95 protein-coding genes and 3 tRNA genes (1 of these 98 running past the window's edge) are annotated in these 115,343 nt (G+C 69.6%); 69 read left to right on the forward strand and 29 right to left on the reverse strand.

What is annotated here, in order from left to right; genetic code table 11:
• The first annotated feature begins 337 nt into the window (after window positions 1-337).
• The gene (locus ACT3T5_RS02785) at window positions 338-829 is read left to right on the forward strand and encodes a single-stranded DNA-binding protein (RefSeq protein WP_444577801.1); all 492 of its coding nucleotides are present in this window, start codon (window positions 338-340) and stop codon (window positions 827-829) included.
• 27 nt (window positions 830-856) lie between these two features.
• Here ACT3T5_RS02785 and ACT3T5_RS02790 read toward each other — a convergent pair whose 3' ends face one another.
• Window positions 857-1,408, reverse strand: coding sequence for a PPA1309 family protein (locus ACT3T5_RS02790; RefSeq protein WP_444577800.1), 552 nt, complete (start codon window positions 1,406-1,408; stop codon window positions 857-859).
• Window positions 1,409-1,562: 154 nt separating this feature from the next.
• Between ACT3T5_RS02790 and ACT3T5_RS02795 the strand changes: the two genes are divergently transcribed.
• The 3 genes from ACT3T5_RS02795 (at window position 1,563) to ACT3T5_RS02805 (ending at window position 5,334) form a co-directional block, all read left to right on the forward strand.
• Entirely contained in the window at window positions 1,563-4,655 is a 3,093-nt protein-coding gene (locus tag ACT3T5_RS02795; RefSeq protein ID WP_444577799.1) for a UPF0182 family membrane protein, read from the forward strand.
• A 188-nt stretch (window positions 4,656-4,843) separates the two neighbouring features.
• A tRNA-Met gene (locus tag ACT3T5_RS02800) sits at window positions 4,844-4,917 on the forward strand.
• Window positions 4,918-5,260: 343 nt separating this feature from the next.
• Window positions 5,261-5,334 (forward strand) — tRNA-Met (locus ACT3T5_RS02805).
• Window positions 5,335-5,545: 211 nt separating this feature from the next.
• Here the strand turns inward: ACT3T5_RS02805 and ACT3T5_RS02810 are convergent.
• The 3 genes from ACT3T5_RS02810 to ACT3T5_RS02820 all read right to left on the reverse strand — a co-directional run bounded on the left by ACT3T5_RS02810 (window position 5,546) and on the right by ACT3T5_RS02820 (window position 7,487).
• The gene (locus tag ACT3T5_RS02810) at window positions 5,546-6,148 is read right to left on the reverse strand and encodes a DUF1349 domain-containing protein (RefSeq protein ID WP_444577798.1); all 603 of its coding nucleotides are present in this window, start codon (window positions 6,146-6,148) and stop codon (window positions 5,546-5,548) included.
• Between the two features lie 185 nt (window positions 6,149-6,333).
• The gene (locus tag ACT3T5_RS02815; RefSeq protein WP_444593571.1) at window positions 6,334-7,017 is read right to left on the reverse strand and encodes an FAD-dependent monooxygenase; all 684 of its coding nucleotides are present in this window, start codon (window positions 7,015-7,017) and stop codon (window positions 6,334-6,336) included.
• The gene (locus ACT3T5_RS02820; RefSeq protein WP_444593572.1) at window positions 7,014-7,487 is read right to left on the reverse strand and encodes an FAD-dependent oxidoreductase; all 474 of its coding nucleotides are present in this window, start codon (window positions 7,485-7,487) and stop codon (window positions 7,014-7,016) included. Before ACT3T5_RS02820 ends, ACT3T5_RS02815 begins: the two co-directional genes overlap by 4 nt.
• 103 nt (window positions 7,488-7,590) lie before the next feature.
• Here ACT3T5_RS02820 and ACT3T5_RS02825 point away from each other — a divergent pair, with 103 nt between their 5' ends.
• Complete coding sequence (locus ACT3T5_RS02825; RefSeq protein WP_444577794.1) at window positions 7,591-8,169, forward strand: TetR/AcrR family transcriptional regulator; 579 nt, start codon at window positions 7,591-7,593, stop codon at window positions 8,167-8,169.
• A 98-nt stretch (window positions 8,170-8,267) separates the two neighbouring features.
• Entirely contained in the window at window positions 8,268-8,918 is a 651-nt protein-coding gene (locus ACT3T5_RS02830; RefSeq protein WP_444577793.1) for an SGNH/GDSL hydrolase family protein, read from the forward strand.
• Between the two features lie 112 nt (window positions 8,919-9,030).
• Here the strand turns inward: ACT3T5_RS02830 and ACT3T5_RS02835 are convergent, their stop codons facing one another.
• The 7 genes from ACT3T5_RS02835 to ACT3T5_RS02865 form a co-directional block, all read right to left on the reverse strand.
• Window positions 9,031-9,936: a C2 family cysteine protease gene (locus tag ACT3T5_RS02835; protein ID WP_444593573.1), complete on the reverse strand. Its 906-nt coding sequence runs from the start codon at window positions 9,934-9,936 to the stop codon at window positions 9,031-9,033.
• Window positions 9,937-9,988: 52 nt separating this feature from the next.
• The gene (locus tag ACT3T5_RS02840; protein WP_444593783.1) at window positions 9,989-11,209 is read right to left on the reverse strand and encodes a pyrophosphate--fructose-6-phosphate 1-phosphotransferase; all 1,221 of its coding nucleotides are present in this window, start codon (window positions 11,207-11,209) and stop codon (window positions 9,989-9,991) included.
• A 198-nt stretch (window positions 11,210-11,407) separates the two neighbouring features.
• On the reverse strand, window positions 11,408-12,202 hold the full coding sequence (locus ACT3T5_RS02845; RefSeq protein ID WP_343922640.1) for an inositol monophosphatase family protein: 795 nt from the start codon (window positions 12,200-12,202) through the stop codon (window positions 11,408-11,410).
• Window positions 12,203-12,339: 137 nt separating this feature from the next.
• A complete protein-coding gene (gene rsgA / locus ACT3T5_RS02850) occupies window positions 12,340-13,410 on the reverse strand; it encodes a ribosome small subunit-dependent GTPase A (protein WP_444593574.1) in 1,071 nt (356 codons plus the stop codon).
• Window positions 13,407-14,735, reverse strand: a complete 1,329-nt coding sequence (gene aroA / locus ACT3T5_RS02855; RefSeq protein ID WP_444577789.1) for a 3-phosphoshikimate 1-carboxyvinyltransferase — start codon at window positions 14,733-14,735, stop codon at window positions 13,407-13,409. Before aroA ends, rsgA begins: the two co-directional genes overlap by 4 nt.
• Before the next feature lie 6 nt (window positions 14,736-14,741).
• Window positions 14,742-14,882, reverse strand: coding sequence for a hypothetical protein (locus ACT3T5_RS02860; protein ID WP_444593575.1), 141 nt, complete (start codon window positions 14,880-14,882; stop codon window positions 14,742-14,744).
• 3 nt (window positions 14,883-14,885) lie between these two features.
• Window positions 14,886-15,308, reverse strand: a complete 423-nt coding sequence (locus tag ACT3T5_RS02865; protein WP_444593576.1) for a hypothetical protein — start codon at window positions 15,306-15,308, stop codon at window positions 14,886-14,888.
• A 292-nt stretch (window positions 15,309-15,600) separates the two neighbouring features.
• Here ACT3T5_RS02865 and ACT3T5_RS02870 point away from each other — a divergent pair, with 292 nt between their 5' ends.
• Complete coding sequence (locus tag ACT3T5_RS02870) at window positions 15,601-16,305, forward strand: sigma-70 family RNA polymerase sigma factor (RefSeq protein WP_444577787.1); 705 nt, start codon at window positions 15,601-15,603, stop codon at window positions 16,303-16,305.
• Window positions 16,302-16,670 carry a mycothiol system anti-sigma-R factor gene (gene rsrA / locus ACT3T5_RS02875; protein WP_444577786.1) on the forward strand — a complete coding sequence of 123 codons (369 nt, stop codon included), beginning with the start codon at window positions 16,302-16,304 and terminating at the stop codon, window positions 16,668-16,670. The genes ACT3T5_RS02870 and rsrA overlap by 4 nt, the downstream gene beginning before the upstream one ends.
• Before the next feature lie 103 nt (window positions 16,671-16,773).
• Here the strand turns inward: rsrA and ACT3T5_RS02880 are convergent, their stop codons facing one another.
• The 5 genes from ACT3T5_RS02880 to ACT3T5_RS02900 all read right to left on the reverse strand — a co-directional run bounded on the left by ACT3T5_RS02880 (window position 16,774) and on the right by ACT3T5_RS02900 (window position 23,574).
• Window positions 16,774-16,848: a 50S ribosomal protein bL37 gene (locus ACT3T5_RS02880; protein ID WP_370696128.1), complete on the reverse strand. Its 75-nt coding sequence runs from the start codon at window positions 16,846-16,848 to the stop codon at window positions 16,774-16,776.
• Window positions 16,849-16,955: 107 nt separating this feature from the next.
• A complete protein-coding gene (locus ACT3T5_RS02885; protein ID WP_444577785.1) occupies window positions 16,956-17,600 on the reverse strand; it encodes a GDSL-type esterase/lipase family protein in 645 nt (214 codons plus the stop codon).
• Between the two features lie 113 nt (window positions 17,601-17,713).
• Window positions 17,714-21,532, reverse strand: a complete 3,819-nt coding sequence (locus ACT3T5_RS02890) for a multifunctional oxoglutarate decarboxylase/oxoglutarate dehydrogenase thiamine pyrophosphate-binding subunit/dihydrolipoyllysine-residue succinyltransferase subunit (RefSeq protein ID WP_444593577.1) — start codon at window positions 21,530-21,532, stop codon at window positions 17,714-17,716.
• 123 nt (window positions 21,533-21,655) lie between these two features.
• Window positions 21,656-22,765 carry a sensor histidine kinase gene (locus ACT3T5_RS02895; RefSeq protein WP_444577783.1) on the reverse strand — a complete coding sequence of 370 codons (1,110 nt, stop codon included), beginning with the start codon at window positions 22,763-22,765 and terminating at the stop codon, window positions 21,656-21,658.
• Window positions 22,762-23,574, reverse strand: coding sequence for a response regulator transcription factor (locus ACT3T5_RS02900; protein WP_444577782.1), 813 nt, complete (start codon window positions 23,572-23,574; stop codon window positions 22,762-22,764). Before ACT3T5_RS02900 ends, ACT3T5_RS02895 begins: the two co-directional genes overlap by 4 nt.
• Window positions 23,575-24,042: 468 nt before the next feature.
• Here ACT3T5_RS02900 and ACT3T5_RS02905 point away from each other — a divergent pair, with 468 nt between their 5' ends.
• The 4 genes from ACT3T5_RS02905 to ACT3T5_RS02920 all read left to right on the forward strand — a co-directional run bounded on the left by ACT3T5_RS02905 (window position 24,043) and on the right by ACT3T5_RS02920 (window position 28,261).
• On the forward strand, window positions 24,043-24,945 hold the full coding sequence (locus tag ACT3T5_RS02905; protein WP_444593578.1) for a M23 family metallopeptidase: 903 nt from the start codon (window positions 24,043-24,045) through the stop codon (window positions 24,943-24,945).
• Entirely contained in the window at window positions 24,942-26,000 is a 1,059-nt protein-coding gene (gene tsaD, locus ACT3T5_RS02910) for a tRNA (adenosine(37)-N6)-threonylcarbamoyltransferase complex transferase subunit TsaD (protein ID WP_444593579.1), read from the forward strand. Before ACT3T5_RS02905 ends, tsaD begins: the two co-directional genes overlap by 4 nt.
• Window positions 26,001-26,094: 94 nt before the next feature.
• A tRNA-Arg gene (locus tag ACT3T5_RS02915) sits at window positions 26,095-26,167 on the forward strand.
• 84 nt (window positions 26,168-26,251) lie between these two features.
• On the forward strand, window positions 26,252-28,261 hold the full coding sequence (locus ACT3T5_RS02920; protein WP_444593580.1) for a chorismate-binding protein: 2,010 nt from the start codon (window positions 26,252-26,254) through the stop codon (window positions 28,259-28,261).
• Here ACT3T5_RS02920 and ACT3T5_RS02925 read toward each other — a convergent pair.
• Window positions 28,236-30,548: a bifunctional alpha,alpha-trehalose-phosphate synthase (UDP-forming)/trehalose-phosphatase gene (locus tag ACT3T5_RS02925; RefSeq protein ID WP_444593581.1), complete on the reverse strand. Its 2,313-nt coding sequence runs from the start codon at window positions 30,546-30,548 to the stop codon at window positions 28,236-28,238. The two genes, ACT3T5_RS02920 and ACT3T5_RS02925, sit on opposite strands and share 26 nt — an antisense overlap.
• A 372-nt stretch (window positions 30,549-30,920) precedes the next feature.
• Here ACT3T5_RS02925 and lysA point away from each other — a divergent pair, with 372 nt between their 5' ends.
• From lysA to rho, 5 genes are all read left to right on the forward strand, one after another.
• A complete protein-coding gene (gene lysA, locus ACT3T5_RS02930) occupies window positions 30,921-32,333 on the forward strand; it encodes a diaminopimelate decarboxylase (RefSeq protein WP_444593582.1) in 1,413 nt (470 codons plus the stop codon).
• A 265-nt stretch (window positions 32,334-32,598) separates the two neighbouring features.
• The gene (locus ACT3T5_RS02935; protein WP_444577777.1) at window positions 32,599-33,957 is read left to right on the forward strand and encodes a homoserine dehydrogenase; all 1,359 of its coding nucleotides are present in this window, start codon (window positions 32,599-32,601) and stop codon (window positions 33,955-33,957) included.
• 5 nt (window positions 33,958-33,962) lie between these two features.
• Window positions 33,963-35,021, forward strand: coding sequence for a threonine synthase (thrC, locus tag ACT3T5_RS02940; RefSeq protein WP_444577775.1), 1,059 nt, complete (start codon window positions 33,963-33,965; stop codon window positions 35,019-35,021).
• Complete coding sequence (gene thrB, locus ACT3T5_RS02945; RefSeq protein WP_444577773.1) at window positions 35,018-35,932, forward strand: homoserine kinase; 915 nt, start codon at window positions 35,018-35,020, stop codon at window positions 35,930-35,932. Before thrC ends, thrB begins: the two co-directional genes overlap by 4 nt.
• 315 nt (window positions 35,933-36,247) lie before the next feature.
• Window positions 36,248-38,479, forward strand: a complete 2,232-nt coding sequence (rho, locus tag ACT3T5_RS02950) for a transcription termination factor Rho (protein ID WP_444593583.1) — start codon at window positions 36,248-36,250, stop codon at window positions 38,477-38,479.
• Between the two features lie 293 nt (window positions 38,480-38,772).
• Here rho and ACT3T5_RS02955 read toward each other — a convergent pair whose 3' ends face one another.
• Genes ACT3T5_RS02955 through ACT3T5_RS02965 form a run of 3 tightly spaced genes read right to left on the reverse strand, consistent with a single transcriptional unit; the run spans window position 38,773 to window position 41,890 of the window.
• Window positions 38,773-39,666 carry a carbohydrate ABC transporter permease gene (locus tag ACT3T5_RS02955; RefSeq protein ID WP_444593584.1) on the reverse strand — a complete coding sequence of 298 codons (894 nt, stop codon included), beginning with the start codon at window positions 39,664-39,666 and terminating at the stop codon, window positions 38,773-38,775.
• Window positions 39,663-40,643 carry a carbohydrate ABC transporter permease gene (locus ACT3T5_RS02960; RefSeq protein WP_444593585.1) on the reverse strand — a complete coding sequence of 327 codons (981 nt, stop codon included), beginning with the start codon at window positions 40,641-40,643 and terminating at the stop codon, window positions 39,663-39,665. The genes ACT3T5_RS02955 and ACT3T5_RS02960 overlap by 4 nt, the downstream gene beginning before the upstream one ends.
• Entirely contained in the window at window positions 40,640-41,890 is a 1,251-nt protein-coding gene (locus ACT3T5_RS02965; RefSeq protein ID WP_444593586.1) for an ABC transporter substrate-binding protein, read from the reverse strand. The genes ACT3T5_RS02960 and ACT3T5_RS02965 overlap by 4 nt, the downstream gene beginning before the upstream one ends.
• Window positions 41,891-42,188: 298 nt before the next feature.
• On the opposite strand from ACT3T5_RS02965, the gene ACT3T5_RS02970 reads away from it, so the two are divergent.
• From ACT3T5_RS02970 to ACT3T5_RS03050, 17 genes are all read left to right on the forward strand, one after another.
• Window positions 42,189-44,204 carry an aldo/keto reductase gene (locus ACT3T5_RS02970; protein WP_444577763.1) on the forward strand — a complete coding sequence of 672 codons (2,016 nt, stop codon included), beginning with the start codon at window positions 42,189-42,191 and terminating at the stop codon, window positions 44,202-44,204.
• Between the two features lie 13 nt (window positions 44,205-44,217).
• Window positions 44,218-45,216 (forward strand): LacI family DNA-binding transcriptional regulator, encoded by a 999-nt coding sequence (locus tag ACT3T5_RS02975; RefSeq protein ID WP_444577761.1) that lies wholly within the window; start codon window positions 44,218-44,220, stop codon window positions 45,214-45,216.
• A 166-nt stretch (window positions 45,217-45,382) separates the two neighbouring features.
• Window positions 45,383-45,592 carry a 50S ribosomal protein L31 gene (gene rpmE / locus ACT3T5_RS02980; RefSeq protein ID WP_444577759.1) on the forward strand — a complete coding sequence of 70 codons (210 nt, stop codon included), beginning with the start codon at window positions 45,383-45,385 and terminating at the stop codon, window positions 45,590-45,592.
• Between the two features lie 73 nt (window positions 45,593-45,665).
• Window positions 45,666-46,859 (forward strand): peptide chain release factor 1, encoded by a 1,194-nt coding sequence (prfA, locus tag ACT3T5_RS02985; protein ID WP_444577757.1) that lies wholly within the window; start codon window positions 45,666-45,668, stop codon window positions 46,857-46,859.
• Window positions 46,856-47,956, forward strand: a complete 1,101-nt coding sequence (gene prmC, locus ACT3T5_RS02990; RefSeq protein ID WP_444593587.1) for a peptide chain release factor N(5)-glutamine methyltransferase — start codon at window positions 46,856-46,858, stop codon at window positions 47,954-47,956. Before prfA ends, prmC begins: the two co-directional genes overlap by 4 nt.
• The gene (locus ACT3T5_RS02995) at window positions 47,953-49,005 is read left to right on the forward strand and encodes an L-threonylcarbamoyladenylate synthase (RefSeq protein ID WP_444593588.1); all 1,053 of its coding nucleotides are present in this window, start codon (window positions 47,953-47,955) and stop codon (window positions 49,003-49,005) included. The genes prmC and ACT3T5_RS02995 overlap by 4 nt, the downstream gene beginning before the upstream one ends.
• Entirely contained in the window at window positions 49,002-50,126 is a 1,125-nt protein-coding gene (locus ACT3T5_RS03000) for a glycosyltransferase family 4 protein (protein WP_444577754.1), read from the forward strand. The genes ACT3T5_RS02995 and ACT3T5_RS03000 overlap by 4 nt, the downstream gene beginning before the upstream one ends.
• Window positions 50,110-50,601: a hypothetical protein gene (locus ACT3T5_RS03005; protein ID WP_444593589.1), complete on the forward strand. Its 492-nt coding sequence runs from the start codon at window positions 50,110-50,112 to the stop codon at window positions 50,599-50,601. Before ACT3T5_RS03000 ends, ACT3T5_RS03005 begins: the two co-directional genes overlap by 17 nt.
• 289 nt (window positions 50,602-50,890) lie before the next feature.
• Window positions 50,891-51,610: a F0F1 ATP synthase subunit A gene (gene atpB / locus ACT3T5_RS03010; protein WP_444593784.1), complete on the forward strand. Its 720-nt coding sequence runs from the start codon at window positions 50,891-50,893 to the stop codon at window positions 51,608-51,610.
• Window positions 51,611-51,689: 79 nt separating this feature from the next.
• Window positions 51,690-51,929 (forward strand): ATP synthase F0 subunit C, encoded by a 240-nt coding sequence (gene atpE, locus ACT3T5_RS03015; RefSeq protein ID WP_319021471.1) that lies wholly within the window; start codon window positions 51,690-51,692, stop codon window positions 51,927-51,929.
• 10 nt (window positions 51,930-51,939) lie between these two features.
• Window positions 51,940-52,479, forward strand: coding sequence for a F0F1 ATP synthase subunit B (locus ACT3T5_RS03020; protein ID WP_444577750.1), 540 nt, complete (start codon window positions 51,940-51,942; stop codon window positions 52,477-52,479).
• Window positions 52,480-52,488: 9 nt separating this feature from the next.
• Window positions 52,489-53,304: a F0F1 ATP synthase subunit delta gene (locus ACT3T5_RS03025; protein WP_444593590.1), complete on the forward strand. Its 816-nt coding sequence runs from the start codon at window positions 52,489-52,491 to the stop codon at window positions 53,302-53,304.
• 81 nt (window positions 53,305-53,385) lie between these two features.
• Window positions 53,386-55,011: a F0F1 ATP synthase subunit alpha gene (gene atpA / locus ACT3T5_RS03030; RefSeq protein WP_444577747.1), complete on the forward strand. Its 1,626-nt coding sequence runs from the start codon at window positions 53,386-53,388 to the stop codon at window positions 55,009-55,011.
• A 73-nt stretch (window positions 55,012-55,084) separates the two neighbouring features.
• On the forward strand, window positions 55,085-55,999 hold the full coding sequence (locus ACT3T5_RS03035) for a F0F1 ATP synthase subunit gamma (protein ID WP_444577745.1): 915 nt from the start codon (window positions 55,085-55,087) through the stop codon (window positions 55,997-55,999).
• A gap of 53 nt (window positions 56,000-56,052) precedes the next feature.
• On the forward strand, window positions 56,053-57,510 hold the full coding sequence (gene atpD / locus ACT3T5_RS03040; protein WP_444577743.1) for a F0F1 ATP synthase subunit beta: 1,458 nt from the start codon (window positions 56,053-56,055) through the stop codon (window positions 57,508-57,510).
• Window positions 57,507-57,779, forward strand: coding sequence for a F0F1 ATP synthase subunit epsilon (locus ACT3T5_RS03045; protein WP_444577742.1), 273 nt, complete (start codon window positions 57,507-57,509; stop codon window positions 57,777-57,779). The genes atpD and ACT3T5_RS03045 overlap by 4 nt, the downstream gene beginning before the upstream one ends.
• A gap of 18 nt (window positions 57,780-57,797) precedes the next feature.
• Window positions 57,798-58,238, forward strand: coding sequence for a DUF2550 domain-containing protein (locus ACT3T5_RS03050; RefSeq protein ID WP_444577741.1), 441 nt, complete (start codon window positions 57,798-57,800; stop codon window positions 58,236-58,238).
• A 146-nt stretch (window positions 58,239-58,384) separates the two neighbouring features.
• Here ACT3T5_RS03050 and ACT3T5_RS03055 read toward each other — a convergent pair whose 3' ends face one another.
• Together ACT3T5_RS03055 and nucS are read right to left on the reverse strand one after the other, a co-directional pair.
• A complete protein-coding gene (locus ACT3T5_RS03055; RefSeq protein WP_444593591.1) occupies window positions 58,385-59,620 on the reverse strand; it encodes an N-acetylglucosamine-6-phosphate deacetylase in 1,236 nt (411 codons plus the stop codon).
• Between the two features lie 35 nt (window positions 59,621-59,655).
• Complete coding sequence (gene nucS / locus ACT3T5_RS03060) at window positions 59,656-60,363, reverse strand: endonuclease NucS (RefSeq protein ID WP_444593592.1); 708 nt, start codon at window positions 60,361-60,363, stop codon at window positions 59,656-59,658.
• Between the two features lie 203 nt (window positions 60,364-60,566).
• Between nucS and ACT3T5_RS03065 the strand changes: the two genes are divergently transcribed.
• The 3 genes from ACT3T5_RS03065 (at window position 60,567) to ACT3T5_RS03075 (ending at window position 63,770) form a co-directional block, all read left to right on the forward strand.
• Window positions 60,567-61,619 carry a hypothetical protein gene (locus ACT3T5_RS03065; protein ID WP_444593593.1) on the forward strand — a complete coding sequence of 351 codons (1,053 nt, stop codon included), beginning with the start codon at window positions 60,567-60,569 and terminating at the stop codon, window positions 61,617-61,619.
• On the forward strand, window positions 61,616-62,725 hold the full coding sequence (locus ACT3T5_RS03070; protein ID WP_444577734.1) for a hypothetical protein: 1,110 nt from the start codon (window positions 61,616-61,618) through the stop codon (window positions 62,723-62,725). Before ACT3T5_RS03065 ends, ACT3T5_RS03070 begins: the two co-directional genes overlap by 4 nt.
• A gap of 142 nt (window positions 62,726-62,867) precedes the next feature.
• Window positions 62,868-63,770: a co-chaperone YbbN gene (locus tag ACT3T5_RS03075; RefSeq protein WP_444577733.1), complete on the forward strand. Its 903-nt coding sequence runs from the start codon at window positions 62,868-62,870 to the stop codon at window positions 63,768-63,770.
• A gap of 184 nt (window positions 63,771-63,954) precedes the next feature.
• On the opposite strand, the gene glgB is transcribed toward ACT3T5_RS03075, so the two are convergent.
• From glgB to glgX, 3 genes are all read right to left on the reverse strand, one after another.
• Complete coding sequence (glgB, locus tag ACT3T5_RS03080; protein ID WP_444577806.1) at window positions 63,955-66,123, reverse strand: 1,4-alpha-glucan branching protein GlgB; 2,169 nt, start codon at window positions 66,121-66,123, stop codon at window positions 63,955-63,957.
• A gap of 58 nt (window positions 66,124-66,181) precedes the next feature.
• Complete coding sequence (locus ACT3T5_RS03085; protein ID WP_444577805.1) at window positions 66,182-68,152, reverse strand: alpha-1,4-glucan--maltose-1-phosphate maltosyltransferase; 1,971 nt, start codon at window positions 68,150-68,152, stop codon at window positions 66,182-66,184.
• A 204-nt stretch (window positions 68,153-68,356) separates the two neighbouring features.
• Window positions 68,357-70,597, reverse strand: a complete 2,241-nt coding sequence (gene glgX, locus ACT3T5_RS03090; RefSeq protein WP_444593594.1) for a glycogen debranching protein GlgX — start codon at window positions 70,595-70,597, stop codon at window positions 68,357-68,359.
• 248 nt (window positions 70,598-70,845) lie between these two features.
• Between glgX and ACT3T5_RS03095 the strand changes: the two genes are divergently transcribed.
• The 11 genes from ACT3T5_RS03095 to ACT3T5_RS03145 all read left to right on the forward strand — a co-directional run bounded on the left by ACT3T5_RS03095 (window position 70,846) and on the right by ACT3T5_RS03145 (window position 84,103).
• A complete protein-coding gene (locus ACT3T5_RS03095) occupies window positions 70,846-72,078 on the forward strand; it encodes an AAA family ATPase (RefSeq protein ID WP_444593595.1) in 1,233 nt (410 codons plus the stop codon).
• 41 nt (window positions 72,079-72,119) lie between these two features.
• Window positions 72,120-73,016 carry a DUF58 domain-containing protein gene (locus tag ACT3T5_RS03100; RefSeq protein WP_444577729.1) on the forward strand — a complete coding sequence of 299 codons (897 nt, stop codon included), beginning with the start codon at window positions 72,120-72,122 and terminating at the stop codon, window positions 73,014-73,016.
• On the forward strand, window positions 73,003-73,533 hold the full coding sequence (locus ACT3T5_RS03105; protein WP_444593596.1) for a hypothetical protein: 531 nt from the start codon (window positions 73,003-73,005) through the stop codon (window positions 73,531-73,533). Before ACT3T5_RS03100 ends, ACT3T5_RS03105 begins: the two co-directional genes overlap by 14 nt.
• Window positions 73,524-74,546 carry a vWA domain-containing protein gene (locus tag ACT3T5_RS03110; protein WP_444577725.1) on the forward strand — a complete coding sequence of 341 codons (1,023 nt, stop codon included), beginning with the start codon at window positions 73,524-73,526 and terminating at the stop codon, window positions 74,544-74,546. Before ACT3T5_RS03105 ends, ACT3T5_RS03110 begins: the two co-directional genes overlap by 10 nt.
• Window positions 74,543-75,541, forward strand: a complete 999-nt coding sequence (locus ACT3T5_RS03115; protein ID WP_444577724.1) for a vWA domain-containing protein — start codon at window positions 74,543-74,545, stop codon at window positions 75,539-75,541. The genes ACT3T5_RS03110 and ACT3T5_RS03115 overlap by 4 nt, the downstream gene beginning before the upstream one ends.
• Entirely contained in the window at window positions 75,538-76,461 is a 924-nt protein-coding gene (locus ACT3T5_RS03120) for a hypothetical protein (RefSeq protein WP_444593597.1), read from the forward strand. Before ACT3T5_RS03115 ends, ACT3T5_RS03120 begins: the two co-directional genes overlap by 4 nt.
• The gene (locus ACT3T5_RS03125) at window positions 76,455-77,642 is read left to right on the forward strand and encodes a cysteine desulfurase family protein (protein WP_444593598.1); all 1,188 of its coding nucleotides are present in this window, start codon (window positions 76,455-76,457) and stop codon (window positions 77,640-77,642) included. Before ACT3T5_RS03120 ends, ACT3T5_RS03125 begins: the two co-directional genes overlap by 7 nt.
• Before the next feature lie 171 nt (window positions 77,643-77,813).
• Complete coding sequence (gene mnmA, locus ACT3T5_RS03130) at window positions 77,814-78,899, forward strand: tRNA 2-thiouridine(34) synthase MnmA (protein WP_444577719.1); 1,086 nt, start codon at window positions 77,814-77,816, stop codon at window positions 78,897-78,899.
• Entirely contained in the window at window positions 78,896-80,020 is a 1,125-nt protein-coding gene (locus tag ACT3T5_RS03135) for a hypothetical protein (RefSeq protein ID WP_444593599.1), read from the forward strand. The genes mnmA and ACT3T5_RS03135 overlap by 4 nt, the downstream gene beginning before the upstream one ends.
• 113 nt (window positions 80,021-80,133) lie before the next feature.
• The gene (locus ACT3T5_RS03140) at window positions 80,134-82,761 is read left to right on the forward strand and encodes an NAD-dependent DNA ligase LigA (RefSeq protein WP_444593600.1); all 2,628 of its coding nucleotides are present in this window, start codon (window positions 80,134-80,136) and stop codon (window positions 82,759-82,761) included.
• A 91-nt stretch (window positions 82,762-82,852) separates the two neighbouring features.
• A complete protein-coding gene (locus ACT3T5_RS03145; RefSeq protein ID WP_444593601.1) occupies window positions 82,853-84,103 on the forward strand; it encodes a hypothetical protein in 1,251 nt (416 codons plus the stop codon).
• 29 nt (window positions 84,104-84,132) lie between these two features.
• On the opposite strand, the gene ACT3T5_RS03150 is transcribed toward ACT3T5_RS03145, so the two are convergent.
• Together ACT3T5_RS03150 and ACT3T5_RS03155 are read right to left on the reverse strand one after the other, a co-directional pair.
• Window positions 84,133-86,442, reverse strand: coding sequence for a RecQ family ATP-dependent DNA helicase (locus tag ACT3T5_RS03150; RefSeq protein WP_444593602.1), 2,310 nt, complete (start codon window positions 86,440-86,442; stop codon window positions 84,133-84,135).
• Between the two features lie 160 nt (window positions 86,443-86,602).
• Entirely contained in the window at window positions 86,603-86,824 is a 222-nt protein-coding gene (locus tag ACT3T5_RS03155) for a hypothetical protein (RefSeq protein ID WP_444593603.1), read from the reverse strand.
• 99 nt (window positions 86,825-86,923) lie between these two features.
• Between ACT3T5_RS03155 and ACT3T5_RS03160 the strand changes: the two genes are divergently transcribed.
• The 8 genes from ACT3T5_RS03160 to ACT3T5_RS03195 all read left to right on the forward strand — a co-directional run bounded on the left by ACT3T5_RS03160 (window position 86,924) and on the right by ACT3T5_RS03195 (window position 97,676).
• On the forward strand, window positions 86,924-87,847 hold the full coding sequence (locus ACT3T5_RS03160; RefSeq protein WP_444593604.1) for a GNAT family N-acetyltransferase: 924 nt from the start codon (window positions 86,924-86,926) through the stop codon (window positions 87,845-87,847).
• Window positions 87,848-87,857: 10 nt separating this feature from the next.
• Window positions 87,858-88,154, forward strand: coding sequence for an Asp-tRNA(Asn)/Glu-tRNA(Gln) amidotransferase subunit GatC (gatC, locus tag ACT3T5_RS03165; RefSeq protein ID WP_193116046.1), 297 nt, complete (start codon window positions 87,858-87,860; stop codon window positions 88,152-88,154).
• Between the two features lie 4 nt (window positions 88,155-88,158).
• On the forward strand, window positions 88,159-89,679 hold the full coding sequence (gene gatA / locus ACT3T5_RS03170) for an Asp-tRNA(Asn)/Glu-tRNA(Gln) amidotransferase subunit GatA (protein ID WP_444593605.1): 1,521 nt from the start codon (window positions 88,159-88,161) through the stop codon (window positions 89,677-89,679).
• Window positions 89,679-91,190: an Asp-tRNA(Asn)/Glu-tRNA(Gln) amidotransferase subunit GatB gene (gatB, locus tag ACT3T5_RS03175; protein WP_444593606.1), complete on the forward strand. Its 1,512-nt coding sequence runs from the start codon at window positions 89,679-89,681 to the stop codon at window positions 91,188-91,190. The genes gatA and gatB overlap by 1 nt, the downstream gene beginning before the upstream one ends.
• Before the next feature lie 187 nt (window positions 91,191-91,377).
• A complete protein-coding gene (locus tag ACT3T5_RS03180) occupies window positions 91,378-91,911 on the forward strand; it encodes a mycothiol transferase (RefSeq protein ID WP_444593607.1) in 534 nt (177 codons plus the stop codon).
• 370 nt (window positions 91,912-92,281) lie between these two features.
• Window positions 92,282-93,808, forward strand: coding sequence for a pyridoxal phosphate-dependent decarboxylase family protein (locus ACT3T5_RS03185; protein WP_444593608.1), 1,527 nt, complete (start codon window positions 92,282-92,284; stop codon window positions 93,806-93,808).
• On the forward strand, window positions 93,805-95,223 hold the full coding sequence (locus tag ACT3T5_RS03190; protein WP_444593609.1) for a lysine N(6)-hydroxylase/L-ornithine N(5)-oxygenase family protein: 1,419 nt from the start codon (window positions 93,805-93,807) through the stop codon (window positions 95,221-95,223). The genes ACT3T5_RS03185 and ACT3T5_RS03190 overlap by 4 nt, the downstream gene beginning before the upstream one ends.
• A gap of 14 nt (window positions 95,224-95,237) precedes the next feature.
• Entirely contained in the window at window positions 95,238-97,676 is a 2,439-nt protein-coding gene (locus ACT3T5_RS03195) for a GNAT family N-acetyltransferase (RefSeq protein ID WP_444593610.1), read from the forward strand.
• An 18-nt stretch (window positions 97,677-97,694) separates the two neighbouring features.
• Here the strand turns inward: ACT3T5_RS03195 and ACT3T5_RS03200 are convergent, their stop codons facing one another.
• On the reverse strand, window positions 97,695-98,525 hold the full coding sequence (locus ACT3T5_RS03200) for a helix-turn-helix transcriptional regulator (protein WP_444593611.1): 831 nt from the start codon (window positions 98,523-98,525) through the stop codon (window positions 97,695-97,697).
• Between the two features lie 131 nt (window positions 98,526-98,656).
• Between ACT3T5_RS03200 and ilvD the strand changes: the two genes are divergently transcribed.
• The 13 genes from ilvD to ACT3T5_RS03265 all read left to right on the forward strand — a co-directional run bounded on the left by ilvD (window position 98,657) and on the right by ACT3T5_RS03265 (window position 113,177).
• A complete protein-coding gene (gene ilvD / locus ACT3T5_RS03205; protein ID WP_444577699.1) occupies window positions 98,657-100,489 on the forward strand; it encodes a dihydroxy-acid dehydratase in 1,833 nt (610 codons plus the stop codon).
• Between the two features lie 378 nt (window positions 100,490-100,867).
• Window positions 100,868-102,625 (forward strand): acetolactate synthase large subunit, encoded by a 1,758-nt coding sequence (locus ACT3T5_RS03210; protein WP_444593612.1) that lies wholly within the window; start codon window positions 100,868-100,870, stop codon window positions 102,623-102,625.
• Between the two features lie 74 nt (window positions 102,626-102,699).
• Complete coding sequence (ilvN, locus tag ACT3T5_RS03215; RefSeq protein WP_444577804.1) at window positions 102,700-103,215, forward strand: acetolactate synthase small subunit; 516 nt, start codon at window positions 102,700-102,702, stop codon at window positions 103,213-103,215.
• A 171-nt stretch (window positions 103,216-103,386) separates the two neighbouring features.
• Window positions 103,387-104,418: a ketol-acid reductoisomerase gene (ilvC, locus tag ACT3T5_RS03220; protein ID WP_444593613.1), complete on the forward strand. Its 1,032-nt coding sequence runs from the start codon at window positions 103,387-103,389 to the stop codon at window positions 104,416-104,418.
• 232 nt (window positions 104,419-104,650) lie between these two features.
• Window positions 104,651-106,258: a phosphoglycerate dehydrogenase gene (serA, locus tag ACT3T5_RS03225; protein ID WP_444593614.1), complete on the forward strand. Its 1,608-nt coding sequence runs from the start codon at window positions 104,651-104,653 to the stop codon at window positions 106,256-106,258.
• A 38-nt stretch (window positions 106,259-106,296) separates the two neighbouring features.
• Complete coding sequence (locus ACT3T5_RS03230) at window positions 106,297-107,376, forward strand: 3-isopropylmalate dehydrogenase (protein WP_444593615.1); 1,080 nt, start codon at window positions 106,297-106,299, stop codon at window positions 107,374-107,376.
• A gap of 39 nt (window positions 107,377-107,415) precedes the next feature.
• Complete coding sequence (locus tag ACT3T5_RS03235; RefSeq protein WP_444577691.1) at window positions 107,416-108,507, forward strand: branched-chain amino acid aminotransferase; 1,092 nt, start codon at window positions 107,416-107,418, stop codon at window positions 108,505-108,507.
• 7 nt (window positions 108,508-108,514) lie between these two features.
• Window positions 108,515-110,173 carry a citramalate synthase gene (gene cimA, locus ACT3T5_RS03240; protein WP_444577689.1) on the forward strand — a complete coding sequence of 553 codons (1,659 nt, stop codon included), beginning with the start codon at window positions 108,515-108,517 and terminating at the stop codon, window positions 110,171-110,173.
• A 49-nt stretch (window positions 110,174-110,222) separates the two neighbouring features.
• Window positions 110,223-110,747, forward strand: coding sequence for a glycine cleavage system protein R (locus ACT3T5_RS03245; protein WP_444577688.1), 525 nt, complete (start codon window positions 110,223-110,225; stop codon window positions 110,745-110,747).
• Window positions 110,748-110,824: 77 nt separating this feature from the next.
• Window positions 110,825-111,076, forward strand: coding sequence for a hypothetical protein (locus ACT3T5_RS03250; protein ID WP_444577686.1), 252 nt, complete (start codon window positions 110,825-110,827; stop codon window positions 111,074-111,076).
• A complete protein-coding gene (locus ACT3T5_RS03255; protein WP_444577685.1) occupies window positions 111,073-111,342 on the forward strand; it encodes a hypothetical protein in 270 nt (89 codons plus the stop codon). Before ACT3T5_RS03250 ends, ACT3T5_RS03255 begins: the two co-directional genes overlap by 4 nt.
• A gap of 111 nt (window positions 111,343-111,453) precedes the next feature.
• On the forward strand, window positions 111,454-112,485 hold the full coding sequence (locus ACT3T5_RS03260) for a trypsin-like serine peptidase (protein WP_444577683.1): 1,032 nt from the start codon (window positions 111,454-111,456) through the stop codon (window positions 112,483-112,485).
• A gap of 251 nt (window positions 112,486-112,736) precedes the next feature.
• Window positions 112,737-113,177: a hypothetical protein gene (locus ACT3T5_RS03265; RefSeq protein WP_444593616.1), complete on the forward strand. Its 441-nt coding sequence runs from the start codon at window positions 112,737-112,739 to the stop codon at window positions 113,175-113,177.
• Window positions 113,178-113,296: 119 nt separating this feature from the next.
• Here the strand turns inward: ACT3T5_RS03265 and ACT3T5_RS03270 are convergent, their stop codons facing one another.
• Window positions 113,297-115,343, reverse strand: the 3' portion of a protein-coding gene (locus ACT3T5_RS03270; protein WP_444577681.1) for a DEAD/DEAH box helicase. The gene runs 512 nt beyond the window's last position; 2,047 of the gene's 2,559 nt are visible here — the last part of the coding sequence; the start codon falls outside the window, past its right edge; its stop codon occupies window positions 113,297-113,299.

The raw sequence follows: 115,343 nt of genomic DNA on the forward strand, positions 1-115,343 counted from the left end.
TCGCGCGACGGGCTCCGGCCTGGTCATCCCGACCGCGTGAACTGACGCAGTGAAGTGACGCAGTGAACTGAGCTGCAGCAGCGCCTCGCAGCGCCTCGCGGCGCCAGCTCGATCACGCAGCTGCACGAACGGCCGGTCCCTCCCGTGGGGGCCGGCCGTTCCGCATGCGCACCGTCGCCGATGCCTCGGCAGCGAAGCGGGGACCGTTCCTCCCCAGTGCACCGTCGTCCACAATCCAGACGCTCCTCTGGAACAGGCCTGCGCGAACGGCAACTCTGGATCCATCGGCACGGAGCCGACGCCGGGAGGTCCCCGGCACTCCAGGAAGGACATCACCATGCGCGATATCCAGACGACCCTCATGGGGAACGCGACCGCAGACCCCAGCTCCCGTCAGCATGAGGACGGCACCAGCACGACCATCGTGCGCATCGCCGTCACCGGTCGCTACTACGACTCCGCCAGGAGCGACTTCATCGACCGCAAGACGGAATTCGTCAGCGTCTACACCCGCCGCGCTCTGGCTCGCAACGTGCTGGCGTCCGTGAAGAAGGGGCAGCCACTGGTGGTCACCGGTCGGCTCGGCAGCTCGGAATGGCAGGCGGAGGACGGCACCCAGCGCCACACCCTGACGCTGCAGGCCGAGGCGATCGGCCATGACCTCACCTTCGGGACCACGGCCTTCACCCGACCGATGCGGGCGGACGAGGTCCCCGACCTCAACCGCGACACGGGAGAGATGCTCGATGCAAGGACCGTCGACGCCGACGTGACCGAGGAGCTCACAGGGAGCCCGGCGGAGGACACCGTGCTGGCCGGCGCGTCCTGAGCGGGCGGCAGGCTCCCTGAGCGGAGATCAGCCGGCAGGTTGCAGCGTCTGCACCAGAGCGGCGGTGACATCCGGGAGCAGCGCGGCGCCGAGGACGTAGCCGTTCTTGTCGCCGCGATGCACGGCGGACCAGGTCGTTCCGTCGGGCAGGGCGGCGACGACCACGCGCAGAGGCCGGTCCGTGGGGATCGTGGCCCGGGAGTCGTCCTCATGCAGCGTCCAGCTGGACGGTGAGAGCTCGCAGGCGATCGCGCCGCCGGCCGCAAGATCCGGCCATTGCACGACCTGCAGTGCGGCCAAGGGGTCCTGTGCGGCGGGCGCTGAGCTCTGGTCCGAGGAGTCCTCGTCGAGGTCGATCGGTGTCAGATGCAGATCATCCGGGGCGCCGGTGCCGTCCGTGCCGACGCCGAGCAGGCCGGCGAGAGCGGGGGAGGCGGCCATCAGCTCGGCGCTGCGGGCCAGCGCATAGAGGCGCGGTGCGGGGAGGGGAGTGCCCTCGATATGACGGGAGATGTCGAGCACCGCTGCGGCGAGGGCCGCGGTCGGAGCGTCGAGTGGGTCCGTTTCGGGAGTCGTCATCGGATCGAGAGGTCCCTTACAGGTTCGCCTGACAGAATGGACGCGTCACCGCTCTGTGTGCGGCGGCACCACACTGTACCCGGAGACCGGTCACTCCTCCTGCGCTGGCGCAGGGGACCCGTGGGCTCCGACACCGAGGCACCCGAGGTTATCCGTGAGTTTCTCCGCCCCATTCGGCGATGCACCCCGGCCGCGCCCGCGTCCGGCCCCTGATTCGAGCACGTCCACGACCCGGAGGATCTCGCCACTCGGGATCACCGCGATCGTCATCGCAGCACTGGTCGTGCTGCTGGTGGTCGCTTCCGAGGTGTGGACCAAGTACCTCTGGATGGATCAGCTCGAGTTCACCGATGTGCTCACCGTCCGCTGGCTCACGCAGGGCATCCTGTTCGTCCTCGGGTTCATCCTCTTCGCCGTGCCGTTGTTCTTCAGCCTGCGCATCGGCTACGCCAAGCGCCCGATCTATCCGCCGGTCACCCGGGAGCAGGAAGCGCTCGAGCAGTTCCGCGCCGCCGTCGATCCGCTGCGGAAGGGTCTGACCATCGCAGCGCCCCTGATCATCGGTGCCTTTGGCGGTCTTGCCGCCTCCCGCAGCTGGCAGGCGGTGCAGCTGTTCCTGCATCCCCAGAAGTTCGGGGAGACCGATCCGATCTTCGGGAACGACGTCGGCTTCTACGTCTTCACCCTCCCGGTGATCGACCTGATCATCTCCTTCGGGCAGTTCGTGATGCTGGTGGCGATCGTCGGAGCGCTCATCGGCCACTTCATCTACGGCGGCGTCGCCTGGGGCCAGGAGAACGGCCTCGAGGTCACGCGATCCGCGCGCCGGCATCTCGGTGTGCTCGCCACGATCTACGTGCTCCTGCTCGGCGCCGGCCACTGGTTCCAGCGCTACGACATGCTCGTGAACCAGAACGATCGCTTCCACGGGGCGTCCTACACCGACGTCCACGCCATCCTTCCGGCGCAGACGATCCTCGCGATCGCCTCCGTGGCGGTTGCCGCGCTGTTCGTGCTGTGGATCTTCCGCTCGGACTGGAGGATCCCCGCGATCGGTGCGGGCCTGATGATCCTGTCCACGCTCGCCGTCGGCAGCCTGTACCCCTGGGCCATCCAGCAGTTCAAGGTCCAGCCCAACGAGCGCACGCTCGAGCAGCCCTACATCCAGCGGAACATCGACGCGACCCGCGCCGCCTTCAACATCGATGACGTCGACGAGGTGCCGTACACCGCCACCACCGATGCCGAGTCCGGAGCGCTGCGTGAGGACGCCTCGACCACCACGCAGATCCGTCTGATGGATCCCAACATCATCTCGCCCACTTTCGAGCAGCGAGAAGCGAACCGTCGTTACTGGGGATTCGACAAGGTCCTCAGCGTGGACCGCTATGAGATGGACGGGGAGCTCCAGGACACCGTCATCGGTGTGCGCGAGCTGCGACCGGACAAGTTCGAGCTCAACACTCGATCCTGGGTCGACCAGCACATCATCTACACCCACGGATATGGCGCGGCCGCCGCCTATGGGAACCGGCGCAACGCCGATGGCGAACCGAGCTTCCTGCAGTCCGGGGTCCCGGGCAAGGGCGCGTTCGGAGAGTACGAGGAGCGGGTGTACTTCGGCAAGCACTCCCCGGACTACTCCATCGTCGGTGCCCCCGAGGGGGCGGATCCCGAGGAATTCGACTACCAGTCGGGCACGGATGGCGAGGAGGGCGGCCAGCAGGTCAACAACACCTATCAGGGTGATGGCGGCCCGTCCGTCGGCGGGTTCTTCAACCAGCTGCTCTACTCGATCAAGTTCCGTGATCCCAACGTCGTGATCTCCGGCTATCTCAACGAGGAATCGCAGATCCTGTACGACCGCGATCCGCAGCAGCGTGTCCGTGAGGTCGCTCCCTTCCTCTCGCTCGACTCGCAGATGTATCCGGCGGTCGTCGACGACGAGCTGGTGTGGGTGATCGATGGCTACACCACTACCGATGCCTATCCCTATTCGCGCACCCTCAACCTCGACACGGCGATCTCCGATTCGCAGACCGACCCGGGAGAGACCTCTCAGAATCGCGAGCACAGCGCGAACTACATGCGCAACGGGGTCAAGGCCACCGTCAATGCCTTCGACGGCTCGGTGACCCTGTACGCCTGGGACACGGAGGACCCGATCCTCAAGGCGTGGTCCGAGGTGTTCCCCAAGGCGATCCACCCGGCCAGCGATATCAGCGGTGAGCTGATGAGCCACCTGCGCTACCCGTCGGACTACTTCAAGGCGCAGCGTGAGCTGCTGGGCACGTACCACGTGACCGAGGCCGACGACTTCTTCGGTGCCCAGGACTTCTGGGAGACGCCTCCGGATCCCACCAGGCCGGCGCCCACCAATCCTGACGGCACCACGGGGGCGCAGGCCGCGCAGCCTCCGATGTACCTCACCATGCAGATCCCCGGTATGGAGAAGCCCGGCTTCACGCTCTCCTCGAGCTACATCCCGGCCCAGGGGCAGAACGTGCTGACAGGCTTCCTCGCCGTCGACTCGGAGACCGGCAAGGACAAGGGGAATCCGGCGGACACCTACGGCAACATGACTCTGCTCGTGCTGCCTGCCACCAACCCCGTGAACGGACCCGGCCAGGTGCAGGCCACGTTCAACTCGGAGCCGAACGTCTCGCAGGCACTGAACCTGCTGAAGTCCGGTAACTCCGAGGTGATCAACGGCAACCTGCTCACGCTGCCTGTCGGTGGCGGACTGCTGTACGTGCAGCCCGTCTACCTGCAGTCCTCCGCCTCCGGCGGCGGCACCCAGTACCCGCTGCTCCAGATGGTGCTGGTCTCCTTCGGCGAGAAGATCGGGTTCGCCCCGACGCTCGACGAGGCGCTCGACCTCGTCTTCGGCGGCGACTCCGGAGCGACCGCCGGCGACGCCTCGGTCTCCGATCCCGACGGGGTCGCCGGGACGGCCGACACCGAGACCGGTGAAGGTGCGGTCGATGCTCCTGCTGACGGGAAGAAGCCAGCCGACGGCGAGAAGCCTGCAGCGGACGCCGGCACCACGCAGGAGCAGCTCGACCAGGCCCTCACGGACATGGACACCGCGGTGGCAGACTCCGAGAAGGCGATGGCCGATGGTGACTGGGCCGCCTACGGCAAGGCCCAGGACCAGCTCGCCGATGCCCTGAACCGGGCCGTCGCGGCCAATGAGGAACTCGGTGGGGCCGGCACGCCGGCTGGGTCGGACGGTGGCGAAGGCTGACCGACTGAGGTTCCTGAGCGATCCGCAGGACGCCCGGCACCCCTGGTCCACGACCGGGGTGCCGGGCGTCCTGCCGTCCGTCCATGCGAGTCCACCCAGGTGAACGGGCTGTGAACGTGTCATGGCACACGTCGGGAGGGGTCTGGTTGGACGCCGGTGCACGATCCCCGTAAAGTGATGATTACCGACGCGGGGTGGAGCAGTTCGGTAGCTCGCCGGGCTCATAACCCGGAGGTCGTAGGTTCAAATCCTGCCCCCGCTACGAAGAGAAGGCCCCTGGCCAGTGGAGACACTGATCAGGGGCCTTCTGCTATTCCCCGGAAGCGCGCCCAGTGCTGGATGGCCAGTGCCGGTCCATGGGGGGAGATCGACTGCAGTGGGGCACGAGGCAACGCGCACTGCCTGGCCTCGTCGGCCAGGCCGACGCCCGTCCGGCTTCCATGGTCCGTCATTCGGCCCGGAGTTCGCGGAGTTCAGATCGGCAGCTTCGGTCTGTGCGCCTGTTGTAGGCAGGTGCACTGGCCGATGCCGCCGTGATGACTCTGACATTCTGTTTCCCCTGGTTGGACGCGCGGCGACGAACGCCGTAAAGTAATGGTTACCGACGCGGGGTGGAGCAGTTCGGTAGCTCGCCGGGCTCATAACCCGGAGGTCGTAGGTTCAAATCCTGCCCCCGCTACGCGATAGGGCCCCTGGCCAGTGGAAACACTGACCAGGGGCCCTAGTTCTTCGTGCATCCGACAGTGCCGGCATCGTTCGCTCCATCGGCCGCACCCTCAGATCACCTGCCGCGCGGCGCCGAGGCTCGACGCCGTGTTCACCGCGGTCGACGAGGCCGCGGCAGAGAACCAGGGATGCTCCAGAGCCCCGATTCCTGGTGTTACGAGTTCTCAGGAGCCGTCGCGCTGACCCTCCAGCCGTATTGCTGTGAAGGAGATCTGGTCGAAGACGACATCGCAGCCTTCGCCGGTCGGCGACTGCACCTCGAAGCCGATCTGCAGAGGATCGGGGGACTCCAGGGCGAAGAGGCGCACCATGTCCCACCGCAGGCCGTCGAACGAGCTGTGGAACAGGAAGATGCCATCCACCCGGCTGATCCTCATCCACACGTGCTCGGCCGTGACGATCTGCGCGTTCGCGTCATCGGAGACGGTGCGGTTGACGACGGACACCACGGTCGGGCTGCCGTCCGGAGCGGACTCGAAGCACAGCTTCGCCCAGTGCTGCTCGTCGTGCCAGAGCATCAGCACCCCGGCATCGAAGGTCGAACGGAAGTCGACCGTGATACGTGCGCTGAACTGGAAGTCTCCGTCCGGCGCCGTGCCGAACAACGTCCCTGCATCGAGCGTGGGCTCCGCGCCGGGGAAGGGCGGGGCGAAGATGTCGGTCCTGGCCTGGGAGGTGGCCCGCAGCTCGTCCTCGCCGACGACCTCGAATGGCACGTTCGACGGGTCGAGCGGGAAGGGGAGCGCGGGCAGAGTGAGGGCAGGCATCATCGAACCCCTACGAGTCATCCGGGAAGGGAGAGACGGTCGCGAGCCGCGATCGGCATCGGACCCGCGATCGGTCGATCCTCAGTCTAGGGCGTGGGGTTCGGAGACATCATCACTGGCTGGCTGGCTGGCTGGCTGGCTGGCTGGCTGCGCTCGCTCGGGCCAGCTTCGAAGCCGCTCGTCAGTCAGGAGGCTCGAGCGTCATCGGACCAGCCGGCCACCTCGGCAGGGTCAGGGACGGCCAGCATCCCGTCGGCGCCGCCCTCGAGCAACGTGGCGATCTCGGCCGATCTCGGGAGCATCCTCTCCTCGTAGGCGCGTACCGCCTCGTCCACCGACGCGGAGTCCACGAGGGCGCGAGCGAGCTCCGCGGCATCGAGCATCGCGAGGTTCACCCCTACGCCGAGGGGCGGCATGAGGTGTGCGGCGTCGCCCAGGAGCGTCACGGAGGGGGAGTGCTCCCAGGCGTGCGGCACCGGGAGGGCGAAGAGCGGCCGGTCGACATACGGACCGTCATTGTCCGTGATCAACCGCGGCAGAAGTGGCGACCAGTCGCCGTACTCGGCCAGCAGGAGCGCTCGGATCCCCTTCGTGTCGTCGGGTCGCAGCGCATTCGACGCTATCCAGTCCGCGGATGTGCGCTGCATGATGTAGACCCGCATGTGGCCGTCGCCGTTCCGCTGTGCGAAAAGGCCGCGCGTTCCATCGGCCGCATGGGCGCTGCCGTGCCCGACCAGCTCGGCAAGTTCAGGATGCATGGTCTCCATCTCCTCGAACCAGGCTTCGAGGAAGCTGACCCCGGTATAGCTCGGTGTGGCCGAGGAGACGGCGGCTCGGACTCGGGATGAGGCGCCATCCGCGCCGATCACCAGGTCAGCCTCGCTCGTCGTGCCGTCGGCGAACGTGAGAGTCCGTGGGCCGCCTGTCGAACCTCCGACCGATGTGAGGGTGCGGCCCATCGGATCGTCCCGGGGTCGAGCGACGTCATGAGGAGGTCGCGGAGCAGTCCGCGATCGATCTCGGGGCTCGCGGTCTCGTCCGCCTGGGGCAGATGGTGGGCGAGCAGTGTGCCCTCGGCGTCGAGCTGGCGCATCTCCTGTCCCTCGAACCGGGCGAGCTCGAAGAACTCATCGAGGAGGCCTGCTTCGCGCAGTGCGACCTGTCCGTCGTCGTCGTGAAGATCGAGCGAGCCGCCCTGGTTGCGGTGGTTCGCATTCGGGTCGCGGTCGTGCACGGTCACCGCGATGCCGTGCTGTTGCAGGATCCGGGCGGCGACGAGGCCTCCGGGCCCTGCGCCGATGATGCTGATTCGTGCTTGCTGGGGTGTGGGGGAGTTCATGGGGGCTTCCTTTCGAGGGCCGAGGCTCAGCAGAACAGAATCAGCCCGAAAGTGCAATGAGTCCAGTTTCGGACTCGGTCAAGGTATGCGGTACGATCGCGGTATGTCAGTGTCACCACCTGTCGGACGTCGCGAACGCAAGAAGGCCGCCACCAGGCAGGCCATTGCCGATGCCGCCCTGGAGCTGTTCGTCCGCGACGGGTACGACCAGGTGAGCATCCGCGACATCGCGGAGCGGGCCGACGTGTCGACCACCACGCTCTTCGCGCACTTCCGGGGGAAGGAAGCGCTGGTCTTCGACCGCGAGGCGGACGTCGAACAGGACCTCGTCGCCGCCGTGCGTCAGCGGCCTGCGGGTCAGGACGTGATCGAAGCGCTGCGCATCCACGCGCTGACCGCCTGGGCGCGGACGGCGTCCGACCCGAGACTGGAGACATTCAGTGCGCTGGTGGAGCAGACGCCGGCCCTGCGCGAATACTCCGAGCGGATGTGGATGCGTCATGCAGGCGCTCTGGGCGTCGCCATCGCCGAAGAGCTCGGGCGTGAAGCGGACGATCTCGCGAGCTCGACCCTCGCGCGGTTCATCCTGGAGATCCCCACGCTGGTGCGAGGAGCTCCCGCTCCTGAAGCGGTCGTCGAGACGGTGTTCCACCTGCTGATCAACGGGTGGCAGTCGAGGTGATGCCTGGACGGCGCAGTGTCGTCCGGACGGTGCAGTGCCAGGACCGGTCATCATGTCGCTGCGACGTTGGTTCGGGCAGGGTCTGACAGAATCTGGACATGACGACGACGCCATCCCTTCCTGAGTCCCGGACGCTGCTGTTCATCGGGGATTCGATCACCGACTGCTCCCGCACCGAGGACCCCGACGGCCTCGGCTACGGCTACGTGAGGCTGCTGGCCGAGCACTTCGCCGCCCATGAGCCCACTGCCCGCGTGATCAACCGGGGGATCGGGGGCGACAAGGTGGAGGATCTCGTGGAGCGATTCGGCTCCGACTGCCTCGCGCACGACCCCCAGGTCGTGACCATCTACGTCGGGGTCAACGATTCCTGGCACCGGTACACGCGCGGTGAGCTCGTCACCGAGGAGGATTTCGAGGCCGGATACCGGTATCTCCTCGATCAGCTCTCCGCGACGCGTCCGGCCGCGCCCGTGCTCCTGGTGATCCCGTTCGTCGCCGATGTCAGCGACGAGATGGCCCAGATCCACGACGACCTCCACGCGAAGGTCACGATCATCCGCGACCTCGCCCGCGAGTTCCAGCACTCCGTGGTGGACCTCGAGAAGGTGCTCGAGACGGCATGGACCGTGGGGCACACCCCGGCGGGACTCGCAGACGACGGCGTGCACCCCACCATCGCCGGGCACCGCCTGATCGCCGACGAATGGCTGCGCACCTTCGCCGAGGTCGATCCGAGCCGCCGCTGAGCTGTCGGAACGTCGCTGTGTCGTCAGGACGCCGCTGTGCCGCCGGAACGTCGGGGGCGCCGCTGGGCCCTGAACGTCGCTGCGCCGTGGGGACGTCGCCGAGCGGCAGGGTTCAGCGCAGGGGCGGCGACACGTCGATCGACAGGAAGCCGCGGCGGAACGTGCGGGCGTCGAGGACCAGCACCTGTCCGGGGCGGGTGGGATTGCGCAGATGCACGTGTCCGCTGTGAGGATCCGCTCCGACGATCGCGAAGACGTGGTTGGGCGGCAGCGGGCCATGCTGCGTCATCACGCGGCCGCTGAGCGGATGGGTGGACGCGGCGATCGCGCGATGCTCCTGCCGCCACGCGTCGATCCGGTGCGCCGAGGGCATCCGCAGGCTCGAGTGCACCGGCATCCCCAGCAGCAGCTCGAGCCCGAACCGGGCGAACCCGCGTTGCAGGGAGCCGTACCCACCGGCCACATGCGAGGCCACAGCCTTCTCGAGCACACCGACCCAGCCGGGATTCGCGCCCTCCCGTCGGCCGTAGACGAAGCGCCCGCCGTCGACGACGGGCATCCGGCGATCCACCAGGATCGGTGCGGGGACGGCGGGCAGACGCACCTCCACCGTGTCGTCAGCACCTGCTGACAGCAGGTCCCCGAGGCGCTCCGGCGCCGTCTCGTGGATCGCGAGCATCGACGCAAGGACCCAGCAGTCGCCCAGACGGCCCTGCTGCGGACGGAGCGGGCGCGGTGGCCACAGCGGACCGTCGTCGAGCCTCCAGTCCGTGCCGGCCGGCCCGGGGCTGATCTGCGTGAGGCCGGGTCGTGCGTCGAGCTCGGCACGTCCGTCGGCTCCAGCACGTCCGTCGGCCCGTGCACGCTCGTCCCCCACGGCACGCTTGTCGGCCCCGCCGGCTGCTCTGTCGTCCAATGCGTCGCGCGCCCGCCCAGGACGGGCGAGCGCGCGAAGAGTGCGACGCCAGGTCCGCACCCGAGGCCGCCGGGCGATGTGCTTCGGATCGGCGGCGCTCACGGGAGGGGACTCCGGGCTCAGGGGTGTTGTCGGCTCAGTGAGCTCAGCGAGCTCAGTCGGCCTGGACCGGGACGATGGTCTGGCCGGTGCGCTCCATGACGTCCTGGAACCAGGGCTGGGTGACGTCGAACGCCTTGTGCCCGGCGACCCGCTCGAACTCCACGGCGCGCAGCACATCGCCGCGCTCCTCGTCGTGGCCCACGAGGCCGGAGCCGCCCTCGAGCGCGACCTGCACGGCGTAGTCGGTCATGGACTTGATCAGGCGCAGATCGTCGGCGTTGGCCTTCGCGGAGCGCGAGAAGTAGCCCGACTTCTGGACCATGACCTTCTCCGCGCCGAGCTTCTCGGCGAACTGCTTCGCGAACCACTGACCGGGGTTGATCTGATCGATCTTCACGTGACCGAAGGGATCCTTCTCCGGCTCCTCGCCGCGGGCCTGCATCTCGGCGATGATCTCCGGGATGCCGGCGCCCTCGGACAGGAAGATGTTCACGCAGCCGGCGTCGTCCATGACCGCCTTGAGGCGCTCGGCCTCTGCGTCGATGTCCAGGGCGAGCTCCGGGAGGAACACGGCGTGGACGTCCCAGCGCTCGGCGCGGTGGCCGATCCCGGGCAGCCACTCCTGCTGGGAGTGCCAGGTCTGGTAGTATGCGGCGGCCTCCGCGGTGAGATAGCCGCAGGCGCGGCCCATGATCTCGTGGATGATCAGCATCTTCGGGTTCGAGCCGTGCTCGGCGATGATGTTCTGCGCGAAGATGCTGGTCTGCTCGGCGGCGGTGCGCGCGCCGAGGGACTGACGGATCGGCACGATGTCGTTGTCGATGGTCTTGGGCAGGCCCACGACCTGCAGCTCATGACCGTTCTCGTGGAGGTACTTCGCGAGATCCGCGGCCGTGGTGTTGGTGTCGTCGCCGCCGATGGTGTGCAGGACGTCCACGCCGTCGGCCATGAGCTTGTTCGCCGCGACCTCGAGGGCGTTCTCGCCCTCCTGGATCAGCCCGCGCTCGACGAGGTTCGCGGTGTTGGTGAGCTTGACACGCGAGTTCCCGATCGGGGAGCCGCCGTAGTTGTGCAGCACGTGGGCGCCGGCGCGCACCTCGTCGTCGATGACGATCTTCTCGCCGGAGAGCAGGCCCCAGTAGCCATGCTTGTAGGCGATGATCTCGACATCGGGCACCAGCTCGGTGTACCGCTCGATGAGGCCGCCGACGGCGGAGGACAGGCAGGGGGCATAGCCACCTGCGGTCAGCAGGGCGACGCGCTTGACGGTCATGTGGATGGGGGTCCCTTCACGGTTCGAGGTCACGACATCCCGAGTCTACCGATGCGCGCGGACCGTGGTCTGGGAGGTCCGTCCCGCCGAGCCCGAGGCGCACGACCAGCACCTGCACCAGCCTCAGCACCTGGCCGGCAGCGGCGTGGACAGACGGAGAGGCGGAGAGACAGGGAGACGGATCGGCGGGGAGCCGGGTCAGCGCTCGCGCGGGGCGAGCGCGGTGAGGAGCTCCTCGTGCAGCAGACCGTTGGTGGCCACAGCGCTGCCCCCGAAGGGGCCGTCCTCGCCCTCGAGCGACGAGAAGCGCCCGCCGGCCTCCGTGAGGATCGGGGCCAGCGCCACCATGTCGTGCAGGGCGAGCTCAGGCTCGCAGGCGGCGTCGACCGCTCCTTCGGCGACCAGCATGTACGACCAGAAGTCGCCGTAGGCCCGCGTGCGCCAGAAACGCTGCATGAGGTTCAGCATCTGGGGGAGACGATCATGATCCGCCCAGCCGTGCAGGGAGGAGTACGACAGTGAAGCCTCCTCCACCCGGCTGACCTGGGACACCTGGAGGCGGGAGGCATTGTTGATCCGCGAACCGGTCCAGGCGCCCGCATCCGTCCCGCCCCACCAGCGCCGGGAGAGCGAGGGCGCGGAGACCAGTCCGACGACGGGCCGGCCGTCCTCGATGAGCCCGATGAGCGTGGCCCATACCGGCACTCCGCGCACGAAGTTGCTGGTGCCGTCGATCGGGTCGATCACCCATTGCCGCGAGGCGGACCCGGTGCTCCCGAACTCCTCACCGATCACCTGGTCGCGGGACCGGGAACGGGACAGCTGCGAGCGCACGAGCTGCTCGGCGGCCTTGTCGGCGTCGGTGACCTCGGTGAGATCCGGCTTGGTGGTGACCTCGAGGTCCTGCGCCTTGAAGCGGGACATGGTCAGCTGATCCACGGCATCGGCGAGCACATGGGCGAGGCGCAGATCATCGGCATAGCGGCTGGACATGAGCCCACCCTAGAGCGATGGATCGCTCCGACGGGGCAGCGACGCGGAATGGAAACCGCCCGGACGGCCACAACCGCCTCGGTGCAGGGTGCGCAGGAGGCCGCCTCGGAGAGAGCATGCCCGATTCCGCAGCGCGCTCAGAGAGCCCAGGGGTCGTTCTTCCGCAGGGTGACGGCCAATCTCCGGTACGAGACCAGGCGGGCGGAGCCGGCGCTCCCCGCTCTCCCCTCGGCGACCAAGGCGTCGAGGGCGCAGTCGGAGGCGTCCCCGAGATGGGTGCATCCACGAGGGCAGGACTCCGCGAGCGCGGCGAGATCGGCGAAGGCGTCGAGCAGCTCGTCGGGGTCCACGTGGCCCAGGCCGAAGGACCGCACGCCGGGGGTGTCGATCACCCAGCCGCCGGAGTCCTCGACCCTCTCCGACCCCTCGGCGGCGGGGAGCTGCATCGCGAGCGCGGAGGACGAGGTGTGCCGGCCCCGACCGGTGACGTCGTTGACCACCCCGATGGCGCGGTCCGTCCCCGGGACCAGGGCGTTGATCAGGGTGGACTTCCCGACGCCGGAGTGCCCGATGAGCACGCTGACCCGACCGTCGAGCCGCTCGCGCACCTGCTCGAGCCCGATGATCCCGCCGGAGCTCTCCCGCTGGGTGACCACATGGTCGAGCCCGAGCGGTGCGTACGTGTGCAGGAACTGCTCGGGGGAGCGCAGGTCGGCCTTGGTCAGCACGAGCAGGGCATCGATCCCCGCCACATAGGCGGCGACGAGGCAGCGGTCGATCATGCCGCCGCGGGGTTCCGGTTCGGCCACCGCGGTGACCATGACCATGAGGTCCACGTTGGCGACCAGGGGGCGCTCCGTGGAGTCGTCGTCGTCGGCGCTGCGCCGCAGGAAGGAGCTGCGCTCCTGGATCCGCACGATCCGGGCGAGGGAGCCGTCGCGGCCCGAGGTGTCACCGACGAGCGCGACCAGATCGCCGGGCACGACGGGGGAGCGGCCGAGCTCCCGGGCGCGCATCGCCGTGACGGTGCGCTCCTCGGGAGTCCCTGCGGCGACCACGGTGCGCCAGCGGCCGCGGTCCACCGACACCACGCGCGCCGTGATCGCGTCCTCGTGCTTGGGACGATCCTTCGTGCGGGGACGGGATCCGCGCCGGTTGGGCCGGACGCGGATGTCGGACTCGTCGTACTCCCGGGCCGATCGGCTCACGCGTCGCCGTCCGCGAGAGGCTCGGTGTGCAGCATCGACAACCACATCCCCACGAAGTCCGGCAGGGTCTTCTGGGTGGTCCCGATGTTGACCACGCGCAGCTCGGGCACGCGCAGCCCGATGATCGCGGCGGCGGTGGCCATGCGGTGGTCCTCATAGGTCTCGAAGACCGTGCCGCGCAGCTCGCCCGGATGGATCTCCAGGCCGTCCTCGAGCTCGAGGGTGCGGGCACCGAGCTTGGTGAGCTCCGTGGCGAGTGCCTTCAGCCGGTCCGTCTCATGACCGCGCAGATGACCCACGCCGCGCAGGGTGGAGGGCGAATCGGCCAGCGCGGCGAGAGCCGCGATGGTGGGGGTCAGCTCGCCGACCGCGGACAGGTCGGCGTCGATCCCGTGGAGGGCACCGGTGCCGCTCACGCAGATCGACGTGTCCTCCCGCCAGACCTCCGCACCCATCCGGGTGAGCAGGTCGCGGTAGGCATCGCCGGGCTGCGTGGTGGTCTCCGGCCAGTCGTCCACGGCGATGGTGCCACCGGTGACCAGCGCCGCAGCCAGGAACGGCCCGGCATTGGAGAGATCGGGCTCGACGACGATGCGCACGGGCCGGATCGCGCCGGTGCTGACGCGCCACCGATGGCGCCCCTGGTCGTCCGTGCTGTGCGAGCCGTCGATGCCGACCTGACGCAGGGTCGCCAGCGTCATCTCGATGTGGGGGAGCGAGGGGAGCTTCTCGCCCACGTGCACCAGCTCGAGATCGGCATCGGCGCGCGCCGCGACCAGCAGGGCGTTCGAGATGAACTGGCTCGAGGCCGACGCATCGACCTCGACGGTCCCGCCGCGGAGGCGGCCCGTGCCGTGCACGGTGAGGGGGAGGTGCCCGGGCTCGCCGTGCTCGGTGACCTCGACCCCCTGCCGGCGCAGCACGTCGATGACCGGTCCCATGGGGCGGGCCAGGGCTCCTTCGTCACCGGTGAACCGCACGTCCCCGTGGTGCAGGGCCGCGAGCATAGGGACGAAGCGCATCACGGTGCCGGCCAGACCCGTGTGGATCTCCACCGGTGGCTCCGGATGCTCCGACGGCGGCGGGAGCGGGGTCACCAGCAGGGAGTCGTCCCGCACCTCGAGGGTCGCCCCGAGGCGCTCCAGGGCATCTCGCATCAAGCGGGTGTCGCGGGAGACGAGGGCTCCACGCAGCTCGGACGGCTCGTTCGCCGCGGCGGCCAGCAGCATCCACCGTGCGGTCAGAGATTTCGAACCCGGCACCCGGACCAGGGCGTCGACGGGGCGATCAGCGACCGGAGCGGTCCACAGCACCTCGGAGACCACCGGGCGTCAGCCTCGCTGCGCGGCGAGCTGCTTCTGGGCGGTTCCCACCGCGCTCCTCGCCTTCTTCTCCAGCTGCTCCGACTGCTTCTCGAGCTCACGCTGCTTCGCGGCGGCCTTCTTCTGGCTGCGCTCGACGAACTGGTTCACCTGTTAGCCGAGCGACGGGCGCCCGTCGTGGTCGACCACGGCCAGCAGCACGCCGCCGAGCAGGCCGGCGTCGGTGAGGATCGACTGGATCTCTTCCATGCGCTCCTCGCCGCGCAGCTCCCAGACCTTCTTGCGACCGGCCCAGCCGACCGACGTGGTCATCAGGAGGGCGGCGGCTGCGGCGCGCGGGTAGCGGTTCGTCGCGTACAGGACACCAGCGCCTGCGGCGACCGCTCCGGCGGCGCGCACCACGGTGCGGGCGTCCAGGAAGTTCGGGGCCGACGTCTTGGCGAGCGTCGAATCGAACGCGTCGAACGCCTGGGGGTAGACGTCGATCTCGCGCTCGGGGCGCATGACGGTGCGCACACCTTCGACGATGAAGGGAGCGGCGAGCAGGGGGCGAGCGATGCGTCGGACCAGGGCCATGGTGTCCTCACGTTCTGTACGGGGGCAAGCAGTTCCGGTGACGCCGGGCGGGGCAGGGAAGTCCTGCCCGGGAGGTCACCGACGTCCAGACTACCGCCCAGGGAACATTCGTGATGCCTGAAGCGTTGCACCATGTGGAACCGGAGCGCCCGGCTCCCCAGAGCATGCTCCCGGAGCCGACCGGCAGGGGCTCAGGAACGAGACGACAGCGGACCGGAGGGATGGAACGCGTATGACGACAGCGGTGCTGAGGCAAGCTCCTCCCCGCCGACCTGGCGTAGGTTGGAGGGCGATGACCCAGACAGATCCCGCCCCGAGCCCAGACACGGGCCTTCCGGACGGCGCGCCCGACGGCGACGCCACCGGCGGTGTCGCCGAGTTCGATTTCGAGTCCGAGGCCCTGTCCCACCTCGACTCGCTCTACGGCGGCGCACTCCGGATGACCCGCAATCCCCACGACGCAGAGGACCTGGTGCAGGAGACCTTCATGAAGGCCTTCCGCGCCCGGGACCGATTCACCCCGGGCACGAACATGCGCGCCTGGCTGTACCGGATCATGACCAACGGCTACATCTCGACGTACCGGCAGAAGCAGCGCCGGCCCAAGGAGGCCTGGAGCGACACCGTCGAGGACTGGCAGCTCGCCGAGGTCGGCTCGCACACCAGCAGCGGTCTGCGCTCCGCGGAGACCGAGGCGCTGGACCACCTGCCGGACTCCGCGGTCAAGGACGCGCTGGGCGAGCTGCGGGAGGACTACCGCATGGCCGTCTACTACGCGGACGTCGAAGGCTTCGCCTACAAGGAGATCGCGGAGATCATGGGCACCCCCATCGGCACCGTGATGTCGCGGCTGCACCGCGGCCGTCGCCAGCTGCGCGAGATGCTCTCCGACTATGCCTACCGCAGCGGATACCTGCGCGATGATCCCTCGGCCCCCGCCGCGAGCGGGACCGACCAGGACGACACCCGATCGATGGACCGGGAGGAGGAACGATGAACCAGGACGAGAAGACGGCACGCGACACCGATCTCACCGCGGACGGCCCCACACCGGAGAGCCGCCGCGACCCGCGTTATCGGCTCGACGAAGCCCTGGACGGTGAGCTCCCGCGCGAGACCGTCGAGCGGATGGCACGGCACACGGAGGACTGCCCCGAGTGCGCCGACGAATGGGAGCGCGTGCGGCGCATCAAGGAGCTCGTGCGCCGCAGCTGCACCGAGGACCGTGCGCCGACCTCCCTCCGGGAGCGGATCGCCGTGCAGTGCCGCACCGTCTCCGTCACGCGGACCACCGAGGTCGACGGGACGACCAGCGTGCGCATCACCTCCACCAGCGTCCAGGGGGAGATCCCGGGCAGCTGACCTCGGGCCGAGCTCGGAGCAGCCGGGCACGGCCGGGCATGACAGAGGGCCCCTCCCGAGATGGGAGGGGCCCTCTGTCATGCCGCCAGCAGCGGCATCACGGTCAGCAGTTGGGGCGCTTGCCGTGATTTGCGCCGTTCTTACGGCGAGACTTGCGCTTACGTCCTCGCTTGCTCATCACGTTCTCCTTCCTCGCCCGGGTAACCCGACGATTGTGCCACATGGTGGGGCCCGGCCAGCTCGCGGAACGGGCCGGCAGACCTCGCTGAGGCGGAGGTCACTCGGTCAGGAGGAGGTCCCCAACCAGGAGCCGAAGCCTCCGTGCAGGACCAGCCAGGCCACGAGCCCGTATCCGGTCTGTCCCGGGTGATCCCCCGGGGATCGGGCGACGTCGGTCTCCCACTGCTCGTGCCCGACGAGCCCGCCGACGAGGTCGACATAGGGGATGCGACGGCGTGAGCAGACGTCCTCGAAGGCTCCCGACAGCTCTCGGACGCCCTGCGTGATCCCCGGGTCGCGGCTGGGCGGCGGCCCGACCACGAAAGCCGGGATCCGCAGCCGCTCGAGCCCGTCGAGCACCTTGGCCAGGTTGAGCCGGGAGCGGGCCAGGGAGACCCCGGCCGCGACGTCCGCGCGCCCCAGGGCGAGCACGACGCGGTGATCGACGCTGCCGTCGGACTGTGCGGCCTGATCCATCCGACGCTGCACCTCGTCGTCCCAGCGGTCCGCGAGGGAGGCGGAGGACTCACCGGGCAGCGCCGACGTGAACACGTCGAGGCGATTGTGCGCCCCCTGTTCGCTGGCGACGGCACGGCCGAGCCAGCCCAGGGCACGAGCATCACCGATACCGGCGAGGAGCTCGTCTCCGAGTGCGATGATCCGGATCCGGGAATCCGGATCCGTGGCGGACGATGTGGGCACAGTCTGCACCGGGACCTCCTGGGCCTGGGACGGGAACGTCAACTGTAACGACGGTGGGGGCCGCGGGCGAACCCGCGACCCCCACCTGGCGCTCAGGACTCGAAAGCACGGACGAGCAGATCTTACTGCTCGGCCTTGTGCGTGGCGTTGGAGCCGGTCGCCGGGGAGGCCGACGCGGCACGCGCCACGACCTTCAGCGTGCGGCCCACCTCGACCGCGAAGTTCACGGCCATGAAGGACCAGGCGCCCTGGTTCTGCGGCTCCTCCTGGACCCAGGTGAGCTCGGCGTCGGGGTACGACTCGAGCACCTCGAGGATCTCCTCGGCGGGCAGCGGGTACAGCTGCTCGATGCGCACGATCGCGGTATCGGTCAGCCCCTGCTTCTCCCGCCAGGCGACGAGGTCCCAGTACACCTTCCCCGAGGTGAGCAGGACGCGCTTGACCGCCGAGGGATCGACGGTGGTGTCGGCCAGCACGGGTTCGAAGCCACCGGTGGTGAAGTCCTCGACGGAGCTGACGGCCGCCTTGTTGCGCAGCATCGACTTCGGCGTGAAGACGATCAGCGGACGCTTCGGCTCGAGCTTGGCCTGTCGGCGCAGCAGATGGAAGTAGCTCGCGGGGGTCGACGGGGCCGAGACCCGCATGTTGTCCTCGGCGCACAGCTGCAGGAAGCGCTCGATGCGTGCGGAGGAGTGGTCCGGGCCCTGGCCCTCGTAGCCGTGGGGGAGCAGGAGCACGACGCTCGAGTTCTGGCCCCACTTCTGCTCCGAGGCCGAGATGAACTCGTCGATGATCGTCTGCGCACCGTTGACGAAGTCTCCGAACTGCGCCTCCCAGAGCACGAGCGACTCGGGGTTCTCCACCGAGTAGCCGTACTCGAAGCCGAGCGCGGCGAACTCCGAGAGCGAGGAGTCGTAGACGTTGAAGCGTCCCTGGTCGTCGGACAGGTACGACAGGGGCGTCCAGGTGTCGCCCTTCTCGTGGTCGATGAGGACGCTGTGGCGCTGCACGAAGGTGCCGCGTCGGGAGTCCTGACCGGCCAGACGCACGCGTCGGCCCTCCATGAGCAGCGAGCCGAAGGCGAGCAGCTCGCCATAGGCCCAGTCGATCCTGCCCTCGGTCGACATCTGCTGGCGCCGCGTGAGCACGTTCATCAGCTTGGGATGGACCGTGAAGGAGTCCGGCACCTCACCGAACGCCTGGCCGATGTGCGAGAGCACCTCGGCACCCACAGCGGTCTCGACGGCGTCTCCCTCGACGGCGCCGGCCTCGGCGGCCGCCGTGCGCTGGGAGGCCGGCAGCTCCAGCCCCTGCACGCTCGAGTCCGGATCGACCTCGGAGGCTCCGGCGCGGGTCGCGGCGAAGGCCTCGTCGAGGTGCTCCTGGAAGTTGCGGACCAGGCCCTCGGCCTCGTCCTCGGTGAGGTCGCCGCGCTCGATCAGCGCCTCCATGTACAGCTTGCGCGTGGAGGGCTTGTCGTTGATCAGCGAGTACATCTGCGGCTGGGTCATCGAGGGGTCGTCGCCCTCGTTGTGCCCGCGGCGGCGGTAGCAGACCATGTCGATCACGACATCGCGATGGAACTTCTGGCGGTAGCTGAAGGCGATCTCCGCGACTCGCACGCAGGCCTCGGGGTCATCGCCGTTGACATGGAAGATCGGCAGCTGGGTCGACTTCGCGACGTCCGTCGAGTAGAACGACGAGCGCGAGGAGTCCGGCAGCGTCGTGAAGCCGATCTGGTTGTTGATGACCACGTGCACCGTGCCGCCGGTGCGGTACCCGCGCAGCTCGGACAGGTTCAGGGTCTCGGTGACCACTCCCTGGCCGGCGAAGGCCGCGTCGCCGTGCACGAGGATCGGCAGCACCGGGAACTCCTCGGGCCGCTCGAGGCGGTCCTGCTTCGCCCGGGCGATGCCCTCGAGGACGGGGTTGACCGCCTCGAGATGCGAGGGGTTCGCGGCGAGGTAGACCTTGGTGGTCTCGCCGTCGTGGGAGGTGTAGGTGCCCTCCGTGCCCAGGTGGTACTTCACGTCCCCCGAGCCGGGGTTCTGGCCGAAGTTGCCCTCGAACTCCTGGAAGATCTGGCCGTAGCTCTTCCCGGCCAGGTTGGACAGGACGTTCAGACGGCCGCGGTGGGACATCCCGATGCAGACCTCGTCGACGCCGTCGTGCGCAGCGCCGTGCAGGACGGCGTCGAGCATCGGGATGACGGACTCGCCGCCCTCGAGGGAGAAGCGCTTCTGGCCCACGAACTTGGTCTGCAGGAAGGTCTCGAACGCCTCGGCGGCATTGAGCCGATCCATGATGTGCGTGTGCTCGACCTTGTCGAACGGACGCCGCGGCGTCTCCATCTGGTCCTGGATCCAGGCGCGTTCGTCCGGATCGGAGATATGCATGTACTCCACACCGATGGTGCGGCTGTAGGCATCGCGCAGCACCCCGAGGATGTCGCGCAGCGGCATCTCGTCCTTGCCGCCCAGACCACGTGTGGGGAAGGTGCGATCGAGGTCCCACAGGGTCAGCCCGTGGGTCTCGACGTCCAGATCGGGGTGGTTGCGCACCCGGTACTGCAGCGGGTCGGTGTCCGCCATGAGATGGCCGCGCACGCGGAAGGCATGGATGAGGTCCATGACCCGCGCGAGGCGCTCGGACTTGGAGTCCTTGAAGGGGTTGTCCGGCACCCAGCGGATCGGCTGGTACGGGATCCTCAGCGCCGCGAACACCCGGTCGTAGAAGCCCTCCTTGCCCAGGAGCTTGTCGCCCATGCGCTTGAGGAACTCGCCGGAGGCGGCGCCCTGGATGATGCGATGGTCGTAGGTCGAGGTCAGCGTCATGACCTTCGAGACCGCGAGGTCCGCGAGCGTGGCGGGGCTGGCACCCTGGAACTGCGCGGGATAGTCCATCGCGCCCACGCCCACGATCGTGCCCTGGCCCTGCATGAGCCGGGGGATCGAGTGGACGGTGCCGATGCCGCCGGGGTTGGTCAGCGACACCGTGGTGTGCGCGAAGTCGTCCATCGTGAGCTTGCCGCCGCGGGCCTTCCTCACGACTTCCTCGTAGGCCCTCCAGAAGCCCAGGAAGTCGAAGCGCTGGGCGCCCTTGATGCTGGGCACGACCAGGCCACGGCTGCCATCGGGGCGCGGCATGTCGATGGCGAGACCGAAGTTGATGTCCTCGCGCTTGAGGAGGAGCGGCTTGCCCTTCTCGTCGACCGCGAAGCCGTTGTTCATATCGGTGATCTCGGTGATCGCCTCGATCATCGCCCACCCGATGAGGTGCGTGAACGACACCTTGCCGGCGCGGTTGCGCTTGAGGTGGTTGTTGATGACGATGCGGTTGTCGAACAGCAGCTTCACAGGCACATCGCGCACGGACGTCGCCGTGGGCACCTCGAGCGACTCGTTCATGTTGCGCACGACGGCGGCGGCGGGGCCGCGCAGCTTGACGGTCTCCGGCTCGCGCAGCTCGACGACGGGGATCTGCGCGGTGGTGGTGGGGATCTTCGCCGGGCGGTCCGAGGTGGTCGACACGGAGGGCGTCGGCCGGGAGGTGGCCTTCGCGGGTTCGTCGTTCACAGGAGCAGCTTCCTTCGCGCGCTGAGGGGATGCCGCGGCGGACGCGGCCTGGGGTGAGGGTGCTTCAGGAGCCGGTGCGGGCTCGGGAGCGGCCGACGGAGGGTCGGCCTGCGTGGCGGGATCCGCCTGGGGAGACGTGTCCTCCGGGGTCTTCTCCTGCTGCTCCATCGCAGCGGGAGGACTGCCCGGGGAGGGCTCGTCGAGGGCAGGTGCCTCGGGCGTCAGCTCACCATGGGTGGAGAAGTACTCCGCCCAACTGGGGTCGACGCTGGAGGGATCCTGCTGCCACTGCTCGCGGAGCGAGTCCACGAGCCACTGATTCGGGCCGAATTCCGAGTTCTCGGAGCCCTGTGTCTGCTGTGACACTCTGAGATCGCCAGCCTTCTCACGGTCGAGTGATACGGATAGCCACAGCCTAACGGAGCAGGACTCGTCGCATGCGCCGCTCGCGTGCTCCGGGGGCGTTTGACGGCCCTGTGGTGTGGGACGTCACGTCGCGAGGTGGGCCTGGGGAAGGACCACCCGGATCAGCGAGGAACGGCCATCGCCGTCGACCTCGGTTCGCGGGTCGTCCAGCACCTCGATCGTGCCGCCATGCAGCCCCACGGCCCAGCGCGCGATCGCCAGACCCAGCCCGGTTCCCCCTGAGCTGTCCGCATATCCGCCCCGCTGGAAGCGCTCGAACACCCGGGAGCGGTCCTCGAGGGCGATGCCCGGGCCCTCGTCGTGCACATCGATCCGTACCCCGTCGCCGTCCTCGAGGCAGGCCGCGCTGATATGGATCCGGCCACCTGCGGGGGAATGCCGAGCGGCGTTCTCGAGCAGGTTGTGGATGACCTGATGGATGCGCGCCGCATCGGCGGTGACCATCAGGTCGGCCGGCTCCACCTCGACGATCCAGCGCACGTCCCGGCCGCCGGAGGCGAGGGTCGCCGCGTCGACCACCTCATGGAGGAAGGGAGTGAGCTCGATGTCCTCGAGGTCCAGCTCGACGACCCCGGCGTCGAGGCGGGAGAGGTCCAGGAGGTGGTTCACCAGCAGCGAGAGCCGCTCCGTCTCGGTGAGGGCCACCTCGAGCGCGGCAGGATCCGGTTCGGTGACGCCGTCGACGAGGTTCTCCAGCTGTGCGCGGAGGCCGGCGACAGGAGTGCGCAGCTCATGGGACACGTTCGCGACGAGGTCGCGGCGCATGCGGTCGGTCTGCTCCAGCTCGGAAGCCATGGTGGAGAAGGCCTCGGCGAGCTGGCCGATCTCATCACGGCTGCTGGAACGGATCCGCTGGGTGTAGTCCCCACGGGCCATCGCACGCGCCGCCGCGGTGATCTCCCGCAGAGGAGAGGTCATGCCTCGCGCCAGCAGCTGGGTGAAGACGAGCGCGGCGATCACGACCAGGGGGATGGCCAGCAGCGGCTCGATCCCGGCGCGGATGCTGATCTGGGTCAGCAGCGCCGCGACCAGCACGACAGCACCGACCAGGATCCCGAGCTTGACCTTGAAGGAGCGGAAGCGGTCCAGGGGGCGCACGTCGAGGCGCTCCGGCACCCTGCGGCGCGGGACCTGCGGCGCGGACCCGTCGGCCGGTGGATGCTCCGTGGTCACGGGGAGGACGGGGGGTCGACCGGCGTGCGCAGCGAGGAGATGTCCGTGGGGTCCTCTGCGAGAGAGTCCTCGTCCACGTCCTCCTCCGGGACCTCCAGGGCGTATCCCACGCCGTGGACGGTGCGGACCAGGTCGGCGCCGAGCTTCCGACGCAGCGCCTTGACGTGGGAGTCGACCGTGCGGGTCCCCGTCGCGTCGATCCAGTCCCAGACGTCCGCGAGCAGCTGCTCACGGGTGAGGACGGTGCCGGGGGCGTTGGCGAGGCACAGCAGGAGGTCGAACTCGGTGGGGGTGAGGTGGGCCGGCACGCCCGCCCTCATCACCCGCCGGCCGGCTCGGTCGATCACCAGGTCACCGAACTGCATCGCGACATTCTGCTCGGTCTCCGAGGCGGGCGCCGGGGTCGTGCGGCGCACCCGTCGCAGCAGCGCCTTGAGGCGTGCGGCGAGCTCACGCATGGAGAACGGCTTGGTCATGTAGTCGTCCGCACCGACGCCGAGCCCGACCAGCATGTCGGTCTCGTCGTCGCGCGCTGTCAGCATGAGCACCGGGACCGGCTCGTCGGCCTGGATGCGACGGCAGACCTCGAGGCCGTCGAAGCCCGGGAGCATGACATCGAGGACGACGACGTCGGGGCGCACCTCCGCCACCGTCCGCACCCCGGACGGGCCATCGAGCGCGGTGGAGACCTCCCAGCCCTCGGCGGTGAGCCGGTCAGCGATGGCGCGGGTGATCGTCGGCTCGTCCTCGATCACGACGACGCGCACGGGCTGGGCCGACGGGGATGCTGCCTGGTCCGGATTCGACATGCCGCCACTCTAATGCGCGACGACTGCGACGACCCTGACATCGATGCGCGCGGCGAGTGCGCTGGCAGTGCTCGGCGAGTGCTCCGGGAGTGCTCCGGGAGCGCTGCTGAGGAGCTGCGTGGGCCGGGGCCGGCCGGAGCGAGCGGACGGATCCTGCGGGAGGTGCGGGCCGGGTGGTCAGCGGCGAACGGCAGGGGGAGCCCTCGCAGACGTGACCGAGGACGCCTTCTGGTCGCATCCACAGGTGGCGAGGCACACTCTGCGGACGCGCTCCCGTCAAGACCGGGCAACCTTTGGGGCATTCGGGCAAAAACTTGGCAATGTCACGGGTGACCTGCTGGTCCTTTGGGGTGACGGGGTCGTAGGTTATTCGAGGTTGTTCGGCGACGCGTCCTTCCCCTGTCCGGCGTCGCGCTCGGACAGACGTACGAACCGGAATACGCAGTCGAACTGGAAGCAGGTCTTCACGTGGCGAATCACCGCGCCGATGGACGCGCCTCGGTGCGCAAGCTCCGAGCGATCGGGGGCACCCACCGTGACGCCGCCCTTCCCGCCAGTGCGGTGAAGGTGGGCGTGCTCGGCGTCCTCGCCACCGCCACGATCGCTGCGCCCCTGGCCGCTGCTGCTGCCGGCATCGACGAGACCGCCGCCACCGGCGAGACCGCTGCGGCGCAGGCGCCCCAGTCGGTCGCCCAGCCCGCGGAGGTCCCCGCGGCACCCGTCTCCCTGCCCACCGCAGACCTCTCCGCGAGCGTCGGGACGGCCGGACTCGAGACCCGCGGCGACGACTCCGACTCCACGCGGAGCACGGATCGCACCTCTCCCGCGAAGAGCGAGAAGGCTGCCGACGCCGCGAAGGCCGAGGCCGCAGGCAGCACCGGCATCGAGGTCGCAGCGCCGGCTCCCGAGCCGACCGTCGAGGCGGAGGCCGCACCCGCAGACGCCTCGGCCGAGGCCGACGGTGCCGCGGCACCGGCGGGCAACGGTGGCTACATCAATCCGGTGAACGCCCCGATCACCTCCGGCTTCGGCGGGCGCATGCACCCCGTCCTCGGCTACTTCAAGGGCCATAACGGCGTCGATTTCGGTGCCTCGTGCGGCACTCCCGTGAAGGCGGCCAAGGCCGGCACGGTCGTGGCCGTCGAGTACAACAACGCCTCCGGCAACCGGGTCAAGGTCGACCACGGCAACGGCGTCGTGACCGGCTACTACCACCTGCAGGGCTTCAACACCTCGGTCGGCGCCACCGTCCAGCAGGGCGACACCGTCGGCTACGTCGGGTCGACCGGGCGCTCCACCGGCTGCCACCTGCACTTCGCGAAGATGGACGAGGCGGGCAACTACTCCAACCCGATGTCGATCCTGCGGTGATCCGTTCCGGGGTGCCCCTGGTCCTCGGGGTGGAGTCCTCGTGTGACGAGACCGGGTTCGGGCTCGTCTCCGAGGGAGTCCTGCTCGGACAGGGATTGGCGTCCAGCGCGGCTCAGCACGCAGATTTCGGGGGAGTCGTCCCCGAGATCGCGGCCCGCGCCCATCTCGACGCCGCGGTCCCCACATTGCATCTCGCCCTCGAGGATGCCGGGGTCGAGCTGGCCGACATCACCCACGTCGCCGTCACCTCCGGTCCGGGGCTCGCCACCGCGGTCCACGTCGGCCTCGCCGCGGCGAAGGCGGTCGCCTGGTCGTTGGACAAGCCGCTGTACGGCGTCCACCACCTCGCCGGCCACGCCGCCGCGGACACCCTCGAGCACGGCCCGCTCCCCGAGCGCAGCATCGTGCTGATCGTCTCCGGCGGCCATACCTCGATCCTGGCGGTCGGGGACCTCGTGCGCGATCCCATCGAGCATCTCGGGGACACCCTGGACGACGCCGCGGGGGAGGCCTTCGACAAGGTCGCCCGCCTGCTGGGCCTCGGATACCCCGGCGGACCGGCGATCTCCCGGGCAGCGGCCGGCGGCGACCCGGCCGCCTTCAGGTTCCCCCGGGCGATGCTGCGGCCGGGAGATGCCCCGTTCGTCTTCTCCTTCTCCGGGCTGAAGACTGCGGTCGCCCGCACGGTGGAGCGGATCGAACGCGCCGGCGAGCAGGTCCCCGTCGCCGATATCGCCGCCTCCTTCGAGCAGGCCGTCGTGGACGTGCTGGTCACCAAGGCGCTGCGGGCCGTGCGTGAGCGCAACCTGGGCACCCTGGTCATCGTCGGCGGCGTCGCGGCCAACGCGCGTCTCCGTGCCGTGGCGCAGGAGCGCTGCGATGCCGACGGCATCGAGCTGCGGATCCCGCCGCCCGCGCTGTGCACGGACAACGGCGCCATGATCGCTGCCGTCGGGGATCTCCTCGTGCGCAGCGGGGCAGATCCCAGCGGACTGCGGATCGCCGCGGATCCCTCAGCGGTCCTGCACGGGGCTCAGCTGCCGCTGCCGAGGTGAGGACTTCCTGAGGTGAGGTCCGCCTCACACCTCGGCCCACCAGCCGCCGCAGTGTCCCGTCGGGCCCCGAGGACTTGCTAGACTCGTACGGTCGGCCCGCGTAGCTCAGTGGATAGAGCGTCTGCCTCCGGAGCAGAAGGTCGTAGGTTCGAATCCTGTCGCGGGCACGTCGGACGTCCCCGGTCAGCGGCCCTTGTGGCCCCTGACCGGGGACGTCGTCGTTCCGGCTCCATCACCGGCAGGAGGGCGGAATGCCCGTGCACAGCCCATTCGTCCGCTTCGACGATGTCCCGGGCGGCACCACGCGGCAGTTCTCCGTGTTCCGGGAACAGATCACGGCCCGCACCCTCAGCGAGGTCCGGCCCGCCCTGGCCGCGGTGCAGGCCAGGGTCGACGCGGGCAGCTGGGCGGTCGGCATGATCACGTACGAGGCCGCCCCGGGGCTCGATCCTGCACTGCCCGCCCAAGCGCCCGCCGACGACCTGCCGCTGCTGTGGTTCGGCATCGCGGACGCTCCGGACAGCCCTGATGCTCCTGACAGCCCTGGCGCTCCGGACAGCCCTGATGGTCCTGACCGTCCTGCGAGGCTCGATAGTTCTGACGATCCCGGTGCACCCGGCGGCCGGCTGCCGTCGCCGGCCTCGCGGGACGGCTACGAGATCGGACCGTGGCACGACGAGTGGAGCCCCGAGGACCACGCGGGGAGGATCGCCCGCGTGCACGACGCGATCGCCGCGGGGGAGACCTACCAGACGAACCTCACCACCCGCCGACGCGGCACGGTCACCGGCGACCTGCTCTCGTGCTACCTGGACCTCGTCGTCGCGCAGGGGACCGCCCACGGCGCCTACCTCGACCTCGGCGGCAGCGCGATCCTCAGCGCGAGCCCCGAGCTGTTCCTGTCACGCAGCGGCGACCTGCTCACGACGGCTCCGATGAAGGGCACCGCCGCCCGGCACGGGAGCCCGGCCGCCGATGCCGCCTCGCGTGCCTCTCTGCTGGACAGCGCCAAGGAGCGCGCCGAGAACGTCATGATCGTGGACCTCCTGCGCAACGACCTCTCCCGTCTGGCACGGCCGGGCGGTGTCGCCGTGCCCTCCCTGCTCGACGTGGAGAGGTACCCGACCGTGTGGCAGATGACCAGCAGCATCACGGCGAGAGTGGACCCGGTCATCGGTCTGGAGGAGACGATGGCCGCGATGTTCCCGTGCGGCTCCATCACGGGCACCCCCAAGGCCTCGACCATGGCGCTGATCCGTGACCTGGAGAGCAGTCCGCGGGGTATGTACTGCGGGGCGATCGGATGGATGGGCCCGGCCCGGGACGCCGCGGACGGACCGGTGCCGGCGAGCTCCTCGTTCAGCGTCGCGATCCGCACCCTCGTCGTCGACCGGTCCGACGGATCCGCCGTGTACGGGGTGGGCAGCGGCATCACGTGGCCCTCCAAGGCGGCCGCGGAGCATGCCGAGCTCGGGATGAAGACGCGAGTGCTGGATCTGCTGGGCTCCCATCGAGCCGTGGCAGCGGAGCCGGACCGGGACACCGCGCCGTTCGCCCTGCTCGAGACGCTGGCCGTGGTCGACGGGCTGCCCCGGCACCTCGAGGAGCACCTGGACCGACTCGAGGCCTCCGCGAGCGCCTTCGCCATCGCGTGCGATCGGGATCAGGTGCGCGAGGCGGTGGGCGTCCGGGCGCGGGCGCTCGGGGCGAGCGGGAGCGACGTGATCCTGCGCCTGGCCCTCGGTCAGGACGGCGAGCTCGAGCTCAGCGACCGCGCCCTCCCGGCCCGTGACCGCACGCCCGTGGTCCTCGCCCTGGACGACGTGCTCCAGGACCCTGACGCCCCGGCCGTGCGGCACAAGACGACGGACCGGGCCCATCTCGCGGCGGCCCTCGCCCGAGCCCGGGACAGCAGCGCCGGAATCCCGAGTGCGGGGGACGCGGGAGATTCGGGTGCTGGCGACAGGTGCGCCGTGGGCACGGCGGCTGTGGACGACGTGATCCTGCGGGGCCGCGACGGCCGCGTCACGGAGACGACGATCGCGACCCTGCTCGTGGAGATCGACTCTCGCTGGTGCACCCCGCCGCTCGAGGACGGCTGCCTCGCAGGTGTCGGACGGCGCCTCGCGCTCGAGGCCGGGCAGATCCTCGAGCGCGAGATCACCGTCGTCGAGCTGCGGGCCGCCTCCCGGATCGCCCTGCTCAGCTCGGCGCGCGGATGGCGGCCCGCGGTGCTCAGCTCTCCCGGCGCAGGTCGTTGAGGCGCTTCAGCGCCGTCCCGACCTGGTCGGGTCCGGAGATGCGGTAACTTGCGGCGGTATCACCGTCACCGACCTTGATGCCGACGTCCCGGTCGCCCAGCTGGGCGAAGACGGACTCGTCGGTGACGTCGTCACCCAGGTAGAGCCAGGCATCGGCCGCGCTCGCCCGCGCGAGGGCGTCGATCGCCGCGCCCTTGGAGGTGTGGACCACCGAGAATTCGACGACCTCCTTGCCCGGGGTGACCGTGACATCCGGCAGGGTGACCGCGTACTCGAGCGCGGACTCGGTCGCGTTGATCGACCCGCGGCCCTTGGCATTGCGCGTATGCAGCACGGCGGCAGACGGCTTGGTCTCGACCTCGACGCCCGGGTGCGCGCGGGCGATGCGTCGCAGGTTCTCCGTGATGGACCGCAGCAGGTCCTCCTTCTCGGGAGTCATCGACAGCGCGGCCGAATCGAGCACCTCGGACTGCATCCACGGCGGGAGCGCCCCGACCTCGGCGCCGTGGGATCCCACCAGCACCACGGAGCTCGGCATCCCGGTGTGGGAGTCCAGATCCTCCAGGGCCCGGCCCGAGACCAGGGCGACTGCGACCCCTGGGAGCTCGGAGAGCGCACGGAGGGTCGACAGCGCCTTCGGATCGGGTTCGACGGCGTCGCGGTCGGAGACGATCGGGGCCAGCACGCCATCGAAATCCGAGGCGATGAGGATCCTCGGCACATCCGAGAAGTCCTCGAGAGCTCGATCGAGGGCCTCGGGGTCCGTGGAGTCGCCTCCGGCCAGCCGCACCGTGGGTCGCGTTCCGTGGGCAGGATCGCCCGATTGCTCCAGATGCTGCAGGAAATCGTGCGCCCAGGCCTGGACGTCGTTCTCCATCACCTGATGGCGCAGGGAGCGCATCGCCTCCTCCTGCTCCTCCTCGGGCATGGCGAGCGCGCGCAGGATCGCGGACTTCAGCTCGTCGATGTCGTGGGGATTGACCATGACGGCCGCACGCAGCTCGTCCGCGGCGCCGGCGAACTCGCTGAGCACGAGCACCCCGCGCAGGTCGGGCCGGGAGGCCACGTACTCCTTGGCCACCAGGTTCATGCCATCACGCAGAGCGGTCACGAGCACCACGTCGGCCGCCATGAACAGGGCGGTCATATCGCGACGGTCGAAGGAGCGGTGCTGATAGGAGACCGCCGGACGACCGATCGGGGCGTGGTCGCCGTTGATGCGGCCCACCGTCAGCTCGACCTCGTCACGCAGCTGGCGGTATGCCTCGACGCGCTCACGGGACGGGGTCGCGACCTGGATCATCACCGTGTCGTGCGGGTCGATCGAGCCGTCGTTGAGCAGCTCGCCCCAGGCCTTGAGGCGATGGCGGATGCCCTTGGTGTAATCCAGACGGTCCACCCCGAGGACGATCTTGTGCGGATCGCCGAGATCCCGACGCAGCTGCGCGGCGCGCTCCCGCACCTCCGTGTCCTCGGTGAGCGCGGAGACGGCCTCGGAGTCGATCGAGATCGGGAAGGTCTGCACGAGCACCTCGCGCACCGGGGCGGCACCCACGCCGGGCACGGAGATGACCTGTCCGTCGACCTGGTAGCCCAGCAGCTTGCGCACGGCGCCCAGGAAGTTCTGCGCATCGCTCTCGCGCTGGAAACCGACGAGGTCCGAGCCGAGCAGGCCTCGCAGCATCTGATTGCGCTTGGGCAGCTGGGAGAACAGCTCGACCGAGGGGAAGGGGATGTGGTTGAAGAAGCCGATCCGCACGTCGGTGCGGTCATCGCGGATCATTCGCGGCACCAGCTGCAGCTGGTAGTCGTGGACCCAGATCGTGCCGCCCTTGCTCGCCACCGCTCCGGCGGCGCGGGCGAAGCGACGGTTCGCCGTCACGTACGAGTCCCACCACGTGCGGTGGAACTCGGGGTCGACGATGACGTCGTGATAGAGAGGCCACAGCGTGGCGTTGGAGAAGCCCTCGTAGTACCGCTCGACGTCCTCCTGATCGAGACGGACGGGATACAGGCTCATGCCGTCGGCCTCGAAGGGCTCGGGCGCCGCGCCGGGGGATCCGCCCCAGCCCACCCAGGCGCCGGAGTCGACCGTGCGCATCACCGACTCCATCGCGGTGACGAGGCCGCCGGGGCTCGTGACCCATTCGGTCGCGCCGTCGGGCAGGGTGCGGGAGTCGACGGGCAGGCGGTTGGCGACCACGACGAGGTCGTGGCCCTCGGCCGCAGACCTGTCTGCAGGATCGGACGCAGGACTCGACGGAGAAGGGGACGCAGGACCGGGCACGAGAACTCCTTGACGACGGTCGGGTGGGGCGGGCGACGAGAGCTGTGCGGCGCAGCGACGGGATCGGGCCAGGGCAGGACACCGCGGCAGCTCTCGAGCTCGTGCTCCGAGAGTACCAAGTGCGATCGCTCACCTGTTGTGCCTGTGCCGGGAGAGAAGGCGCCATGACCAGCAGTGCTGACCAGTGCAGATGGCCCCCGACCGGATGGACCGTCGTGCGGCCGCCAGGGTGCGGGGCGACCGTACGACGGACACGGCGCCGCGCGGGGCGCAGCCCCGTCTAAGGTCGACCAGCAGCACGATCCCGTCCGGCGTCACCGGCGCCGACCGGATCCCCGCACCACCCACCTCCGCACCACCCCAGGAGCAGACATGCGCGCCCATGAGGCCGGAGCCCTTCACGGCAACGACGCCGCCCCCACGTGGCTCCCGTACCCCACCGACGTCAACGCGCTCATCGACGGGCTGTGGTCCACGACCACCCGACGCAACTCCGAGGGGGCGGTCGAGGTGGGAGGCGTGGACGTGCGGCGCATCGCCGAGGAGGTCGGGACCCCGGCCTTCGTCCTCGACGAGGACGACTTCCGCGGCCGCGCCCGCGAGTTCCGCGATGCCTTCGCCGAGGCCTTCGCGCCCCATGCCGGAGCCGACGTGTACTACGCGGGCAAGGCCTTCCTGTGCGGGGCCGTCGCGCGCTGGGTCCAGGAGGACGGGCTCGGCCTGGACGTGTGCACCGGCGGCGAGCTCGCCGTCGCGCTGCGCGCCGGGTTCCCGGGGGAGCGCATCGCCCTGCACGGCAACAACAAGTCCGTCGCCGAGCTGCGTCGCGCTCTCGACGCCGGCGTCGGCCGTATCGTGATCGACTCCCTGGACGAGATCGACCAGGTCGCCGCGGTCGCCGCCGAGCTGGGGGTGCGCGCCTCGGTGATGCTCCGGGTGACCACGGGCGTCGAGGCCCACACCCATGAGTTCATCGCGACCGCCCATGAGGATCAGAAGTTCGGTCTCTCGCTCACCGGCGGCGCCGCCTTCGAGGGCGTGCGCCGCACCCTCGAGACGGAGCACCTCGACCTCCTGGGGCTCCACTCCCACATCGGCTCGCAGATCTTCGACACGGGCGGCTTCGAGGTGGCGGCGCGTCGTGTGCTGGATCTGGTCGCTCAGGTCAGGAACGAGCTCGGCCACACCATCGACCAGCTCGACCTCGGTGGCGGCTTCGGCGTCATGTACAACACCCAGCACACCCCGGCGACCCCTACGGCCCTCGCGGTCGGCATCGCCGGGATCGTGGAGAAGCAGTGCCACGAGCTCGAGCTCGACGTGCCGCACGTGTCCTTCGAGCCGGGCCGCGCGATCGCGGGGCCCTCCACCCAGACCCTGTACTCGGTCGGCACCGTCAAGGATGTCCGTCTCGGCGGCCCCCACCACCGGGTCTACGTCTCGGTCGACGGCGGCATGAGCGACAACGTGCGCACCGCGCTGTACGACGCCGACTACTCGTGCCTGCTGACCGGCCGCGTCTCCGACGAGGCCCCCGAGGTGGTGCGTGTGGTCGGCAAGCACTGCGAGAGCGGGGACATCGTGGTCAAGGACGAGTACCTGCCCTCGGACGTGCAGCGCGGGGACCTGATCTCGGTGCCGGTCACCGGTGCCTACTGCTACTCCCTGGCGTCGAACTACAACCACGTCCCGCGGCCTCCCGTCGTCGCCGTCCGTGGCGGAGAGATCCGCACCCTGATCCGTCGCGAGACGGAGGAGGACCTCCTCGGCCTCGACGTGGGGTGATCCGTGCGGGGGCTGCACGGCGGAAGCGTCCCTCGCGCGTCGGGTGCTCCTCGCGTGCAGGGCGTCCTCGCCGCCCTGCCCCCTCGTTCCCGGGCAGGTCCCGCGCGGCCCGGCCCCGCGGGACCTGTTCCCGCACCGTCCATCCGTCGTCCCGCACGTCGGTCATCTGCGTTCATGCTCGGTCACGGAACCGACGCGCCCTCGGATACAGTTCGAGAGCCCGCCCGGCCACCCCGTCGGACCATGTGGAAGGACCACCTCGCACATGTCACAGTCATCGCCCAGCAGCTCCCGGCCCTCGGCCCCGTCGGAGCTCCCCGCGCTCCGCGTCGCCGTGCTCGGAGCCGGCACCGTCGGCACCGAGGTGCTGCGTCTGATCTCCCAGCAGGGGAAGGACCTCGCCCACCGCATCGGTGCGCGACTGGACGTGGTCGGCGTCGCCGTGCGCGACACGACGCGCGACCGCGGCGAGCACGTCCCCGCAGATCTGCTCACCACCGACGCCTCCGCCCTCGTGCGCGATGCGGATCTCGTCATCGAGGTCATGGGCGGGATCGAGCCGGCCCGCAGCCTGCTGCTGGAGGCCATGTCCCACGGCGCGAGCGTCGTCACCGCCAACAAGGCGCTCCTGGCCCAGGACGGTGCCTCCCTCTACGAGGCCGCCGACACCCACGGGGTGGACCTGTACTTCGAGGCCGCCGTCGCAGGAGCCATCCCGCTGGTGCGCCCGGTGCGCGAATCCCTGGCCGGCGACCGCATCCAGCGTGTGCTGGGCATCGTCAACGGGACCACCAACTACATCCTCGATGCGATGACCCGCTCCGGCGCGAGCTTCGAGGAGGCCCTCGCCACGGCGCAGGAGCTCGGATACGCCGAGGCCGATCCCACCGCCGACGTGCAGGGCCATGACGCCGCCGCGAAGGCCTCGATCCTGGCCTCGCTCGCCTTCCACTCCCGGGTGCGCCTGTCGGACGTGCACTGCGAGGGCATCACCGACGTCTCCGCGCAGGACATCGCCGCGGCCGCCCGCATGGGGCGCACCATCAAGCTGCTCTCGATCGTCGAACGGGTCCAGGACGAGAGCGGGGAGCGGATCTCCGCCCGCGTGTACCCGGCGCTCATCCCGGACGGGCACCCGCTGGCTTCGGTCTCCGAGGCGTACAACGCTGTCTTCATCGAGGCGGACGCCGCCGGCTCGCTCATGTTCTACGGGCAGGGGGCCGGGGGAGCCCCGACCGCCTCCGCGATCCTCGGCGATGTGGTCTCCGCCGCCAGCCAGCGCGTGCGAGGCGGTGTGGGTCCCCGCGAGTCCCGCTATGCCGAGCTGGACCTGATCCCGCTCGACGACCTGCGCAACGCCTTCTACATCTCGCTCACCGTGCAGGACCGTCCCGGCGTCCTCGCCGAGATCGCCGGCACCCTGTCCGGGTACGGGATCTCCATCTCGACCATCCATCAGGAGCTCCTCGACCAGCAGGCCGACGGGGGTGAGCAGGCCCTGGCGCACATCGGCATCAGCACGCACCGTGCCCTGGAGTCCGCGATGACCGCGTCCCTGGACGTGTTCTCCTCGACCTCGACGGTGCTGAGCATCGATTCCGTCCTCCGTATCGAAGGAGAATGACCCCTATGGCACATCAGTGGCGCGGCGTCCTCGCCGAATATCGCGAACACCTTCCCTTCGCCGACACCGACACCCTGCTCACGCTGGGGGAGGGCGGCACCCCGCTCGTGCCCGCACCGGCGCTGTCGAAGCGGGTCGGCGCGGACGTCCACATCAAGGTCGAGGGCCAGAACCCGACCGGATCCTTCAAGGACCGCGGCATGGTCTCGGCCATGTCGAAGGCGCTCAACGACGGCGCCACCGCCGTGGTCTGCGCGTCGACGGGCAACACCAGCGCCTCGGCGGCCGCCTATGCGACGGCCGCCGGCATGACCTGTGCAGTGCTGCTGCCCGAGGGCAAGATCGCCGCCGGGAAGCTCGCGCAGGCCGTGGTGCACGGAGCCAAGCTGATCCAGGTGCAGGGCAACTTCGACGACTGCCTCGAGATCGCCCGCAAGCTCGACGCGGAGCATCCCGTCGAGCTCGTGAACTCCGTGAACCCCTACCGCCTGCAGGGACAGAAGACCGCCGCCTTCGAGGTGAGCGATGCCCTGGGCCGCGCGCCGGACATCCACATCCTGCCGGTCGGCAACGCGGGCAACATCTCCGCCTACTGGATGGGCTACCGCGAATACCACGAGGCGGGCATCAACCAGGCGCTCCCCGCGATGTGGGGGTACCAGGCCGCCGGTGCCGCACCCTTCGTGGCCGGACGCCCGATCAGCAACCCCGAGACCGTCGCGACCGCGATCCGGATCGGTGCCCCCGCCTCCTGGGACCTCGCGGTCACCGCCCGTGACGATTCCGGCGGTCTCATCGACGCCGTCTCCGACCAGCAGATCCTCGACGCGCAGAGCCTGTTGGCCGCGGAGGTCGGGATCTTCGTCGAGCCGGCCTCCGCCGCAGGCGTGGCAGGCCTGCTCCAGCAGTCCGAGCGGGGCCTGGTCCCCGCCGGCGCGACGATCGCCATCACAGTGACCGGCAACGGGCTCAAGGACATCGACACCGCCCTCTCCCAGCGCGATCTCACCCCCACGGTGATCCCGGTCGACATCGCCGCCGCCGCGGAGGCCATCGGCCTGTGAGGATCCAGAACACGCGGGTGTCCGTCCAGGTCCCGGCGACCTCCGCGAACCTCGGCCCCGGTTTCGACACCCTCGGGCTCGCGCTCGGGCTGTGCGACGAGCTCGAACTCGAGGCGACCACCGGCGGGATCGAGGTCCGCGCCGAGGGCGAGGGCTCGGGATCGGTGCCCACCGGCGAGGAGCACCTCGTCGTGCGAGCTCTGCGCCGTGGCCTCGACCACGCGGGCGCCCCGCAGATCGGGGTGCGCCTGGCCACTCTCAACCGGATCCCGCACGGCCGGGGACTGGGATCCAGCGCCGCGGCGACGATCGCCGGTCTGTTGCTCGCGCGCGGACTGCTGTCCGAGCCGGACGCCCTGGACGACGAGACCGTGCTGGACCTCGCGACCGAGTTCGAGGGCCACCCCGACAACGCCGCCCCAGCGCTGCTCGGCGGCGTGGTGCTCTCCTGGATGTCCGGCGACCGTGCCCGTTCCGTGCCGCTCACGCATGCCCCCGGAGTGCTGAACCCCCTGGTCCTGCTGCCCTCGAGCACGCTGTCCACGCACCAGGCGCGGGGACTGCTGCCCGCCGAGGTGCCCCACGCCGATGCGGTCTTCAACGCCTCGCGCACCGGCCTGCTGGTCCACGCGCTCGGCGGGGACGCCGAGCTGCTCATGGAGGCGACGGAGGATCGCCTGCACCAGGAGCAGCGCTCCGCCGGCATGCCCCAGAGCGTCGAGCTGATGCGCGTGCTGCGGCAGGAGGGCCATCCCGCCGTGATCTCGGGAGCCGGGCCCTCCGTGCTCGTGCTGAACGGTCGACGGTCCGAGGTCGCGCCGCTGGTGCGCCGGATCGTCACCGATCCGACCGCGTGGCGCATCGCCCAGGTCCCGCTGCGGGAGAAGCCTGCCGCCCCTGTGGTAGGTTGAGCCTGCGTCCAGGCGGCATCGTCCGATGGCGAGCATTGCAGCAGTATCTGCCGGCAATGCCCCGTGTCCCGATGCATCCCTGAGCAGCGTCCCGCATGAAACCTGCGCTCCGCGCACGCCGTGCCGAGCAGGCCCGTGCACCCGACGCCGACGCACCCCGAAGCACACCAGCAGGCCGACCATCGGTGCCCTGCACCATGGCGTCACCTTGCTCGGATGAGCCGCTGAAGCACCCGGACCCCGTCCTTCTGCCTCGCAGCGGCAACCAGACCAGAACAGAATCGGCTCCGTCCGGTTCGACAGGAAGGAACCCGGGTGAACGACACCACCTCCGACGCGGATCTCGCGGCGAAGAAGCTTCCCGAGCTGCAGTCCATCGCGACCGGCCTCGGCATCAAGGGCGCACGGCGCCTCCGCAAGGGCGAGCTCATCGACGCCATCCGTGGGGGCGGATCCTCCCAGACCGCCCCTGCCGCTGCGTCCGAGGCCCCGGCCTCGAGCGCGTCGGCCGTCGCCACCGAGCCTGTGGCGCCCGCCGAGGACTCGCAGGGCACGGCCCAGCGCGACAGCTCGTCGGCGCGGTCCGCACGCACCGCCTCCGCACGCACCGCCTCCGCAGGCGACGAGCAGGGCCGTTCGGCGCGGTCCGAGACGGACGAGGCACCCACGCGGTCGCGGTCCCGCTCCCGCTCGGCCGCTCGTGATCAGGCCGAGGACAACGCCCCGGATCTGGGCATCGATCTGCCCGAGCGTCAGGGCGGGCGCCGTGGCAGCCGCCGCGAGGAGACGCGCTCCTCGGGCGACGCCCGCGACGACAGCCGTGAGGACACGCGTCGCGAAGACGCTCCTCGCGAGGACACCCGCCGCGAGGACACCCGCCGCGAGGAGGACCACCGCGACGGTTCCCGCAGCGAGGGATCGCGCCGGGACGATTCCCGTCGCAGCGGTTCGGACCGGGACGACGAGGGTCGGTCCTCGCAGCACGGACGCGACGGTCAGGACCGTCGCGGCAACCAGCAGGGCGGCAACCAGCAGGGCGGCAACCAGCAGGGCGGCAACCAGCGTCGCCGCCTCGAGGACATCGCACTGCCGGACCGCTCGGGCGAGAACGACGAGGATCGCAACCAGGGCGACGACTACGACGACGACAGGCGCGGCCGTTCGCGCAGCCGTAACCGCTCGCGTGATCGCAAGCGTCGCGGCCGCGGCCAGAACGACCAGGGCGGTCAGGAGTCCCAGGGCGGCCAGAACTCCCAGGGTGGCCGGAACTCGCAGGGCAACCAGGGCAACAGGAACGATCAGCAGGAGGACTCCGAGCCGCGTGGCGGCGAGGAGCTGATGACGGTCGCCGGCATCCTCGACATCCGCGACAACAACGCCTATGTGCGCACCACTGGTTACCTCCCCGGGGCCAGCGATGTCTACGTGACCATGAACCAGGTCAAGCGCGCCGGTCTGCGCAAGGGCGACGCGATCACCGGTCAGGTGAAGGCTCCCCGCGACGGCGATGATCAGCAGGTCGAGCAGCAGCAGCACCACGGCGGCGGTCGCAACCGTCGTGGCAAGGGCGGCGGCGGGAACAACCAGAGCAAGTACGCCGCGCTGGTCCAGGTGGACACCGTCAACGGTCTGCCCCAGGACAAGGCACGTTCGCGGGTGGACTTCAGCAAGCTGACGCCGCTGTACCCGGATGAGCGCCTGCGCCTGGAGACCGACCCCAAGGGTGTCGCTCCTCGCCTGATCGATCTCGTCTCGCCCATCGGCAAGGGGCAGCGCGGTCTCATCGTCGCTCCGCCGAAGGCCGGCAAGACGATCATCATGCAGCAGATCGCCAATGCCATCACCACGAACAACCCTGAGGTCCACCTCATGGTCGTGCTGGTCGACGAGCGTCCTGAGGAAGTCACCGACATGCAGCGGACGGTCAAGGGCGAGGTCATCGCCTCCACCTTCGACCGCCCTGCCTCGGATCACACGATCGTCGCGGAGCTCGCCATCGAGCGGGCGAAGCGCCTGGTGGAGATGGGCCGCGACGTCGTCGTGCTGCTGGATTCGCTCACGCGTCTCTCGCGCGCCTACAACCTCGCCGCGCCGGCCTCGGGCCGCATCCTCTCCGGTGGTGTCGACGCCTCCGCGCTCTACCCGCCCAAGCGGTTCTTCGGTGCGGCGCGCAACATCGAGCACGGTGGTTCGCTGACGATCCTGGCCTCCGCCCTGGTGGAGACCGGCTCCAAGATGGACGAGGTCATCTTCGAGGAGTTCAAGGGCACAGGCAACATGGAGCTGCGTCTGTCCCGCCACCTCGCGGACAAGCGCATCTTCCCGGCCGTGGACGTCAACGCCTCCGGCACCCGTCGCGAGGAGGAGCTCATGGGCAAGGAGGAGCTGGCCATCATGTGGAAGCTCCGGCGCGTCCTGGGGTCCCTCGAGCAGCAGCAGGCCCTCGAACTGCTCATGGAGCGGGTCAAGAAGACCCAGTCCAACACCGAGTTCCTCATGACGGTCCAGAAGAACACGCCGAGCGTGAACGGTCGCAACGCCGACTGATCCACCACCTCGCATGACGACGGGGCGTCTCCCTAGCGGAGGCGCCCCGTCGTCATGCTGTGGTGACCCCGCCCACCGGTCCGCGTGAGCCGGGCTGGGTGCAGCCGACTGCGCGGTCCACCGGTGATTGTGAGCCGGATTGCGCGGTCCACCGGAGAGCGTGAGCCCACTGCGTAAGCAACACGCCGACCGAATCCACGAGAACGTGTCATGGGTGGCACGTTCTCGTGGAATGGGCAAGCGTGTCGGGCCAGGTCGGGCCGAGCCTGGTGCATCGGTCGGTCGTCGGCGGCTCAGCCCTTGATTGCGCCGGCGGCGATGTTGGCGATGAAGTGCCGCGAGCCGATGATGAACACGCCGATCAGCGGGACCACACTGATGAGGGCGCCGGCCATCACCATCCCGTAATCGGTGAGGTACAGGGAGTTGAGGTTCTGCAGGGCCGTCTGCAGGGTCTGGCGCTCCGGATCCACGAGCACGATCAACGGCCACACGTAGTCGTTCCATGCGGTGATGAAGGTGAAGATGCCGAGGAATGCGAGTCCTCCGCGGAGAAGAGGCACACCCACCCTCCAGTAGGTGGTGAAGAATCCGGCGCCGTCGATCCGTGCCGATTCCACGAGCTCGTCGGGGATGGATCCCGCCGCCATCTGCCGCAGCAGGAAGATGCCGAAGGCGTTCGCGGCGCCCGGGACTATCAGCGCCTGCAGCGTCCCTACCCAGCCCAGTTCCGACATCAGGATGAAGCTCGGGACCAGGGAGAGGCTTCCGGGCACCAGCATGGTGGCGATCAGCAGGATGAACAACGGTTTCTTGCCCGGGAAGTCGAACTTCGCGAAGGCGAAGGCTGCCAGGGAGTCGAAGAACATCACCAGGGCGGCGCTGGCCGTGGAGACGATGATCGTGTTCACCAGTGCCTGCAGCAGGTCGACGCTGGAGACGACGCTGCGCACGTTCTCCGCGAAGCTGCTGCCGACGGTGAGCTTCGGCGGGTAGCCGAAGATCTCCCCGGTGGTCGAGGTCGACATCACGATCAGCCAGTAGAACGGGAAGATCGACAGCAGCACGCCGATGATCACGCACAGGTGGGTGACGGCGGCGGCGAGCCGGCCCCGCGCCACGTAGTGCGCGTTCGGGCGGCGTGCATCTGCGGTGCTCTTCGGTGCGGCCGGTTTCAGTGCGGTCATCCTCGGGCCTCCTTGGTCCGTACGGCGCGTCGCACCGTGTCGTCACCACGTCCGGAGACCAGGCGCCAATTGATGATCGCGAAGATGGCGGCGATCAGGAACAGCGCCCAGGCGATCGCCGAGCCATAGCCGAAGTCGAACTGAGTGAACGCCTGGTTGTACTGGTAGAGCACGATCGTCATGCCCGCCTCGCCGGCGCCGCCGGAATCTCCGAGCAGCACCTGGGGCTCGGTGAACAGGCTCAGGCCGCCGATGGTCGAGGTGATCACCGTGAACAGGATGATGGGGCGCATCATCGGCACCGTCACCCGGAAGAAGACCTGCCATAGGTTGGCTCCGTCGACCTTCGCGGCGTCGTACAGGTCTGTGGAGATGGACTGCAGGCCCGCGAGATAGATGATCGCGTTGTAGCCGGTGAATCGCCAGATCACCATGACCGCGATCGTGATCTTGATACCCCAGGGGCTCGACAGCCACGGCACGGCGTCCAGGCCCACTGCGGTGAGTGCGGAGTTCACCAGGCCGAAGGTGTCGGAGAAGACCGATCCGAAGACGATCGCCATCGCCACCATCGAGGTGACGTTGGGCAGGAAGAAGGCCACTCGGTAGAACTTCGTGAACCGGATGTTCTGGTGCAGCAGGAACGCGATGACCATCGCGAAGAGCAGCATCGGGATGGTCGAGAGGAACCAGATGATGAAGGTGTTGCCAACGGAGTTCCAGAAGCGGCCGTCGGTGAGTAGGAACTTGTACTGCGCCAGGCCCACGAAGGACATCTCGCCCATTCCATCCCAGTCCATGAAGGACAGGACGATGGAGAACAAGATCGGGAATAGACCGAAGACGGCGAACAGCAGGTAGAAGGGGGAGATCGCCAGGTAGAGCGGCAGCACCTCCCGGATCTTCCGCTTTCGCTTGGCGGTGGGATCCGCGGAGGTGAGGGCGTCGCGCGGCCGCGTCGGGGTTGCGGTGCTCACGAGAAGACTCCTCGCTTGAGGAGGACGCGCTCCGCCTGGCCGATCGCATCGTTCCAGGCGGCCTCGGAGTCCTTGCCGGAGGTCTCCACGTTCGAGAGCTCGAGGACGAACTTGCCCATGATGAAGGTCTCCGCGTTGCTGATGAACGAGGAGGGGACCGATTCCGCAGCGGTGGAGAAGAACGCGAGCGGGTCCTGGTCCCCGTAGAAGTCTCCGGAGTAGGTCAGATCCTCGAAGGAAGCGGGTGTGGAAGGGAACAGCGACTCGTCCTGGTAGGCGGCGGCCTGGTTCTCGGGAGAGTTGATCCAGGTGATGAAGGCGAGTGCGGCCTCCGGGTCCTTGCAGGTGTGGGGAAGCGCGGCGAAGGAGCCGCCGCTGTTGCCAGGACGCACCGGCTGCGACGCGAGGCGCCAGGCGCCGGCGGTGTCGGGAGCGGACTGCTGGAGGACCTGGGCCCACCAGGCCGCCCCGATGTTCCCGGCGGTGCGGCCGCTGGCCCAGGCAGCATTCCGGTCAGTGTCGCGTTCCCGCGGGATCTTGGCCGTCACACCGGCCTCGATGGCGGCGACCGAGGTGTCCCACGCCTGACGGACGGCGCTATCTGGCCGCAGATAGAGGGCCTTGTCATCGGTGTCGAAGAAGCGTTCCGGGCTCGCGTTCAAGAATTCCTCGAAGACGTTCAGCGCGTCGTTGACGAGGAAGGCGTCGGCCGCCCCCTTGAGCTCGGCGCCGAGCGCGATCCAATCCTCCCAGGTGGTGATCGCCGCCGAAACATTCGCGGGCGTGCTCGGCAGGCCCGCCTCCTCAAAGATGTCCTGGCGGTAGAAGTAGCCCGTCGGGCCGATGTCCAGGGGGAAGAAGCAAAAGCGGCCGGTGGGGGTCGTTCCGAGGTTCCACTTCCACTCGTAGTAGTCGTCCTTGACGGAGTCCGCGCCGAGCTCGGACAGATCCAGGAACAGGTCCTCGTTGGTGAAATAGAGGGCGTTGTTGGAGTTGATGTAGGTGATGTCGGGGATGTAAGCGTCGCCGGCCAGACTTGTGCGGAGCTTGGTGTCGAAACTGGTGCCGATCACATCGGCTCGGAGATGGCGGTCGGTGCCGGGGATCTCCTGGCTCGCCTGCTCCAGCAGATCTCGACTGGCTGATCGGTCCCAGAACCACAGCACGAGTTCGTCGGGGTCCTCGGAGATCGTCGGGTCCGAGCCGCAGCTGGCCAGGGCCAGGGGGAGCAGCCCGGCGCCGAGCATCAGGGATCGTCGCGAAGGATGATTCCGCGGTGGGGAACTTCGAAATGGACGTCGTGTGAGCGCAGCGCTCATACGCACCCTCCTCCTTGAGTGGCAGTCGCAGTTCCGTGAACGTTCACGGGTGACGCAGATCATGCCATTGGGATAATGGTGCGTCAACGGTTCGGCCGGTCGTCGTCATCATGGACCCGCGCTAAGTAGTGCGCTTGTGGAGCCGCGGGGGAGCGGGATAGGGTGACATGGTCGTGAACGTTCACGACTCTTACTGGCCTCGAACTCGAAGGACGACGACGTCTCCATGAGCACCTCCTCCACCCCGTTCCGCTGGGCGATCCTCGGCCCGGGCAGCATCGCCCGCCGCTTCGCCACCCAGCTCCCCTCCTCGCAGGACGGCGTCCTGGTTGCCGTCGGGAGCAGCTCGCCCGAGCGCGCGAGCGCTTTCGCCCAGGAGTTCCCCCTCGCCGAGCCCGCTCTGCTGGGCACCTACGAGGAGATCCTCGCCTCCGACGAGGTCGACGGCGTCTACGTCTCCACCGTCCACACCGGTCACGCTCGCCTGGCCGCAGCCGCCCTCGAGGCCGGCAAGCACGTGCTGTGCGAGAAGCCCATGACTCCGAACTCCGGTACCACCATGGCGCTGACCGACCTCGCCGTGCGCAGTGGGAAGGTGCTCCTGGAGGCGTACATGTACCGCTTCCACCCGCAGACCGTGAAGGTCCTCGAGCTCGTCGCCGACGGAGCGATCGGCGACGTCACCCACGTCGACGCCTCGTTCGCGTTCGACACCGGCGGACGCACCGGGCGCCTTTTCGACCCGGCCGTCGCCGGCGGCGGCATCCTCGACGTCGGCTGCTACCCGCTGTCCTTCGCACGGTTCGTCGCCGGTGCCGCGCAGGGCGCTGCCTTCGCTGATCCGACGGCTCTGCGGGGCAGCGGCACGATCGGGGAGACCGGGGTCGACGAGTGGGCGAGCGCCGAGGTGACTCTGCCCGGCGGGATCACGGCCAGCCTGCGCACCGGGGTGCGCCTTGCCGATCCGCAGACCGCGACGATCATCGGCTCTCGCGGTGCGATCCGGCTGTCGGACCCGTGGGCCCTCGGTGAGCAGCAGGTCATCGAGCTCGACGTCGTCGGCAAGGAGCCGCAGCGGCTCGAGATCCCGCAGTCCGCCGCGTACGCGCGCGAGGCCGATGCTCTCGCCCGCGCTGCCCGTGAGGGCGCTGCGGTCCCCGAGGTCACCGCCGAGAACTCGCTCGGCCAGGCCCGGGCGCTGGACGCGTGGCGCGAGGAGTTGGGGCTGCGCTTCCCCTTCGAGGCGGATGACGCGGACATCCCCACCCTCACCGGGCGCCCGCTCGTCGCCGGCAGCGTGCAGTCCGGCCCGTCGATGGTCTACGGGGAGCTCCCGGGCATCGAGAAGAAGGTCTCGCGCCTGGTGATGGGCTGCGACAACCAGATGAACCTGGCCCACGCCTCGGCGATGTTCGACGCCTTCTACGAGATCGGCGGCACCACCTTCGACACCGCCTACATCTACGGCGGCGGGTACGTCGAGGGGCTTTTCGGGAAGTGGGTGCAGAACCGCGGTGTGCGTGAGGACGTCGTCGTGATCACCAAGGGCGCCCACACCCCGCACTGCGATCCGGAGTCGATCACCCGTCAGCTCCAGGAGTCCCTCGAGCGTCAGGGCACCGACTACGCGGACCTCTACATGATGCATCGCGACAACCCGGAGATCCCGGTCGGGGAGTTCGTCGACGTCATGGACGAGCACCTGCGGGCCGGTCGCATCCGTGCCTACGGCGGCTCCAACTGGACCCCTGCCCGGGTGGACGAGGCCAACGCGTACGCCCGGGAGAACGGCCGCGCCGGGTTCACGATCCTCTCCAACCACTTCGGTCTGGCGGAGGCGCTGGATGTGCCGTGGGCGGGCTGCGTCCACGCCACCGACGCCGACTCCAAGGCATGGCTCGAGGATCGTGGCATCGCGCTGCTGCCGTGGTCGTCCCAGGCGCGAGGGTTCTTCACCGGGCGGGCGCACCCCGAGGACCGTTCCGATGCGGAGCTCGTGCGCTGCTACTACAGCGACGAGAACTTCGAGCGGCTGGCCCGGGCCGAGACCCTGGGCGCTGAGCGCGGGGTGCCCGCGACGGCGATCGCCCTCGCCTTCGTGCTGCACCAGAAGTTCCCGACGTTCCCGCTGTTCGGCCCGCGCAGCATCGCCGAGATGCGCTCGTCGACCCTCGGACTCGGAGTCGAACTCGCCGAGAGCGACCTCGCGTGGCTCGACCTGCGGGCCGAGCAGCGGGCGTGACAGACTTCCGCGCATGACGCAGCAGGCGAACAGCCCCGGCACGCACCGTGCGACGATCATCGACGTCGCTCAGCGCGCCGGGGTCTCCCGGCAGACGGTCTCGCGGGCGATGAACGACATGCCCGGCATCAGCGTCGCCACTCGTGAACGAGTGCTCGACGCCGCACGCGAGCTCAGCTATCGCCCCTCCCGCTTCGGGCGGGGCCTGGTCGAGCAGGGTCCCATCACCCTCGGCCTGGTGGTGATGGACCTGACCAACGCGTATTACGGGGAGCTGGGTACGGCAGTGGTGCGTGCCTGCGCTCCGTACGGGTGGAACGTGGTCTTGGTCGAGGCGGAGAACGCTATTGATCCGGAGAGCGTCGCCGCTGACCTGGCGCGCCGGGTCGACGCGATCGTCGGCTACGGCGTGGGGACCGGCGACATCCGCGGCGGCACGGGCATGCCCGTGGTGCAGCTGGACGGCGGCCGGAAGCATCTCGACGCCGGAGGCGTGGTCGAGCAGCTGTTCACGGAGGCGATGCCCGAGCTCGTGGGGCACCTCCGGGATGTGGGCGTGCGGCGCCCGCTGGTGCTGGACCTGACCGGCGGCCCGATAGGCGGCCGGGCTCTCACCCTCGCTGCTGCACTCCGCGAGCTGACGGATGACGGCGAGGTGCTGATTCATGAGGTCGACGCCCGCACCGGCCACCGTGAGGCCCTCGAGGTGGCACTCGCCACCGGTGCCGACGCCCTCATCGCCTTCAACGACGAGCTCGCGGTGCGCCTGCTGCGTGCACTGCGCTCGATGGAGATCGAGATTCCCGGCCAGGTCCGCCTCGTAGGTATCGACGGACTTGAGATCGGATCGCTGGTGACTCCCGAGCTCACCTCGTTGAGCATCGACATCGAGGCGGTGGCGCGGGAGACCGTCGAGCTGGTGGCAGGGATGCTCGAGGGGACCGTTCCGCTGAAGGGGCCAGATGCACATCGAACGGTGCCCTATCACCTGGAGGTCCGCGCCTCGACCTGAGGTGTCCAGTCCGTCCCGTGGCCGTCCACCACCTGGATTCGCGATGTTGCGCACGCCGCATCCGGATTCCTCGCTCCGGGGGTGCGTGCCGTGGCAGACTGTGACGTCGGTTCTGGTTCACGGCGCCCGCCCGGGCGCCGACCCAGCGACCCCGAGAAGGAGAGACATGAAGGCTGATATCCACCCCAAGTACGTCGAGACCCAGGTGACCTGCACCTGCGGTAACTCGTTCACCACGCGCAGCACCAAGACCGACGGTGCGATCAGCACCGAGGTCTGCTCCGCATGCCACCCCTTCTACACCGGCAAGCAGAAGATCCTGGACACCGGCGGCCGCGTGGCCCGCTTCCAGGCCCGCTACGGCAAGAAGGCCTGACACCGAGTCTCCGACGCCGGTGCGCGCCCCAGGGCGTGCACCGGCGTCGTCGCATGTGAGGGCGTGATGGTTGATGAAGGACGACGACACCGCTGACGGTCGCGGGGCCCACGATGCCCGTGGGATCCGTGATGCCGGGGGAGACAGTGATGCCCGTCTGGACCCGTTGCGCAGCGAGCATGCCCGCCTGCAGGAGTCGATGGCAGATCCCGATCTCCATGACAACCCCGCGCGCGCCCGACGGGTCGGTCGTCGTTACGCCGAGATCGACTCGGTGCTGGAGGCCGCCGCACGGATCGAGTCCACGACCGCGGATCTCGAGACCGCTCGTGAGCTGATCGAGCTGGGGGAGGCCGACGACGAGCTGTCGGCCGAGGCCGAGCAGCTCTCCGCCCGCCTCGAGATCGAGCGCGAGCACCTCGAGGATCTCCTCGCACCCCGGGATCCCGACGATGCTCGGGACGTCCTCCTCGAGATCAAGGCCGGGGCAGGCGGTGAGGAGTCCGCCCTGTTCGCGGCCGAGATGCTGCGCATGTATCGCTCCTACGCGGAGCGCAACGGCTGGCGCGTCGAGGTCCTCACCTCCGCGGAGTCCGACCTCGGGGGATTCAAGGACGTCACCGCGGCGATCACCGCGCGCGCCGGCACCACCCCGGCCGACGGCGTCTACGCCCACCTCAAGCACGAAGCCGGCGTGCACCGCGTGCAGCGCGTGCCGGTCACCGAATCCGCGGGCCGCATCCACACCTCAGCGGTGGGCGTTCTCGTCCTGCCCGAGGCGGACGAGGCCGACGAGGGCGAGGTGCTCGCCGAGGCGATGGCACCCGCGAACCTCCGGATCGACGTGTACCGCTCGAGCGGCCCTGGCGGGCAGAGCGTGAACACGACCGATTCGGCGGTGCGCATCACCCACGTCCCCACCGGCCTCGTGGTCTCCTGCCAGGACCAGAAGAGCCAGCTGCAGAACCGTGAGCAGGCGATGCGCATCCTTCGCACCCGGCTGCTGGACGCGCGCCGCGCCGAGCAGGAGGCGCAGTCCTCCGCGGCCCGCCGCTCCCAGGTGCGCACTGTCGATCGCAGCGAGCGCATCCGCACCTACAACTTCCCCGAGTCACGGGTCGCCGATCATCGCACCGGGTACAAGGCGGGGAACCTCGCCGCTGTGCTCTCCGGCGACCTCGAGGATCTCATCGCCTCCTCCCGGGACGCCGAGCGCGCCGCCCGCCTCGAGGACGCCCAGCGCATCGCTGCCGAGGAGGCTCGATGAGCACCGATTCAGCGAGCACTGATCCGGCGCCCACTGTTCCAACGACCACCGATACGGCGACGAGCGACCCGACGGCGTCCTCTGGGTCCGCTGCGTCGAGGGCATCTGTTGGGTCTGTTCCGTCGGCCCCGTCGGCCCCGTCGGTTCCGGCTGCTGCGCTGTCCGGCGCTGCCGCGAGGGATCGCCTGCGCTCCGCCCTCGCGGAGACCACAGCGCGCCTCGGAGTCGCCGGGGTGCCGTCGTCCAGCGTCGACGCACGCGCGCTGATCGCCGCGGCGGCCCGCACCGAGGGGCCGCTCGTGATGCTCGACGAGCTGCCGGAGTCCTTCGCCGCAGATCTCGAGGCGCTCACCGCCCGCCGCGAGCAGCGCGAGCCGCTCCAGCTGATCCTGGGCCGTGCCCCATTCCGTCGGCTGATGCTCGCGGTGCGACCGGGGGTCTTCATCCCGCGGCCGGAGACCGAGCTCGCCGTGGATCTGCTGCGCGAGGAGTCCGCCGGCGCTCTGGGCAGCGTGGTGGACCTGTGCACCGGAAGCGGGGCGCTGGCCGCCGCGATCCTCGACGAGATGCCCGACTCCCGCGTCACCGCGGTCGAGGTCGACCCGGCGGCGATCGACCTCGCTCGAGAGAATCTCGAGATGGCCGGGCCAGGCCGCGGCCGCGTGCTGCCCGCCGATCTGACGGCGGCCCTGCACGACCCGTCGAGCGCCTCCGCAGCGGTCCTGACCACGCTGTGCGCGGAAGGACGTGTGGACGCCGTCGTCTCCAACCCGCCCTACATCCCGCCCGAGGCGGTGCCCCGGGATGCCGAGGTGCTCGACCACGACCCGCACCGTGCTCTCTTCGGCGGGGGACCGGACGGGCTGGAGGTCCCGCGCGCCGTGATCTCCTGGGCCGCCCGTCTGCTGCGACCCGGGGGAGTGCTGGTCATGGAGCACGCCGACGTCCAGGGCGACGCTGCGCGGCGCGCCGCTGCTCAGCACGGCGGATTCGACACCCTGCGCACCGCCCGTGATCTCACCGGCCGCGACCGCTTCCTGGTCGCTCGCCGTGCCGACGCGGACCCCGACCCCGGAAGTGAGAGACTGACCTCGTGAGCGTGCATGACACCCAGAACCCAGAATCCCGCGACGCCGCACTGACGGCCGCGACCGACGCCGTCCGTGACGGCAAGCTGATCGTCCTGCCGACGGACACCGTCTACGGCATCGGGGCTGACGCCTTCACCCCGGATGCCGTCAACGCCCTGCTCGACGCCAAGGGGCGCGGACGCGACGTGCCACCGCCGGTCCTCGTGGGAGACCACGCCGTCCTGCTGGCGCTGGCCACCGACGTGCCCGACTACGTCGAGCAGCTGGCCGAGGAGTTCTGGCCCGGCCCGCTGACCATCATCCTCACCGCCCAGCCGTCGCTGACCTGGGACCTGGGGGAGACCCGCGGAACCGTCGCCCTGCGCATGCCGGACGACGAGATCGCGCTGGCGCTCCTGCGCCGCACCGGTCCGCTCGCCGTCTCCAGCGCGAACCGCAGCGGCAAGCCCGCCGCGCTCACGGTGCTCGATGCCGCCACGCAGCTCGGGGACAGCGTCGAGGAGTACCTCGACGGAGGAACTGCCAGGATCGGGACCGGCTCGACCATTCTCGATGCCACCGTGGAGCCTGCGGAGATCGTCCGAGAAGGCAGCCTCACCAAGGACCAGATCATCGCGGTCGTCGGCGACATCTTCGCCGCTCCCGCGCCGGAGGCCTCCGAGGACGACCCGGACGGCGCAGTCGACGCAATCGACGCAGACGGGACGGGCTCGCAGGAGGCAGCGGACGATGGCTCTGCGGTCGACGGTGCTGCCGTCGACGGCTCTGCAGCAGATGGTTCTGCCACCGACGGCTCTGCCACTGACGGTTCGGCCACTGACGTTTCTGCCGCCGACGGGTCCGTGCCGGGCGGTTCTGCTGCCGCGGCCGATGCCTCCGCGCTCGACCTCCCGTCCGAGCCCGACCTGGGACAGTCCTCGACGTCCCCCGCCGAGCTCGCCGAGCCCGCTGCCCCCGTCGTCCCCGCGGATGACGGCGCCGACGTAGCGACGACCGCCGCGGCGGACCCGGCGAATACCGAGGGTGTTCCCCGCGACGGACACGCTGCGGGGTGAGGATCTATCTCTTCGTCCTGCTGATCTCTGCGGCAGTGACGTACCTGGTCACCCCGGCCGTGCGGCTGCTGGCCCGTCGAGCCGGGGCGATGACCGCGGTGCGGGAGCGTGACGTGCATGATGCCGTGACCCCCCGGCTGGGCGGACTCGCGATGCTCATCGGTGTGGCCGCCGCGATGGTGATCGCCAGCAAGGTGCCCTTCCTCGAGGGGCTGTTCGAGGACAACCGGCAGCCCTGGGCGATCCTCGCGGCCGCCGGCCTCGTCTGCCTGCTCGGCGCAGCGGATGACAAGTGGGACCTGGACTGGATGACGAAGCTGGCGGGCCAGATCCTCGCGGCGATGCTCCTCGCCTGGCAGGGCGTCAGCCTGGTGACCCTGCCGATCGGCGGCGTGACCATCCTGTCCGAGCGCTCGGCCCTGATCCTCACCGTGCTCGTGGTCGTGGTCTGCATGAACGCCGTGAACTTCGTGGACGGCCTCGACGGCCTCGCCGCCGGAGTGATGGCCATCGGGGGCTCGGCCTTCTTCGTGTACGCGTACACGCTCACCCGCAACGCCTCGACGACCGACTATTCCTCGCTCGCCGCCCTGCTCACGGCGGTGATGATCGGTGCCTGTCTGGGGTTCCTGCCCCACAACATGACCCGTGCCCGGATCTTCATGGGGGATTCCGGATCGATGCTGTTGGGTCTCCTTCTTGCCGCGAGCACGATCGCGGTGACCGGTCAGGTGGATCCCGCACGACTGTCGGGGGCGGACTTCTTCGGCCAGTTCCTGCCGATCCTGCTGCCGATCGGCGTGATGGTCATCCCGTTCCTCGACTTCGCGCTCGCCGTCGTGCGGCGGATCGGCTCGGGCAAGTCCCCGTTCCATGCCGACAAGGCTCACCTGCACCACCGGCTGCTGCGCCTGGGGCACTCCAAGCGCAACGCCGTGCTGATCATGTACACGTGGACGGTCGTCGTGTCGGTCGGTCTGCTGCTGCCCATCGTGCTGTCCACCCAGGCTGTCGTGATCTTCTGGGTGTGCGGGCTCCTCCTCGCGCTCCTGCTGACCTTCGACCCGCTCAGATGGCGCCCCGGGCGCCGCCGGAAGGAATCCGATGTCCCCTCGTCCTGACAGCCCCGCCACCCCTACGGGGTCGACGCCGCGTCGTCGCGCCGTGGGAGATCGCGCGATGCAGCGGGTCCTGATCCTGGCGCTCGTCGTCGGCATGGGGCTGGACGTCGTGGTCATCGTGATCGCAGCCATGAGCTCCGACTCGCCGGCGCTCGTCGGTGCGCTCATCGGCACGGGCCTCACGCTCGTGGTCGTCCTGCCGACCCTCGCGATCACCTTCGCCGGCCCGCGGATGACGCCGGTGTCGATGGCCGCGACCGTGCTCGGCAGCTGGGCGGTGAAGATGCTTGTTGTGATCCTCGTCCTGATCATCGTGCGCGACATGGCCGGCGTCTCCACCCGGTGGATCGGACTCGCCCTGCTGGTGGGCGCGGTCTCGGCTGTAGCGGTCGAGGTCACCCTGCTGGCACGGTCCCGTCAGCCCCTCGATGTGGAGCAGGTCGCAGACCCCTCCGAGGACCAGTCCGGATCCTGACTCTCTGTTATGATTTCCAAGGTGCTCGACCGCTGATCACGGTGCAATACCGCAGCGAGTTCGACCACTGATCGACCACCCGGAACGCCTAGCGTCGTCCATCGTCGTACGCATGGTGGCCGCCCCGGGATGGACTCGATCAACATGACGGCCACGGCCGACGCGACTGCGTCCGGCCAGACGACCACGGGAGATCGAGCTGAACACCGCAGACCTCAGCCCCACGCTGTACGCAGAGGGCGATTCGCTCTTCCATATCCCGAGCCTGGCGGAATTCTTCCCGCCGCCGATCCTCTTCGCCGGGACCCCGTTCGAGTTCAACCGGGTGCAGCTCGTGCGCCTGATCGTCATCGCGGTCGTGCTCATCGTGATGTGCGTGATCGCCTCCCGGGCCAAGCTGGTCCCCGGCCGCGCGCAGAGCATCGTCGAGATCCTGATCGAGTTCGTGCACGGCACGATCATCCAGAACACCCTGGGGATCCGGGAAGGCCGGCGTTTCGCCCCCTTCCTGATCACCCTCTTTTTCCTCATCCTCGCGATGAACCTCGCCGGGGTGGTCCCGGGTCTGAACCTCGCGGGCACCTCCGTGATCGGCTTCCCGCTGCTGCTGGCGCTGTGGACCTTCGTGACCTACGTGGTCGCCGGCATCAAGAAGCACGGGCTGGGCGGCTACCTCAAGCACGAGACCATGCCTCCCGGTGTGCCGAAGCCGATCTACATCCTGCTGATCCCGATCGAGTTCCTCCAGGTCATCCTGATCCGCTGGGCCTCGCTCACGATCCGACTGCTCGCGAACATGGTCGCCGGCCACATCATGCTGGTCGTCTTCATCGGGCTGACCCAGGGGCTGCTGCTCTCGGGCACCTGGCTCATCGTGGCCTCCCCGTTCGCCGGAGCCCTCGCCATCGGCATCTACGGCTTCGAGATCTTCGTTGCCGCGCTGCAGGCCTTCATCTTCACGATGCTGGCCGCGGTGTACATCCAGATGGCCTCCTCGGACGAGCACTGAGCGCTCGCCTCCGTTCCCGCACCTCCCCGCAAGACCCCTGTCTGCTGCCCGCCCGGGCAGCACAACGAAAGGAATCCCCGTGGACCCGATGATCCTCTCCGAAATCAACGGCAACGTCGCGTCGATCGGCTACGGCCTCGCCGCTATCGGCCCCGGTATCGGCATCGGCATCATTGTCGGCAAGACCGCTGAGGCCACCGCGCGCCAGCCCGAGCTGCGCGGCCAGCTGCAGACCACCATGTTCATCGGTATCGCCTTCACGGAGATCCTGACGCTGCTGGCCATCGTCACCGGCCTCATCTTCGGCGGAACGGCCTGAGGCTCCCCTGATGCTCACCGCTGAAGCAGAAGTTCCGGGCTACAAGCTCCTGCTGCCCGATGTCCCGGAGATCATCTGGACGTTGATCTTCGTCGTCATCTTCGTCGTCGTCTTCATGAAGTTCGTCCTGCCGCGGCTCACCGCCGTGCTCGATGAGCGTGCGGAGAAGATCGAAGGCGGGCTGAAGAAGGCCGAAGAGGTCCAGCAGCAGGCCGATGATCTCAAGGCCACCCAGGAGCAGGAGCTCGCCGCCGCTCGTCAGGAAGCCGCAGGCATCCGCGAGAAGGCACGCCAGGACGGCGCACGCATCGTCGAGGAGGCCAAGGCTCGCGCCGAAGCCGAATCCGAGCGCGTTCTCGTCGCCGGCCGTCAGCAGCTGTCCGCGGAGCGCCAGACGGCCTCCACGCAGCTCCACAGCGAAGTCGGATCGCTCGCGAGCGACCTGGCCTCGAAGATCGTCGGGGAGTCCCTCACCGATGATGAGCGCTCCCGCCGCGTGATCGACCGGTTCCTGGACGACCTCGAGTCGAGCCAGTCCGCCACCCGATAAGGATCAGTGATGCGAGGAACTTCCTCCACCTCGTTCGCCGAGGTCGTCCAGCAGGCCCAGTCCGTCTTCGCGACGGACGGCCTCTCCCTGGACAGCACCGCGGACGAACTGTTCGCGATCGCCGATGCGATCGATTCCAGCAATCAGCTCGTGCGTCTGCTCAGCGACTCCGGTCGCGACGCCGAGATGAAGGAGTCGGCCGTCCGTGCGCTGCTGACCGGCAAGGTCAGCGATGCCGCCCTCGGCCTCACCCTCGAGGTCGTGCGTCGGCGCTGGTCCGAGCAGGAGGACATCCTCGACGCCCTGGAGCGGCTGGGGGTGACCGCCCTGCTGGAGCAGTCCGAGCGCGAGGTCGTCCTCGGTCAGGTCGAGGAGGAGCTGTTCCAGGTCTCGCGTCTGATCGACGACAGCGCTGAGCTGTCCTCGAGCTTCGATGACGCACGGAAGGATCCTGCGGCCCGCGGGCGGGTCATCCGCACGCTGCTGGAGGGACGTGCCCACCGGCTCACGGGGGCCCTCGCGGTCCGCGCCGTGTCCCGACGCACCGAGCAGAAGCCCTCGCGCCGGGTGCGCGAGATCGCGGAGTTCGCCTCGGACCGTCGTCGCCGCCTCCTTGCCGTGGTCGAGACCTCTCGTCCGCTCGACGAGGCCCAGCAGTCCCGTCTCGCTGCGGTCCTGGCCGGCATCTACGGCCGTGAGGTGCAGATGAACCTCGAAGTCTCAGCGGACGTCGTGGGCGGTCTGCGGATCCATGTCGGAGACGACCTCTACGACGCAACCGTCCTCGCGCGCCTCGCCCAGGCCCGCGAACACCTGGTGTCCTGACGGCTCCGGCCGCGGCACCTGCCCCAGCACCACACATCACCCCCGCAGCGACGGGACCACGAGAGGAAGCGAAGCACCGCGATGGCTGAGCTCACGATCCGCCCGGAGGACATCCGGCACGCACTGGACACCGCCGTGTCCACCTACCAGGCAGGTTCCACCGACCGCGAGGAGATCGGCCGGGTCACCGAGTCGGCCGACGGCATCGCCCGCGTCGAGGGCCTGCCCAACGTCATGGCCAACGAGCTCGTCCGCTTCGAGAACGGGGAGCTCGGCCTCGCGCTGAACCTCGAGCTCAGCGAGATCGGCGTCGTCATCCTCGGCGAGTTCTCCGGCATCGCGGAGGGCCAGGAGGTCCGTCGCACCGGCGAGGTCCTCTCCGTGCCCGTCGGCGACGGGTACCTCGGTCGCGTGGTCGACCCCACCGGTGCCCCGATCGACGGCCTCGGCACGATCGACACCGTCGGCCGCCGCGCCCTCGAGCTCCAGGCTCCCGGCGTCATGCAGCGCAAGAGCGTCAAGGAGCCCCTGGCGACCGGGATCAAGGCCATCGACGCCATGACCCCGATCGGCCGCGGTCAGCGTCAGCTGATCATCGGCGACCGCCAGACCGGCAAGACCGCGATCGCGCTGGACACGATCCTGAACCAGAAGGCGAACTGGGAGAGCGGTGACCCGCAGAAGCAGGTTCGCTGCATCTACGTCGCCGTCGGCCAGAAGGGTTCGACCATCGCGTCGGTGCGCTCGACCCTCGAGCAGGCCGGTGCCCTGGAGTACACGACCATCGTCGCGGCTCCGGCCTCCGACCCGGCCGGCTTCAAGTACATCGCTCCCTACGCGGGCTCCGCGATCGGTCAGCACTGGATGTACGAGGGCAAGCACGTCCTCATCGTCTTCGACGATCTCTCCAAGCAGGCTGAGGCGTACCGCGCCGTGTCCCTGCTGCTGCGGCGTCCGCCGGGCCGCGAGGCCTACCCGGGCGACGTCTTCTACCTGCACTCGCGTCTGCTCGAGCGTTGCGCGAAGCTGTCCGACGAGCTGGGCGGCGGCTCGATGACCGGCCTGCCGATCATCGAGACCAAGGCCAACGACGTGTCGGCCTACATCCCGACCAACGTCATCTCGATCACCGACGGCCAGTGCTTCCTGCAGTCGGACCTGTTCAACGCGAACCAGCGCCCGGCGGTCGACGTCGGCATCTCGGTCTCCCGCGTCGGCGGCTCCGCCCAGACCAAGGCCATGAAGGCCGTCTCGGGCACGCTGAAGATCTCGCTCGCGCAGTACCGCGACCTCGAGGCCTTCGCGATGTTCGCCTCGGACCTCGACGCCGCGTCCAAGCAGCAGCTGAACCGTGGTGCCCGCCTGATGGAGCTCCTCAAGCAGAACCAGAGCTCGCCCTTCCCCATGGAGGAGGAGGTCGTCTCGATCTGGGCCGGCACCAAGGGCAAGTTCGACGACATCGATCTCGAGGACGTCCGCGATTTCGAGGCGCACCTGCTGGAGCACCTGCGTCACAACGGAGGCGTGCTCGACGCGATCCGCAGCACGAGCAAGTTCGAGTCCGCGACCGAGGAGGAGCTGTCCAGCATCCTCGACGAGGTCAAGAAGGACTTCCTCGCGGGCAAGGGCAAGAGCGCAGGCGTGAACGACGTCAGCGAGCGCCTCGACGACGAGGACATCGAGCAGGAGAACATCGTCCGCGGCTGATCCGATTCATCCGTGCCCGCCCGGGAGGGCGGGCACGGCGGACGCCGGTTTCACGCCACGCACGAGGAGAGACATGGGAGCACAGCAGAGGGAGTACAAGAAGCGGATCAAATCCGCTCAGGGCATGAAGAAGATCTTCAAGGCCCAGGAGATGATCGCCGCCACGCGCATCGCCAAGGCGCATGCCCGCGTGCTCGCCACGACGCCGTACGCCGATGCCATCTCGCAGGCCATTGGAGCGGTCGCGACGCACTCCACCGACTTCGCGCATCCCTTCCTGGAGCAGGACCGCACGCAGACCAACCGCGTCGCGATCCTGCTGATCACCTCCGATCGCGGCATGGCGGGTTCGTACTCGCCCAACGCGATCCGTGAGGCGGAGGAGCTCGGCAACTCACTGCGCGACGAGGGCAAGACCGTGGACATGTACATCGTCGGCCGCAAGGGCGACTCGTACTACCGGTTCCGCAACCGTCCGTCGGTCAAGACGTGGACTCCGTACAAGGAGGAGGAGCTCGCGTCCCTCGGCCACGAGATCGCCGAGACCCTCACCGAGGTGCTGCTGAGCGAGGACCCCGCGGTCCACGTCGATGAGCTGTACCTGGTCGGAACCCGGTTCAAGAGCCGGTTCCAGCAGTTCGCACGCGTCTCCCGGCTGGTGCCGATGGGCATCGTGGAGGCCGAGGACGGCGGCGAGAAGCCGACGTTCCCGCTCTACGAGTTCACCCCCGACGCCGAATCCGTCATGGGCGAGCTCATCCCGCGATACGTCGAGTCGCGCATCGTGAACACCCTGATGCAGTCCATCGCCTCGGAGCACGCCTCCCGGCAGCGAGCGATGCAGACCGCGACGGACAACGCACAGACCCAGATCGACAAGTTCACCCGACTGGCGAACACCGCTCGCCAGGCGGAGATCACGCAGGAGATCACGGAGATCGTCGGCGGCGCCGACGCCCTCTCCGGATCCGGGCGCACCGAACGCTGAGACCTCTGCCCAGCGCTCCTGAGCGCCGGCCCGACCCCTTGGAGAGAAGCCACATGACCACCACAGCTCCCGCCCCCGCCACCGCGACCGGTCGTATCGCGCGTGTCACCGGCGCCGTCGTCGACATCGAGTTCCCGCCCGGGAACATCCCCGCCATGTACAACGCGCTCACCGCGCGTGTCGAGGTGAGCGGCGCAGGCCTCGACTCGACGGTCCTCACCCTCGAGACCGCGCAGCACCTCGGCGACGGCATGATCCGCGCCATCGCGCTCAAGCCCACCGACGGACTCGTCCGCGGCCAGGACGTCACCGACACCGGCGCCCCGATCTCGGTGCCCGTCGGCGACGCGACCCTCGGCACCGTGTTCGACGTGGTCGGCAACGCGCTGAACCTCCCTGACGGCGAGACCCTTCAGGTGTCCGAGCGCTGGCCCATCCACCGCACGGCCCCGAGCTTCGACCAGCTGGAGTCCAAGACCCAGATGTTCGAGACCGGCATCAAGTCGATCGACCTCCTGACCCCGTACGTGCAGGGCGGCAAGATCGGCCTGTTCGGCGGCGCGGGCGTCGGCAAGACGGTCCTCATCCAGGAGATGATCTACCGCGTGGCGAACAACCACGACGGCGTCTCCGTGTTCGCCGGCGTCGGTGAGCGCACCCGTGAGGGCTGGGACCTCATCGAGGAGATGACGGAGTCGGGCGTCATCGAGAAGACCGCCTTGGTCTTCGGCCAGATGGATGAGCCGCCGGGCACGCGTCTGCGCGTCGCGCTCTCGGCGCTGACCATGGCGGAGTACTTCCGCGATGTGCAGGCCCAGGACGTGCTGCTGTTCATCGACAACATCTTCCGCTTCACCCAGGCGGGCTCCGAGGTCTCGACCCTGCTGGGTCGTATGCCGTCGGCCGTGGGCTACCAGCCCAACCTCGCGGACGAGATGGGTGTGCTCCAGGAGCGCATCACCTCGACCCGCGGCCACTCGATCACCTCGATGCAGGCGATCTACGTGCCGGCCGATGACTACACCGACCCGGCACCGGCGACCACCTTCGCCCACCTCGACGCCACCACGGAGCTCTCCCGTGAGATCGCCTCGCGCGGTCTGTACCCGGCGATCGACCCCCTGACCTCGACCTCGCGGATCCTCGATCCGCAGTACGTGGGCCAGGACCACTACGACACCGCGGTGCGCGTGAAGATGGTGCTGCAGCGCAACAAGGAGCTGCAGGACATCATCGCGATGCTGGGCGTGGACGAGCTCTCCGAGGAGGACAAGGTGACGGTGTCGCGCGCGCGCCGCATCCAGCAGTTCCTCTCGCAGAACACCCACCTCGCCAAGCAGTTCACCGGTGTGGACGGCTCGGACGTCTCGCTCCGCGACACGATCGAGGGCTTCAAGGGCATCTGCGACGGCGAGTTCGACCACATCACCGAGCAGGCGTTCTTCAACGTCGGCGGCATCGACAAGGTCATGGAGAACCACCACCGCATCCAGAAGGAGCTCGGGGCGTGAGTGCACTCGAGGTCACCTTCGTCACGAGCGGTCGCACCGTGTGGTCCGGTCAGGCCGCCCAGGTGGTCGTGCCCGCGGCCGACGGCTCCATGGGCATCCTGCCGCAGATGCAGCCCACTCTCGCCGTTCTCGGCGACGGGCAGGTGCGCATCATCGACCAGGACGGCTCGGTCGCCGAGCGGGCCGTCCATGGTGGCTTCGTGTCCGTGGACTCCGACAAGGTCACGATCGGCGTCGACGATGCCGAGCTCCTCGAGTCGGATCACTGAGCGGCGCCTGAGCAGTCCATGATCGATCTGAGCATCCCGATCCTCCTCCTGGGGGTCGGGATGCTCTTCGTCGTGTTGGCGGTGTTCCTGGTGGGCCGCCAGATCGTTCTGAGCCGTCAGCGCGGCGCTTTCGAGTGCTCCCTGCAGCGGCGCGGCCTGGTGACCAGGTCGACCTGGCAGCACGGGTTGATGCGGTTCGGGACTGATCGTCTGCGGTGGCACCGGGCCTTCTCGCTGTGGGTCCGTCCCGAGGTGGTCATCCGGCGTCTCGAGCTGCTCGACGTGACCCGGCGTCGGCTTCCCTCCCGTATCGAGGGGGAAGAGGACAGCTACCTGGTGGAGTTCACGCTGCGTGGCGGGCGCACGATCGTCGCGATCATGGACCTCGCCTCCGGGGCGGCGCTGAACTCCTGGATCGAGGCCGCACCGACCGGTCTCGTCATGGGAGACGCGGACTGACCGCAGCCACGGTGCTGGCCGACTCGCTGACCGTCGGCCTGCCGGATGTCGGTCTGCCGGATGTCGGTCTGCCGGGCGTCGGACTGCCAGGCGTGGAACTGCTGTTCCCCGATCTGCTGTGCCCCGATCTGCTGGGCACGGGCCTGTTAGGCGTCGACCCGCTGGCCGCCCCGCAGCACGGCGACGGGCTGCAGATCGGTGTCGGCGAGCACGATGTCGGCGCGGCGACCCGGCTCGAGCGACCCGAGCCGATCCTGCTGACCCAGCACCGTGGCGGGGACGACGGAGGCTGCACGGACCGCGCGGACCAGGTCGACACCCGCCTCGAGCACGGCGAACCGCACCACCTCGAGCAGATGCGCTGTCCCGCCGGCGATCGAGGTGCCGCCGGTGAGCGTGGCGACCCCGGCCGTGACCGTGACGTCGAGCGAGCCGAGGCTGTACTGGCCATCCGGCATCCCGGCAGCGGCCATCGCGTCGGTCACCAGCACCACGCAGTCCTCGGCGGCGAGCGCGAAGACATGGGCGACGGTGCGCGCATCGAGGTGCACGCCGTCGGCGATGATCTCCACCACGAGATCCGCGCGGGCCGCAGCATCCAGGGCCGCGAGCGCGGGACCGGGATCACGGTGATGGATCGGCCGCATGCCGTTGAACAGATGGGTGGCGGTGGGGCGGGCCGAACGCCCGTGCTCCCGGCGCAGCTGGTCGCCGGCCAGCGCGACGGCGTGAGTCATCTGGGCGCTGGAGCCGTCCGTGTGCCCGAGGGAGGGGATCGCTCCGACCTCGGCGAGAGCTTCGATCACGGCGTCGGCGCCCTCCGCTTCCGGGGCGACCGTCATGGTCGCGAGTGCTCCGCCGGCGAGCTGGGCGAGCTCCCGCACCAGATCGGCGTCGCCGGCGGTGATGTGCTCGGGATTCTGTGCCCCGCAGCGGGCGACGGAGAGGAACGGGCCCTCGAGGTGGATCGCCGCGATCTCCCCGTCGGCCGCGAGCTGCGCGAGATCTCCGACCCGGTCGCGCAAGGTGGCGCCGTCCGCCGTGACCAGGGAGGCGACCAGAGAGGTGGTCCCATGGCGACGGTGCTCGAGCACTGCGGTGAGCATCTCCTGCGAGGAGGTGGAGTCGGGGAAGGAGACGCCGCCGCCGCCATGGCAGTGCAGGTCGACCAGTCCGGGGAGGATCAGCCCCTCGTGCTGGACGGTGTCCTCGGCGGTGTGCTCGGGAGCATGCGCCGAGGGGCCGGACCAGATGATGTCCTGCCCGGAGACGAGCACGAGGGCGTCGGGCACCAGTCCGCGCTCCAGCAGGGCCGTGCCGCGCAGGGCGAAGTCGGCGGAGACCGCCGCAGGGGAGTGGTCCGGGCGGGCAGCGGTGCGCAAGGGGGCTCCTGGTGCGGTGGGGCGAGCGGGGGAGGTCAGAACAGTCGGGAGTCGACGTCGTCGATCCCGCGCAGAGCGTCGTAGTCCAGTGTCACGCAGTCGATCCCGCGGTCTCCGGCGAGCACGCGAGCCTGGGGCTTGATGGCCTGGGCGGCGAAGATGCCGCGCACAGGGGCCAGGAGGGGGTCGCGGTTGAGCAGCTCGAGATAGCGGGTGAGCTGTTCGACGCCGTCGATCTCGCCGCGGCGCTTGATCTCGATGGCCACCGATCCGCCGTCCTGGTCGCGGGCGAGGATGTCGACCGGGCCGATGGCGGTGCCGTACTCCCGGCGCACGAGCGACCAGCCGTCGCCGAGGGTCTCGATGTTCTCCGCCAGCAGTGCCTGGAGGTGTGCCTCGACGCCGTCCTTCTGCAGGCCGGGGTCGACACCGAGCTCATGGGTGGAGTCCTCGAAGACCTCGTGCAGACGCACCCGCAACCGGTCACCGGTCTTGGCATGGGTGACGTCCCACTGCTCGATCCACTCGCCCTCGGGGTCGTCGACGGCCTCCGCCTCCTCGCGACGCGTCATCGCCAGGGTGCAGGGCGGACTCATCCAGTTCAGGGGTTTGTAGCTGCCTCCATCGGAATGGATCAGCACGCTGCCGTCGGCCTTCACGATGAGAAGGCGTGGGGCCAGCGGGAGGTGGGCGGTGAGTCGACCGGTGTAGTCGACGGAGCAACGGGCAACGACGAGACGCACCCCGCCAGGGTACGGCACCGCGCCCGGATGCCGGACGTCCCTGCCGTTCCGCGCGCCAGCTGAGGCGCCCATGGGAAGCCCATGAGGGGGCCTTTACCCGGGTGCACATGGTCACGGGGGACTGTTGCCGCGCACGCCATCCCCCTATCGTGGACTGATCTGCCACCTTGGCCCGTCGGGGCCGTTCTGAAGGAGCACTTATCGTGCAACGCCTCCTCGCCGTCCTCCTGATCCTGATCGGAGTGATCGGATTGGTGCTGGGACGCCTCGGTGAGACCACCTGGGCCCCGCCGACGAAGACCACCGCGACGGTGGAGCTCAGCGATCCCGGCCCCGCCGTGGTCATCGATCCGGGCGTCCTGTACGTCGGAGGCCAGAAGGGCGAGGTGACGATCGAGGGCGCGTCGGACGTCTCTCTCATCACGGCGGACAACAGCGACATCGAGGCGTACCTGGCAGACACCGCCTACACGCGGATCACCGGGGCCAGCGACTGGACCACGTTGAGCACGGAGGCGGTCAACCCTGAGGGCGCCGCCGAGCTGACCGATCCCACCGGATCGGACCTGTGGCGCACGGTCGAGACGAAGCCCTCGCCGTACACGCTGGACATCGCCGACTTCGCCGCCGGCGAGCACGGGGACAACCAGCAGGCGTATCGCGCGATCCTCGTCGTCACCGATGGCACCGAGGCCGGTGCGGACTCGATCTCGATCACCTGGCCCGTCGAGGATGAGAACGAGTGGGTTCCCTTCGCCTACGCCGGTGGCGCCGCGATCGCCGTGATCGGTCTGGTCCTGCTCGTCGTCTCGATCGGCGGCCGACGCCGTGAGGACGACGAGGACGCCGAGCTGGAAGCCTCCGACGCCGCTGCGGAGACGGACCGCGCCGCCGTCGACCCCGGCTCCGACGCCGACGCCGAGGGGAACGATGCTGTGGGGAGCGACCCTGTCGAAGGGGACGCCGTGGGGAACGAGCACGATCTCGAGAGCGAGGCGTCCGACGGGCCGGTCCGGTCCTCGCAGGACGACACCGAGATCCTCTCCCCGGTCGAGGGGGACGGCGACGACGTCGCTGCCCCGGACGCCGCCCTCCAGGACCCGACGGACCCGGAGCACGACGTCTGGGACCTCGGCGAGGACACCGACACCCCGGATGACCTGGACACCCCGGATGACCTGGACACCCCGGATGACCTGGACACCCCGGATGACCTGGACACCCCGGATGACCTGGACAGCGAGGATCGTCGATGACCCGCCAGAACCGCAGCACGCCTGTGTGGAAGGACCCGCAGATGACCAGCCGCCCCGTTCCCCGCCGTGGACTCCTGGTCGGAGCGGGATCCCTCCTCGCCGCCGGAGTGCTCTCCGCCTGCGCCTCGGAGCCCGATGTGCCGCCTGCGCCGCCGAAGGGGCCCTCCGCCGCGGAGCCGACCCCCGTGAACACGGTCGAGCAGTTCGAGACCTATGTCAGCGAGATCAACGCTGCGGTGGTCGCCGCCGACAAGAAGGCCGACGTCAAGAAGCTCGCGCCCCGCGTCACCGGATCCGCCGTGTCGTTCCGCAAGTCGGCCTACGCGATGATCAAGAAGGCCGACGAGTGGGCAGCCTTCCTCAGCGTCCCCGGCGCGTCGCTGCTGGTGCCGATGACCACCGTCACCGCGGAGTTCCCGCGTGTCGCGATCGCCCTGGTCGAGGATTCGGCGAAGGACGGCGTCCCCTACTTCATGGCGATGCAGCAGGCCGACGCCCAGTCGCCGTACACCACCTGGGGCTGGGCGCAGCAGGCGGTGGGCATCGAGATGCCCCAGGTGCCCAACGAGCTGGTGGGTGCCGAGAAGGTCGAGGTGGACTCCGAGGACCTGCTCATGACTCCCGCGAAGGCTCTGGCGCTGTATGCGAAGGTGCTCTCCAACGGGGACGGCGACGACCCCGACGACCTGCTCGCCGACGACCCCTTCAAGGTGGAGCGGCACGAGCAGATCAAGACGGAGCGCACGGAGCTCAACGCCGGCGTCGAGAAGGACGAGGCCGCGACCGTGAAGGAGATCTACAAGGTCACCGACAAGGAGTTCGTCGGCCTGCGCACGGACGACGGCGGAGCCATCGTCATGGGCACCCTGACGTCGACCCGGACGGTGACCATCCAGGACGGCGCGACCATGCGGTATGCGAAGGACAACGCGTACACCAAGGTGATCGGCACGAAGGAGTTCACCAAGGAGTACGTCCGGACCTACGGCGCGCACGTCGCCCTGTACATCCCCGCGAAGGGGGCGAAGGGCGCGAAGAAGGGCGCATCCGCCCAGGTGCAGCCCATCGGTGCCACCCTGACCACGCTGGGCGCCACGGGGAAGTGATCCCCACGGGGACGAGGCACCCGGGAGATCTCCTCCCGGCGATGTTCTCTCAGGGCGTCGCGCACGCGCCGGTCTCTGAGTGCTCCGGCCCGGTGCACTCCCTAGACTGTTCGCGTCCCGACCTCGTCGAAGGAGTTCTCCCGTGACCGATCCGTACGGCATCATCGATCTCGCCGCGCTGAAGCAGCCTGCCGCTGCCGGTGGAGGGGCCGGCGGCGCCGGTGGCACGCCGTCCCCGCACGAGGTGGCTGTCACCGAGCAGGGCCTCGAGCAGCTGGTCGCCGATTCGCAGCAGATCCCCACTTTGATGCTCGTCACGAGCTCGCGCGTCCCCGAGGGTGAACAGTTCCTCGGTTCTCTGCGTCGCGCTGTCGACGCCCAGGGCGGAGCGCTCCGCCTGGCGGTCGTCGACGCCGATACCCAGCAGCGCGTCGCCGGGGCCCTGCGCATCGAGCAGCTGCCCACCCTGCTCCTGCTGATCCTCGGTCAGGTGCAGCCGATCGTGCAGTCCGTGCTCCCTGATGAGGAGGTCGACAACCTCATCAGCCAGGTGCTCGAGCTCGCGAAGCAGCAGGGACTGGACACCACGGGCGGTGCACAGGGTGAGCAGGAGGCTCCCGAGGAGGAGCCGATGCCGCCGCTCATCGCCGAGGCCTACGAGGCGATCGAGAGCGGCGACCTCGATGCCGCCGTGGCCGCCTATGAGAAGCAGCTCGCCGAGACCCCGGCCGACGCCGAGGCGAAGGCCGGCCTGGCCACCGTGTCCCTCATGCGCCGCACCCAGGGCATCGACGCGAACGCGGTCCGTGAGGAGGCCGCGCAGAAGCCGAAGGATCTGGCCGCGCAGCTGCTGGTCGCCGACCTCGACATGCTCGGCGGACACGTCGACGACGCGTTCAGCCGCCTGCTGGGCCACCTGCGGGAGGCCGACCAGGAGACGAAGGCGGCGCTGCGCGACCGTCTGCTGCAGCTGTTCGAGGTGGCTGGGCCCGCCGATCCTCGGGTGCCCGCCGCCCGCAAGCGCCTGGCGAACCTCCTGTACTGAGCACACCGCCGACCCGTCGGCCGAGATACCTGTCGCCCCTCCGGATCTCTCCGGAGGGGCGACAGGTCTGTGCGGCTCAGCCCGCGGGTGCGGCTCAGCCCGCGGGTGCGGCTCAGCCCGCGGGTGCGGCTCAGCCCGCGGGTGCGGCTCAGCCCGCGGGGCAGGACTCGGCTCTCGCGGCGGCTCAGCCCTCGCGGAGGCGCTCCGGGACGAGGACGACGGCGCCCAGCGGGGGCACCGAGAGCCGCACCGAGTGGTCCCGGCCGTGCTGGGGCAGAGCCTCCGCATGCACCCGGCCCAGGTTCCCGATGCCGCTGCCCCCGTAGACCGGGGCGTCGCTGTTGAGCACCTCGAGCCAGCTCCCGCCCTCGGGCAGCGGGATCCGGTATCCGTGCCACGGCTGCGGGGAGAAGTTGAGCACCACGACCACCGGGTCTCCGGCATCGTCCCGACGCAGGAAGACGAGCGTGTTGTGCTCGGCATCGTCCCCGATCAGCCATTCGAAGCCGCCCGGATCCTGATCGCGCTGGTAGAGCGCGGGGAAGTCGGCCTGCAGAGCGTTGAGGTCCTTGACCAGCTGCTGGGTGCCCCGGTGCAGGGGGTACTCGAGCAGCCACCACGGCAGGCCCGACTGCTCGGACCATTCGGTGCCCTGCGCGAACTCGCTGCCCATGAAGACGAGCTGCTTGCCGGGGTGGGTCCACTGCAGAGCCAGATAGGTGCGCAGCGAGGCGGCCTGCTGCCAGTCGTCGCCCGGTGCCTTGCGCAGCAGCGAGCCCTTGCCGTGGACGACCTCGTCATGGCTGATGGGGAGCACGAAGTTCTCGGAGTACTGGTAGACCATCGAGAAGGTCAGCTCGCCATGGTGGTACTGGCGATTGATGGGGTCCTGCCCGAGGTACTCCAGGGTGTCGTGCATCCAGCCCATGTTCCATTTGAAGCCGAAGCCGAGCCCGCCGCTGTCGGTGCTGCGGGTGACGCCCGGGAACGAGGTCGACTCCTCGGCGATCATCACGATGCCCGGCGCACGCTTGTAGGCGGTCGCCGTGGTCTCCTGGAGGAAGGCGATGTTCTCGAGGTCCTCGCGGCCGCCATGGCGGTTGGGGATCCACTGGCCGTCCTCGCGGGAGTAGTCCAGGTAGAGCATCGAGGCGACGGCGTCGACCCGCAGCCCGTCGACGTGGAACTCCTCGAGCCAGTAGCAGGCGTTGGCGACGAGGAAGTTGCGCACCTCGTGGCGGCCTGTGTCGAACACGAGCGTGCCCCAGTCCGGATGCTCGCCGCGGCGGGGGTCGGCGTGCTCGTACAGCGCGGTGCCGTCGAAGCGGGCCAGCGCCCATTCGTCCTTGGGGAAGTGGGCGGGGACCCAGTCCAGGATCACGCCGATGCCCGCTGCGTGCAGCGCATCGATCAGGTGGCGCAGCTCGTCGGGGGAACCCAGGCGGGAGGTCGGGGCGTAGTACCCGGTGACCTGGTATCCCCAGGACCCGCCGAAGGGGTGCTCGGCGACCGGCATGAACTCCACGTGGGTGAAGCCCATCTCGGTCACATAGTCGACCAGCTCGGTCGCGAGCTCCGTGTAGCCGAGACCGGGCCGCCAGCTGGCCAGGTGGAGCTCGTAGATCGACATCCGGGAGGCGACGGCCTCGTGGGCGGCGCGCTCGGCGAGCCAGTGCTCGTCGGTCCATTCGAAGGAGCTCGTGGTGACGACGGAGCCGGTCGCGGGCGGCACCTCGGCCAGGCGTGCCATCGGATCGGCCTTGTCGACCCAGGTGCCGTCGGCCCCCAGGATGCGGAACTTGTAGGTGTCACCGTCCCCGACGGCGGGCACGAAGATCTCCCACACGCCGGAGGCGCCCAGGGTGCGCAGGGCGTGACCGCGGCCCTCCCACCCGTTGAAGGTGCCGACGACCTGCACCGCGCGGGCGTTCGGTGCCCACACGGCGAACGACGTGCCGTCGACGCCGTCCAGGGTGCGCACATGGGCACCGAGCGCCCGCCACAGCTCCTCGTGGCGGCCTTCGTGGATCAGATGGAGGTCGAGCTCGCCGACGGTGGGCGGGAACCGGTGGGGTTCCTCGAGGTCAACCGGCGCGGCACCCTCCTCCCAGGTGACGCGCACCCGGTAGGAGGGGAGGTGGGGGACCGCGAGCGCGACCGCCCAGATCCCGTCGTACTCGTGCTCCATCGCGACCGCGCCGCCATCGGGCAGGAGGACCTCGACCGCTCTCGCGAAGGGCTTGAGGGTGCGCACCGTGACGGCGCCCTCGTACTCATGGGCACCGAGCACCGAGTGGGGATCGTGGTAGCTGCCGGTGGCGGCGGCGCCCAGCTCGTGCTCGCCCAGCGGCATCACCGTCGGTGCGGCGGACGGCGACGTCGAAGTGGTGGGGTCGGTCTGGTCAGCCATGTCAGCTCTCCTCGGGGTGGATGATCCGCAGGATGTGCGCGGGCCGGTCGGCGGCGCTGAGGATGACGTAGGGGTCGCTGCCCCAGGTGAACCTCTCGCCGGTCAGCAGGTCCTCGACCTCGAAGCGCTCGGGGACGTCGAGCGAGTCGAGATCCAGGTGGAGCGTCGTCCCGGCGTCCCTGTCATGGGCGGTCACCGAGACCACGAGGATCGTGTCCGGGGCGCCCGTGCCGCTCGCGGCTGGGTCGAGATGCTTGGAGAAGACCAGCACCTGGTCGTCGTCGGCCTCGTGGAAATGGATCGAGGTGAGCGACTGCAGGGCGGGATGCTCGCGGCGGATCCGGTTGAGGTCCGTCAGCAGCGGTTCGAGGCTCCGGCCGGCGGTGAGGGCGCCGGCGAAGTCGCGCGGCGTGAACTCGTACTTCTCGTTGTCGATCTGCTCCTGCGCCCCGGGCCGCGGGACGTCCTCGACCAGCTCGTACCCGGTGTAGATGCCCCAGGTGGGGACGAGGGTGGCGGCGAGGATCGCGCGCAGCACGAAGGCCCGCCGGCCCCCAGAGCTCATGAACGGGGTGAGGATGTCGTGGGTGGTGGGCCAGAAGCTCGGCCGCATGTACGGCGCGGACTCGACCAGCTCCTCGAGGTACTCCTGCAGCTCCGCAGCGCTCTCGCGCCAGGTGAAGTAGGTGTAGCTCTGGTGGTAGCCGACCTTGCCGAGGGTGTGCATCATCGTGGGCCGGGTGAACGCCTCGGCCAGGAAGATCACCTCGGGATGCTTCTCGTCGAACTCCGCCAGCAGCTCCTCCCAGAACCGCACCGGCTTGGTGTGCGGGTTGTCCACGCGGAAGAGGGTCACCCCGTGGTCGACCCAGTGCTCGAGCACGTCGCGCACGGCGGCGTAGAGGCCCTCGTAGTCGGTGTCGAAGCTGAGCGGGTAGATGTCCTGGTACTTCTTCGGCGGGTTCTCGGCGTAGGCGATCGTGCCGTCCGCGCGCACCGTGAACCATTCGGGGTGCTCGGTGACCCAGGGATGGTCGGGGGAGCACTGCAGGGCGATGTCCAGGGCCACCTCGAGGTCGAGCTCCCGGGCACGGGCCACGAAGGCGTCGAAGTCCTCGAGGGTGCCGAGCTCGGGATGGATCGCGTCATGGCCGCCGTCGGCGGAACCGATCGCATAGGGCGAGCCCGGATCACCGGGGCGCGGATCCAGGGTGTTGTTGCGGCCCTTGCGGAAGGTCGAGCCGATCGGGTGGATCGGGGTCAGGTAGGCGACGTCGAAGCCCATCGACGCGATCCGGTCCAGGGACTTCGCCGCGGTGCGGAGGGTGCCCGAGCGCCATCCTGTCTCGGGATCGAAGCGTGCGCCCTCGGAACGGGGGAAGAACTCGTACCAGGAGCCGAACAGAGCGCGTCGGCGGTGCACCACGAGACGGAAGGGACCGGAGGTCGTGACGCCCTCGCGCAGCGGGCGCAGCGCGAGCAGACCGCGCAGATCGGCGGCCAGGGCGGGGGCCACACGGGACGAGGCCGGCAGACCGGGGGAGCGCAGGCTCTCCAGCGCCGCGCGGACGACAGGACCGTCCGACGCGGGCCGCCGGCCGCTGTCGACCTCGGCCAGCACGCGCCGCAGCACCAGGACGCCCTCGGCACAGACCAGGTCGACGTCGATGCCGGCGGGGATCTTCACCTCGGCGCTGTGGACCCAGCTCTCGTACGGCGCGGAATACGCCTCGATCCGGAAGGACCAGTGCCCGGTCCGGTCAGGCCGCACGGGCACCTGCCAGAGGTCCAGGCCCGGGTTCGTGGACTCCATCCGCAGGCGCTGCTCGCCCCCGTCGGGATCCACGAGGACGGCCTGCACGCCCATCTCGTCATGCCCCTCGCGGAAGGCGTTCGCGGTGAGGGTGATCGTCTCGCCCTCCACGCAGGAGGCCGGGAACCGACCGCCGTCGACCACGGGCTGCACCTCCATGATCGGGATCCGGCCCACGCCGTGCTCCAGCGGGCTGGTCTCGGGGGCGACGGTCTCGGGGGCGACGGTCGCGGACTCGACGGTCCGGGTCGCAGTGGACCGGGACGCGGTGGTCCGGGGCGCGGAGCCCTCGGAACCGGTGGCCTGGGACATGGTCTCTCCTGCCTGACACCTCGGTGTCTGCGACGGACGTGGTGACGGTCCTCACGATAGCCGTTCGGAGGGCTCCTCAGGACCGTCGGTCGCGATCCCGAGGACCATCACGCTTCCGCTGCGCACGGTGACGGTCCGCTCGAGGACGGGACCCGTGGGGAGATCGTCCTGGCGCTCGAGAGACGTGTCCAGGAGGACCCGCGTCGTGCCCTGTGGCCAGGGGTGTCGCGGCAGCTGCACCGGACGGTCAGCCGACTCGGACGAGAAGATCACGAGCAGATGCTCCGCTCCGCGGCGTCCCCGGATCGCCGGCCGCAGCATGACCAGGAGATGCCGGGACGGGTCCATCCATGACCCGTGGTCCAGAGGGTCGCCCTCGACGCCGAACCAGGCGACCTGGCCGGCATCGAGATGCTCGGGATCCGCAGGGCGGAGGAAATGGGGTGCCCGCAGCTGGGGATGCTCCCCGCGCAGGTCCAGGAGGCGGGACACCGACTCCCGCAGCTCCAGAGCCTGGTCGTCGAGCGACCAGTCCACCCAGGAGATCTCGTTGTCCTGGCAGTACGCGTTGTTGTTGCCTCGTTGGGTGCGCCCGATCTCGTCCCCGGCGGTCAGCATGGGTGTCCCCGAGGCGAGCAGCACGGTGGCGAGCATGCTCCGCGCGGTGCGGCGGCGCAGCTCCTCGATCCCGCCGTGCGCTGCCGCACCGGGGACCTTCCCCTCGTGGCCGTGGTTCCAGGAGCGGTTGTCCGTGGCGCCGTCACGGTTGTCCTCGCCGTTGGCCTCATTGTGCTTGTGGTCGTAGGAGGTCAGGTCCCTCAGGGTGAAGCCGTCGTGCGCCGTGAGGTAGTTGATCGACGCCCAGGGCGAGCGCAGGCTGCGCCCGTGGGGCAGATCCGGCGGATCGTTCCTGGTCAGCAGATCGCTGGATCCGCTCAGGCGGGTCGCAAGATTCCGGATCCCGCCGACGGCGCGGTCCCCGGTCCGCTCCCGGTGCGCACGGTCGGAGAGCCAGAAGGCCCGCACGTCATCGCGGAAGGCGTCGTTCCATTCGGCGAACGGAGCGGGGAAACCGCCGGTCTGCCAGCCGTCGGGGCCGACGTCCCACGGCTCGGCGATGAGCTTCACCTCGCGCAGCACAGGGTCGGTCGTGATCGCCCGCAAGAGAGGATGGTCAGCACGGAAGCCCCGATCGTCCCGCCCCAGCGTCGCCGCAAGATCGAAGCGGAAGCCGTCGACATGGACTTCCTGCACCCAATGACGCAGGGAGGCGAGCACAAGATCCATGACGTGCACCGACCGGGGATCCAGGGTTCCGCCGGTTCCCGTGACGTCCTGGAAGGTGCCGCGGTCCATCCAGTAGTACTCGAGGTTGTCCAGTCCCCGCAGGGACAGCGAGGGGCCTCCCGCCCCACCCTCGGCCGTGTGGTTGTAGACCACGTCGAGGATGACTTCGAGTCCTGCGGCGTGCAGCGCCCGGACCATCGTCTTGACCTCGTCGAGCACCGCCTGGGCCCCGGCCCGCTGGGCCGCGGCCGTGGCCAGCGACGGCTCCGGGGCGAAGAACGACATGGTCGAGTAGCCCCAGTAGTTCGTCAGCCCCAGCCTGGTCAGGTGGGCCTCGTCCATCGCGGCGTGGATCGGCAGCAGCTCCACGCTGGTCACGCCGAGCTGCTGCAGGTAGGTCGTGACAGCAGGGTGCGCTAGGCCCGCGTAGGTGCCCCGCTGCTCGGGCGGCACCTCGGGGTGGCGCTGGGTGAATCCCTTGACATGTGCTTCATAGAGCACCGTCGAGTCCCAGTCCACGATCGGTCGCAGATCGTCCTGCCAGTCGAAGGCGTCGCCGACGACGACCGACCACACGGCCTCCTGGCTGTTGTCCGTCGGGCTGGGCAGGGGGTCCTCGTCGACGCGATCGAGCATCGCGTCCACCTCGACCGGGAAGAAGGAGCTCAGCAGGGACGAGGAGTGCGACACGCCCCGTGCCCACGGATCCTGGAGCACCCGCGTCGATGTGAAGTACTGCCCACCGGCGGGATCCCACGTGCCGTGGGCCCGCACCCCGTACTGCGTGCCCGGGACCATCCCGGTGACGTGATCCCAGTGGAGCCCGCCCTCGACGTGCCGCAACCGTTGCCGGCGCTCGGTGCTGCCATGACGCACGCACAGGTCGATGGCCTCGGCGCGCGGGGCGGCCACGGCGAAGGTGCCCCGGCCCGAGGCGTCCACCGAGAGGCCGGGCGAGGTGGGGGCGGCCGGAGAGGCGGCGCGGTCGGAGTGATCAGCTGGCACCGGCGCATTCTTGCACCGTCCGCGGTCACGATCGCACTCAGGGTGCCCGGTGACGTTAGGATCGTCGGGATGCCACCGCACTCCTCGTCCGGGGAACCGCTCGGACACCGGGGCGCGACGGGGCTGGACCATCACGGTCAGGTGACCGTGCACGGTCCCCGGTCCCTGCGGGGGCAGGGCCGGAGCAGGGCGAACGTCCAGCTCGCACGAGCAGATCGAATCGACGCACGACGGGGGAGCCCCAGCGCATGAGCATTCCACCCAGCCAGCAGAGCGCGGTGCCGGCACGTCCCGGTGGTCCTGCGCCCCAGGCGCATCCCGGTACGCCTGCGGTTCCGCCGCAGCCGCAGGGTCAGTCTCCGGAGCAGCCCCAGGGCCAGCCCCAGGCCCCGCAGCAGGGACAGGCACGCCAGCAGCCCCAGGCCCCGCAGCAGGAGCAGGGGCGGGGACAGGGCGGCCAGCAGCGACGGCCCGGCGACTTCGCCCCCTCCGCTTCGGCGGTCTCCCCGGCGGATCTCGAGCGCACCGGCTCGATCATCACCGCGATCTCCGCCGTGTTCCAGTCCCGCGTGGTCGGGCAGGAGAACCTCCGGACGACCCTCGTCGCCGCGCTCGCCGCCGGCGGCCACGTGCTGCTGGAATCCGTGCCCGGCCTGGCCAAGACGACTGCCGCGAGCGCCCTGGCCTCGTCGATCACCGGATCCTTCGCCCGGATCCAGTGCACGCCCGACCTCATGCCGAACGACATCATCGGCACCCAGATCTTCAACTACGGCTCCGGCACCTTCACCACCCAGCTGGGCCCGGTGCACGCCAACGTCGTCCTGCTGGACGAGATCAACCGCTCCAGCGCGAAGACCCAGTCCGCGATGCTCGAGGCGATGCAGGAGCGGCAGACCTCGATCGGCGGTGAGGTGTACAGCCTCCCCGAGCCGTTCATGGTGCTCGCGACCCAGAACCCGATCGAGGAGGAGGGCACGTACGTCCTCCCCGAGGCGCAGATGGACCGCTTCCTCATGAAGGAGATCCTCACCTATCCGCGTCCCGGCGAGGAGCACGAGATCCTCGACCGCTCCACGTCGGGCAGTCTCACGGGCCCCCGCGAGGCCGTTGCCAACGTGTCCCTCGAGGACGTCCGCTTCCTCCAGCAGACGGTCGACTCGGTCTACGTCGATCCGGCGGTGAAGCGGTACATCATCGATCTGGTGTTCACCACACGCGGCTCCGGTCCGCGACCGGTGCCGAACCTGACCCAGTCGGTGCGCGTCGGCGCGAGCCCCCGCGGTTCCCTGGCCCTGATGCGCGTGGGCCAGGCCCATGCGCTGCTCAACGGACGCGACTACGTGACCCCCGATGACGTGAGGGCCATGCGCTACGGCGTGCTGCGCCACCGTCTGGTGCTCACCTTCGACGCCCTGGCCAGCGGTATCAAGCCGGAGCAGATCATCGACGCGGTGTTCCACGCCGTGCCGATGCCCTGACGGCGCCGATCACACCGATCACGGAGTACGGAGCGCACTGAATGGCCACTTCGCTGCTGACCCGCGTCAAGGCACGGGTCGATCTGCACACCTCGAACCGAGCGCGGGGGCTCATCCAGGGTCGCGGCCGCTCGATGTTCAAGGGCAGCGGCGAGGACTTCGACGACCTGAAGTACTACCAGCCCGGGGACAAGATCTCCGACATCGACTGGAAGGCGACGGCGCGCTCCGGCGAGCCGCTGATCCGCCAGTTCAACGAGGAGCGGGTGCGGCACCTGTCGATCGTCGCCGACACCTCCTCGGCGATGGCGGCGACCGCGGCCGACGGCACCTCCAAGCGCGATGCGATGATCCTCGCCGCGGGGATGGTCTGCTTCCTCGCCCAGAAGAGCGGTGACATGGTGGGCCTGGTGGCAGGCGGCGAGGGCCGCCCGATCCAGCTGCCCTCACGCTCGAGCGACGGGCACCTCGAGCTGCTCCTGCGTAGCGTGCAGCAGGCCACCACCACCGCGGCGCCGGTGACCGACACCTCCTGGTTGCTCGAGCGGGCCTTCCGGGTCACCTCCCGCTCCACGCTGATGACGATCATCACCGACGAGGCGCACCCCAGCGTCGAGGACTTCACGCTGCTGCGCCGGCTCACCACCCGGCACGACGTCATGGTGATCCGCATCGCCGACGCGGATCCGCTGCAGCGCACCGAGCTGGACCACGACGTCGTCGATGTGGACCGTCCGCGGGAGATCGCCTCGCTGGCCCGGTCCTCCAAGCGGGTCGCGCAGGACGTCGAGGCGTACCGCCGGGCGCGGCGGGACGGCATCACCGAGATGCTCGACCGCCTGCACGTCACCCATATGGTCACCGAGGGGGAGACCACCGTGGTCGACGACATGATCGCGATGCTGCGCTCGAGGGAGTACCGCCATGCCCGTTCCTGAGCTGAGCGGCCCGGCGCTGACGGTGCTCGGTGGCACCGCGCTCCTCGCGGAGCCCGCGCCGCCGGAGATCATCGCCCCGCCCCAGTACTCCGTGGCGTGGGTGATCCTCGCCGTGCTGTGCCTGCTGGTCATCACCGTGCTGATCCTGGGCACCCTGAAGATCACCCGCGCGATCGAGAAGCGCATCGCCTATCGGGATCGCCCCTCCGACGTGGACACCGTCAAGGCGGAATTCCTGCGCGCGGTGAACGACATCGCCGACCGTCACGAGTCCGGCGATCTCGGGGCCCGCGAGGGACACCACGAGCTCACCGGGGTCATGCGTCGCTTCGTGCGCCGGACCACGGGGCAGGATGTGACCAGCCAGGACACGTCGACGCTCCGTGCGGACCCGCGGACCCGCGATGTCGGGGAGCTGATCGCCGCGCTCTACGAGCCGGACTTCGCGCAGACCACCGATGCCGAGCTGCAGGACTCCGTGCGCCGCTCGCGGGAGGTGATCCGGCGATGGTCATGACCTTCTGGTGGGTCACCGCGCTGCTGCTGCTCGCCGCGCTCGCCGTCTGGGGCATCACGTTCTGGAACCGGCGGGCGATGCGGAAGTCTCCGGTCCTGGTCGCGAACTCGCAGTACCTCGATCGCCTCCCGAGCTTCGTGCGCGCCCAGCGGACCGCGAAGGTGCTGCGAGTGCTGCAGGTCGGCATCGCCGTCGTCGGCGTCGTCGCCGCCTCGGTCCTCTCAGGACGGATCGCGACGGAGCGCATCGAGACCCCCGATTTCGCCTCCCGCGACATCGTGCTCTGCCTGGACGTCTCGGGGTCGATGTACGAGTACGACACCGAGATCCTGTCGACCTTCGCCGAGATGGTCGACACCTTCGAGGGCGAGCGCGTCGCGCTGACGATCTTCAACTCGACCAGCCGCACGGTGTTCCCGCTGACCAACGACTACGACCTCATCAAGCGCGAGCTCGAGAAGGGCTCCGAGGCGATCGACTTCGACGAGTTCGGATATCGCCTCGGCAACCGCGACTACTCCGACGACAAGGTCCGCGAGTACGTCGACTTCGTCGAAGGCACCAGGGGGATCCCCGATCAGGCCTCCGTCGTCCCCGACGGTCTCGCCTCGTGCGGCCAGGTCTTCGACCAGGCCGAGGAGGACCGGTCCCGGTCGATCATCTTCGCGACCGACAACGAGGTCAACGGCGAACCGATCTTCACCCTGCAGGAGGCCACCGAGGCCGTCGCCGCCCGGGATATCGACCTCTACACGTTCTATCCCGGGGCGTTCGACTGCGGCCCGGAGTGCTTCGACGAGCTGAAGACCGCCACCGAGGACCAGGACGGTGCCCTGTTCGAATCCTCCGATCCCGACGCGATCCCCTCGATCATCCAGTCGATCCAGAAGTCGCAGGCGCAGGCGATGGGTGCTGAGCCGACGGTCGTGCGCACCGACCATCCGACCTTCGGGTTCGTCCTGACGTTCCTCTCGCTGATCGGCATCCTGGTGCTGGGTTGGAGAGCACGATGATCCGCTTCGAGCCCCTCATGCCCCTGTGGGCGAGCATCCCGCTGTTCGCGGCGATGCTGACCGTCGCCGTCGTGCTGCTGATCCGTCGGCCCCGCCAGCGCGTGGCGTGGCTGCGCCGGGTGCTGATGATCGTGCTCCTGCTGGTGGTCGCGCTGCGTCCGGTCACCCCGCTGGACGCCCAGCAGACCGAACGGATGAACGCGAACGTGTTCTTCGTGGTGGACCGCACGGGATCCATGAACGCCGAGGACTACGCCGGTGACCAGCCCCGGCTGGACGGCGTCAAGGCCGACATGGCCCGCGTCATGGAGATGACCGAGGGCTCCCGCTACTCGATCATCGCCTTCGACTCGACGGCGACCCGGCAGCTGCCGCTGACCACCGATGCCGGCGCCGCACGGTCCTGGATCGACACCGTGACCACGGAGCCCACCGCGTACTCGAAGGGCTCGAACACGGACCGCCCGCTGCAGTCGCTGACCAGTGCGCTCTCCGATGCGCAGCGGGACGACCCGGACTCACAGATCCTCGTCTACTTCCTCTCCGACGGGGAGAACACCGATGAGGAGGAATCCGAATCCTTCAGCCAGACCGCCGGGTTCATCGACGGCGGCGCCGTGCTCGGATACGGCACCGCCGAGGGCGGCCCCATGAAGGCGGAGGGCGGCGCCACGGACGGCGAGTACATCACCGGGCCCGACGGGGCGCAGGGGCTCTCGAAGATCGACGAGGAGCAGCTGCAGACCATCGCGGGGCAGATGGGCGTGCCCTACCTGCATCGTGAGGATCCCGAAGCGCCGATCGAGGGGACCATGGACGATGTGACCCTGAAGCCGGTCCCGATCGAGTCCGGGCGCGACGTGGCATCCTTCGAGGACTGGTACTGGATCGCCTCGATACCGCTCGCGCTGCTCCTGATCTGGGAGCTGGGCGAGATGACCTACCGGCTCCCGCGCAAGCTCGATCGCTACGACATCTCAGGAGCGCAGAGATGAGTGCCCCCTCGGCAGAGAAGACCACGGCAGGGACGTCCACGACGACGGCCCCGTCTCCCGCGCTCACGCAGGACACCAGCGGGAGCCCGAAGGACTTCGGGCTGAACGTGCGGCGACTGCGCCGGGTCCGGATCATCGTGTTCGCGATCCTCGCCCTGCCCATCCTGGCGCTCGCCCTGCTGGCCGTGAAGTTCCTGTCGATGCCGATCACGCAGGCGACGCACCAGTCCGCCTATGAGGCACAGGACTACCCGACCGCGATAGAACGGCTGGCCCCTGTCGAGTTCACGAACTGGTTCGAGCCGTACCTGCCGCATCTGTCCAAGGGCACCGATCTCCTCCAGCAGGGCAAGGACGCGGAGGCCGAGGCGGAGCTGCGCGTCGCCATGACCGAGTGGACCGATCACAGCGATCTCAACTCCCCGGCCCATGCGCAGTGCAAGATCGCCAACAACCTCGCCCTCTCCATCGAGCGCCAGGCTGACCAGATCAAGGATCCGCAGGAGCGCGCCGACCGGATGTACGAGGCCGAGGAGATCCTCGCCCCCTGCGCATCCGGCGGCGGAGGGGACGGCGAGGGCGGCCAGGGCGGCCAGGGCGGAGGCACCGGCGACGAGGAATCCGGGACCACCAAGGACAACGGCGAGCGGGTGAAGGAGAAGCGTCGTGAGGCCGACGAGGAGGCCGGCAACGACCCTGACGCCCGTGGGGAGCCCGGTACCGGCTCGCCTCGCGACCCGGGCGAGCCGACCAAGGAGGACCCCGAGGGTGATGGTCCCGACGAGGAGGCACCCTCCGAGGGCGACAGCGAGCAGAAGAGCAAGGAGGACAAGCTGAAGGAGCGCAACAAGGAGTCCCAGGGCGGCGAGGGGGAGACCGATCCCGGCGGGTCCGAGCAGGATCCGAACAAGCCATGGTGAGCGGTGGCGGTCGGCGCGCCTATCTCGATCATGCCGCGACCTCCGTGCTGCGACCGGCTGCACGGCAGGCATTCGCCGACGCCTCGCTCGTGCCGGGCAATCCGTCCTCCGTGCACGCCACGGGGCGTCGGGCCCGAGCTGTCCTGGACGATGCCCTGGAGCACATCGCCGAGCTGCTGACGGTGCCGCGCAGCTGGCTGATCATGACGTCCGGCGGGACCGAGGCGGACAACCTCGCGATCCGTGCGGTGGCGGCCGGTGCGGTCGCCACGAACCCTGCCCGCACCGCGGTGGCGGTCGCGGCGACCGATCATCCGGCGGTGGTCGCGACCGCGCGCTCGCTCCGGTCGCTGACCCCGTCGATCGACGCGCGCCTGCTCCCGGTGGACGGCCAGGGCATCCTGCAGGCGGACCGGGTGGCCGACGCCCTCGCCGACGGCGCGGTGAGCGTGATGAGCACGGCGCTCGTGAACAACGAGACCGGCGCCCTCCAGGACCTGGCGGCTCTCGGCGCGATCGCCAGGGCCCACGGCACGCTCGTCCACACAGACGCCGTGCAGGGCGTGGGGCATGTGACGCAGCCGTCCTGGGACGACGTCGACCTGCTGTCGCTGTCCGGGCACAAGATCGGCGCACCGGTGGGAGTCGGGGCGCTGGTGGCGAAGCCCGACGTGCCGTTCGGCGTCACCAGCACCGGCGGGGGCCAGCAGCGGGGTGTGCGCTCCGGAACGCTCGACCTGGCCCTGGCGGCCTCGTTCGCCGCTGCGCTCCAGGAGACGGTGCGCGACCGCGAGCAGGAGTCGCGGCGAGTCCGTGCGCTCGCCCGATCCCTGCGCGACGGGATCCGGCAGATCGACCCGAGCGCACGGCTGACCCTCCCCGAGGACTCGCCCCAGTCCGGGCACATCGTGCACGTGGTGTTCCCGGGCGCGCACTCGGACTCGCTGCTGTTCCTGCTGGACGAACGGGGAGTGGATTCCTCGGCGGGCTCGGCCTGCTCGGCGGGGGTCACCCAGGCCAGCCCTGTGCTCGCAGCGATGGGGTTCTCCGAGGAGGACGCCCGGGGCGCGCTGCGCCTGTCGCTCGGCTGGACCAGCACCGAGCACGACGTCGAGGTGTTCCTGCAGGCCCTTCCGGAGTCGCTGCACCGCGCACGGGCGGTCGGCGCCCTGTTCGGCTGATCGGCTTCCCACGCCTGCGGCGGGGCGCATCTCACGTTCCAGGCACGTGTCGCGAACCGGCCGCATCCGTAGACTCGATGGGTCGGATCCAGGACCATCTCGCGGCTCTCCAGCCGCCCGGATCACGATGGTCCGCCTGATGGTGGACGACGGTGAGAAAGGGGCGCGGTGATGAAGGTGCTGGCAGCGATGAGCGGCGGCGTCGACTCGGCGGTGGCCGCAGCCCGCGCGGCGGAGGCGGGCCATGAGGTCGTCGGCGTCCACATGGCGCTGTCCAAGAACCGAGACCAGCGGCGCACGGGCTCGCGGGGCTGCTGCACCGTCGAGGATGCCTCGGATGCCCGTCGAGCGGCGGACCGCATCGGGATCCCGTACTACGTCTGGGACCTCTCGGACGACTTCCACGATCTGGTCGTCGAGGACTTCCTGAGCGAGTACGCCGCAGGCCGCACCCCCAATCCCTGTGTGCGCTGCAATGAGCGCATCAAGTTCGCCTCGCTCATGGAGCGCGCCACCCTGCTCGGGTTCGACGCCGTCTGCACCGGGCACTACGCCTCGATCCGCACCGACGGACCGGCCGGCACCCCGTCCCTGCATCGTTCTCGGAACATGGCCAAGGACCAGTCCTACGTCCTCGCCGTGATGGGGCCGGAGGCCGTGGGTCGTTCCCTCTTCCCGCTCGGTGACTACGAGACCAAGGACGAGGTCCGCGAGGAGGCCCGGAAGCGGGGCCTCGGCGTCTCGACCAAGCCCGACAGCTACGACATCTGCTTCGTCGCCGACGGGGACACCCGGGGTTTCCTCGAGCGCAACCTCGGGGCGGACCCCGGCGAGATCCTCGATGACAGCGGCACCGTGATCGGCACGCACCGCGGCACCCACGGCTTCACGATCGGCCAGCGCAAGGGGCTGGGGATCCAGCAGCCGACGGCCGACGGGGCGCCCCGCTATGTCGTCGACATCGACCCCTCCTCCCGCCAGGTGGTCGTCGGCGCGGCAGAGCTGCTCTCCACCCGCGAGCTGGTCGCCACCGACGTGGTCTCCTTCGAGCCGCTGAGCGAGGGCCGCGAAGTGCGCGCCCAGATCCGTGCGCACGGCGAGGCCACCCCTGCTCGGATCCTCGAGGACCCGACCCACACCGCGAGCCTGCGAGTAGGCCTCGACACCCCGATCCGCGGCGTCGCGCCCGGTCAGACCCTCGTCCTGTACGACGGTGACCGCGTGATCGCCGCTGCGACCCTGGAGCGACGCGCATGACACCTCTGGTGACCCTGACGGGGGACGGCACGTTCCGTGCTCCCACCCCCCAGGAGGCTGCCCGACTGGGGCTTCCCGACGATCCGCACCTGGCAGCGCTGATGCGGCTGCGGTCGCTGCTCGGGGACGACCTCGAGGAGCAGATCGCCACCCGGCTCTACCTGCCCGCGGCGCTCGGCACCGATGAGACGGACCACCTGCTGCCGGCCACGCTCGCCCTGCTCGCCGAGACCACCGGCGATCTGGTCAGCTACGGGTGGCGGCTCGGCCCGGGCATGGGCCGGGCCTGGCAGCACGCCCGTGAGCTGCGCGCCCGGCTGCTCGACGCGGCCCGCGTCGCCCTGCTCGGCTACGAGGGCCCGTTGATGACGACCGCGTTGGGCCCGGTGTCCCTGGCCGGTGCGACATTCCTCAACTCGGGGGAGCGCACCCTCTCCGACCGCGGAGCGGTGCGGGACCTCCCGCTGCTGCTGGCCGAGGGTCTCATCGACCATCTCGCGGAGCTGCGGGAGCGTGTCCCCGGGGCACGTCCCCACCTGCTGCTGCGCGAGGACGCCGTCGCCGGCGTGCACGCCGGTCGCATCTCCACGCCGTCGGGTCGGCGCAACTATCCGGCGGTTCCGGCACCCGAGATCGGGATGCTCTGGCGCAGCCTGGTCGTCGCCCTGGAGAGCGGCGGCCTCGAGCCGGGGATGATCACTCTCGGGGTCGGGGCGAATCGAGAGCTCCTGCGCGCCGCTCAGGACGCGGGGGTGCGCCGGATGACGCTCGGCCCGCGCCGTATGCCGACCCTGGAGACCCCGGACGGTCGTGCGCTGTGGGAGGGCGTCGCCGAAGCCCGTGACGCCGGCTGCAGCTTCGAGATCGTCGTGGATCCGCGGCCGGGCGGGAAGCTCGACCCCGAGCTCGAGAAGCTCCTGGGGATCTGGAACCGACTGGGCTACGCCGACGCCGAGGCCGCCGGCTGCACCCTGCTCGCGAACACCGGCGTCTCCCATGAGGTCCACACCGGTCGCATCGATCCGTCGACCCAGCCCGAGCTCTCCACGCTGCTGGACGAGGGAGCGATCGAGAGTCTCCTGCGGGTGGCTCCCACCTGGGCCGAGAGGGTCTCGAGCTGATCCTGGAGCTGTGCCGCGCGCCGTGAGCCGCAGAGGCGTGACCGCACGGGCTTCCCGGTGAGGTGTGGGGCGCCCGGCTGGGCGATGTCGGGCCGGTGCGTCACAATGTCCAGGTGAGCCAGGACGAGCAGGACCCTCAGAACCCACAGGACACCCCGAGCGCTGCAGCCGCTGAACGGCCCGAGAGCGATGCCGTGCAGCCGCAGCAGCGCATCGCGGAGCTGACGGCGCAGATCGAGAAGGCCATCGAGGACTACTACGTCCACGACGCCCCGACCCTGGCGGACGCCGAATACGACGCGCTCGAGCAGGAGCTGAAGGAGCTCGAGGAGCAGAATCCGCAGCTGGCCAGCCCGGACTCCCCGACCCAGACCGTCCACGGCGCCGTCGCCACCGGACTGGCGGAGATCGTCCATGCCGAACGCATGCTCAGCCTCGACAACGTCTTCTCGATCCAGGAGCTGCGTGACTGGTGCGCGCACGCCGCGGCCGAGCTCGGCCAGGAGGTCCACTGGCTCACCGAGCTGAAGATCGACGGCCTGGCGATCAACCTCCGCTATGAGAACGGGGAGCTGGTCACCGCCGCGACGCGCGGCGACGGTCGCACCGGTGAGGACGTCACCGTGAACGCCCTGCAGATCGAGGGCATCCCGCAGACCCTGGCGGGGAGCGGCCATCCTGCCCTGGTCGAGGTGCGCGGCGAAGTGTTCATGCCGACCCGGGACTTCGAGCGCCTCAACGAGCTCCAGGTCGAGCTGCGCGAACGCGCGGTCGCCGAGAACCTCTCCCGGTGGGAGTCGCGACAGGCGTCGGGCCGACGCGCCTTCGACGAGGAGAAGGAGCAGCTCGCCGCGATCCGCCGCTTCCCGACCTTCGCGAATCCCCGCAACACCGCGGCGGGTGGCCTGCGCCAGCAGCTCGAGAAGAAGACAGGGCTCGAACGGGAGGCGGGCGAGGCACGGCTGACGTCCCTTCGCCTGACCGTGCACGGCCTCGGAGCGTGGCCGGACCCGCCCGTCGGCTCCCAGAGCGAGGTGTATGAACTGCTGGCGTCGTGGGGGCTGCCCACGAGCCGCTATTTGGAGGTCCTCGGATCGACCGACGACATCGTGACGTACGTCGAGCGCTATGGCGAGCGCCGCCACGACCTCGAGCACGAGATCGACGGCATCGTCATCAAGGTGGACTCCTTCGCGCAGCAGCGCGCCCTCGGCGCGACCTCGCGCGCCCCGCGCTGGGCGACCGCCTTCAAGTTCCCGCCCGAGGAGGTCACCACGAAGCTCGTGGACATCCAGGTGCAGGTGGGACGCACAGGGCGGGTGACTCCCTTCGGCGTGATGGAGCCGGTGAAGGTCGCCGGTTCCACGGTCGAGAAGGCCACGCTCCACAACCAGTTCGACGTGGAGCGCAAGGGGGTGCTGATCGGCGACACCATCGTGCTGCGCAAGGCCGGTGACGTGATCCCGGAGATCCTCGGCCCGGTGGAATCGCTGCGCGACGGCAGCGAGCGCCCCTTCGTGATGCCCACGCAGTGCCCGGCCTGCGGCACCACCATCCGCCCCGAGAAGGAGGGGGCCAAGGACTGGCGTTGCCCGAACCAGAAGGACTGCCCCGCGCAGGTCACCGGCCGCGTCGAGCATGCGGCCTCCCGCGGCGGCTTCGACATCGAATCGCTCGGCGAGGAGTCCGCGATCGCCCTCACCGATCCGGACAAGCGACGCAGCGAGGCGCTCGCCGCGCTGAGCTCCGGGCACAGCATCCACCTGCCGATCCGTGAGGCCTCGGAGGCGGAGCTCGAGAACTTCGTGGTGCTCAAGAACGGTGAGATCACCCAGGGCACCGACGGGGTCCCGCTGCTGCGCATCACCACGCCGGATGATCCGCTGCTCCCCGGCCTGCAGGAGCCCGTGGTCACCACGGGGAACGACCTGTTCGATCTCACGGCCGACGCGCTGCGCGACGTGGTCGTCTGGCAGCCCGAGCGCCGAGACGGCGAGCCGACGGGGGACTGGCGGATCCAGCCCGCGTTCTGGTCCCGTCCGCAGTTCAAGCACTACAAGCGCGACGGGGCGTGGAAGCAGCAGAAGGCACCCTCCGTGCTGAAGACCACCGAGACGCTCATCTCCGAGCTGGAGAAGGCGAAGGGCCAGCCGCTGTGGCGGGTGCTCGTGGCCCTGTCGATCCGGCACGTGGGGCCGACGGCCGCCCGGTCGCTGGCCACCGCCTACGGCTCCATGGACGCGATCCGGGAGGCGAGCATCGAGCAGCTCGCCGACACCGACGGGCTGGGTCCGATCATCGCCGAGGCCGTGATCGAGTGGTTCGAGGTGGACTGGCATCGCGAGCTCGTCGACGGCTGGGCTGCCTCCGGGGTGCGGATGGTCGATGACGTGGAGGACGGCTTCGTGAAGACCCTCGAGGGTCTGACCATCGTGGTCACCGGTGGGCTGGAGGGCTTCAGCCGGGACGGCGCGAAGGAGGCGATCATCTCCCGCGGGGGCAAGGCCTCGGGGTCGGTCTCGAAGAAGACGGACTTCGTCGTGGTCGGGGAGAACGCCGGCACCAAGGAGACCAAGGCCCGCGACCTCGGGCTGCGGATTCTCGACGAGGCCGGGTTCGTCGCGCTGCTCGAGGGCGGAGCCGATGCGGTCACCGAACCTGGTGCTGGTGCTGGTGCTGGTGCTGGTGCTGGTGCTGATGCTGATGCTGATGCTGCGGCGGGCGAGGCTGGCGACGCCTGACGGCAGAGATCGTCGGACCCTTCGACATCTCTCAGCAGCCGTGCGAGCGTGGTGCGCGCCACAACGCACCCGACAGGAAGGCTGCTCGACCATGAGCATCCGGAATCCCGAACCGTCCATGACCTCCGAGGAGTCCGGCGAGGGGGTGTCCCGCCGTGGCGTCGACCGACGTGCTGTGCTGCGTGGGGCAGGCCTCCTCGGGGCCCTCACCGCGTCCGGCGGAGCACTGGCCGCTCCAGCCCTGGCCGAACCTGCCCAGGCCGCAGCCCCGAGCACGCTCGATCCGACGGACTTCACCCTCACGGCCGACTACAGCGAGTACACGACGAGGGTCGAGGCGCTGCTGGAGCAGGCTGGGTCGGCGAGCGTCAGCGAGGTTATGGACCACGCCAACCATGACCGCACCGAGGCGCGGGTCCTGGATGACCAGGTGCACGGTTTCCGCTTCGCCTCGAGCGACGAGAACGATCCAGATGTCGCCCCGCAGGGGATCACCACCAGCCGTGACGCAGTCGGTACGGCGGGCAACGGCCGGTACGACGGGCGACAGGTCATCGCCGTGAGCTTCTACAACAAATCGCCCAAGAGCAGCCGCATCAACCTCATCGACTGGGATGCGAACCACCCGAACTCCTATCGGCGGATCCTGCTGGTCGAACCCACCGGCACCGCGGCGGAGCCGAGCTTCGAGGACGTGGAGATCCACGTCGGCGGGATCGCCTGGTACGGCGATCTGCTCTACGTGGCGGACACCGGCTCGGGCATGAGGGTGTTCGACATGAGCCGGATCGTCACCACCGACACCGGCGGGACCAAGGACCAGATCGGCAGGGAGGGGGACACCTTCTACGCCCACAACTATGCCTACGTGCTGCCGCAGGTCGGGAGGATCGACTCGGAGGTCGCAGGAGGCACGGAGAAGCTGCTGTGGTCCACGATCTCCCTGGACCGCGTGAGCCGATCGATCGTCATGACCGAGTACCGCTGTGTGGACTGCGACGGGGACTTCCCCGAAGGGACCACACGAGCGGTCCGCTTCCCCTTCGCGGAGGGGAAGCACACGTTCGCCGCAACGACCACGGCGACCGAGGCGCTCGACGTCCCGCTGCACTATCTCAACGGCGTGGCCTCCCACAACGGGCGCTGGTGGTTCAACGACTCCCACAACAAGACGCTGCACCACTGGTCCGGTTCAGGGGCGATGACCTCGAAGCCGTGGGTCTCCTGGGGCGAGTCCCTGAGCTACTGGGAGGACGCCGACGGACCGGACCTGCTGTGGTGCCTCAAGGAGGAGAAGGGCAACCGTCCGGTGTTCGCGGTGAAACAGGGCGATTACAGCTGAAGGGCCTCCTCGTCAGGCCCGCCGGCTTCTCAGCTGACCAGGGCGAGTGCCAGCGGCAGCACAGGCCCGGACCCTGACCGGCGCAGCAGGCGCCCCGCGATGGTCATCGTCCATCGGGTGTCGATCTCATCGTCGACCAGCAGGATCGGGGCGCCGTCGAGCGCGGCGATCTGCTCGGCGAGCTCCGGGGGGATGGTGAAGCGGTCCCACAGGGCTGCGACCCGGAAGGCACTGTTCCGGGCACCGCGCTGCGGGGCCGCGCCGGGGGAGAGACCGAGCTGACCGAGGTCCTGCATCTTTCCGATCCGGGCGATGCCGGCGCCCAGATCCCGCACGAGACCGGGCCGGGTCGTGGAGGGCACGGCGAGCACCGCGGCGGGGCGCTGCTGCCAGTCCCAGTCGGTGAGGACCTCGACGACACGGTTCGCGATCGCCGGGGTGAGGGCCGCATCCACGCGCTGGCCCTGCTCATCGACGGTGAGCAGGTTCCGCAGCGGCACCGCCCAGCCCAGGTCCGACATGCGGGCGAGGGCCCGGCCCTCCTCCAGCCGTTCCCCGGGCGGGATGTTGCCGCGCACCGGGCCCCCGGACTCCGAGGTGACGCCCACGCGGTCCAGCCCCTGGGGCCACTGCTTGCGTGGATCGACCGGGACTCCGACCCTGTCCAGCAGGCGGGAGACGGCCTCCCGGGAGGCGTCGTCGCCGGTGGGGGCCTGGTCTGCAGCAGCACGGCCCGAGGCATCGGAGCCTGCTGTCGCCGCGGCGTCCACACCGGACCCGGAGCGCGAGGACGGGGCCGATCCCGGCACCGGGTACCAGGGGTCGGTGCACACGTCGCAGCGTCCGCAAGGGGTCGCCGTCTCGTCGTCGAGCTGACGGGCGAGGAACATCATCCGGCACTGCTGCGGATCACCGGGCTGCAGACGCTCGTACTCGAGCATCGCCTGCTGCTCCTCGCGACGCGCCCGCGCGACGTTCTCGTAGCGCGGGGCGTCATAGGCCCACGACGCCCCGGTGGAGACCCAGCCACCGCGCACGGAGTCCACCGCGCCCTCGACGGCGAGCACCTTGAGCAGCAGTTCGAGGGCGCTGCGCTTGACGTCCACACGCGCCTCGAGCGCGGCCGTGGACAGGGGGGAGTCGGACGCACCGAGCTCGGCGAGCACAGCATCCGCATCTGCCTGGGCCGGCATGGAGGCGGTCGCGAAGTACTCCCAGATGGCCCGGTCCTCGCGACCGGGCAGGAGCAGCACGTCGGCGGTATCGGTGGCGCGCCCCGCACGGCCCACCTGCTGGTAATAGGCCACGGGGGAGCTCGGCGCTCCCAGGTGCACCACGAAACCCAGATCCGGCTTGTCGAAGCCCATCCCCAGCGCACTGGTCGCGGCGAGGGCCTTGACCTCGTTGTCCTTGAGGGCCTGCTCGAGCTCGGCACGCTCCTCGGAGTCGGTGCGACCGGTATAGGCGACCACCTTGCGGCCGGGGCGGTTCAGGAGATCCGCGAGGTCCTCCGCCGCGGAGACCGTGAGGGTGTAGATGATCCCCGAACCCGGCAGATCGTCGAGATACCGGGCGAGGTATTCCAGGCGGGCCCGGTCATCGGGCAGGGTCAGGCAGCCCAGTCGCAGCGAGTCACGGGTCAGGGCGCCGCGCAGGGTCAGCACCGGGGCGGCGCCCTCGGCCTGCACGCCCAGCTGCTCGGCGACATCGTCGACCACACGGGAGTTGGCCGTCGCGGTCGTGGCGAGCACCGGGACCTGGTCGCCGAGCTCGGCGACCAGGTCCCGCAGCCGGCGGTAGTCGGGCCGGAAGTCATGACCCCAGTCGGAGATGCAGTGCGCCTCGTCGATGACCAGGAGCCCGCAGCGCTCGATCAGACGCGGCAGCTGCTCGGCGCGGAAGCGCGGGTTGACCAGTCGCTCGGGGGAGACGAGGAGCACGTCGAGGTCATCGGCGTCCAGGGCGCTCTCGATGTCGGACCACTGGGTGGGGTTCGCGGAGCTGATGGCCTCGGCCCGCACGCCGGCACGGCGGGCGGCCGCCACCTGGTCGCGCATCAGGGCGATGAGCGGGGAGATGATCAGTGCGGGGCCGGAGCCCCGTCGCCGCTGGAGCAGAGCCGCGAGGAAGTACACCGCGGACTTCCCCCAGCCGGTGCGCTGGACCACCAGGACCCTGCGACGGTCCTCGACGAGGGCCGCGATCGCCTCGAACTGGCCCTCGTGGAAATCGGCGTCGGCCCGGCCGGTCAGCGCGTGCAGCGCTTCCTGAGCCTCGGCGCGCAGAGCGGAACGGTCGGTTGCGAGGGCGGGGGAGGTCGACGGGGAGGAGGAGTCCATGCCCCCAGTGTGGCGACTGCGGCCGACCTTCGGGGACCGGTCGCCGGGCTGTGGACGGGCGGCAGTGGGGAGGACCGGTCTTCGCCACCACCTGCGCACCGGAGCAGCCGACCGGAACCGCCTGACAGCAGCCGCCTGACCGGGAGCAGGGAGCGTTCGGTCAGGAGGCGGAGGTGTCCCCGTCGTCCGCGCCCTCCTGCGCCAGGCGCCGCAGCCGCGCCGAGGTGGACTCGTCATCATGCAGCGGGTCCTCCTTCGTGGCCAGGGCGCGCCGCATCGTGGCCTCGAGCTCCTGCGCCTCGCGGAGCACCGGATCGTCCGAGCGTGCGTCGTCGTCCTCGGGATCGTGGGCGTGATAGTCGATGTTCGGGTCGACCGACATGGCGGCACCTTCCTTCGGGGATCATCCCTGGGTGACTCGTGCTCAGGGACCTCGTCTGGTGGGCGGAAGTCTATCGGGACGGTCGCTACGATCGACCGGGTGAGCTCATCCCGACGCAGCACCCCGTCCCGTTCCCCGTCCCGCTCCTCGAAGGGATCCCCAGCGCGGTCCTCCCGGGCGGGAGCCTCCCGCCCCCTGAGCGGCTATCGCCTCGTCGAGGCGCTGATCGCCGGCTGGAGGCCCGTGCAGCGACTTGATGTGGACGGCTTCGCCCTGCTGCGCTCCCGGGGCGTCACCCGCCGCGCCAACAGCGCGGTCGCGGTGGACGCCCCGTCGACGGACGACGCCCTCCTCGCGGCGGTCGAACGGATCGAGGAGCTCGTCGCGATGACGGGGGAGCAGGCGTGCTTCCGCATCCTCGACGTCCACGGCCCCGCCCAGCTCGATGACCTCCTCGCCGCACGCGGATACGACAGCACCGGGCACAGCCAGCTCCTCGAGCTGCCGCTGGCAGGTCCGCTCTCCGCCGTCCCGCACCCCTTGGCCGAGATCCGTACCGGGGAGCTGGACGAGGACTGGTTCGACGCCGCCTGGTCCCTCGCCCCGCGCGAGGGGGACGACGCCCGCGGGACGATGCACGACATCCTCGCCGGCACCCCCTCGGTGCAGGTCGTCCTGCGGTCCGACGGCAGCGGCGGCGACAGCGCCGACGACAGCAGCGACGACGGGCTCGCTGCCGGGACGCCGATCGCCGTCGGCCGCGCCGCGCTCGTGGAGGCGGGGAAGGGGACCGCTGCGGTGCTGACCATGATCGCGGTGCACCCCCGGCGCCGCCGCGAGGGACTGGGCCGGGCCGTGTCCCAGACCCTGCTGGCGATCGCCGCCGTCCAGGGAGCGAGCCTCGCACTGCTCGAGGTCGAGAGGGACAACGGCGCGGCGTCGGCCCTGTATCGGGGTCTCGGTTTCACCTCCCGCGGTGCGTATCACTACCGGGTGGGCGCCCCGCCCGCGGACCGCGCCTAGAATGACCCACATGCCTTCGATCGGACGAGATGACGTCGCACGCCTCGCCGACCTCGCACGGATCCAGCTCACCGATGAGGAGATCGACCGCTTCGCCGGCGAGTTCGACTCCATCATGGACGCTGTCGCCTCCGTGTCCGAGGTCGCCACCGAGGATGTACCCGCGACGTCCCACCCCATTGCCATGACGAACGTCTTCCGCGAGGACGTCGTCGAGACCACCCTGACCCAGGAGCAGGCGCTCGCCGGCGCTCCTGAGGCGCAGGACGGCCGTTTCGCCGTCCCGCAGATCCTGGGAGAGGAGTGAATCGATGACCGACGCCACTCAGCACGACATCATCCGGACCAGCGCCGCCGCTCAGGCCGCCGCGCTGGCCGCCGGTGAGATCTCCTCCGAGGAGCTCACCCGCGCTCACCTCGACCGCATCACCGCTGTCGACGGTGACCTGAACGCCTTCCTCCACGTCAACACCGAGGAGGCGCTCGCCGCCGCCCGCGAGGTCGACACCCGTCGCGCCGCCGGCGAGGAGCTGCACGGCCTCGCCGGTGTGCCCATCGCCGTCAAGGACGTCGTGGTCACGCAGGGGCAGCCCACCACCGCGGGCTCCAAGATCCTCGAGGGCTGGATCCCGCCCTACGACGCCACCCTGGTCAGCGCGCTGCGCGCGGCAGGCCTGCCGATCCTCGGCAAGACCAACATGGACGAGTTCGCGATGGGCTCCTCGACGGAGACCAGCGCCTACGGACCCACCCGCAACCCGTGGGACCGCGACCGGATCCCCGGCGGCTCCGGCGGTGGCTCCGCCGCGGCCGTGGGCGCCTACGAGGCCCCGCTCGCGATCGGCACCGACACCGGCGGCTCGATCCGTCAGCCCGGCGCCGTCACCGGCACCGTGGGCGTGAAGCCCACCTACGGCTCCGTGTCCCGCTACGGGCTGATCGCCATGGCCAGCTCGCTGGATCAGGCCGGTCCCGTGACCCGCACCGTCGAGGACTCGGCGCTGCTGCACGAACTCATCGCCGGCCACGACCCCCATGACTCGACCTCCCTCACGGACCCCGTCGGCGCCTTCGCCGCGGCCGCCCGCAGCAAGGACGTCAAGGGTCTGCGCGTGGGCGTCATCGAGGAGCTCGAGGGCGAGGGCTTCGCCCCCGAGGTGCAGGCCCGCTTCACCGAGTCGCTCGAGCAGCTCGAGCGCGCCGGCGCGGAGATCGTGCGCGTGAAGTGCCCGAACTTCCGCTATGCGCTGGGCGCCTACTACCTGATCATGCCCTCGGAAGCCTCCTCGAACCTCGCGAAGTTCGACGGCATGCGCTTCGGGCTGCGCGTGGTCCCCGAGGACCACCCGACGGCGGAGAACGTCATGAAGGCGACCCGCGGCGCCGGATTCGGTGACGAGGTCAAGCGCCGCATCCTGCTGGGCACCTACGCCCTGTCGGCCGGCTACTTCGACGCCTACTACGGCAGCGCCCAGAAGGTGCGCACGCTCGTGCAGCGCGACTTCGCCGCCGCCTTCGAACAGGTCGACGTGCTCGCCTCGCCGACCTCGCCGACGGTCGCCTTCCGCCTCGGCGAGAAGGTCGACGATCCGATGGCGATGTACATGAACGACATCGCGACCATCCCCGCCAACCTCGCCGGCACCCCCGGGATCTCGATCCCGTCCGGCCTCGCCGAGGACGGCCTGCCCGCCGGCATCCAGATCCTCGCCCCGGCCCGGGCCGACGAGCGCCTGTACCGCGTGGGCGGCGCCCTGGAGGCGCTGCTCGAGGACTCCTGGGGCGGCCCGCTGCTGGCCAAGGCGCCCGAGCTCATGAACGGAGCGAAGTGATGACTGCATCGACCATCGACCTCGTCGACTACGACGAGGCCATCTCGCGCTTCGATCCCGTGCTCGGCATCGAGGTCCACGTCGAGCTGGGCACCGCCACCAAGATGTTCGACGGTGCGCCGAACATCTTCGCGGCCGAGCCGAACACAGCGATCACCCCCACGTCGCTCGGCCTTCCCGGCGCGCTGCCGGTCGTGAACCACAAGGCCGTCGAGTACGCGATCAAGATCGGCCTGGCGCTGAACTGCTCGATCGCCGAGACCTGCCGGTTCTCGCGCAAGCAGTACTTCTACCCGGACCTCACGAAAAACTTCCAGACCTCGCAGTACGACGAGCCGATCGCCTATGAGGGCTGGGTCGACGTCGAGCTCGAGGACGGCGAGATCATCCGCGTGGAGATCGAGCGTGCCCACATGGAGGAGGACGCCGGCAAGAACACCCACGTCGGCGGGTCCACCGGGCGCATCCACGGCGCGACCCACTCGCAGGTGGACTACAACCGCGCCGGCGTGCCGCTGGTCGAGATCGTCACCAAGCCGATCCCGAACACCAAGGGGCGCGCCCCCGAGGTCGCCGCGGCCTACGTGCGCACCCTCCGCGACATCTTCCGGGCGCTGGAGATCTCCGAGGCGAAGATGGAGCGGGGCAACGTGCGCGCCGACATCAACGTGTCGCTGCGGGCGAACGCCGAGGCGGAGCTGGGCACCCGCACCGAGACGAAGAACGTGAACTCGTTCCGTTCGATCGAGCGCACGGTCCGCTACGAGATCTCCCGCCAGGCGGGCGTGCTCGACGCCGGGCAGAAGATCATCCAGGAGACCCGTCACTTCCACGAGGACACCGGCGGCACCTCCTCAGGTCGTCCGAAGTCCGACGCAGAGGACTACCGCTACTTCCCCGAGCCCGATCTGGTGCCGGTGGCCCCGAGCCGCGAGTGGGTCGAGGAGATCCGCACCAGCCTTCCGGAGCTGCCCGCCGCCCGTCGGCGCCGTCTGCTCGGCGACTGGGGGTTCACCGACCTCGAGATGCGCGACGTCATCAACGCCGACGCCCTGGATCTGATCGAGTCAACCGTCGCCGCCGGAGCGAGCGCGCAGAGCGCCCGCAAGTGGTGGATGGGCGAGCTGGCCCGTGTCGCGCGGGAGCAGGAGTCCGAGCTGGGCGAGCTGGCCGTCACCCCGGTCCAGATCGCCGAGCTGCAGGGTCTGGTCGACGGGAAGAAGATCAACGACAAGATCGCCAAGCAGGTCCTCACCAAGGTCCTCGCCGGCGAGGGCGACCCCGCCGCGATCGTCGAGAAGGAGGGCCTCGCGGTCGTCTCCGACGACTCGGTGCTCACCGGCGCCGTCGATCAGGCCATCGCCGACAACCCCGACGTGGTCGCCAAGATCCAGGGCGGCAAGGTCCAGGCCATCGGCGCCCTCATCGGCCCGATCATGAAGGCCACCCGCGGTCAGGCCGACGCCGGCCGCGTGCGCGAGATCATCATGGAGAAGCTCGGCGTCAGCTGAGCCCGCGCGGGGAGCAGTCCTCGCCTCACAGCACGACATCGGTCGGATTCCGGTTCGGGGCATCGCCCCGGGCTCGGGATCCGACCGTCGTGCGTCCGGGGCCCGGTCGCCGGTGCGCGCACCGACAGCGGAGCTCACACCGGTCCTCACCCTGGTTTCCGCCCGGAGCCAGGTCTACGGTCCTGACATGGACTACTCCGACATCCCGTTCGAGGACTGCACGCTCGGCGACGAGGGTGAGATGCTCCTGTTCGCCCTGGACCGCGTGCACCGCCAGTTCGCCTGGAAGAGCGGAGGGCTCGACGCCGAGCAGCTTCGTCGTCAGCACGCGCCCTCGGAGCTGACCATCGCCGGCACGATCGTGCACCTGGCGAAGGTCGAGGAGCAGTGGACGGCGCTCGCGGCCGAGAGGCCTGTCGGGCCCCCGGTGCTCGGCCCGGACGGGTCCGAGCACTACGACGCCGAATGGACGCAGGAGATCACCCTCACCCCGGAGGAGCTGTACGACCTCTGGTACTCGACGATCGGGAGATACCGCGAGGAATGGGGCCACCTGGTCGCGGGCTCCGGGCTCGGGACGGTGCTGCACAGCGACCCCGGGTACGTCGCGACGCGTCGCCGTCGGCTGGTGGACATCCTCGAGGAGAACCTCCAGCACACCGGACAGATCTCGGTGATCCGGGAAGCAGTCGACGGTCTGGTCGGCAACGATCCCCCGTGACCGCGGCGTGCTGATCACGCGAGGGGATCACAGGGGCCGACGAGGACGCCAGAAGCGAGTTCGACGCGGTCCGGGCAGGGAGCAGCGCTGTCCTGTCGACAGGCATGATCAGCGCCAAAAGGCTGTACGAGGAATGACGCTGCGGAAAGACTGTGAAGCCCTAGCCGCCGACGGGACGGCCGCTCCTGTGGGGGTGCCCAGCACGCCGGCGCCCGTGCTGTCCACGGCTTTTGTCCGGTCCCGGAACCTCGTGGCGCTTCTCATGCGCACGCTTCTGACATTGCGCGCCGTGAGCGTTGCGTTATTAGGGTAGCCAAACCTTAGTGACGCGGATCCGTCGGGTCCGCTCGACCCCGGGAGGCACCTGCCCATGGACTCGCTGCTGACGCTCACCACCGAGGCGACCGATCCGGCACCGCCCGGCAACGGATCTCTCCTGACGGCGCGCACCGCCGACTCGTACGCGGACCTCCTGCACCACGTCGTCGACGACATCGCCGGTCATGTCCGCTCGGTGCGCTCGCCCTCCGTCGGGCCGGATCGGACGATGCTGGAGCAGCTCGTCGAGGCGGGGGAGCTGGACGGCTCCGGGATCGGCGCCGAGGCCGCCCTGGACGAGGCCGGTGCGCTGTATGCCCAGCACGCGGTCTGGTTTCACCACCCGTCGTACCTGGCGCATCTCAACTGTCCCGTCGTGCTGCCGGCGGTCGCCGCCGAGGCGATGCTCGCGGCGATCAACACCTCCGTGGACACCTACGACCAGTCCCTCGTCGCCACCCTCATGGAACAACGTCTCGTGCGCTGGACGAGCGAGCGGATCGGCTTCACCGCCGGGGACGGCGTGTTCACCTCGGGAGGCACCCAGTCGAACCTGCAGGCGCTCTTCCTCGCCCGACGCCGCGCCGAGCGTGGCGCGGGGGTGGGTCGCGGGGACCTCTTGTCCCGATTGCGGGTGCTCACCACGGCGGCCGCCCACTTCTCCGTCTCCCGCTCCGCGGAGCTGCTCGGCCTCCCCGATGACGCGGTGCGCATCGTCGCCGCCGATGCCGAGGGCCGGATGGACCCGGCCGCCCTGGACGTTCTCCTCGCCCGCTGCGAGGCAGCCGGAGAACCGGTGATGGCCGTCGTCGCGACCGCCGGGACCACCGATCGGGGCCTGATCGATCCCCTCGCCGAGATCGCGGACATCGCCGGTGCGCACGGTTCCTGGCTGCACGTGGACGCGGCGTACGGCGGGGGACTGCTCGTCTCCGGGACCCGCCGTCAGCTGCTCGCGGGCATCGAGCGCGCCGATTCCGTGACGATCGACTTCCACAAGACCTATTTCCAGCCCGTCTCCTCGAGCGTTCTGATCGTGCGCGAGGCGGCCGACCTCGCTGCGGCCGCGCACCACGCCGACTACCTGAACCCCGCCGCCGAGGCCGCCTCCGCCGACGCCGAGCCCAACCAGGTCGACAAATCCCTGCAGACCACGCGCCGTTTCGACGCCCTGAAGCTGTGGACCACTCTGCGCGCGCTGGGACCCGATGAGCTGGGACGGATGGTGGACCGGGTCTGCGACCTCGCCACGGAGGTCCGCAGCCTGCTCGAGGACGATCCGGACCTGCACGTGCTCGGCACGACGGATCTCAGCACCGTCATCTTCCGCTTCCAGCCCGCAGGACTGGATGATGCGCGGGCCGACGAGCTGCAGCCGCTCATCCGCCGGATCCTGTTCCAGTCCGGCCGGGCGATGGTGGCGCGCACGACGCTCGACGGCGTCTCCTACCTGAAGCTCACCCTGCTCAACCCCGAGGCGACCCTCACCGATATCGCCGCCGTGCTCGACCTCGTGCGGGCCACAGGTCGCGGGCTCCTCGCCGGCACCCGCCTCGCCGCGACGGAGGTGGCCCGATGAGAACCCGGACCGCTCCGGAGACGGGGACCAGCGAAGGCGCGATCCACGACGACGAGATCTATGACGACGAGATCCACGACGACGACATCCACGACCTCATCGGCATCGGGATCGGCCCCTTCGGGCTGGGACTGGCGGCGCTGGCCGACCCGCTGCCGGACGTCGACGCGGTGTTCGTCGACCAGGCCGACGGGTTCTCCTGGCACCCGGGACTGATGATCGAGGGCACCACCCTGCAGGTCCCCTTCCTCGCGGACCTCGTGACGATGGCCGACCCCACTTCGCCCTACTCCTTCCTCGCCTTCCTCAAGCAGACCGGCCGGCTCTACCCCTTCTACATCCGGGAGTCCTTCTATCCGCTGCGCAGCGAGTACGACGAGTACTGCCGCTGGGTCGCCGCACAGCTGGACTGCCTGCGCTGGCGGCGCCGCGCGGTCGCGGTCCAGGAGGAGGGCGACCACCTGCTCGTCACGGTCGCCGTGCTCGACGCTGCCGGGGAGGTGATCGGCTGCGAGCACCTGCGCGGCCGCCACCTGGCCCTCGCCGTCGGCACCGCGCCGTACCTCCCGCCCGCACTCGCCGAGCTGATTCCCTCGGCCGGTGGTGCCTCCGCCGGGGCCGCCCCGACACCCGCGCTGCACAGCGCCGACTACCTCCGGCGGAAGGACGAGCTGCTCGCCGCCGGATCCGTGACCGTGGTGGGCAGCGGGCAGTCCGCCGCCGAGATCTACCGGGATCTGCTCCAGGAGGGCGAGGCCGACGGGCTGCGCGTGGACTGGGTGACCCGCTCCCCGCGATTCTTCCCCATGGAGTACACGAAGCTCACGCTCGAGATGACCTCGCCGGAGTACACCGATCTGCACCGGTCCCTGCCCGAGGGGGCGCGCGACCGCCTGGCGCGGGAGCAGCGCGCCCTGCACAAGGGCATCAGCGCCGACCTGATCGACGAGATCCACGAACTCCTCTATCGCCTCTCCTCAGGCGGCAGGGAAGTGCCCTCGACCCTGCTCACGGGAGCCGCCGTCCGCGCCGCCCGCCGGGACCTCGCGACCAGCCAGATCGTCCTGGACCTCGAGCACCCGCTCACCGGATCGAACGCGGAGCACCGCACCGGCGCCGTGGTCGCCGCGACCGGCTACCGGCCCCGCTCCACGGATCTGCTCGCACCGCTGGGGGACCGGATCCGCCGCGACGAGGCGGGACGCCTCGACGTCACCCGCGACTACACCGTCGACCGCGAGGAGCGGATCCATGTGCTGGGCGGTGAGGAGCACACCCACGGCGTCACCGCCCCGGACCTCGGCTTCGGCGCCTGGCGCGCCTCCGTGATCCTCGCCGCGCTCGCCGGCCGCGAGCCGTATCCGATCGAGCGCCGCATCGCCTTCCAGACCTTCGGCCTCCCCGCCGCCCGCTGACCAGGAGATTCCCCATGAATCTGACGAACCTGATGGACCCGACCGATCTGACGGGCCTGAGCATCGAACCGCTCCGCCCCGCGGACCACGCCGGCCTGCTGCACAGCTGGCTGTCCACCCCGCGCGCCCGCTTCTGGGGCATGACCGACCACTCGCCCGCGCAGGTGCGCAGCTACCTCGATGCCCTCGACGCCTCCGCACACGAGAACGGATGGATCGGGCTGCGGAACGGAGCTCCGATCGTCTACGTGGAGACCTACGATCCCGCCTCGCTGCTGCCCGCCGGAATGCTCGATCCGGAGCCCGGTGATCTCGGCATGCACCTGTTCATCGCACCGCCGAGCGGCCCGGCCGAGCACGGCCTCACCGCCGCGGTGATGGCCGGCGTCGTGCGCTGGTGCTTCGAGGAACGTGGCGCCGCGAGGATCGTCGTCGAGCCCGACGAGCGCAACAGCGCGGTGCTCGCCAAGAACGCCGCTGCGGGCTTCCGCGTGCTGCGCACCGTCGAGCTCGCCGAGGGGCCCGGCGTGAAGCGGGCCGTGCTGAGCGTCTGCACCCGAGCGGACTTCGCGGCCTCGCCGCTCGGGGACGGTGCGCGGCCCGATGAATGCCGGAACAGTGCCGGAGCCGACGGCGCGGCTCCGGCGCGCGCACGTCCGGCTGCTCCCGCCGCCCCGACCGCCCATCTGCGTGCCGAGGTCGCCGAGCAGGCCCACCGGCACCTGGTCGCCAAGGCGCTCGCCGAGCTCAGCCACGAACGGGTCCTCGCCCCCGAGGCACTCGGGGGAGGTCGCTTCGCCCTGGCGGTCCCCGGCACCACGGTCCGCTACGAGTTCAGGGCCCGGGTGCTCCCGCTCGAGCACTGGCTGGTGGACCCGGCCCCGATCCGCCGCCTCGAGGACGCCACCGTGACGGCGCTGGACGTCCAGACGCTCGTCCTGGAGCTGCAGGAGACGCTCGGCATCCCCGACGATCTCCTCTCCACCTACCTCGAGGAGCTCGCCTCCACCTTCGCCGCCCGGTGCGCGACGCTGGACGCGGCCCGCCGCGGCGAGCGGCCGTCGGCCGAGGACCTGCTCACCGCGGACCTCCCGGACGTCGAAGCCGCCATGACGGAGGGCCACCCGGGCTTCCTCGCGAACAACGGTCGCATCGGGTTCTCCCTGCCCGACTACCGCGCCTACGCCCCCGAGCAGGGCCGGCGCACACGCCTGCAATGGGTCGCGGTGCACGCCGCGCGCAGCACCCTGTCCCTCGGCGAGGGCCTGGACGAGGCCGAACACGCCCGCTGGACCCTCTCGCCCGAGGAGCGCGACGCCTTCGCGGACCGTCTGGCCGGCCGGGGCCTGGACCCGTCGGACTACCACCTGCTGCCGTTGCACCCCTGGCAGGCGGAGCATCGCCTGCCGATCACCTTCGCCCCGGACATCGCCCGCGGCGACCTCGTGCCCCTCGGGCCGGGCGGCGACGAGATGCAGCCCCAGCAGTCCCTGCGCACCTTCCTCAACCGCACCCGAGCCGGGGCGCCCTACGTGAAGGTCGCCCTCGCGATCCAGAACATGGGGTTCCTGCGCGGCCTGTCCCCGCAGTACATGCGCGACACCCCGGCGATCAACGACTGGCTCGCCGCCCTCGTGGACGGCGACCCCGAGTTCGCGCGGGGTGGCTTCCGGGTGCTGCGCGAACGGGCGGCACTGGGCTACACCGGGGACGCCTATCACCGCACGCTTGCCACGAACCCTCATCGCAAGATGCTCGCGGCGCTGTGGCGGGAGAGCCCCCTGTCGCTGCTCGAGCCGGGGGAGCGGGCCTTGACGATGGCGGCGCTCCTGCACCGCGACCACGAGGGGACGGCGCTCGCGAGCGTGATGATCCGTGCCTCGGGACTTCCGGCCGAGAGCTGGGTCGCCCAGTACCTGCGCGCCTACCTCCGCCCCCTCGTCCATGCACTGCTCGCGCACGACGTGGTGGTCATGCCGCACGGCGAGAACCTCATCCTGCGGGTGCAGGAGCAGCAGGTGGTCGGTGCCTTCCTCAAGGACATCGGTGAGGAGATGGCCGTGCTGGGCCACCGCCCGCTGCCGGCGGCGATGGAGCGGGTGCGGGCGGTGGTCCCCGGCGAGGACAAGGCCCTGTCGATCTTCACCGACGTCTTCGACGGCGTGCTGCGGCATCTCGCGGGGATCCTCGACGCCGACGGGGTGCTGCCCGCGGACCGCTTCTGGAGGGTCGTGGCGGGAGTCCTGGACGAGTACGAGGCGGACCATCCGCACCTCGCGCAGGGGATGGCCGGGGACGTCGATCTGCGTGCGGGCAGCTTCGCGCACTCGTGCCTGAACCGTCTGCAGCTGCGCAACACCCTGCAGATGGTCGACCTCGGCGACCAGGCCTCCTCGCTGCTCTTCGCCGGGAGCATGGACAACCCCGTGGCGCGGGCTCACGTCCCTGCCTGAGGTCCGGGGCGGCGGCGCTCAGCTCTCCAGGAGCCGCGCCGCCGCCGTGAGGGTGTCGCCCTCGGGCAGCGGGAGGTAGGAGACGACATGGAGGTCGGGAGCGTCCTGGGGCACGATGTTGACCTGCTCGAACACGAGCCGGCCCACGACGGGGTGCAGGAACTCCCGGCGCCGTGAGGCGAAGCGCTCCACCTCGTGGGCATCCCACGCCCGCGAGAACTCCTCGCTCTCGGCGCGCAGATGACCCACCAGCCGCACGTGCTGGGGGCCGCCTGCCCGGCCGCCGGCCTCCGCCCGGTACTCGGCGAGGAACTGCCGGCTGGTGCGCTCCCAGTCCGGGAGCATCGAGCGCACCCACGGATCGGTGAAGATGAACTGCAGCAGGTTCCGCTGGGTCGCCTCCGCCTCACGGACCGCGGGGAACAGCCCCTCGTACGCCCGGTTCCAGGCGGCGATGTCCCAGTGCGGTGTGAGCGCGAAGGCCGGCGCCGGGTCCAGGGCGTCGAGCAGGTGCTGCACGTGCAGGGGCACCGGGGCGGGCTCGGCGAGCACGGGGCGCGGGGGAGGGGCGAACCCGGCCAGGCCCAGCGCATAGTCGTGCTCCGCCTCGGTCAGGCGCAGGTTCACGGCGACCGCGTCGATCACCTGGCGCGAGGGATTGATGTCCCGACCCTGCTCGAGCCAGGTGTACCAGGTGACGCTCACCCCGGAGAGGTACGCGATCTCCTCCCGGCGCAGGCCCGTGGTGCGGCCGCGGCCGACGGGCGGCAGGTCGTAGTCGGCCCGCACCACCTCGTTGCGGCGTCGGCGCAGGAACGTGCCGAGCTCGGCGCGTGGTCCCTCGGTCATGCAGCCTCCCCGTCGGCGGGTCGTCCCAGGTGGTCGGCCCAGCTGGTCGCCCCGTCGCGAAAACTATCACTTCCACCACTAGTAGTGACGGCGTCTTGGTTCCGGGGCGCTCGGAGTGGTCAGATGTCCCTATGGCTCAGCTTCGCTCCCGCACCTCGACCCACGGCCGCAACATGGCCGGCGCCCGCGCCCTGTGGCGCGCCACCGGCATGAAGAGCGGTGACTTCGGCAAGCCGATCATCGCGATCGCGAACTCGTACACCCAGTTCGTGCCGGGCCACGTCCATCTCAAGAACATGGGTGACCTCGTCGCGAGCGCGATCGAGGAGGCCGGCGGCATCTCCAAGGAGTTCAACACGATCGCCGTGGACGACGGGATCGCCATGGGGCACGGCGGCATGCTCTACTCGCTGCCCAGCCGCGATCTCATCGCGGACTCGATCGAATACATGGTCAACGCCCACACGGCGGACGCCCTGGTGTGCATCTCCAACTGCGACAAGATCACCCCCGGCCACCTGATGGCCGCGATGCGGCTGAACATCCCTGTCGTCTTCGTCTCGGGCGGCCCTTCGGAGTCCGGGAAGCCCGTCGAGGGGGTCACCGAGAACCGCATCGACCTGGTCGATGCGATGGCGCTCAGCGCGAACGACGCGATCACCGACGCCCAGCTCGCGGAAGTCGAGGAGAACGCCTGCCCCACCTGCGGCTCCTGCTCGGGCATGTTCACGGCGAACTCGATGAACTGCCTCACCGAGGTGCTGGGCCTGTCCCTGCCGGGCAACGGCACCACGCTCGCCACCCATGCCTTCCGCAAGGAGCTCTTCCTCGAGGCCGGGCGGAAGATCGTGGAGCTCTCCAAGCGCTACTACGAGGACGACGACGAGTCCGTGCTCCCGCGGGCGATCGCCACCAAGGCCGCGTTCTCCAACGCGATGGCGATGGATGTCGCGATGGGCGGCTCCACCAACACGATCCTGCACATCCTCGCCGTCGCGATCGAGGCCGGGACCGACTTCACCCTCGATGACATCGACCGCATCTCGCGCCTGGTGCCCACGCTGTCCAAGGTCGCCCCCAACGGCACCGCCCACGTCGAGGACGTCCACCGCGCCGGCGGCATCCCCGCGATCCTCGGCGAGCTCGACCGTGCCGGCCTGCTGGACCACACCGTCCACACCGTGCACTCCCCGGACCTCTCCAGCTGGCTCGCCGAATGGGACATCCGCAGCGGCACCGCCTCGAAGAAGGCGGAGGCGCTGTTCCATGCCGCTCCCGGCGGCGTGCGCACCACCCAGGCCTTCTCCACCACCAACACCTGGGACGAGCTGGACACCGATGACGAGAACGGCGTGGTCCACTCGGTCCCGCACGCCTTCAGCAAGGACGGCGGCCTCGCGGTCCTGAAGGGCAACCTCGCCCGCGACGGCGCCGTGTTCAAGACCGCCGGCGTCACCGAGGATCTCTTCCACTTCGAGGGCACCGCGGTGGTCTGCGACTCCCAGGAGGAGGCCGTCCAGAAGATCCTCGACAAGACGGTGAAGGCCGGCGACGTCGTGGTGATCCGCTATGAGGGCCCCCAGGGCGGCCCCGGCATGCAGGAGATGCTCTACCCCACCTCGTTCCTCAAGGGGCGGGGCCTGGGCAAGACCTGCGCGCTGATCACCGATGGTCGCTTCTCGGGCGGCACGAGCGGCGTCTCCATCGGTCACATCTCCCCGGAGGCGGCCGAGGGCGGCCTGATCGGCCTGATCGAGGACGGCGACACGATCATCATGGATGTCGACAAGCGGCTGCTGGAGCTCGACGTCCCCCAGGAGGAGATCGATCGCCGCCGCGCTGCGAAGGGCCCGCTGCCGTGGCGCCCGGAGAATCGTGAGCGCGTGGTCTCCCAGGCCCTGAAGGTCTACGCGCACCTGGTGCGCTCGGCGACCTACGGCGCCACCCGTCGGCCGCTGGACTGATCCGCGGCATTCGCCGACATGCGACGCCCGGCCCGGCGAGGGCCGGGCGTCGCGGCGTCTGCCGGCGCGTTCTGCGAGGGTCCGCGTCGGGCGGCGCCCGGTCGGCGTGGACGGATCGTCTCGCGATCCGGACGGGTGGCCTGCGTCCCCCGGGAAGCCCTAGTGTGTGGGGCATGCAGACGATTCTTCTCGTAGTTACCGAGCGCGGCTGACCCCGTTCGTTTCGTCGAGACGTCAACCGCGCCCCTCCCTGAGCCCCAGGCGGAGGGGCTTTTTCGTGTCCCGGTCCCCGGGGTGCGATGCCTCCGGGGAGGGACCGTGGCCCGCATGCAGCAGTTCACCGCCCTGACCACCGTCCGAGACGACGAAGGAGTTCCGATGAACGGACAGCAGATGACCGGCGCGCAGGCGCTGGTCGAGTCCCTCAAGCATGCCGGGGCCGAGGTCGTCTTCGGCCTTCCCGGCGGCGCGATCCTGCCCACCTACGATCCGCTGATGGACGCCGAGGGCCTCCGTCACGTGCTGGTCCGCCATGAACAGGGTGCCGGTCACGCCGCGAGCGGCTATGCGCACGCCACCGGGAAGGTCGGCGTGTGCCTGGCCACCTCCGGCCCGGGCGCGACCAACCTCATCACGGCGATCGCCGACGCCCAGATGGACTCGATCCCGCTGGTCGCGATCACCGGTCAGGTCGGCTCCATGTTCATCGGCACCGACGCCTTCCAGGAGGCGGACATCGTCGGGATGACGATGCCGGTCACCAAGCACAACTTCCTGGTCTCGGATGCGGACGACATCCCCAAGGTCATCAAGCAGGCGTTCCACATCGCCTCCACCGGCCGTCCCGGCGCGGTGCTCGTGGACGTCACCAAGGATGCCCAGCAGGCCCAGACCACCTTCGAGTGGCCGGAGAGCCTGGACCTCCCCGGATACCGGCCCGACCCTCGCCCGCACAGCAAGCAGATCCGCGAGGCCGTCTCCCTCCTCCTCGAGGCCAAGCGCCCTGTGTTCCTGCTCGGCGGCGGCGTGCTGCGCGGCCGCGCGAGCCAGGAGGTCGGCGAGCTCATCGATCTCTCCGGTGCACCCTTCGTGACCACCCTCATGGCGCGGGGCGCCCTGCCCGACTCGCACCCCAGCCACCTCGGCATGCCCGGGATGCACGGCACCGTCTCGGCGGTCTCCGCGCTGCAGCGCTCGGATCTCATCGTGAACATCGGGGCGCGGTTCGATGACCGCGTGACCGGTGTCCTGGAGTCCTTCGCTCCAGGGGCGAAGGTGGTCCACGCGGACATCGATCCCGCGGAGATCTCCAAGAACCGCGACGCGGACGTCCCGATCGTCGGCCAGGCCGCCGACGTGGCCCGTGCGCTGACCGCCGAGCTGCGCGAGCGGCTCGCCGTCGAGGACACCCGCGACTACGAGGCGTGGTGGAGCACGCTGACGATGCTCCGCGAGAACTACCCCCTGGGGTGGACGGAGACCGAGGACGGATTCACCGCTCCGCAGAAGGTCATCTCCCGGATCGGTGCCATCTCCGGCCCCGAGTCGATCTTCGTGGCGGGCGTGGGCCAGCACCAGATGTGGTCCAGCCAGTTCATCCAGTACGAGGAGCCCTGCAGCTGGATCAACTCCGGCGGCCTGGGGACCATGGGCTACTCGGTGCCCGCGGCGATGGGCGCCAAGGTGGGCCGGCCCGACAAGGTGGTGTGGTCCATCGACGGCGACGGCTGCTTCCAGATGACGAACCAGGAGCTCGCCACCTGCGTCATCAACGACATCCCGATCAAGGTCGCGATCATCAACAACTCGAGCCTCGGCATGGTGCGCCAGTGGCAGAACCTGTTCTACGACAAGCGCTACTCCAACACCGACCTCAACACGGGGCACGGCACCCGGCGCGTCCCCGACTTCGTCAAGCTCGCCGATGCCTACGGTGCGGTCGGTCTGCGCTGCGAGCGGGACGAGGACATCGACGCCACCATCGCGCAGGCGATGGAGATCAACGACCGCCCCGTGATCGTCGACTTCACCGTGAGCGCCGACGCGATGGTGTGGCCGATGGTGCCCTCGGGCGTCTCCAACGACGAGATCCAGATCGCGCAGGGCATGAGCCCCGAGTGGGAGAGGGACATCTGATCATGAGCACGAACTTCACGAACCAGACCACGGCGTCGCCCGCGGCGCCCGCATCGAGCACGGCGGGCTACGTCATGACGCCCGACAGCCAGACCCTCTCGGTCCTCGTCGAGAACAAGCCCGGAGTGCTCACCCGCGTCTCCGCACTGTTCTCGCGTCGTGGGTACAACATCTCCTCGCTCGCGGTCGGACCGACCGAGCACCCCGAGATCTCCCGGATCACCGTGGTGGTCGACGTGGACCAGCGTCGGCTCGAGCAGATCACCAAGCAGCTCAACAAGCTGGTGAACGTCCTCAAGATCGTCCAGCTCGACGCGCGGCAGACCGTCCAGCGCGAGCTGATCCTCATCAAGGTGACGGCCGACAACGCCACGCGCACCTCGGTGCTGGAGATCGTCCAGATGTTCCGCGCGAAGGTGGTCGACGCGGCCGCCGACTCGGTGACCATCGAGGCCACCGGCACCCAGGACAAGCTCAGCGCGCTGCTGGGCATGCTCGAGTCCTTCGGGGTGCGCGAGATCGTCAAGTCCGGGGCCGTCGCGATCGGCCGCGGCGGGCGTGCGATCACCGATCGCAGCCTGCTGGGCTGACCGAGCGAATCCTGAGCGCCCGGAGCCTCCGGGCGAACTGGAGCGCCCGACGGCGTCCCGAATACGGAGACGGCCTCTCACAACGTAAGACAACCGGCGATAGGATCGTCCCGTCGCCCGGTGCGTCATCAAGCAACCGGCACACCGCACACCTACACGAAGGAGCACATCGTGGCTGAGATCTACTACGACGACAACGCCGACCTGTCCATCATCCAGGGCAAGAAGGTCGCCATCATCGGCTTCGGCTCCCAGGGCCACGCCCACGCGCTGAACCTGCGCGACAGCGGCGTCGAGGTCCGCGTGGGGCTCCGCGAGGGCTCCACCTCCCGCGCCAAGGCCGAGGAGCAGGGCCTGGGCACCGGCACCGTCGCCGAGGTCTCCGAGTGGGCCGATCTGATCATGATCCTCACCCCGGACCAGGATCAGCGGAAGGTCTACAGCGAGTCCATCCAGCCGCACCTCGGCGAGGGCAAGGCGCTCGCCTTCGCGCACGGCTTCAACATCCGCTTCGGCTACATCGAGGTTCCCGAGGGCGTCGACGTGCTCCTCATCGCCCCGAAGGCCCCGGGCCACACCGTGCGCCGCGAGTACGTCGCCGGCCGCGGCATCCCCGACATCGTCGCCGTCGAGCAGGATGCCACCGGCGGCGCCTGGGATCTCGCCCTGTCCTACGCCAAGGGCATCGGTGGAACCCGCGCCGGCGTCATCAAGACGACCTTCACCGAGGAGACCGAGACCGATCTCTTCGGCGAGCAGGCCGTGCTCTGCGGCGGCATGAGCCACCTCGTCCAGGCGGGCTTCGAGACCCTCGCCGAGGCCGGCTACCAGCCCGAGATCGCCTACTTCGAGGTGCTCCACGAGCTCAAGCTGATCGTCGACCTCATGCACGAGGGCGGCATCGCCAAGCAGCGCTGGTCGATCTCCGACACCGCCGAGTACGGCGACTACGTCTCGGGCCCGCGCGTCGTCACCGACGAGACCAAGAAGGCCATGAAGGACATCCTGTCCGACATCCAGGACGGCACCTTCGCCCAGCGGTTCATCGACGACCAGGACAAGGGCGCGCCCGAGTTCACGGAACTCCGCGAGACCGAGGCGAAGCACCAGATCGAGACCGTCGGCCGCGACCTGCGCAAGATGTTCTCCTGGAGCGCTCAGGCGATCGACACGGATTACGTCGAGGGCAGCGCCGCACGCTGATCCGCACCCTCTGACGTCCAGGAGCCCTGCACCGCTGCGGTGCAGGGCTCCTGCACGTTCCGAGCGGTGGGCGAGGCGCCGGGCACGACAGACACGACGGATACGGCGAGCCCTGCGGGCATGGTCTCGCATGGTGACCGATGTGACCGCATGGCGGACGGCGTCGTAGTCTTTCCCTGGCTCCCTCGTCGGCTATTCCGGGGAGTCGCCACCCGACCCGGAGGTACATCCCGTGACGCGTCCCGTCGTGCTCTTCGCCGAAGAACTCTCGCCCGCAACTATCGAGGTCTTCGGCAACGACGCCGATGTCCGCCATGTCGACGGCACCGATCGTGCCGCTCTGCTCTCCGCCGTCGGCGAGGCCGACGCGATCCTGGTGCGCTCCGCGACCCAGGTCGACGCCGAGGTCTTCGCGGCCTCGAAGCGACTCAAGGTCGTCGCCCGTGCCGGCGTGGGCCTGGACAACGTGGACGTGCCCTCTGCCACCGCCGCCGGCGTGATGGTCATCAACGCCCCCACCTCGAACATCACCTCGGCCGCCGAGCTCGCGGTGACGCTGGTCCTCGCCTCGCTGCGGAACCTCGCTCGCGCGGACGCCTCGGTGAAGGACGGTCGCTGGGAGCGCAAGCGGCTCACCGGTGTCGAGCTGCTCGGCAAGACAGTCGGCGTGGTCGGCTTCGGCCGCATCGGCCAGCTGGTCGCCGAGCGCCTGCGCCCCTTCGGCGTCAACCTCCTGGCCTATGACCCCTACGTCAACCACGCCCGGGCCGCCGAGCTCAGCGCCCGCGTGGTCGAGCTCGACGAGCTCATGCGCGAGGCCGACATCGTCACCGTGCACATGCCCAAGACCCCGGAGACCACGGGCCTGATCGGTGCCGAGCAGTTCGAGATCGCCAAGCCGAACCTGCACATCGTCAACGCCGCCCGCGGCGGGCTGATCGACGAGGATGCCCTCTACGAGGCGCTCAGCAGCGGGCGGATCGCCGGCGCCGGCCTGGACGTCTACACCTCCGAGCCCCCCGCGAAGTCCGACACCGCGAAGCGTCTGCTCGAGCTCGACAACATCACCTTGACCCCGCACCTCGGCGCCTCGACCGCGGAAGCCCAGGAGAAGGCGGGCATCGCGGTCGCCCGTTCCGTGCGCCTGGCGCTGGCCGGCGAGCTCGTCCCGGATGCCGTGAACGTCGCCGGCGGAGCGATCGATGATCTGGTGCGCCCCGGCGTCGCCCTCGCCGACCGCCTCGGCCAGCTCTTCACCGCCCTCGCCGGCGAGATGCCCGAGCTGCTCGACATCGAGGTCCACGGCGAGATCGGATCGCGCGATGTCACCGCCCTCAAGCTCTCCGCGCTGCGCGGGCTCTTCCGCAGCGTGGTCACCGAGCAGGTCAGCTACGTCAACGCGCCGGTCCTCGCCGAGGAGCGCGGCATCACCGTGCAGCTGGTGACCGACGAATCCGCCGAGCGCTTCCGCAACGTCGTCACCCTGCGCGGCACGCTGCGCAGCGGCGAGGTCGTCTCCGTCTCCGGCACCCTGAGCGGTGTCGAGCAGGAGCACAAGCTCACCGAGGTCGCCGGCCACGCCCTGGAGGTCCCGCTGAGCGACCACCTGCTGATCATCCGCTACGAGGACGGCCCGGGCCTGATCGGCCAGTACGGAATCCGCCTCGGCGAGGCCGGCGTGAACATCGCCGGGATGCAGGTATCCCGCGCCGGCAACGTGCGCGGTGCCGAGGCCCTCGTGGTCCTGGACCTCGACGAGTCCGTCGACCGCGACTTCGCCGAGGAGCTCGGCGCGAGCATCGGCGCGCACTCGATCCACGCCGTCGACCTCGTCTACTGATCTCTCCTCGCCACCGACTGCAGAACCGGAGCATCTCCATGAGCACCCTCAGCGCACCCGACTCGTCGTCCGTCCTCAAGCTCGCCGTCATCGAAGGTGACGGCATCGGCAAGGAGGTCGTCCCCCAGGGCCTGCGCGCCCTGCGGGCGGCGCTCGAACCCGCCGGGGTCACCGTCGAGACCACGGACTTCGACCTCGGGGCGGGTCGCTGGCACCGCACGGGGGAGACCCTGACCGATGAGGACATGGACTCTCTCGCCGAGCACGACGCCATCCTGCTCGGTGCGGTGGGCGACCCCGACGTGCCCTCCGGCGTGCTCGAGCGCGGCCTGCTCCTGAAGCTCCGCTTCGGCTTCGACCACTACGTCAACCTGCGCCCCACCAAGCTGCTGCCCGGGGTGGCCTCACCGCTCAAGGATCCCGGCGACATGGACTTCCTCGTGGTCCGTGAGGGCACCGAGGGTCCGTACGTGGGCAATGGCGGCTCGATGCGCACGGGGACCCCGCTGGAGGTCGCGACGGAGGTCTCGCTGAACACCGCCGTCGGCGTCGAGCGCTTGGTGCGCTATGCCTTCGAGCAGGCCGAGGCACGCCGGAAGAAGCTCACCCTCGTGCACAAGCACAACGTGCTGGTCCATGCCGGTCACCTGTGGCGCCGCATCGTCGAGGAGGTCGGGGCGGAGCATCCTGACGTCGCCGTGGACTACGCGCATGTCGATGCCGCGATGATCTACCTCGCGACCGATCCGGGCCGCTTCGACGTGATCGTCACCGACAACCTCTTCGGGGACATCGTCACCGACCTGGCCGCTGCCGTGGGCGGCGGCATCGGGCTCGCCGCGAGCGGCAACCTGAACCCGACCGGTGCCTACCCCTCCATGTTCGAGCCCGTCCACGGCTCCGCGCCGGACATCGCCGGGCAGAACCTGGCGGACCCCACGGCCACCGTGCTCTCGGTCGCCCTGCTCCTGGACCACCTCGGCCACGTCGAGCCCGCCGCGGCCGTGCGCGCCGCCGTGGAGACGGACCTCGCGTCCCGCTCGGAGTCCGAGGAGCTCGCCCGCCGGGGCACCACGGAGATCGGCGACGCCCTGGTCGCCGCGATCTCCGGTCGCTGACACACTGACCCTGACCCCATCTGCTCGGAGGAGAACCTCATGACCGCGCTCGTCTTCACCCAGACCGACCGGACTCGTCGCATCGGCGACGAGGAGCGCGCCCGGATCCTCGCCGACCCCGGTTTCGGCCAGCACTACACCGACTTCATGGCGCATGCGACGTGGCGGCTGGACGAGGGGTGGGGCGGGGCCGAGGTCATCCCCTTCGGGCCGCTGACGATGTCGCCCGCTTCCGCGGTGCTGCACTATGGGCAGGAGATCTTCGAGGGTCTCAAGGCGTTCCGTCACGCCGACGGCTCGGTGTGGACCTTCCGGCCTGAACGCAACGCCGAGCGCCTGCAGCGCTCCGCACGCCGCCTCGCGCTTCCCGAGCTGCCGGTCGAGGACTTCCTCGCCTCCCTCCGAGCCGCGGTCGCGGCCGACGAGCACTGGGTGCCCGAGGCGACCAGTGAGGAGTCCCTGTACCTGCGCCCCTTCATGTTCGCGAGCGAGGAGTTCCTCGGCGTGCGGGCCTCCCATGTGGTCGAGTACTACGTGATCTCCTCCCCGGCCGGCCCGTACTTCCCCCGCGGCGTGCAGCCGCTGGTCGTGTGGATCACGGACGAGTACGCCCGGGCGGGTGCCGGTGGCACGGGCGCCGCCAAGTGCGGCGGCAACTACGCCTCGTCTCTGCTCGGCAAGGATGAGGCGGCCCAGCACGGGGCCGACGAAGTGCTCTTCCTGGACTCGGAGACCCACACCAGCGTCGATGAGCTCTCCGGCATGAACATCTTCGCGATCACGGCGGACGGCCGCATCCTCACCCCGGCGCTGACGGGCTCGATCCTCGAGGGCGTCACCAGGGAGTCGATCCTGCAGCTGGCGCGTGATCGAGGGCTCGAGCCCGTCGAGCAGCGTCTTGTGATGAGCGAGCTGCTCGACCAGGTCGCCTCTGGGGAGATCACCGAGATGTTCGCCTGCGGAACGGCCGCGGTCATCAACCCGATCGGCGAGTTCCGGGCCCACGGCGGCACCTGGACCGTTGCCGACGGCGGATCCGGTGAGACCACGCTGGCCCTCCGTCAGGAACTGACCGACATCCAGTACGGGCGGATCCCGGACCGTCACGGCTGGCTCACCCGACTTGTCTGAGGCGACGATGAGCACCCCCAGCATCCCCAGCACCCCGCACGCCGCGCCGGATCAGACGGTCCTGCCGATTCCGGCGTTCCATGTCTACGACACCACTCTGCGCGACGGTTCCCAGCAGGAGGGCCTGACCCTCTCGGTGGCCGACAAGCTGGCGGTCGCCCGACTGCTCGATGAGCTCGGGGTGACCTATATCGAGGGCGGCTGGCCGGGCGCCGTCCCGCGCGACACCGAGTTCTTCGCCCGTGCGGCGGGCGAGCTCACGTTGGGCACGGCACGGCTGGCGGCCTTCGGGGCCACCCGCAAGGCGGGCGTCGCAGTGGCGGAGGACGCTCAGGTCGCCGCCCTCGTCGACTCCGGGGCACCCACGATCACCCTGGTCGCGAAGTCCGATCTGCGGCATGTCCACGGCGCCCTGCGGACCACGGGCGAGGAGAACCTCGCCATGGTGCGCGACACCGTCGGCCACCTGGTGGGGCTCGGACGCGAGGTCTTCGTCGACGCCGAGCACTTCTTCGACGGCTTCCTCGACGACGCGGAGTACACGACCTCCGTGGTCGTGGCCGCCTATGAGGCCGGTGCCGAGGTCGTCGTGCTGTGCGATACCAACGGCGGGATGCTCCCGCACCAGATCACCGAGATCATCGAGGATCTCCGTGTCCGCCTGTCCGCGGCCGGTCAGGCCGAGGGACGCCTGGGCGTGCACACCCACAACGACTCCGGCTGCGCGGTCGCGAACGCCCTGACCTCGGTACGGGCCGGCATCACCCACATCCAGGGCTGCGTGAACGGATACGGCGAGCGCACCGGCAACGCCGATCTGCTGACCCTGGTCGCGGACCTGCAGCTGAAGATGGGGATGAGCCTGATCCCGGAGGGGGTGTTCACCGAGACCACGCGCATCGCCCACGCGATCGGAGAGATCGTGAACATGCCGGTCGCTCCGCGCGCCCCGTACGTCGGCGCGAGCGCCTTCGCCCACAAGGCCGGCCTGCACGCGAGCGCGATACGGGTGAATCCCGATCTCTACCAGCACATCGATCCGCGCGAGGTCGGCAACGACATGCGCATGATCATCTCCGACATGGCGGGCCGGGCCTCGATCGAGCTCAAGGGCCGCGAGCTCGGCTTCGACCTCGCCGGCGATCCGGACCTCCTGTCGCAGCTGGCCACGACCGTGAAGCAGCGCGAGGCGGTCGGCTACTCCTACGAGGCGGCCGACGCCTCCTTCGAGCTGCTGCTGCTGGACCAGCTCGGCCAGGCCCCCGCCTACGTGCAGGTCGAGTCCTGGAGAGCGACCTCCCAGCAGGGACGGGACGGCATCCTCGAGACCGAGGCGACCGTGAAGCTCGTGGACGCGCTCCACGGGCAGGGGGAGCGGAAGGTCGCCATCGCCGAGGGCAACGGCCCGGTCAATGCGCTCGACCTCGCGCTGCGTGCAGCGCTGCGGGAGCGGTTCCCGATGGTCGACGAGTTCGAGCTGCAGGACTTCAAGGTCCGGATCCTCGACTCCCACCATGGGACCGATGCGACCACCCGTGTGCTCGTGCGAACGGCGGGCAGAGGCCTGGAGTTCCAGACCGTCGGCGTCGGCCCGAACATCATCGAGGCCACCTGGGAGGCGGTCTTCGACGCCTACATGTACGGGCTCTACAAGTCGGACGTCTGATCGACAGATACACCTCGTCGACCACCGTGGGACGGGTTAGCCTGAGGCAATGACGACCTACGTGCTCACAGCCATCGGAGACGACCGCCCCGGCCTCGTCGCCGCCCTTGCCGCCGCCGTGGACGAGAACGGCGGGAACTGGGTCGACAGCCAGCTGGCCCTCCTCGCCGGGAAGTTCGCCGGCATCGTCCAGGTCGACGTCCCCGCTGGGAATGTCGGGGCTTTCCTCGAGGCGCTCCCGGTCCTGGCCGAGGAGGTCGGTCTGGACGTCGAGGCGAACGTCGCGGGAGCCGACGTCGGCTCGCAGACGGGGGAGTCCCTGCGGCTGCACCTGCTCGGGCAGGACCGCACCGGGATGGTCCGGGAGGTGACCTCGGCCCTCACCTCGCAGGGGGCGACGATCGACGGCCTGCGCAGCTGGACCCGCGAGGCACCCGAGGGCGGCGGCATGCTGTTCGAGGCGGAGGCCGAGCTGCGCCTCGCCGTCGGCGCCGACGACGACGGGATCCGCGACGCGCTCGAGCAGATCGCCGCAGAGCTCATGGTGGACCTGGAGCTCGACGCGACCGACTGATCCCGCGGACGGGCTCGACGCCGTCACGACCGCGGGATCCCCTGTGGTGGGCCCCCGGGTTTGATAGGTTCCCGCGCATGCATCGCATCCTCCTGGTCCGACACGGTGACGCCGCCGGTGATGACTCCGTCGATCCTGCCCTGAGCGGGACGGGCCGCGCGCGCGACCGCTGGCACTGGCTGCACGAGACGCCTGCCGATGCCTGGCTCCGCCTCCCAGTTGCGAATGCGGACCTGACCGACCTGCGACGTCGTCCGAGCGGCGAGTGGGCGGTGCACTCGATGAGCGACGTCTGTCATCTCGTCGGCCTGGCCGGAGAGAGCTCATGACGGTGCGCAGATCTCAGGATCCTTCCGCTCAGGAGCACGATGAGAACGCCTCCTCGGCGGCGGAGCACTGGACCCCGCAGCGGCGCGAGGCGGCGATCCCGGCCCGCCGGGAGCGTGCCCTGCCCAGGGAATCTCCGTCCACGGACGAGACGGACGAAGCCGACGAGACGGACGCGGGCGACGCGTACCGGGAGCCCGGAACACGCGGGCGCACCTGCGACGACAGTGCGACGGGTCGGACATCGGACCAGATCACCGGCAAGTGACCGCGTGGTCACCAATGTTGCGGAAACGCCATGTGAAGGGGGTCACAGCATTTAGGGTGGCGACGCGGCCTCGTGGAGGCCGTCCGTTTCCCCTCCGAAAGGACCCCCACGGTGTTCCATCCCCAGGACGTCCATGACTCTCCTCCCACGCTCGCCGCGCGCCTCGGTCGCTGCACCCGCACGGCAGGAGGACTCGCTTTCTCGACAGCGCTTCTGCTGGGAGGAGCGGGCCTCGCCGCCGCGGACCCGGTGGGCGGTGACGACTTGGAGACCACACGCATCACGGAGTCCTCCCAGGACGATGCGACGAACTATTGGACTGCCGATCGGATGGAAGCCGCGACTCCCGCCGACGAGCTGATCGAGGGGAGCGACGACCCGGACGGTCAGGTCGAATCGTCCGCGACGGTCACGATCCCTTCGGTCGAGGGAGCCGCACGACCTGACGCGGCTGCGCAGGAGCAGACTGCGGCTGCGGACGGCGAGCAGGCCGCCGCAGCCGTGGGCACCGACCACGTCGGCAAGGTGTTCTTCACCGTCGGCGGCCAGGACTATGTGTGCTCGGGCAACTCCGTCGCCTCAGCCAACGGCTCGACGGTCTCGACGGCCGGGCACTGTGTGAACGACGCCGGCGCCTGGGCGGGCAACTGGGTCTTCGCACCCGGCTACGACCACGGCGAGACTCCCCACGGCCTGTGGAGCGCCTCGGACCTCTTCGCCACCGACCAGTGGGTATCCGGCGAGGACATGAACTACGACATCGCTTTCGCCGTCGTGGAGCCGGAGAGCGGAACCGCAGTCCTCGGTGACATGGTGGGCGGATCCGGACTGGAGTTCAACACCGCGCGCGGGGCCCTGTACACCTCGTTCGGCTACCCGGCCGCAGCACCCTTCGACGGGGAGTCGCTCGAGCAGTGCCAGGACACGGGGTCGGACGACACCTTGGGTGGCACCGACGACCAGGCCATCGACTGCGATATGACCGGCGGGTCCTCCGGTGGCCCCTGGTTCGCGGGGGATGGGCCGTCGGGTCCTCAGATCTCGGTGAACAGCTTCGGGTACACCTCGCAGGCCGGTGTCATGTACGGCCCGTACCTCGGCGACGTCGCCGAGCAGGTCTACCAGGAGGCTGCGGCCTCCTGACCTGTCCTTCGCACGGGACCATCCCGGTCTCGGCGAGGCAGAGGCGACAGGTGCGAGACCGGCGTCCGAGCGGTACGCCGGTCTCGTGCCCGTCTCATGCCCGTCCCGTCGTCGTCCGCGGCGGCAACCGGAGGTCGGTGCCGGGAACGTCGCGAGGCGGACGTGGACTGTTGTGAATCGTGGCACACACGTACTATGTGTTGTGTCGGCACCTCCGCCGCCTCGTTTCCGCCCTCCGAAAGGTCGTCATCGTGCGCCACGTTCAGGACGTCCACGCCAAGAATTCTTCAGCAGTCTCCTGGAAGTCGCGGTGCTTCCGGCTGGTCGGTGGCGCCGCTCTGGCAGGAGCCCTCACCGTTGCAGGCATCGGTCTCTCCTCCACCCTCGTGACGAGTTCGCAGGGCATCCAGGGCAATCCCCAGGCGATCCAGGGGAACCCGCAGTTCTCCCGGCTGATCCAGGGCAACCCGCAGGCCATTCAGGGCAACCCGCAGGCGATCCAGGGCAACCCGCAGGCGATCCAGGGCAACCCGCAGGCGATCCAGGGCAACCCGCAGGCGATCCAGGGCAACCCGCAGGCCATTCAGGGCAACCCGCAGGCGATCCAGGGCAACCCGCAGGCCATTCAGGGCAACCCGCAGGCGATCCAGGGCAACCCCCAGGGCATCCAGGGCAACCCGCAGGCTCTCTGAGCGCGACGTCACCCTCGAAGGGGCCGGTACTCGATGAGTACCGGCCCCTTCGCCGTCCGTGACCTGTGCGCGGTCCCACTCATGTGGGGTGGTCAGGCTGCGTTGCCCACCGTCACCGCTCAGCGGTCGGCGATGTCTCCGACGTGGGTGATGGCGAGCACCGGCTCCCCGGCCTCGTCGGTCGCCTCAAGATCGAGTTCCGCCTCGATCGCCCAGTCGTGGTTGCGGTCGGGGTCGTCCAGCACCTGACGGATCCGCCAGAGCTTCGACTCCTCGGTGATCTGCAGCAGCTGGGGCGAACGGGCCGCTCCATCGATGCCCACGTGATCGTAGGTGTCGTAATAGGCATCCATCGCCTCGGACCAGCGCTGACGATCCCAGCCCTGCTCGCCGTCGAGCTCGGCGAGCCGCTGCTCCCGCTCGAAGGCGAAATGCTCGACCCGCTGCCACATGGCGGCGCGGATCATCGTGCGCAGCACCTTGGTCTGGGAGGATAGTCCGCGTGGCGAGGTGGGACGCAGCTCGCTGGCGGCGTCCTCCTCGGCGTCCTCGGGATGCGAGAGCGCCTCCCACTCGTCCAGCAGGGAGGAGTCGATGCCGCGCACGAGCACACCGAGCCACTCGATGAGGTCCTCGAGCTCCTCCGTGCGGAGGTCCTGGGGGAGCGTGCGGCGCATCGCCTGGTAGGCATCGGAGAGATAGCGCAGCACGATGCCCTCGGAACGCTGCAGGCCGTACCGCTGGACGAACTCGCTGAAGGTCTGGCCGGTCTCATGGATCTCGCGCACCACGGACTTGGGGGAGAGGTCGTCGACCCGCACCCAGGGACGGGTCCTCGCATAGATCTCCAGGGCCGCCTCGAGGTCCGCCTCCAGCGGCTTCGGCCAGGTGACCTCGTCCAGCTGGGCCATGCGCTCGGTGTACTCGACGCCGTCGGCCTTCAGCTCGGCGAGCAGTTCTCCCTTGGCGGAGTTCTGCTGCGCCAACAGGATCTGACGGGGATCCTCGAGGATCGCCTCGATGATCGAGACGGTGTCCAGCGTGAGGCTCTCCGACTCCTCGTCGAGGGAATCGATCATCGCGATCGCGAAGGGCGCCAGCGGCTGGTTCATGGTGAAGTCCAGCTGGAGGTCCTCGACCAGGGCGATGCGTCGGCCCAGATGATCGGGCTCGTCGAGCATCTCGATGATCTCGGCATCGCGCAGCCCGCGCAGCAGCTCGACCGCGTCCTTGACGAGCTTCAGCTTCTGCGAGCGGGTCTGATGGCTGGTCATGATCAGATGACGGCCCGAGGCGATCGCATCGCCGGGGCGGGAGATGAGGGCGAGCGCCATGCCGGCCGTGATCTTCAGATGCGGTCGTAGCGCCTCCGGGGAGTTCTCGACGAGCTTGGTCAGGTTCGCCTCGGACCACGAGATCGCGCCTTCGGGGATCCGGGGCTTGGGCTCCTTCTTGCGCTTCTTCGCATTGTTGGAGACCTTGCCGGCCTCCTCGCGGGCCCGCACCTTGGCACGCTCGCGCTCGAACTCGATGGTCCAGGTGGGTGCCTGCACGACGACATGACCGATCGTGTCGTAGCCGGCGCGACCGGCTCGTCCGGCGATCTGGTGGAACTCGCGGGTGTTGAGCAGGCGCATCCGCTTGCCGTCGAACTTCGCCAACCCCGTCAGCAGCACGGTGCGGATCGGCACGTTGATGCCGACTCCGAGCGTGTCGGTGCCGCAGATGATCTTCAGCAGCCCGGACTGGGCGAGCTTCTCGACCAGACGGCGGTACTTCGGGAGCATCCCGGCGTGATGGACGCCGATGCCCTCGCGCACGAGCTTGGACAGGATCTGACCGAAGCCCCTGGAGAACCGGAAGTCTCCGATGATCTCTCGGATCTGCTCCTTCTCGTCCGGCGAGAGCACCTTCTCGCCGAGGAGCGCCTGGGCCTGGTCGAGAGCATCCTTCTGCGTGAAATGCACGATGTAGACGGGGGCATCGCGGTCCTGGAGGATCGTGGAGATCGTGTCCGGCAGCGGCTCGAGGGACCACCGGAAGTCCAGCGGCACCGGGCGCGGGGCATCGTCGATGACGGTGACGTCGCGGTCGGTACGCTCCTCGAGATCCTCGGTGAAGCGGGAGACGTCGCCGAGCGTCGCGCTCATCAGCACGAACTGGCAG

Origin of the sequence: Brachybacterium sp. AOP3-A1-3, from assembly GCF_052378285.1 — a bacterium.
Lineage (GTDB): Bacteria > Actinomycetota > Actinomycetes > Actinomycetales > Dermabacteraceae > Brachybacterium.

Excerpts from the sequence above, each read along its gene's own strand:
- ACT3T5_RS02785 (WP_444577801.1), top strand. The coding sequence starts at position 338 with ATGCGCGATATCCAGACGACCCTCATGGGGAACGCGACCGCAGACCCC.
- ACT3T5_RS02790 (WP_444577800.1), bottom strand. The coding sequence starts at position 1,408 with ATGACGACTCCCGAAACGGACCCACTCGACGCTCCGACCGCGGCCCTC.
- ACT3T5_RS02810 (WP_444577798.1), bottom strand. The coding sequence starts at position 6,148 with ATGCCTGCCCTCACTCTGCCCGCGCTCCCCTTCCCGCTCGACCCGTCG.
- ACT3T5_RS02820 (WP_444593572.1), bottom strand. The coding sequence starts at position 7,487 with ATGAACTCCCCCACACCCCAGCAAGCACGAATCAGCATCATCGGCGCA.
- ACT3T5_RS02825 (WP_444577794.1), top strand. The coding sequence starts at position 7,591 with ATGTCAGTGTCACCACCTGTCGGACGTCGCGAACGCAAGAAGGCCGCC.
- ACT3T5_RS02830 (WP_444577793.1), top strand. The coding sequence starts at position 8,268 with ATGACGACGACGCCATCCCTTCCTGAGTCCCGGACGCTGCTGTTCATC.
- ACT3T5_RS02840 (WP_444593783.1), bottom strand. The coding sequence starts at position 11,209 with ATGACCGTCAAGCGCGTCGCCCTGCTGACCGCAGGTGGCTATGCCCCC.
- ACT3T5_RS02845 (WP_343922640.1), bottom strand. The coding sequence starts at position 12,202 with ATGTCCAGCCGCTATGCCGATGATCTGCGCCTCGCCCATGTGCTCGCC.
- ACT3T5_RS02865 (WP_444593576.1), bottom strand. The coding sequence starts at position 15,308 with ATGGCCCTGGTCCGACGCATCGCTCGCCCCCTGCTCGCCGCTCCCTTC.
- ACT3T5_RS02870 (WP_444577787.1), top strand. The coding sequence starts at position 15,601 with ATGACCCAGACAGATCCCGCCCCGAGCCCAGACACGGGCCTTCCGGAC.
- rsrA (WP_444577786.1), top strand. The coding sequence starts at position 16,302 with ATGAACCAGGACGAGAAGACGGCACGCGACACCGATCTCACCGCGGAC.
- ACT3T5_RS02900 (WP_444577782.1), bottom strand. The coding sequence starts at position 23,574 with ATGTCGAATCCGGACCAGGCAGCATCCCCGTCGGCCCAGCCCGTGCGC.
- ACT3T5_RS02920 (WP_444593580.1), top strand. The coding sequence starts at position 26,252 with ATGCCCGTGCACAGCCCATTCGTCCGCTTCGACGATGTCCCGGGCGGC.
- lysA (WP_444593582.1), top strand. The coding sequence starts at position 30,921 with ATGCGCGCCCATGAGGCCGGAGCCCTTCACGGCAACGACGCCGCCCCC.
- ACT3T5_RS02935 (WP_444577777.1), top strand. The coding sequence starts at position 32,599 with ATGTCACAGTCATCGCCCAGCAGCTCCCGGCCCTCGGCCCCGTCGGAG.
- thrC (WP_444577775.1), top strand. The coding sequence starts at position 33,963 with ATGGCACATCAGTGGCGCGGCGTCCTCGCCGAATATCGCGAACACCTT.
- ACT3T5_RS02955 (WP_444593584.1), bottom strand. The coding sequence starts at position 39,666 with ATGACCGCACTGAAACCGGCCGCACCGAAGAGCACCGCAGATGCACGC.
- ACT3T5_RS02965 (WP_444593586.1), bottom strand. The coding sequence starts at position 41,890 with ATGCTCGGCGCCGGGCTGCTCCCCCTGGCCCTGGCCAGCTGCGGCTCG.
- ACT3T5_RS02970 (WP_444577763.1), top strand. The coding sequence starts at position 42,189 with ATGAGCACCTCCTCCACCCCGTTCCGCTGGGCGATCCTCGGCCCGGGC.
- ACT3T5_RS02975 (WP_444577761.1), top strand. The coding sequence starts at position 44,218 with ATGACGCAGCAGGCGAACAGCCCCGGCACGCACCGTGCGACGATCATC.
- rpmE (WP_444577759.1), top strand. The coding sequence starts at position 45,383 with ATGAAGGCTGATATCCACCCCAAGTACGTCGAGACCCAGGTGACCTGC.
- prfA (WP_444577757.1), top strand. The coding sequence starts at position 45,666 with ATGAAGGACGACGACACCGCTGACGGTCGCGGGGCCCACGATGCCCGT.
- prmC (WP_444593587.1), top strand. The coding sequence starts at position 46,856 with ATGAGCACCGATTCAGCGAGCACTGATCCGGCGCCCACTGTTCCAACG.
- ACT3T5_RS03005 (WP_444593589.1), top strand. The coding sequence starts at position 50,110 with ATGTCCCCTCGTCCTGACAGCCCCGCCACCCCTACGGGGTCGACGCCG.
- ACT3T5_RS03020 (WP_444577750.1), top strand. The coding sequence starts at position 51,940 with ATGCTCACCGCTGAAGCAGAAGTTCCGGGCTACAAGCTCCTGCTGCCC.
- ACT3T5_RS03025 (WP_444593590.1), top strand. The coding sequence starts at position 52,489 with ATGCGAGGAACTTCCTCCACCTCGTTCGCCGAGGTCGTCCAGCAGGCC.
- atpA (WP_444577747.1), top strand. The coding sequence starts at position 53,386 with ATGGCTGAGCTCACGATCCGCCCGGAGGACATCCGGCACGCACTGGAC.
- ACT3T5_RS03035 (WP_444577745.1), top strand. The coding sequence starts at position 55,085 with ATGGGAGCACAGCAGAGGGAGTACAAGAAGCGGATCAAATCCGCTCAG.
- atpD (WP_444577743.1), top strand. The coding sequence starts at position 56,053 with ATGACCACCACAGCTCCCGCCCCCGCCACCGCGACCGGTCGTATCGCG.
- ACT3T5_RS03050 (WP_444577741.1), top strand. The coding sequence starts at position 57,798 with ATGATCGATCTGAGCATCCCGATCCTCCTCCTGGGGGTCGGGATGCTC.
- ACT3T5_RS03070 (WP_444577734.1), top strand. The coding sequence starts at position 61,616 with ATGACCCGCCAGAACCGCAGCACGCCTGTGTGGAAGGACCCGCAGATG.
- glgB (WP_444577806.1), bottom strand. The coding sequence starts at position 66,123 with ATGCCGCTGGGCGAGCACGAGCTGGGCGCCGCCGCCACCGGCAGCTAC.
- ACT3T5_RS03085 (WP_444577805.1), bottom strand. The coding sequence starts at position 68,152 with ATGGAGGTGCAGCCCGTGGTCGACGGCGGTCGGTTCCCGGCCTCCTGC.
- ACT3T5_RS03095 (WP_444593595.1), top strand. The coding sequence starts at position 70,846 with ATGAGCATTCCACCCAGCCAGCAGAGCGCGGTGCCGGCACGTCCCGGT.
- ACT3T5_RS03100 (WP_444577729.1), top strand. The coding sequence starts at position 72,120 with ATGGCCACTTCGCTGCTGACCCGCGTCAAGGCACGGGTCGATCTGCAC.
- ACT3T5_RS03105 (WP_444593596.1), top strand. The coding sequence starts at position 73,003 with ATGCCCGTTCCTGAGCTGAGCGGCCCGGCGCTGACGGTGCTCGGTGGC.
- ACT3T5_RS03110 (WP_444577725.1), top strand. The coding sequence starts at position 73,524 with ATGGTCATGACCTTCTGGTGGGTCACCGCGCTGCTGCTGCTCGCCGCG.
- ACT3T5_RS03115 (WP_444577724.1), top strand. The coding sequence starts at position 74,543 with ATGATCCGCTTCGAGCCCCTCATGCCCCTGTGGGCGAGCATCCCGCTG.
- ACT3T5_RS03120 (WP_444593597.1), top strand. The coding sequence starts at position 75,538 with ATGAGTGCCCCCTCGGCAGAGAAGACCACGGCAGGGACGTCCACGACG.
- ACT3T5_RS03125 (WP_444593598.1), top strand. The coding sequence starts at position 76,455 with ATGGTGAGCGGTGGCGGTCGGCGCGCCTATCTCGATCATGCCGCGACC.
- mnmA (WP_444577719.1), top strand. The coding sequence starts at position 77,814 with ATGAAGGTGCTGGCAGCGATGAGCGGCGGCGTCGACTCGGCGGTGGCC.
- ACT3T5_RS03135 (WP_444593599.1), top strand. The coding sequence starts at position 78,896 with ATGACACCTCTGGTGACCCTGACGGGGGACGGCACGTTCCGTGCTCCC.
- ACT3T5_RS03145 (WP_444593601.1), top strand. The coding sequence starts at position 82,853 with ATGAGCATCCGGAATCCCGAACCGTCCATGACCTCCGAGGAGTCCGGC.
- ACT3T5_RS03150 (WP_444593602.1), bottom strand. The coding sequence starts at position 86,442 with ATGGACTCCTCCTCCCCGTCGACCTCCCCCGCCCTCGCAACCGACCGT.
- ACT3T5_RS03155 (WP_444593603.1), bottom strand. The coding sequence starts at position 86,824 with ATGTCGGTCGACCCGAACATCGACTATCACGCCCACGATCCCGAGGAC.
- gatC (WP_193116046.1), top strand. The coding sequence starts at position 87,858 with ATGCCTTCGATCGGACGAGATGACGTCGCACGCCTCGCCGACCTCGCA.
- gatA (WP_444593605.1), top strand. The coding sequence starts at position 88,159 with ATGACCGACGCCACTCAGCACGACATCATCCGGACCAGCGCCGCCGCT.
- gatB (WP_444593606.1), top strand. The coding sequence starts at position 89,679 with ATGACTGCATCGACCATCGACCTCGTCGACTACGACGAGGCCATCTCG.
- ACT3T5_RS03180 (WP_444593607.1), top strand. The coding sequence starts at position 91,378 with ATGGACTACTCCGACATCCCGTTCGAGGACTGCACGCTCGGCGACGAG.
- ACT3T5_RS03185 (WP_444593608.1), top strand. The coding sequence starts at position 92,282 with ATGGACTCGCTGCTGACGCTCACCACCGAGGCGACCGATCCGGCACCG.
- ACT3T5_RS03190 (WP_444593609.1), top strand. The coding sequence starts at position 93,805 with ATGAGAACCCGGACCGCTCCGGAGACGGGGACCAGCGAAGGCGCGATC.
- ACT3T5_RS03195 (WP_444593610.1), top strand. The coding sequence starts at position 95,238 with ATGAATCTGACGAACCTGATGGACCCGACCGATCTGACGGGCCTGAGC.
- ACT3T5_RS03200 (WP_444593611.1), bottom strand. The coding sequence starts at position 98,525 with ATGACCGAGGGACCACGCGCCGAGCTCGGCACGTTCCTGCGCCGACGC.
- ilvD (WP_444577699.1), top strand. The coding sequence starts at position 98,657 with ATGGCTCAGCTTCGCTCCCGCACCTCGACCCACGGCCGCAACATGGCC.
- ACT3T5_RS03210 (WP_444593612.1), top strand. The coding sequence starts at position 100,868 with ATGAACGGACAGCAGATGACCGGCGCGCAGGCGCTGGTCGAGTCCCTC.
- ilvN (WP_444577804.1), top strand. The coding sequence starts at position 102,700 with ATGACGCCCGACAGCCAGACCCTCTCGGTCCTCGTCGAGAACAAGCCC.
- ACT3T5_RS03230 (WP_444593615.1), top strand. The coding sequence starts at position 106,297 with ATGAGCACCCTCAGCGCACCCGACTCGTCGTCCGTCCTCAAGCTCGCC.
- ACT3T5_RS03235 (WP_444577691.1), top strand. The coding sequence starts at position 107,416 with ATGACCGCGCTCGTCTTCACCCAGACCGACCGGACTCGTCGCATCGGC.
- cimA (WP_444577689.1), top strand. The coding sequence starts at position 108,515 with ATGAGCACCCCCAGCATCCCCAGCACCCCGCACGCCGCGCCGGATCAG.
- ACT3T5_RS03245 (WP_444577688.1), top strand. The coding sequence starts at position 110,223 with ATGACGACCTACGTGCTCACAGCCATCGGAGACGACCGCCCCGGCCTC.
- ACT3T5_RS03250 (WP_444577686.1), top strand. The coding sequence starts at position 110,825 with ATGCATCGCATCCTCCTGGTCCGACACGGTGACGCCGCCGGTGATGAC.
- ACT3T5_RS03255 (WP_444577685.1), top strand. The coding sequence starts at position 111,073 with ATGACGGTGCGCAGATCTCAGGATCCTTCCGCTCAGGAGCACGATGAG.